Annotated in this window: 91 protein-coding genes and 6 pseudogenes (1 of these 97 running past the window's edge); 53 read left to right on the top strand and 44 right to left on the bottom strand. The window is 71.6% G+C overall.

From position 1 onward, the window contains the following. From AB0J10_RS02610 to AB0J10_RS02585, 6 genes are all read right to left on the bottom strand, one after another. On the bottom strand, positions 1-3658 hold the 5' portion of the coding sequence (locus AB0J10_RS02610; RefSeq protein ID WP_363057013.1) for a beta-ketoacyl synthase N-terminal-like domain-containing protein. The gene continues 1376 nt to the left of window position 1, outside the view; only the first 3658 of its 5034 coding nucleotides appear in the window; the start codon lies at positions 3656-3658; the stop codon falls past the left edge of the window. Position 3659: 1 nt separating this feature from the next. Beyond that, a complete protein-coding gene (locus AB0J10_RS02605; RefSeq protein WP_363057569.1) occupies positions 3660-10994 on the bottom strand; it encodes an SDR family NAD(P)-dependent oxidoreductase in 7335 nt (2444 codons plus the stop codon). 826 nt (positions 10995-11820) lie between these two features. After that, positions 11821-12291 (bottom strand): GNAT family N-acetyltransferase, encoded by a 471-nt coding sequence (locus tag AB0J10_RS02600; RefSeq protein WP_363057011.1) that lies wholly within the window; start codon positions 12289-12291, stop codon positions 11821-11823. Between the two features lie 310 nt (positions 12292-12601). Beyond that, complete coding sequence (locus AB0J10_RS02595) at positions 12602-12838, bottom strand: chaplin (protein ID WP_363057009.1); 237 nt, start codon at positions 12836-12838, stop codon at positions 12602-12604. A gap of 151 nt (positions 12839-12989) precedes the next feature. After that, positions 12990-13493, bottom strand: coding sequence for an NUDIX hydrolase (locus AB0J10_RS02590; protein WP_363057007.1), 504 nt, complete (start codon positions 13491-13493; stop codon positions 12990-12992). A 1210-nt stretch (positions 13494-14703) separates the two neighbouring features. Next, a complete protein-coding gene (locus AB0J10_RS02585) occupies positions 14704-15756 on the bottom strand; it encodes a phosphotransferase (protein WP_363057005.1) in 1053 nt (350 codons plus the stop codon). Positions 15757-16070: 314 nt separating this feature from the next. Between AB0J10_RS02585 and AB0J10_RS02580 the strand changes: the two genes are divergently transcribed. Next, complete coding sequence (locus AB0J10_RS02580; RefSeq protein ID WP_363057003.1) at positions 16071-16250, top strand: hypothetical protein; 180 nt, start codon at positions 16071-16073, stop codon at positions 16248-16250. 382 nt (positions 16251-16632) lie between these two features. Here the strand turns inward: AB0J10_RS02580 and AB0J10_RS02575 are convergent, their stop codons facing one another. Together AB0J10_RS02575 and AB0J10_RS02570 are read right to left on the bottom strand one after the other, a co-directional pair. Next, positions 16633-16812, bottom strand: coding sequence for a hypothetical protein (locus tag AB0J10_RS02575; RefSeq protein ID WP_363057001.1), 180 nt, complete (start codon positions 16810-16812; stop codon positions 16633-16635). A gap of 151 nt (positions 16813-16963) precedes the next feature. Next, positions 16964-17644 carry an adenosylcobinamide amidohydrolase gene (locus AB0J10_RS02570; protein ID WP_363056999.1) on the bottom strand — a complete coding sequence of 227 codons (681 nt, stop codon included), beginning with the start codon at positions 17642-17644 and terminating at the stop codon, positions 16964-16966. A 196-nt stretch (positions 17645-17840) separates the two neighbouring features. On the opposite strand from AB0J10_RS02570, the gene AB0J10_RS02565 reads away from it, so the two are divergent. Further along, a complete protein-coding gene (locus AB0J10_RS02565; RefSeq protein WP_363056997.1) occupies positions 17841-18197 on the top strand; it encodes a hypothetical protein in 357 nt (118 codons plus the stop codon). Between the two features lie 303 nt (positions 18198-18500). Continuing rightward, positions 18501-18701 (top strand): DUF4236 domain-containing protein, encoded by a 201-nt coding sequence (locus AB0J10_RS02560; protein ID WP_093659967.1) that lies wholly within the window; start codon positions 18501-18503, stop codon positions 18699-18701. Between the two features lie 100 nt (positions 18702-18801). On the opposite strand, the gene AB0J10_RS02555 is transcribed toward AB0J10_RS02560, so the two are convergent. Then, positions 18802-19389, bottom strand: coding sequence for a TerB family tellurite resistance protein (locus AB0J10_RS02555; RefSeq protein ID WP_363056995.1), 588 nt, complete (start codon positions 19387-19389; stop codon positions 18802-18804). Between the two features lie 408 nt (positions 19390-19797). Between AB0J10_RS02555 and nhaA the strand changes: the two genes are divergently transcribed. Beyond that, positions 19798-21648, top strand: a complete 1851-nt coding sequence (gene nhaA / locus AB0J10_RS02550; protein WP_363057567.1) for a Na+/H+ antiporter NhaA — start codon at positions 19798-19800, stop codon at positions 21646-21648. 120 nt (positions 21649-21768) lie between these two features. On the opposite strand, the gene AB0J10_RS02545 is transcribed toward nhaA, so the two are convergent. The 3 genes from AB0J10_RS02545 to katG all read right to left on the bottom strand — a co-directional run bounded on the left by AB0J10_RS02545 (position 21769) and on the right by katG (position 28920). Next, positions 21769-22350: a fasciclin domain-containing protein gene (locus tag AB0J10_RS02545; protein ID WP_363056993.1), complete on the bottom strand. Its 582-nt coding sequence runs from the start codon at positions 22348-22350 to the stop codon at positions 21769-21771. Positions 22351-22782: 432 nt separating this feature from the next. Continuing rightward, positions 22783-26157, bottom strand: a complete 3375-nt coding sequence (locus AB0J10_RS02540; RefSeq protein ID WP_363057565.1) for a pyruvate carboxylase — start codon at positions 26155-26157, stop codon at positions 22783-22785. A 531-nt stretch (positions 26158-26688) separates the two neighbouring features. After that, positions 26689-28920: a catalase/peroxidase HPI gene (gene katG, locus AB0J10_RS02535; RefSeq protein ID WP_363056991.1), complete on the bottom strand. Its 2232-nt coding sequence runs from the start codon at positions 28918-28920 to the stop codon at positions 26689-26691. 490 nt (positions 28921-29410) lie between these two features. Between katG and AB0J10_RS02530 the strand changes: the two genes are divergently transcribed. Together AB0J10_RS02530 and AB0J10_RS02525 are read left to right on the top strand one after the other, a co-directional pair. Then, the gene (locus AB0J10_RS02530; protein ID WP_363056989.1) at positions 29411-29821 is read left to right on the top strand and encodes a Fur family transcriptional regulator; all 411 of its coding nucleotides are present in this window, start codon (positions 29411-29413) and stop codon (positions 29819-29821) included. Between the two features lie 352 nt (positions 29822-30173). Beyond that, a pseudogene (locus AB0J10_RS02525) lies at positions 30174-30359 on the top strand (HDIG domain-containing metalloprotein); the annotation flags it as partial. A 215-nt stretch (positions 30360-30574) separates the two neighbouring features. Here the strand turns inward: AB0J10_RS02525 and AB0J10_RS02520 are convergent. Beyond that, entirely contained in the window at positions 30575-31039 is a 465-nt protein-coding gene (locus AB0J10_RS02520; RefSeq protein ID WP_363056987.1) for a MarR family transcriptional regulator, read from the bottom strand. Continuing rightward, positions 31036-31527, bottom strand: coding sequence for a MarR family transcriptional regulator (locus AB0J10_RS02515; protein WP_363056985.1), 492 nt, complete (start codon positions 31525-31527; stop codon positions 31036-31038). The genes AB0J10_RS02520 and AB0J10_RS02515 overlap by 4 nt, the downstream gene beginning before the upstream one ends. 1049 nt (positions 31528-32576) lie before the next feature. Between AB0J10_RS02515 and AB0J10_RS02510 the strand changes: the two genes are divergently transcribed. From AB0J10_RS02510 to AB0J10_RS02490, 5 genes and pseudogenes are all read left to right on the top strand, one after another. Beyond that, the gene (locus AB0J10_RS02510) at positions 32577-33152 is read left to right on the top strand and encodes a hypothetical protein (RefSeq protein ID WP_363056983.1); all 576 of its coding nucleotides are present in this window, start codon (positions 32577-32579) and stop codon (positions 33150-33152) included. Between the two features lie 215 nt (positions 33153-33367). Beyond that, on the top strand, positions 33368-34213 hold the full coding sequence (locus AB0J10_RS02505) for a poly-gamma-glutamate hydrolase family protein (protein WP_363056981.1): 846 nt from the start codon (positions 33368-33370) through the stop codon (positions 34211-34213). Between the two features lie 202 nt (positions 34214-34415). Continuing rightward, positions 34416-34560: pseudogene (locus AB0J10_RS02500) on the top strand (XRE family transcriptional regulator); the annotation flags it as partial. 349 nt (positions 34561-34909) lie between these two features. Beyond that, the gene (locus AB0J10_RS02495; RefSeq protein WP_093655093.1) at positions 34910-35113 is read left to right on the top strand and encodes a cold-shock protein; all 204 of its coding nucleotides are present in this window, start codon (positions 34910-34912) and stop codon (positions 35111-35113) included. Between the two features lie 375 nt (positions 35114-35488). Beyond that, the gene (locus tag AB0J10_RS02490) at positions 35489-37225 is read left to right on the top strand and encodes a hypothetical protein (RefSeq protein ID WP_363056978.1); all 1737 of its coding nucleotides are present in this window, start codon (positions 35489-35491) and stop codon (positions 37223-37225) included. Positions 37226-37420: 195 nt separating this feature from the next. Here AB0J10_RS02490 and AB0J10_RS02485 read toward each other — a convergent pair whose 3' ends face one another. The 3 genes from AB0J10_RS02485 to AB0J10_RS02475 form a co-directional block, all read right to left on the bottom strand. Further along, on the bottom strand, positions 37421-38470 hold the full coding sequence (locus AB0J10_RS02485) for an ABC transporter ATP-binding protein (protein WP_363056976.1): 1050 nt from the start codon (positions 38468-38470) through the stop codon (positions 37421-37423). Then, positions 38467-39951 (bottom strand): iron ABC transporter permease, encoded by a 1485-nt coding sequence (locus AB0J10_RS02480; protein WP_363056974.1) that lies wholly within the window; start codon positions 39949-39951, stop codon positions 38467-38469. The genes AB0J10_RS02485 and AB0J10_RS02480 overlap by 4 nt, the downstream gene beginning before the upstream one ends. Before the next feature lie 142 nt (positions 39952-40093). Then, positions 40094-41110, bottom strand: coding sequence for an iron ABC transporter substrate-binding protein (locus AB0J10_RS02475; protein WP_363056972.1), 1017 nt, complete (start codon positions 41108-41110; stop codon positions 40094-40096). A gap of 359 nt (positions 41111-41469) precedes the next feature. Here AB0J10_RS02475 and AB0J10_RS02470 point away from each other — a divergent pair, with 359 nt between their 5' ends. Beyond that, on the top strand, positions 41470-44040 hold the full coding sequence (locus AB0J10_RS02470) for an AMP-binding protein (protein ID WP_363056970.1): 2571 nt from the start codon (positions 41470-41472) through the stop codon (positions 44038-44040). Positions 44041-44356: 316 nt separating this feature from the next. On the opposite strand, the gene AB0J10_RS02465 is transcribed toward AB0J10_RS02470, so the two are convergent. Beyond that, complete coding sequence (locus AB0J10_RS02465; protein WP_363056968.1) at positions 44357-45280, bottom strand: NAD(P)/FAD-dependent oxidoreductase; 924 nt, start codon at positions 45278-45280, stop codon at positions 44357-44359. A 96-nt stretch (positions 45281-45376) separates the two neighbouring features. Between AB0J10_RS02465 and AB0J10_RS02460 the strand changes: the two genes are divergently transcribed. Continuing rightward, entirely contained in the window at positions 45377-46057 is a 681-nt protein-coding gene (locus tag AB0J10_RS02460; RefSeq protein WP_363056966.1) for a class I SAM-dependent methyltransferase, read from the top strand. A 43-nt stretch (positions 46058-46100) separates the two neighbouring features. Continuing rightward, positions 46101-46721 (top strand): TetR/AcrR family transcriptional regulator, encoded by a 621-nt coding sequence (locus AB0J10_RS02455; protein ID WP_363056964.1) that lies wholly within the window; start codon positions 46101-46103, stop codon positions 46719-46721. A gap of 251 nt (positions 46722-46972) precedes the next feature. Here AB0J10_RS02455 and AB0J10_RS02450 read toward each other — a convergent pair whose 3' ends face one another. Further along, a complete protein-coding gene (locus AB0J10_RS02450; RefSeq protein ID WP_363056962.1) occupies positions 46973-47542 on the bottom strand; it encodes a cyclase in 570 nt (189 codons plus the stop codon). A 457-nt stretch (positions 47543-47999) separates the two neighbouring features. Between AB0J10_RS02450 and AB0J10_RS02445 the strand changes: the two genes are divergently transcribed. Next, the gene (locus tag AB0J10_RS02445) at positions 48000-48647 is read left to right on the top strand and encodes a dihydrofolate reductase family protein (protein ID WP_363056960.1); all 648 of its coding nucleotides are present in this window, start codon (positions 48000-48002) and stop codon (positions 48645-48647) included. A gap of 294 nt (positions 48648-48941) precedes the next feature. Next, positions 48942-52295, top strand: a complete 3354-nt coding sequence (locus tag AB0J10_RS02440; protein ID WP_363056958.1) for a BTAD domain-containing putative transcriptional regulator — start codon at positions 48942-48944, stop codon at positions 52293-52295. 237 nt (positions 52296-52532) lie between these two features. Here AB0J10_RS02440 and AB0J10_RS02435 read toward each other — a convergent pair whose 3' ends face one another. Continuing rightward, on the bottom strand, positions 52533-53024 hold the full coding sequence (locus AB0J10_RS02435) for an Lrp/AsnC family transcriptional regulator (protein ID WP_363056956.1): 492 nt from the start codon (positions 53022-53024) through the stop codon (positions 52533-52535). 93 nt (positions 53025-53117) lie between these two features. Here AB0J10_RS02435 and AB0J10_RS02430 point away from each other — a divergent pair, with 93 nt between their 5' ends. Beyond that, positions 53118-53591, top strand: coding sequence for a rhodanese-like domain-containing protein (locus AB0J10_RS02430; RefSeq protein WP_363056954.1), 474 nt, complete (start codon positions 53118-53120; stop codon positions 53589-53591). A gap of 790 nt (positions 53592-54381) precedes the next feature. On the opposite strand, the gene AB0J10_RS02425 is transcribed toward AB0J10_RS02430, so the two are convergent. After that, positions 54382-55062, bottom strand: coding sequence for a hypothetical protein (locus tag AB0J10_RS02425; protein ID WP_363056952.1), 681 nt, complete (start codon positions 55060-55062; stop codon positions 54382-54384). Positions 55063-55485: 423 nt separating this feature from the next. Here AB0J10_RS02425 and AB0J10_RS02420 point away from each other — a divergent pair, with 423 nt between their 5' ends. From AB0J10_RS02420 to AB0J10_RS02400, 5 genes are read left to right on the top strand one after another with little or no spacing between them, the layout of a single operon-like run. Beyond that, the gene (locus tag AB0J10_RS02420; protein ID WP_363056950.1) at positions 55486-56082 is read left to right on the top strand and encodes a hypothetical protein; all 597 of its coding nucleotides are present in this window, start codon (positions 55486-55488) and stop codon (positions 56080-56082) included. After that, on the top strand, positions 56079-57203 hold the full coding sequence (gene grrM / locus AB0J10_RS02415) for a cyclophane-forming radical SAM/SPASM peptide maturase GrrM/OscB (protein ID WP_363056948.1): 1125 nt from the start codon (positions 56079-56081) through the stop codon (positions 57201-57203). Before AB0J10_RS02420 ends, grrM begins: the two co-directional genes overlap by 4 nt. Then, positions 57200-58687 (top strand): asparagine synthase-related protein, encoded by a 1488-nt coding sequence (locus AB0J10_RS02410; RefSeq protein ID WP_363056946.1) that lies wholly within the window; start codon positions 57200-57202, stop codon positions 58685-58687. The genes grrM and AB0J10_RS02410 overlap by 4 nt, the downstream gene beginning before the upstream one ends. Beyond that, a complete protein-coding gene (locus tag AB0J10_RS02405; RefSeq protein WP_363056944.1) occupies positions 58684-59439 on the top strand; it encodes a hypothetical protein in 756 nt (251 codons plus the stop codon). Before AB0J10_RS02410 ends, AB0J10_RS02405 begins: the two co-directional genes overlap by 4 nt. Before the next feature lie 3 nt (positions 59440-59442). After that, entirely contained in the window at positions 59443-61044 is a 1602-nt protein-coding gene (locus AB0J10_RS02400; RefSeq protein WP_363056942.1) for a glycosyltransferase, read from the top strand. A 299-nt stretch (positions 61045-61343) separates the two neighbouring features. Here AB0J10_RS02400 and AB0J10_RS02395 read toward each other — a convergent pair whose 3' ends face one another. The 3 genes from AB0J10_RS02395 to AB0J10_RS02385 form a co-directional block, all read right to left on the bottom strand. Next, positions 61344-62240 carry an RNA polymerase sigma-70 factor gene (locus tag AB0J10_RS02395; RefSeq protein WP_363056940.1) on the bottom strand — a complete coding sequence of 299 codons (897 nt, stop codon included), beginning with the start codon at positions 62238-62240 and terminating at the stop codon, positions 61344-61346. A 92-nt stretch (positions 62241-62332) separates the two neighbouring features. After that, positions 62333-63538 carry an FAD-dependent oxidoreductase gene (locus tag AB0J10_RS02390; protein ID WP_363056938.1) on the bottom strand — a complete coding sequence of 402 codons (1206 nt, stop codon included), beginning with the start codon at positions 63536-63538 and terminating at the stop codon, positions 62333-62335. A gap of 375 nt (positions 63539-63913) precedes the next feature. After that, a complete protein-coding gene (locus tag AB0J10_RS02385) occupies positions 63914-64135 on the bottom strand; it encodes a hypothetical protein (protein WP_363056936.1) in 222 nt (73 codons plus the stop codon). A 714-nt stretch (positions 64136-64849) separates the two neighbouring features. On the opposite strand from AB0J10_RS02385, the gene AB0J10_RS02380 reads away from it, so the two are divergent. Then, positions 64850-66187 carry a ferredoxin reductase family protein gene (locus AB0J10_RS02380; protein ID WP_363056934.1) on the top strand — a complete coding sequence of 446 codons (1338 nt, stop codon included), beginning with the start codon at positions 64850-64852 and terminating at the stop codon, positions 66185-66187. A 305-nt stretch (positions 66188-66492) separates the two neighbouring features. On the opposite strand, the gene AB0J10_RS02375 is transcribed toward AB0J10_RS02380, so the two are convergent. Then, positions 66493-66948: a GNAT family N-acetyltransferase gene (locus AB0J10_RS02375; protein WP_363056932.1), complete on the bottom strand. Its 456-nt coding sequence runs from the start codon at positions 66946-66948 to the stop codon at positions 66493-66495. Positions 66949-67428: 480 nt separating this feature from the next. Between AB0J10_RS02375 and AB0J10_RS02370 the strand changes: the two genes are divergently transcribed. The 7 genes and pseudogenes from AB0J10_RS02370 (at position 67429) to AB0J10_RS02340 (ending at position 76128) form a co-directional block, all read left to right on the top strand. Beyond that, a complete protein-coding gene (locus tag AB0J10_RS02370) occupies positions 67429-68382 on the top strand; it encodes a hypothetical protein (RefSeq protein WP_363056930.1) in 954 nt (317 codons plus the stop codon). Beyond that, entirely contained in the window at positions 68379-68624 is a 246-nt protein-coding gene (locus tag AB0J10_RS02365) for a hypothetical protein (RefSeq protein WP_363056928.1), read from the top strand. Before AB0J10_RS02370 ends, AB0J10_RS02365 begins: the two co-directional genes overlap by 4 nt. Then, a pseudogene (locus tag AB0J10_RS02360) lies at positions 68608-69101 on the top strand (NUDIX hydrolase). Before AB0J10_RS02365 ends, AB0J10_RS02360 begins: the two are co-directional and overlap by 17 nt. 129 nt (positions 69102-69230) lie before the next feature. Continuing rightward, a complete protein-coding gene (locus tag AB0J10_RS02355; RefSeq protein ID WP_363056926.1) occupies positions 69231-70646 on the top strand; it encodes a hypothetical protein in 1416 nt (471 codons plus the stop codon). 102 nt (positions 70647-70748) lie between these two features. After that, positions 70749-71984 carry an AAA family ATPase gene (locus AB0J10_RS02350; protein ID WP_363056924.1) on the top strand — a complete coding sequence of 412 codons (1236 nt, stop codon included), beginning with the start codon at positions 70749-70751 and terminating at the stop codon, positions 71982-71984. Between the two features lie 137 nt (positions 71985-72121). Beyond that, positions 72122-73321, top strand: a complete 1200-nt coding sequence (locus AB0J10_RS02345) for a VWA-like domain-containing protein (protein ID WP_363057563.1) — start codon at positions 72122-72124, stop codon at positions 73319-73321. Positions 73322-74892: 1571 nt separating this feature from the next. Further along, a complete protein-coding gene (locus AB0J10_RS02340; RefSeq protein ID WP_363057561.1) occupies positions 74893-76128 on the top strand; it encodes a protein-glutamine gamma-glutamyltransferase in 1236 nt (411 codons plus the stop codon). A gap of 1055 nt (positions 76129-77183) precedes the next feature. On the opposite strand, the pseudogene AB0J10_RS02335 reads toward AB0J10_RS02340, so the two are convergent. Both AB0J10_RS02335 and AB0J10_RS02330 read right to left on the bottom strand, forming a co-directional pair. Beyond that, positions 77184-77463: pseudogene (locus tag AB0J10_RS02335) on the bottom strand (nucleoside/nucleotide kinase family protein); the annotation flags it as partial. Between the two features lie 180 nt (positions 77464-77643). Beyond that, positions 77644-78495, bottom strand: coding sequence for a serine hydrolase (locus AB0J10_RS02330; protein ID WP_363057559.1), 852 nt, complete (start codon positions 78493-78495; stop codon positions 77644-77646). A 330-nt stretch (positions 78496-78825) separates the two neighbouring features. Here AB0J10_RS02330 and AB0J10_RS02325 point away from each other — a divergent pair. Both AB0J10_RS02325 and AB0J10_RS02320 read left to right on the top strand, forming a co-directional pair. Beyond that, a pseudogene (locus AB0J10_RS02325) lies at positions 78826-79050 on the top strand (IS256 family transposase); the annotation flags it as partial. A gap of 55 nt (positions 79051-79105) precedes the next feature. Further along, positions 79106-79585 (top strand): diadenosine tetraphosphate hydrolase, encoded by a 480-nt coding sequence (locus AB0J10_RS02320; RefSeq protein ID WP_363056922.1) that lies wholly within the window; start codon positions 79106-79108, stop codon positions 79583-79585. Between the two features lie 1216 nt (positions 79586-80801). Here the strand turns inward: AB0J10_RS02320 and AB0J10_RS02315 are convergent. From AB0J10_RS02315 to AB0J10_RS02295, 5 genes are all read right to left on the bottom strand, one after another. Then, complete coding sequence (locus AB0J10_RS02315) at positions 80802-81695, bottom strand: cytochrome c biogenesis CcdA family protein (protein WP_363056920.1); 894 nt, start codon at positions 81693-81695, stop codon at positions 80802-80804. A gap of 6 nt (positions 81696-81701) precedes the next feature. Further along, positions 81702-82295 (bottom strand): redoxin domain-containing protein, encoded by a 594-nt coding sequence (locus AB0J10_RS02310; RefSeq protein WP_363056918.1) that lies wholly within the window; start codon positions 82293-82295, stop codon positions 81702-81704. Positions 82296-82393: 98 nt separating this feature from the next. After that, a complete protein-coding gene (locus AB0J10_RS02305) occupies positions 82394-82618 on the bottom strand; it encodes a helix-turn-helix domain-containing protein (protein ID WP_363056916.1) in 225 nt (74 codons plus the stop codon). Positions 82619-82639: 21 nt separating this feature from the next. Continuing rightward, on the bottom strand, positions 82640-83095 hold the full coding sequence (locus tag AB0J10_RS02300; RefSeq protein ID WP_363056914.1) for an SRPBCC domain-containing protein: 456 nt from the start codon (positions 83093-83095) through the stop codon (positions 82640-82642). Next, complete coding sequence (locus AB0J10_RS02295) at positions 83092-83406, bottom strand: metalloregulator ArsR/SmtB family transcription factor (RefSeq protein WP_363056912.1); 315 nt, start codon at positions 83404-83406, stop codon at positions 83092-83094. The genes AB0J10_RS02300 and AB0J10_RS02295 overlap by 4 nt, the downstream gene beginning before the upstream one ends. Positions 83407-83516: 110 nt before the next feature. Here AB0J10_RS02295 and AB0J10_RS02290 point away from each other — a divergent pair, with 110 nt between their 5' ends. Genes AB0J10_RS02290 through AB0J10_RS02275 form a run of 4 tightly spaced genes read left to right on the top strand, consistent with a single transcriptional unit; the run spans position 83517 to position 85243 of the window. Beyond that, positions 83517-83945: an SRPBCC domain-containing protein gene (locus AB0J10_RS02290; protein ID WP_363056910.1), complete on the top strand. Its 429-nt coding sequence runs from the start codon at positions 83517-83519 to the stop codon at positions 83943-83945. Positions 83946-83990: 45 nt separating this feature from the next. Beyond that, the gene (locus tag AB0J10_RS02285; RefSeq protein WP_363056908.1) at positions 83991-84413 is read left to right on the top strand and encodes an SRPBCC domain-containing protein; all 423 of its coding nucleotides are present in this window, start codon (positions 83991-83993) and stop codon (positions 84411-84413) included. Between the two features lie 13 nt (positions 84414-84426). Beyond that, positions 84427-84876 (top strand): SRPBCC family protein, encoded by a 450-nt coding sequence (locus AB0J10_RS02280; protein WP_363056906.1) that lies wholly within the window; start codon positions 84427-84429, stop codon positions 84874-84876. Positions 84877-84913: 37 nt separating this feature from the next. Further along, positions 84914-85243 (top strand): TfoX/Sxy family protein, encoded by a 330-nt coding sequence (locus AB0J10_RS02275; protein ID WP_363056904.1) that lies wholly within the window; start codon positions 84914-84916, stop codon positions 85241-85243. A gap of 236 nt (positions 85244-85479) precedes the next feature. Here AB0J10_RS02275 and dcd read toward each other — a convergent pair whose 3' ends face one another. The 9 genes from dcd to AB0J10_RS02230 form a co-directional block, all read right to left on the bottom strand. Continuing rightward, positions 85480-86097 carry a dCTP deaminase gene (dcd, locus tag AB0J10_RS02270; protein WP_363056902.1) on the bottom strand — a complete coding sequence of 206 codons (618 nt, stop codon included), beginning with the start codon at positions 86095-86097 and terminating at the stop codon, positions 85480-85482. Beyond that, positions 86094-88064, bottom strand: a complete 1971-nt coding sequence (locus AB0J10_RS02265) for a PEP/pyruvate-binding domain-containing protein (RefSeq protein ID WP_363056900.1) — start codon at positions 88062-88064, stop codon at positions 86094-86096. Before AB0J10_RS02265 ends, dcd begins: the two co-directional genes overlap by 4 nt. Positions 88065-88129: 65 nt before the next feature. After that, complete coding sequence (locus AB0J10_RS02260) at positions 88130-88921, bottom strand: hypothetical protein (RefSeq protein ID WP_363056898.1); 792 nt, start codon at positions 88919-88921, stop codon at positions 88130-88132. Between the two features lie 38 nt (positions 88922-88959). Continuing rightward, the gene (locus tag AB0J10_RS02255; protein ID WP_363056896.1) at positions 88960-89496 is read right to left on the bottom strand and encodes an NUDIX hydrolase; all 537 of its coding nucleotides are present in this window, start codon (positions 89494-89496) and stop codon (positions 88960-88962) included. A 9-nt stretch (positions 89497-89505) separates the two neighbouring features. Then, positions 89506-90138, bottom strand: a complete 633-nt coding sequence (locus tag AB0J10_RS02250; RefSeq protein ID WP_363056894.1) for a class I SAM-dependent methyltransferase — start codon at positions 90136-90138, stop codon at positions 89506-89508. 50 nt (positions 90139-90188) lie between these two features. After that, positions 90189-90752, bottom strand: coding sequence for an adenylyltransferase/cytidyltransferase family protein (locus AB0J10_RS02245; protein ID WP_363056892.1), 564 nt, complete (start codon positions 90750-90752; stop codon positions 90189-90191). Then, complete coding sequence (locus tag AB0J10_RS02240; protein ID WP_363056890.1) at positions 90749-91948, bottom strand: aminotransferase class V-fold PLP-dependent enzyme; 1200 nt, start codon at positions 91946-91948, stop codon at positions 90749-90751. The genes AB0J10_RS02245 and AB0J10_RS02240 overlap by 4 nt, the downstream gene beginning before the upstream one ends. Next, positions 91941-93443, bottom strand: a complete 1503-nt coding sequence (locus AB0J10_RS02235) for a nucleotidyltransferase family protein (RefSeq protein WP_363056888.1) — start codon at positions 93441-93443, stop codon at positions 91941-91943. The genes AB0J10_RS02240 and AB0J10_RS02235 overlap by 8 nt, the downstream gene beginning before the upstream one ends. After that, complete coding sequence (locus tag AB0J10_RS02230) at positions 93440-94096, bottom strand: hypothetical protein (RefSeq protein ID WP_363056886.1); 657 nt, start codon at positions 94094-94096, stop codon at positions 93440-93442. Before AB0J10_RS02230 ends, AB0J10_RS02235 begins: the two co-directional genes overlap by 4 nt. A gap of 276 nt (positions 94097-94372) precedes the next feature. Between AB0J10_RS02230 and AB0J10_RS02225 the strand changes: the two genes are divergently transcribed. The 3 genes from AB0J10_RS02225 to AB0J10_RS02215 all read left to right on the top strand — a co-directional run bounded on the left by AB0J10_RS02225 (position 94373) and on the right by AB0J10_RS02215 (position 99838). Continuing rightward, positions 94373-96610 carry a tetratricopeptide repeat protein gene (locus AB0J10_RS02225; protein WP_363056884.1) on the top strand — a complete coding sequence of 746 codons (2238 nt, stop codon included), beginning with the start codon at positions 94373-94375 and terminating at the stop codon, positions 96608-96610. A 61-nt stretch (positions 96611-96671) separates the two neighbouring features. Beyond that, positions 96672-99581, top strand: coding sequence for a toll/interleukin-1 receptor domain-containing protein (locus AB0J10_RS02220; protein WP_363056882.1), 2910 nt, complete (start codon positions 96672-96674; stop codon positions 99579-99581). A gap of 131 nt (positions 99582-99712) precedes the next feature. Then, the gene (locus AB0J10_RS02215) at positions 99713-99838 is read left to right on the top strand and encodes a hypothetical protein (RefSeq protein ID WP_363056880.1); all 126 of its coding nucleotides are present in this window, start codon (positions 99713-99715) and stop codon (positions 99836-99838) included. 317 nt (positions 99839-100155) lie between these two features. Here AB0J10_RS02215 and AB0J10_RS02210 read toward each other — a convergent pair whose 3' ends face one another. After that, a complete protein-coding gene (locus tag AB0J10_RS02210) occupies positions 100156-100560 on the bottom strand; it encodes a hypothetical protein (RefSeq protein ID WP_363056878.1) in 405 nt (134 codons plus the stop codon). Further along, a complete protein-coding gene (locus AB0J10_RS02205; protein WP_363056876.1) occupies positions 100557-101117 on the bottom strand; it encodes an NUDIX domain-containing protein in 561 nt (186 codons plus the stop codon). Before AB0J10_RS02205 ends, AB0J10_RS02210 begins: the two co-directional genes overlap by 4 nt. A 203-nt stretch (positions 101118-101320) precedes the next feature. On the opposite strand from AB0J10_RS02205, the gene AB0J10_RS02200 reads away from it, so the two are divergent. The 3 genes and pseudogenes from AB0J10_RS02200 to AB0J10_RS02190 form a co-directional block, all read left to right on the top strand. After that, positions 101321-101473, top strand: coding sequence for a tyrosine-type recombinase/integrase (locus tag AB0J10_RS02200; protein WP_363056873.1), 153 nt, complete (start codon positions 101321-101323; stop codon positions 101471-101473). A 14-nt stretch (positions 101474-101487) separates the two neighbouring features. Further along, a complete protein-coding gene (locus tag AB0J10_RS02195; protein ID WP_363056871.1) occupies positions 101488-101838 on the top strand; it encodes a helix-turn-helix transcriptional regulator in 351 nt (116 codons plus the stop codon). A gap of 138 nt (positions 101839-101976) precedes the next feature. Next, positions 101977-102239: pseudogene (locus tag AB0J10_RS02190) on the top strand (IS630 family transposase); the annotation flags it as partial. A gap of 64 nt (positions 102240-102303) precedes the next feature. Here AB0J10_RS02190 and AB0J10_RS02185 read toward each other — a convergent pair. Further along, positions 102304-102663, bottom strand: coding sequence for a hypothetical protein (locus AB0J10_RS02185; RefSeq protein ID WP_363056869.1), 360 nt, complete (start codon positions 102661-102663; stop codon positions 102304-102306). A gap of 106 nt (positions 102664-102769) precedes the next feature. Here AB0J10_RS02185 and AB0J10_RS02180 point away from each other — a divergent pair, with 106 nt between their 5' ends. The 11 genes from AB0J10_RS02180 (at position 102770) to AB0J10_RS02130 (ending at position 114810) form a co-directional block, all read left to right on the top strand. Next, a complete protein-coding gene (locus tag AB0J10_RS02180) occupies positions 102770-103009 on the top strand; it encodes a hypothetical protein (RefSeq protein WP_269726766.1) in 240 nt (79 codons plus the stop codon). Beyond that, positions 103009-103386: a fic family toxin-antitoxin system, toxin component gene (locus tag AB0J10_RS02175; protein ID WP_363056867.1), complete on the top strand. Its 378-nt coding sequence runs from the start codon at positions 103009-103011 to the stop codon at positions 103384-103386. Before AB0J10_RS02180 ends, AB0J10_RS02175 begins: the two co-directional genes overlap by 1 nt. A 297-nt stretch (positions 103387-103683) precedes the next feature. Continuing rightward, positions 103684-103851, top strand: a complete 168-nt coding sequence (locus AB0J10_RS02170) for a hypothetical protein (RefSeq protein ID WP_363056865.1) — start codon at positions 103684-103686, stop codon at positions 103849-103851. Between the two features lie 413 nt (positions 103852-104264). Beyond that, positions 104265-105845, top strand: coding sequence for an AbfB domain-containing protein (locus tag AB0J10_RS02165; protein WP_363056863.1), 1581 nt, complete (start codon positions 104265-104267; stop codon positions 105843-105845). A 66-nt stretch (positions 105846-105911) separates the two neighbouring features. Then, positions 105912-106544, top strand: a complete 633-nt coding sequence (locus AB0J10_RS02160; protein WP_363056861.1) for an RICIN domain-containing protein — start codon at positions 105912-105914, stop codon at positions 106542-106544. A 32-nt stretch (positions 106545-106576) separates the two neighbouring features. Continuing rightward, positions 106577-107203, top strand: coding sequence for an RICIN domain-containing protein (locus tag AB0J10_RS02155; RefSeq protein WP_363056859.1), 627 nt, complete (start codon positions 106577-106579; stop codon positions 107201-107203). Positions 107204-107349: 146 nt separating this feature from the next. Beyond that, the gene (locus tag AB0J10_RS02150; protein ID WP_363056857.1) at positions 107350-108444 is read left to right on the top strand and encodes a hypothetical protein; all 1095 of its coding nucleotides are present in this window, start codon (positions 107350-107352) and stop codon (positions 108442-108444) included. Positions 108445-108896: 452 nt separating this feature from the next. Further along, the gene (locus AB0J10_RS02145) at positions 108897-113216 is read left to right on the top strand and encodes a polymorphic toxin-type HINT domain-containing protein (RefSeq protein WP_363057557.1); all 4320 of its coding nucleotides are present in this window, start codon (positions 108897-108899) and stop codon (positions 113214-113216) included. Positions 113217-113221: 5 nt separating this feature from the next. Further along, positions 113222-113512, top strand: a complete 291-nt coding sequence (locus AB0J10_RS02140; protein ID WP_363057555.1) for a barstar family protein — start codon at positions 113222-113224, stop codon at positions 113510-113512. A 111-nt stretch (positions 113513-113623) separates the two neighbouring features. Further along, positions 113624-114271 (top strand): RHS repeat-associated core domain-containing protein, encoded by a 648-nt coding sequence (locus AB0J10_RS02135; RefSeq protein WP_363057553.1) that lies wholly within the window; start codon positions 113624-113626, stop codon positions 114269-114271. Then, the gene (locus AB0J10_RS02130) at positions 114265-114810 is read left to right on the top strand and encodes a hypothetical protein (RefSeq protein ID WP_363056855.1); all 546 of its coding nucleotides are present in this window, start codon (positions 114265-114267) and stop codon (positions 114808-114810) included. Before AB0J10_RS02135 ends, AB0J10_RS02130 begins: the two co-directional genes overlap by 7 nt. The last annotated feature ends 533 nt before the right edge of the window (positions 114811-115343 follow it).

Here is a 115343-nt window from a genome sequence, read left to right as displayed (position 1 = left end):
CGTCCACCGGCTCTGCGGCGGTCAGCCACCGGTCGAACCGTGCGTCGTGCACGGCGACGGCACGCATACCGGGGGCGCGGCGCTCGGCCGCCTCCATCACATGGTGGACGATCGTCGTGGCCGGCACGACGGGCCAGCGGTCGGCCACGTCGGGCCAGTCCGCCCGCTGCCGGAAGAAGCAGTGGTCGAGCAGGTACGGCATCGCGTCGGTGCCCACCCGGACCGTGTACTGCGAGCGGGCGGAGGGTGCCCCGCCGGGGGCCGGACCCGGGCGGGGCGCGGCCGGGCGGGCCGGGGGTGGCGTGCGGCGGGCCGGGGCGGCGGCAGGCACGCGCGGGGTGCCACGGGGCCGGCGGCCGGCCGCCTCGATGAGTTCGGCCGCGGTGGCCGCCGTCTCCCGCATCAGCGCGTCGAGCTCCGCGAGGGCCGGGAAGCGTTCCGCGTCTGCGACCCGGGGGACGGACTCCCCGGCCCGGTGCGGAGCGACGCGGGCCGCGGGACTCCCCGCCGGTCCGTCGCCCACGGCATGCTCCGCCGTGCCTCCGCGTGCCATACCGGCGCCCTCCGTCCGCGTACCCGTACCCACCGGGCCGCGTGCGGTGGACGCGGACGCCGCGGCCGTCGAGGGGACAGGGCCGGCCGCGGACCCCTCCCGTCCGGTCGGCAGCGACCGCCGCAGCGCGGCGAGCGTCCCCGGGTCCAGGGAGACCAGTCCGCCGCTCAGGTCGAGACGCACCGGAGTACCCGGAGACCGAGGGGCGGCTCCGCCGGCGCCCCCGGCCACCGGGGAGGCGGACCGGTACGTCGTGGCGTCGGCTTCGGCACGCGAGGAGGGCGCCCGGTGGCCCGGCACCCCGGCCCGAGCGGTGTCACCGCGGTCGATCACGTCCGGGTCGACCGCCGCGCCCTCCGTCCACAGCGCCACGGCAACGCGTCGCAACTGCGAAAGGCCCGGACGGTGCGGTGTGTTGGCGGCGACGACGAGATGCTCCCGCCCCGACAGCGTGTCGCCGATGAGCGACCCGAGTGCTCCCGTACCGACCTGGACGAACGCCCGGAACCCCGCCGCGTGCATCGACTCGGTCAACTGGCGGAAGCGCACGGGCTCCAGCAGATGACGGACGAACAGTTGCCGTACGGCGGTCTCGTCACGGGGGAACGGGGCTGCCGTCGTACCGGACCAGACCGGCACGGTGGGCGTGTGCAGCGCGAAGCGTTCGGCCGCGGCGCGGAACGGGCCCAGGCACGGTTCCAGCATGGGCGTGTGGAATCCCGAACGGAACGGCAGCACCCTGCACAGCACGCCTTCCGCGCGGAGGACGCGGACGAACCCCTCCACCGCCTCGGGCGGTCCGCACACCATCGACTGGCTCGGCGCGTTGTCGTGGGACAGGGTCACCGGCAGACCGAGGGCGCCCAGTTCCGCCCGTACGCGATCCGCGGAGGCCCCCACGGCGGCGAAGGCGAGGTCCGGCACCGTCACCGAGTCGGGGTCGAGCGAGGCCATGAAGTCGTCCACGGCCTGCTCGGAGTACAGACCCGCGACCGCCATCGCCGTCCACTCGCCGATGCTGTGCCCGGCCACCGCCTCCGGGACCACGCCCATCCGGCGCAGGGCGGTGTCCAGGAGCCTGCCCACCGCCACCACGCCCAGCCCGTGCCGGCCGACGTCCCCGACGCGGGCCGCCGTCGCACCGCCGGCCGGCCCCGGCCGCGCCGGCCCGAACCGGGCGGCGACGTCGTCGACGCGCGGCTCGAACTCGCTCTCAAGTCCCGGGAAGACGAAGGCGATCCTGCCCGGCCGCTCGCCGCCGAGCAGCGGGTGAGGGGAGAACCACACGTCGCCGCGGCCGTGCCACGCCCGGCCCTTGGCGGTGACCCGGCGGGCGAGCGCCAGCCGCTTCGGTGTCGGATCGACGATACCGAGGCGGGCCGGCCCGGCTCCCCGGCTCGCCGGGGTGTCGAGCCCCGAGGCGAGCAGCGTCGAGTCCTCGGTGTCCAGCGCGGCCGCGAGGTCCTCCGGCGAGCCGGCGGTGAGCAGCAGCACGCGCTCCCGTTCGATCACGGTGGTGGCAGCGGCCGCCCGCCCGGAGCCGCGCCGCCCCTCGTCGGCGGCCGGGCGCGCGGCAGCCCGCGGCTTGGGCGCAGCCGTGAACGCCGTGACGCCCGGGGCCTGTTCGAGGACGACATGGGCGTTGACCCCACCGAACCCGAAGGCGTTCACCGCCGCCCGGCGCGGCGTCCCCCCGGGGCCGGAGTCCCACGGCGCCGCCCCGGCCAGGGGACGGAATCGGGTGCCGGCGAGCGCGGGATGGGGATCGTCGCAGTGCAGGGTCGGCAGCAGGACCGCGTGGTGCACGGCGAGAGCCGCCTTGACCAGGCCAGCGACCCCCGCCGCCGGCATCGCGTGGCCGATCATCGACTTCACCGACCCGATCACCGCGGTCCGCCCGCCCTCGCTGTCGTCCGGCGGGCCGAAGACCTCGGCCAGCGTGCGCAGTTCGGCCGCATCGCCGGCGGGAGTGGCCGTACCGTGCGCCTCCAGCAGTCCGATCGACCCCGGCTCGGCCGGGTCCAGCCCGGCCGCCTCCCACGCCCGTCGCACGGCGCGGATCTGCCCGCCCGGATCGGGGCTGACCAGTCCGGCCGTACGCCCGTCGCTGCCGACCGCCGTCCCCCGGACGACCGCGTAGATCCGGTCTCCGTCCCGCACGGCGTCCGCCAGCCGCTTAAGCACGACCACACCCGTGCCCTCGCCGATGAGGATGCCGTCCGCGTCCCGGTGGAAGGGGCGGATGCGCTGGCTGGGAGACAGGGCGCGGAGCTGGGAGAAGACGCTCCACAGGGTGATGTCGTGGCAGTGGTGCACGCCTCCGGCGAGCATCAGGTCGCACCGGCCGGACGCCAGCTCGCCGACCGCCTGGTCCACGGCGACGAGCGAGGAGGCGCAGGCCGCGTCCACCGTGTAGGCGGGACCGCGCAGATCGAGCCGGTTGGCCAGCCGGGAGGCCGCCAGATTGGGGACGAGGCCGATGGCGTTCTCCGGCCGGTCGGGCCCCAGCCGTTCGGTGAACGCCTCCCGTACCCGGGCCAGCTGGTCGGCGCCGAGATGCGGCAGCAACTCACCGAGGGTGCGAACCAACTGGGCCGCGGTACGCACCCGCTGGTCGAGGCGGACCAGCCCCGGTGTCAGATAGCCGCCCCGGCCCAGCACGACGCCGACCCGTTCCCGGGCCGGCAGCCGGTCCTCGCCGCCGGCGTCCGCGACCGCTGACGCAGCCACCTGGAGCGCGATCAGCTGGTCGGGCTCCGCGCCCGGCACCGAACTCGGCATGATGCCGAAACGGGTCACGTCCACGTCCGCCAGCGCATCCACGAAACCGCCGCGCCGGCAGTACACCTGGTCCGCGGCGGCCGGACCGTCCGCCGTCGCGGGCCGGTAGTACACGGCGTCCCAGCGGCCCTCCGGGACATCGCCCACTGCGTCGAACCCGGCGACGAGGTTGCGCCAGTACGCCGCCAGATCCGGGGCTCCCGGCAGCAGTACGGCCATTCCCGTGATGGCGACGGGAACGGCGCGGCCGCCCTCGGTCCGCGCGCCGTCCGTCCGCCCGCCGGCGGGCCGGTCCCTGCCGGCACTCGACCCCGCACCGGTCATGTCACCACTCCGAGGCGGTGTGGACGACCGCCCGGGCCGCCGGGTCGCCCCAGGCGAGTTCCCGCAGCAGCGCCAGCGGCCCCTCTTCGGGGTCGACCAGGGCGATCCCGCGCCGGGCGTACTCGCGGGCGAGCTCCGGGCCGACCATTCCGGTGTGGACCCCGCCGGGAGCCCAGGGGCCCCAGTGGACCGTCAGTGCCCGCCGGCCGGTGCGGGCCCGCCACTGCTCGCCCAGGGTCTCCAGGGCGTCGTTGGCGGCCGCGTAGTCCGCCTGGCCCTTGTTGCCGAACACCGCGGAGACACTGCCGAACAGCACGACGAACCGCGGTCCCTCGTCGGGAAGTTCGCCGAGAGCCGAGAGCAGTGAGACGGCACCCGCGACCTTGGTGCCGTACACCCGCTCGAACGACTCCGGCGACTTCTCCGCGATGAGCCTGTCGTCGATGACCCCCGCGGCGTGGACGACTCCGTCGAGACGCCCGTGGTCGGCATGGATCTCCTTCACCGCCTGCAGCACGGCGGCGGAGTCGCGGCAGTCGACGCTGCGGTAGCGGACCCGGCTCCCGGCGGCTTCGAGCGCGGTCAGCGTGGCGGCCATCTCCCGCTGGGCGAGGAGCAGTTCGGCCGCCCGGTCGATCTCGGCGGGGGAGGCGTACCCGCCCCCCACCGCGAGTACCCGGCGCAGCGCCGCCCTGTCGCCGGCCGCCGCCGTCCGCGGATCCTCCGGCCCGGCGGGGGCGGGCGTCCTGCCGAGCAGTTCGACGCGACAGCGGGAGGCCCGGGCGAGTGCGACGGCGAACGCCGCCGTGATGCCCCGGGCCCCTCCGGTGAGCAGGACGACCGAGTCCTGGTCGAGTCCGAGCGCCGCCGCCGCCTCCGCCGCCCCGTCCCCGGCGGGTCCCGCACCGGTCGCGGCCGTCGTCCCGAAGGGCGCCTCGACGGGCTCCCAGGTGTGAAGGCCGTCCGCGTCGCGCACCACGACCGGTGCTCCGCCGGCCGCGGACAGCTCATCGACCACCGCGGCGGCGACGCCCTCCGGCGTCCGCAACCCGGGCGCCCCGCCCGGATCGAGGTCGATCACGGTGGGACCGGTGCCCGGGTACTCCCGGGCGATGGTGCGGAAGAGCCCGCGCAGTCCGGCCGCACGCTCCGCCACCAGGCCCTTCTCGGCGAGCCGTACGGCGAGCAGCCGTGCGGGGCGGCAGGCCAGCGCTGCCTTGACGGCCGGGAAGGCCGAGGGCAGGACCGGCGGCCCGGAGACGGCCAGCGGGTCGAGCAGGACGACACCGTCGAGCGGCCCCGGGCCGCTCGACGGCGGCAGCGCCTGTTCGGCGCCGAGCACGACGGACAGGGCACCGTGCCGTTCCAGGGCCGCGGCGAGCGCCACTGCCGTGCCCGCGAGTTCACCGTCCCCGTCGCCGAGCAGTACGAACCTCCGCCCGCGCAGAGCCGCCGGCGTCGCGGTACCCGCGCTGCCGTTCAGCGGCACCTTGCGCAGTTCCAGGCGTTTGGGCGCGGCGACGAGAGGGATGTCCGCTCCGGGCGCCGTGCCGCCTCCGTCGTCCCCGGAAGGGAACCGTGCCGTCGGCACCGTCGGCGTTGACATCGCCGTCTCCGGGCCCGTGCCGGTGCGCGTGGCCGCAACCGGGTACGGGGCGTTGCCGTTCCGCTCCGGGGCAGCGGCCGGTGCCGCGGCGGGCGGCGTTCCCGGCACGGCGACGGGAGCCGCCGGGACGCCGTCCGGCTCGGCCCCGGCACCGGGCAGGAGGGCGCAGATCCCGGCGGCCAGGGCCTCGGCGGTTCTCGCCCGGGAGAGCTCCTCCATCGTGGTGTCGTCCAGTGAGCCGGCGTCGGCGGGCGCCGCGCCGGTCCGGATCAGCCGTCCGGCCAGTTCGCCCACGATCTCGGTCCGCTTGATCGAGTCGATGCTGAGATCCGCTTCCAGGTCCAGGCCCGGCTCGACCATGTCGGCCGGATAGCCGGTGCGTTCACTGATGATGTCCACGATCAGGCGCAGGACGTCGTCAGCGGAGGGCGGCCCGGCCGAATCGGCGCCGTCTCCGGGGGCGCCCGTCCGCTCCTGCCCCTCGAGGGCGACCGGTGCGGCAGCGGCCCCGGTCCGCGGGGAGCCGCCGACGGGCTGTGGCTCCCACGCCTCCGGTCGTCCCGCCGGCAGGGTGGGAGTGAGCGGGGGGCCGGCCGGGGCGGGCAGGGGGTCACCGGGTGCCCGCCCGCCGAAGTACGTCAGCAGTACGTCGCGCTGGGCCGCCACCATCTCCCTGCTCGTCCGCAGGAACTCGGCTATCAGCGCGTCCTGGCCGGTCGCGGCGCCCTCGGCCGTCCAGCCACCGTGATGGTCCGTCACAGTCGTCTCCACGACACGTCGGGCCGGTGCCAGCGCACCGGGCAGGAGTTCGCCGGACGCGGTGCGGACGAGATGCCCGTCGACCGTCCAGCCGGGCTTGCGGTCGTTCTCGGCCCGGTCCGGGTCCACCGCGTCACGGCCCCGGAACATCCAGCCGGTGCCCACCGGCACCCCGGCCACCGCGAGCCGGGCCAGGGCGTCGAGGAGTTCGGGCAGACCGCTTCCCGGCCGCGGCGCGCACGCGACGGTGCGGTGCGGCCGGTCACCCAGGATCTCGGCCACCAGCCCGGTCAGCACCCGGCCCGGTCCGCACTCGACGAAGACCCGGGCGCCCGCCTCGTACATCGCCTCGATCTGCTCGGCGAAACGCACCGGCGCCTCGATCTGCGCGGCCAGCTCCGCACGGATACCGTCGGGGCGGTCGCCGTAGGGCCGGGCGGTGCGGTTGGACCACACCTCGAACTCCGTGGGTCCTACGGGGTGTTCGGCCAGTACACGCGAGAATCGCTCGCCGGCTCCCGCGACCAGCGGGCTGTGGAACGCGCATGCCACCGGAAGGCGCTTCGCGCCGAGACCCGCCTCGCGCAGCAGCCCCAGCGCGGACTCCACCGCGGCGGTGGGGCCGGAGATCACCGTCTGCCGCGGCGTGTTGTGATTGGCCACCACGAGCCCGGCACCCGGGAGCCCGCCCGCCGCGCGGCCGCCGTTGCTCCGGTCGTCGCCGTCGCCGTCGCCGTCGCCGTCGTCGCCGTGGTGACCGCCGTCGGCCCTCGTCGGGCCCAGTACGCGCTCGACTTCCGCGGCGGACGCGCTCACCGCCGCCATGGCCCCGGGATCGTCCCCGGCGGCCGCCAGGATCGCAGCGGCGCGCTCGGAGCTCAGCGTCAGCAGCGTCTCCGGATCGAGGGCGCCGGCGGCGCTGAGGGCGACCAGTTCGCCGTAGCTGTGGCCCGCCGCCATGTCGGGCACGATCCCGGCCCGCGTCAGCAGCGCATGGGCGGTGAGGCCCACCATGCCGAGCGCGGGCTGGGCGGCGCGGGTGTCGGTGAGCGCTGCTCTGGCACGACCGCGCCCGGAGTCCGTGAACGCGGTCGGGGGATGCAGCGCGGCGGCCGTGCCACGGTCGAGCGTGAGGAGGTACTGGAGTTCGGGGAAGGCCGTGAAGAGGCCGGCGAACATGCCCGTCCGCTGGCTCCCCTGCCCGGGGAACAGGAAGACGACCTTGCCGCCGCCCCCGCCCGGGGGCCCGGCCTCCGGCGCGTCGGAGGTGCCCGGAGCACTGGCCGTCGCCTCGCCGCCGGCGAGATGGACCCCCGCACCCGGATCGTGCTCGCCGTCGAGGGCTCGACGCAGCCGCCGGCACAGCTCGTCGGGGTCCCTCGCGACGACGGCGATCCGCACCGGACCCCGGTCCGTCGCGGCACGCCGCGAGGCGCCGAGGGCGAGGTCCCGCAGCCGCCACGGACTCGCCCCTTCCGCGGCCGGTGACGCCGTTTCCAGCAGGGCCCCCGCGGCCCGGCGCGCGGCCGCCGGGTCCGCCCCGCGGAACAGGAAGAGTTCGGCGGGCCACGCGTCCCGCCCGTGCGAGGGCGGCAGCCCCCCGCCGTGCGCGCCCAGCACCACGTGGAAGTTGGTGCCTCCGAAACCGAAGGCGCTCAGGCCCGCCACGCGCCGCTCGGCCGGTACGGCCCACGGCAGTGCCTCGCGGTGGAAGACGAACGGGCTGCGGTCCTCGTGCCAGGCCGCGTTGGGCTGTTCCAGATGAAGGGTGGGCGGCCGGACGCCGGTGTGCAGGGCCATCAGGGTCTTGATCAGCCCGGCCAGGCCCGCGGCGCACTTGGTGTGCCCGATCTGCGACTTGACCGATCCGAGGACACAGCCGCCCGGGCTCGCTCCGGCGGCCTCGAACACCTCGGTGAGGACATCGAGTTCGGTCCTGTCCCCGACGACCGTGCCCGTGCCGTGCGCCTCCACCAGCCCCACGTCCGCCGGTGACGTACCGGCGTTGCGGTGCGCCCGTTCCAGTGCCCTGCGCTGGCCCTCCGGGCGCGGCGCCGTCAGCCCGAGGGACCGGCCGTCGCTGGAACTGCCGATGCCCTTGACGACACCGTAGATGCGGTCGCCGTCCCGCTCGGCGTCGGCCAGCCGCTTCAGCACCACGCACGCCACGCCCTCGCCGAGTGCGATCCCGTCGGCCGAGCCGTCGAAGGCCCGGCTGCGGCCGGTGGGGGAGAGGGCGTGCACCGAGGAGAACAGCACGTAGTCGTTGACGCCGTTGTGCAGATCGGCGCCTCCGCACAGCATGATGTCGCTGGTGCCCGCGGCCAGTTCCTTGCAGGCGACGTCCACCGCCGCGAGGGAGGAGGCGCAGGCCGCGTCGACGGTGAAGTTGGGACCGCCCAGATCGAGCCGGTTCGCGATCCGTCCGGAGACCACGTTCGCGAGCATTCCGGGGAAGGAGTCCTCGGTCAGCGGTGGAAGCTGCTCCTGCAGTCCCTTCGGCACCTCGCCGAGGTACGACGGGAGCACCGCCCGCAGCGTCGCCGCGTTGGAGAGGTCGCTGCCCGGTTCGGCACCGAACACCACCCCCGTCCGCGTCCGGTCGAAGGCCCGGCCGCCCTCGCCGAGCCCCGCGTCGTCCAGCGCACGCCGTGCGGCCTCCAGGGCCAGCAGTTGCACGGGCTCGATGCTGCCCAGCGAGGCGGGAGGGATGCCGTAACGCAGGGCGTCGAAGGGTATCGGCGGCAGGAACCCGCCCCAGCGCGAGGTGACCGTACCGCCCGCCTCGACGCCGTGCACACCGGGATCCCAGCGGTCACGGGGGACTTCCCCCACCGAGTCGACCCCGTCGAGGACGTTGGCCCAGAAGGTGGCCAGATCGGGAGCACCGGGGAACATGCAGGCCATGCCGACCACCGCGACGTCCAGCGGCCGCGGCGGCTCCGGTTCGGCCCTCGCTCCGTCCTGGGTGCCGGGGCCGGGGCGGGTCGCAGGGCCGGCCACCCGCCCGGTGAGCAAGCCCGCCGCACCCTCGGTCACGGCGGAGTGCAGCCGGGCGAGGGTGGTCGTGGCCGTTCGCAGCACCGCCACCTCGCCGGCCATGAACATGCCCTCCGCCAGCTGGCGTTCCTCGTCGACGGGCTCCAGGGCTCCGCCGCCGGTGCGATCCACGCCCTTGGCGGCGATCCGCAGCCTGCCGACGTTCAGCCGCTCCAGCCGTTCCCAGACCTCCCGCTCGGCCAGTCCCTCCTCGCGCATGCCGACGGCCAGCCTGCCGAAGGCATCGCTGAAGGGGCTCGGCACACAGCGGGTGGCGTGACCGGGCGCCGTCTCCAGCAGCGCCGTGCGCTCCGCCGCGAGCACCCGGCGCTGGAACAGCGGCCGCACCGCACCGTGTGCGACCGCCTCCTCGGTGAAGAGATACGCCGTGCCCATGAGGGTGCCCACGGCGCAGCCGCGCGCCGTCAGCGGCGCGGCGAGTGCGGCGGCCATCGCGGCGGAGCGCTCGTCGTGGATGCCGCCCGCGAGGAACACCTCGATCCGTTCGGCGGTGGCCCGCGCCGCGGTCTCGTCCGACCGCCGGGCGAGACCGTCGAGGAAGTCCTCCAGCACCGCCGTCTGGGCCTCCCAGAGCGGGAAGCTGTTCCGGGGACCGACGTGGCCGCCGCACTCGGCGCCCTCGAAGACGAACCTGCGGGCCCCGGCGTCCAGGAACTGCCGCAGCAGGCCCGGTGAGGGGACGTGGAGGAACGTCCTGATCCCGGCCTCCTCCAGCACCCGTGCCTGCGAGGGCCTGCCGCCGGCCACGATCGCGTGGGTGGGCCCGGCCGCCCGGACCGCCGCCAGCTGCGCGGTCCTCGTCTCCTCGGGGGCGAAGCCCAGGATCCCGACTCCCCACGGCCTGCCGTCCAGGACCTGCCGTGCCTCCTCCAGCATCGTCCGGGACCGCTCCGCCCCGGCGAGCGCGAGGGCGACGAAGGGGAGGGCCCCGTCGTCGGCGACGGCGGCGGCGAACGCTGCCCCGTCGCTCACCCGGGTCATCGGGCCCTGGGCCACCGGCAGCCGGGTCCCCAGGGCCCGGCTCATCGCCGAGTCCGCCCGCAGCGCCCTAGCGGCGGTCTCCCGTTCGCCCTCCCGCACGGCGCACCGTACGGCACCGAGCACCGCCCGGACCGCGCGGCCGGTGTCACCCCAGCGCTCGGCGAACCGGGCGGCCAGAAAGGCGTCCTGTCCGACCGGCAGGCGGTGTGCGGGAGAAGCGTCGTCGGCGGAGGACCGGGCCGCGGGCCTCCGCCGACGCAGTGTGCGGTGGCCGCCGGACACCACGGTCTCCGTGCCGTCGCAGGTCCGCAGCACGGCCGCGACCGGCTCGGGAAGCTGTGACTCGGCCAGCAGCGCGAGCTGGGTGTCGAGCACCACCCCGGCGGCGCCGCCCACCACGGCGGCGGCGGCGGTCCGCGGCGCGATCCCCCCGCAGGCCCACACCGGAACCCTCAACTCCGCCGCGAGCAGCTGCTGGAGGAGTACGAAGGTGCCGAGCTCTCCGACGGGGCCTCCGCACTCGCTGCCGCGGGCGATCAGCCCGCCGGCCCCCGACTCCACGGCCCGGCGCGCTGCCTCGAGCCCGGTGACCTCCACGAGCACCCGGAGCCGGGGGTCCCGTGGGATCGCGGACAGGTCCCAGGCGGAGTCGGGCGCGAGCACCACCGTGTCCGGCCCGCCGGGGGAGCCGTGCTCCTGTACGAGGTCGCCTGGTTCCGGTCGGCAGCGCGGGCCGATCCGCACACCCCAGCGCCCGGGGTGCCATCGGCGCAGTGCAGCCAGCGCCTCTCTCGCTCTCCGGTCCCCCGAACCCAGGTCGAGCACTCCGAGGCCGCCGGCGCGGCTCACCCCGGCGGCGAGACGGGCGTCCGGTTCACCGAAGGGGGTGATTCCGATGACCAGGTCCACGTGGTGCTCTACCGAATTCATCATTCTCCGAAAAGGCTTTGGTGTTGCCCGGAGGTTAAATTTCGGTCGATCGGCGGCGCGGGACGTGCAGGGTCTCGCAATGCCCGCGGAAATCAATTCGGGTCATTCGAGCAGCGGCTTGAAGATAGCGGCAAGTTACTCAAGGGTCAACCATCGGTCAATGGTGCTGATCGGCCCGTCGCCACAATCGCGGGGAGGGTGGAAAAGTGGGCATGGCGAAATGGGGCGACGGGCCGGAAGGCCGGCAACCCAAGGACGCCACGGAATTTCGAGAAGAGGGAGGAGCGGAAGGCGCAGGGGGAAGAGGTGGGGGGATTCCGGCGGCGCGGCCCGCCATAGTGGCGCGTCGCCCATGCGGTGTCAACATGATCGTCGGTATTTTCCGGCGGTTCAGAAGTCAACAATGGCCGATTGTTGTCATCCGGGGTCCGGGTGCACCGTGAACAGGGCGAGCGCTTTCCGCGAGTTCACCTGGCAGTGCGTCTTCGCGATGCCCGCCGGGGAGCCGTGCGGGTCCTTTTCCGGAACGAATGCGTCCGGCCGAATAGCGACGACAGCCCTCACTGGGCGGGGCGGCCCGTCCGGCCGGACACCGGGACGGACCGCCCCGCACGTGCCCGGTGCGTCTGCGCGGGCGGTCGGACCCGGCGCGTGCGGCCTGCTCCCTCCCGCCGGCCCCCACTCGGACGGCCGGACCGCCCTGTCGACGGACCGTCACCGGGTGCGCGGGTCCGGGAGACGGGCCGCTCCGCGGCGCGGGCGGCAGCCGTCCGGAGCCGGAGGGGAGCCGGCGGCGGCCTCGGCCGCGCGGACCGACCCTGCGGGCTCACCGAGCGGGGAAGGCCAGCCGCAGGACGATCTCGCCGTCGTCGATCTCCCCGGTGGGCTCGAAGCCGAATTTCCGGTAGAAGGGCCACGGTTCGCCCTCGCCGGGCTCGTAGCTGGTCAGCAGCTCGGTGCCGCCGTCCGCACGGACCAGGTCCGCGATCTGCGACAGGGCCTCCCGGCCGATTCCCCGCTTCTGGTACCGCTTGTCGACCAGGAAGCGCCAGAGGAAGTGCCGCCCCTCGAAAGGGCCGGAGGGCGGTCTCCACGCCAGCATCGCGAAGCCCACCGGCTCGTCGTCCCGGTACACGGCGCGGTACCAGGGATTGGCCTCGGGTGTCTTCGCCGCCTCCTTGAGCGACTTGGACACCGAGGCGACGAACTGTTTCTGGTCACGCCGTACGCGGAGGGCGCGAACGGCTTCCCGGTTGTCGTCGGTGATCTCCCGCAGATGCACACCTGGGGACCGCATGCCGCACCCCTTCCCGCTTCCGGCGGCTCCGCCGTCAGGGCCTCGTCCGATGCCGTCGTCGGGCGGCGTTCGCCCGTGCGTGCCCGGCACCGAGGCGGCCGGGGCGGACGTTTCCGCAGCGTATTCGACGCAGGCGACTCCGAGCGGGACTGGCACGCCGGGCCGTGACCGCCCCCCTGGGACGGCGTCGGGAAAGCACGAGGGCCGGACCCTCGGTACGAGGGCCCGGCCGGTTCGGTCCCGACGACTGCCGGCGGGCCGGCCGGCCGGGGCCGGGGCCGCACCTGGTTCCCGGTGCGGCGGGGTGCGGTCAGCCGTTGAGGCAGGCGTTGCCGACGGCCGGGTTGAGCAGGCTGATGACACCGAGCGAGTTGCCGCAGAAGTTCAGCGGCACGTGCAGCGGGACCTGGACGACGTTGCCCGACAGCACACCCGGGCTGCCCGCGGCCGCGGCCTCCGCCCCACTGTCCGCCACGGCGCTGCCGGCGCCGGCGAGGACACCGGCCACTGCGAGGGCGGCCACGGTGGACGCGATGCGCATGCGCATGATCTCTCCTAGAGGGGTCTCGACGAAACGAGTCGGCCACGATCACACCGGACCCGCGCGGCCGTACCCGGGCATTCGGCGGCCCGGGGGCGTGTCGCCACCTCTCCCGTCGCTGGATGTTCGATTTACTTCGAACCGCTGTGTGGCCGGCTCAGTCGTCCCAGTCCCAGGCGTCGAAGTACGCCGTCACGCCTGTTCGGCGTGCCTCCATCACGGCGCGCAGCCGCGTGAAGTCCCGCTCCGGCATGTGCGCCCGCCACTCCCTCGCCGAGAGGACGCGCACGGCGTCGTGCTCGGCCGGATCCAGGGTGATGCCCGCGATCCGGTCCGCCGTGAGCCGGCCGCCGTCGAAGACGAACCCCACCGTGCTGTACGGCCACTTCGCGCCCGGCAGTCCGTACACCGCGGCCAGGAGCCGAGTGGGTCCCTCGACGACCATGCCGGTCTCCTCCCGGCACTCCCGTACCGCCGTCTCCCACGGTCGTTCACCCGGGTCCATCGTCCCGCCCGGCCACTGCCAGGGGTGTGCCTGCGAGTACACCGCCCTCAACTGCACCGGCCGGTCGTCCTCGTCGGTGAAGAACAGACAGGCGAAGGCGGTCGCCTTCATCAGCGTCTCGGCGTACTGCTCCGGCGGCAGCCACGTCGCACTCACGACGCCCTCCCGCCGTACCGTGCCGCAGACCGGGCTGCCGGGGCGTGCGGATCGGCGTGCCCGCCGGGGTCGTCGGCGGCGCGCAGTGTGGTCACGTTCGGCCTTTCTGGCGGTGTGGAGGTGCGGGGCTGCGGCAGGTTGCCGAGGTTCGAGCTGTCGTACGCCGTGTTCGGGACCGCCGTACGGAACGGGACCGAGCCGCAGGAGGCAGGGGAGCCGTCCCTGATACCTGCTCGGGCGGGGTGCCCGACGGGATCAACGACGGGGAGCGGCCGTTCGGACGGCCGGTTTCGGACGTTGTGGCAGCGGTCCCCGGCCGGGCGGCGGCGGGCACGGGCACCTCCGCCCTTGCGGTAGCGGGGACACCGCCGTGGAACCGGATGGCCGAAACGCCGTGCGCGTGGAGCCCGGCTCCCGGGACTCGCCCGTCTCCCGGCGCCGGGAAACCGCGGGCGTAGGTCCGGCCCGGGTCGGCCCGTACCTGGCGACCGCGCTGTTCGCGCTCCACACCGTCGCGTCACGGCGGTACCGGCGACGGCCTTCGACCCTCATGCGCGGTGCGGTGTTGGTGGACCGCACTCCGTGGCGGAGCTCGCCGGAGAGTGGGCGCGACGAGGAGCCGCACCTGCCGCGCGACCGTCACGGGCGCAGCGGCCGGGTCGCACGGCAGCGCGGGCCGACCGGACCGGCGGAGCGTCCGGCGCCGTTCCGCCACGACTTGGGCGCGCCCCCGCCCCCCGTCTGCGTGGTCGCCGATGTCTCCGCGTCGGTCAGCGACGCCGAACCGGGCAGCGCGCTCCTGGCGGGCGCCGCGATCTCCCGGGCCGTCGGCGGACGTCGCGACCTGGTCGGCGCGGGTGCTCTGCGACGCGGCGGCCCGGGCCGTCCACCCGCCGTGCAGAGCCGATGGACTCCGCTTGTCGGCGGGTGTGGCACGGATCTCCGCACGGGCTTCGCCAGGGCGCTCCGTGCGCGCCCCCGGCCGGATGTCGTCGTCGCCCCGGCCGACGGGCGGACCTGGCGGCGCCCGACCGCCGTGCCGGACCGTCATGGCCTCTTCCCACGGCACCACCCGCCGGGGCCCGCGAACGAGGACGATCCCCACCATGTGCAGGACTCGCGCCCGCCTGGGCGCATGGTCACCATCGGTGCCGTCGGCCCGGTCCGGTCCGACGGGTCCCCGCACGGTGGACCCCGGGCCGAGTGGGGTTCACCGCGACCCGGACGGCGAGACGCCCCGGCGCGAGCGCACCGGAGCCTGGACGGGCGGATCGTTGCGGAGCTCCATCAGCCATCGAACCCGCTCCGTGGCTCCTGTGTCGAACGACGAGCCGTACGCGGACGGGAACAGCCGGCCCCACGAACAGGCGCGCCCGAGAGCGCTCAGCCGCCATGCGAGACTCACCGCCCGTCGCAGCTCGGCTGCCGTCGGCCCGGCCCCCGTCCAGGGTTCCAGATAGGCGTCGCGCAACCGCGGCAGCATCCCGGGGCCATGGAGCTCACTCGCTCTGCGGGCGGGTACGAGCAGGCTGCAGAAGGGGTGGGAGACGGCCGCGTCGCCCCAGTCGAAGAAGGTGAACCGGCCCGGCTCCCGGACAAGCAACTGGGCGTCGTGCAGGTCGGAGTGGTCGAGGGAGTCGGCGACGCCCACGGCCGCCAGCTCGGCGCACCAGTCCACGAGCCGCGGCCGGAGCTGCTCGAGATCCCGGCGCTCGCCGGAGTCCGGCGCGGTGTTCTCCGCGACCAGCCGGTCGAAGAGGTCCGGCAGGGCGGCGGTACGAGCGCCGGGGACGCCCAACTCCTCCATCTCGTGTGCGCGGGGAACCAGTGCACGCTGCATGGTCGCGTACTGGCGAAGGATTTCCTCCCAGGCGCCGGGCCCGGCTGCGTCCCGTTCGAGCACGCTCCTGAACAGATCGCCTCCGTCGGGCAGTAGCGACCACCCGCGCTCCGCGTCGACGGCCAGCGGTTCCAGTACGTGCTCCGGCACCCAGCGGGCCAGCGCCGCGGTCAGCGGGCCTTCGAAGGCACTGGCCGGCGGGTTGGCCTTGAACCACACGGCGTCGCCTCCCCCGACCGGGACCCGAACCAGGACCGACCAGGGGCGCAGTCGCACATCCCATCGGCCTGTGGCCCGCAGACCGCGTACGGCCAGCACATCCGCCACCCAGGCGACGGCCGCGCCGCGCCAGGCCTCCTGCTCCCAGGGGGTCACCGCATCGTCGTACCGCCCCCGGTCCACGCTGACCGTTGCCTCATGCATCGAGCCATCCCAGCACCGGGACCCGGAGTGGGGCCACCCGTTTTTCCGGTGGTCGACGGTGCGCGCTTCCGCCGTGTCCGGTCCGGAAACCGGAACGCGCCGGAGGCCCCACGTCGCGTCCATGCACCCCACAGCCCCGCCGGGTCCGGGCAACGGCCGGCGCGGTCCCGCACCCCACTGGGCAACGCCCTTCCCCCGCGTGCCGGACCGGTACGGCCGCCCGTCGCCGTGGCGGGAGGCCGGTGACCCGGGTCTGGAACCGGGAAACGGGGGCATACGGGCTCCACACCCCACGCAACGAGGGAGCCCACGCCATGCTCGCCACAGCCGCGGCCGTACTGTTCTTCATCGCCTTTCTGATCAGTGCGGCGGACATCGCCACCAACCAGGTCCTCGCCTCGGGGAACGTCATGCTGCTCGGTCTCGCGCTGCTGGCACTGCACATCGCCGGGGTCGGCGCCGGCTGGCGGTCCGGCCGGTCCCGTCGCCGCTGACGCCACCGGCCCTCGATCGCGTCCCCAGGCGCACTCCCCGGGCCGCACCCGCGCCGTGAGGGGGCGTCACCCGGCAGCCCGGGGGTATCCGCGGGACGTGACCCGAACGGCCCACGCCCCCGAGGGGCGAGGAAGCCCACCCGACATCGGCGCCGCACCCCACCGCGACCACCGGGGCCGGCGCCTCGTCCCGGGGAGCACACCGCTCACCGGAATCCCACCACCTGGAGGGCAGGATGACCTCGATCGTAACGGCCGCGGCGGATGCCTCGACCGCCCCCGCCTGGATGCACGTGACCGTCATGGCGGTGGCGTTGCTCGTGCTTGTCCACAGCCTGGCCAGGCGCAACGGCTGACCCGGCCATCCGGACGACACGACTCCTCAGTCATCGGAGTCCCCGCCTGCGCGCGTCCGTCCCGAGTGGCTCACCAGCTCGGCTGCGGCCAGGGTCCCGGCCGCCACGATCCGCGCCCAGCGCGGGCCGCCCCGCGCCGCCCACACCACACAGACGCACCCTCCCACGACGAGTGCGAGGATGCCGGACAGAACCAGCACGGCCATACGCGTCCCCCCTTTTCCCTTCCGTCTTCCCTGCGTTGCGGTCGGGCACCATCATTCCAACGGCGGCGGACAGGCCCGGCCGGGGGGCATGCGGTTCGAGGGGCCATGAGGCGTTGCTCCGGGCGACTGGCCCCACCCACCTGCAGCCTCTCTACGGTGCGGGTGTGGCGGCCCCCACCGCGCGGTGGACGGCGCGGGCCAGACGGGCACCCCACCGGGAACGAGGGCCGGCGAAGGAGTGGACCTTCTCGCCGGGACGGGGGACGCGAGCGGCGACGCACACGGCGTCGGTGGGCGTGCCCGAGCAGTCGTACCCCGCCTCGATCAGTGCTTGGACCTTCGCCTCGGTGGCCGTGGCCACCGCGTTGACCAAGGCGGCGTCGCTGAGCGCCACCGGGAGCGCCGCGACGATGTTGATCGTGCCCGGTGCCGCGAGCGCGCCCCCGCCCTCGTCCGCTGCGGCGGCCCAGCCACGTACCGCGATGCCCACCGTCGCCACGGCCTCGACGCCACCGTCGCGCGCACGGCCGTTGCGCGAGACGTCGGCCGCCGTCATCAGCCCGACGCCCGGCCCGCGCATCCCGAAGTCACCCGCCAGCTGGGCGAGATGGCGGTCCGGGTCCTTGCGCCGGTAGCCGTGGGCGACCTGGGCGTTGAGGATCCAGGCGCGTTCTCCGACACCTCCGCCGAGCACCGCGTTGCTGATCATGCGCCAGCCCGGACCTGAGTCCCACACCAAGGCGGGCAGTTCCCCGCCGTCCTCGACACGGAGGCGGAGCCCGACGGGCAGCAGACCCACGGTGGTTCGGGGCGGTGGCACGAGAGTGGTCAACGAGCGGGACTTCCTGTGGGCGGGCGACCGGCCGATCGTACGCGGTGCCGACGGCGGTCCGACCGTGCGGGGCGTCCGTATGCGCGGCTCGCCGTTCCCACCACGGTGTGTCTGTGCGGGGCTGAGTACATGAGGACGTACGGGCTGAGTACGTCGTCCGATGTCCGCCTGGGCCGGCCGCTGCTGGACTGGCGTCATGAACCCCGAAGCATCACGCCGCCCCCGTATCCAGCAGGTCACCACCACGGGATCCGCCCTGGCCGCCGCCCTGTTCCCGCTGATGGTGGGGGTTCTGGTCGCGAAGTCCGTGGGCGCCGACCCCATGTCGCCGGTCAACGCGCTCATCGCCGGCGGCGGTCAGCGTCCGCGGGTCTGTCCGGCACAGCTGCGCAGCTGCGCCCGCGGCGCCCTCCGGCGCGGGCGGCCGGGGGCTCGTACGGATCTTCGCACGGGCGCCGCGAACGGGGCGCGTCCGGAGCTCGGGGCAGGACCGGACCCGACGCGGGCCCGGGGCGGGCGAAAGGGGCGCCTCCGGGGGAAGGTTCGCAGCTGAGGCGAGCAGGGGCCCGGGAGCGCGTCCGGCAACGGGAGCGGGGGAGCCCCACGGTCACGCGTGCGTTCCACGGTCACGCGTGCGTTCCACGGTCACGCGTGCGTTCCACGGTCACGCGTGCGTTCCACGGGTCCTGCGTCGGCGCAAGGCTCCACCGGTTCACGGCCGATGACTCACGAGCCGACCGTGATGCCGACCGGCCGGGGCAGCCCGTTCCGGCGTCGGCTCGGCACCACCGCCGGCACCAGCTCGCGTAAGGGCGGGAACTCGGGGAAGACGGACGGCCTACGAAAGGAGCGCATCGTGCCCGTCACCTTCCGCAAGAGTTTCCGCATATTCCCGGGAGTCCGCCTCAACATCAACCGCAAGTCCGTGTCCATCACCCTCGCCAAGGGCGATGGCGCCAGGCGCACCTACTCCTCGACGGGCCGCCGCACCACCTCCATGGACCTGCCGGGCCCCTTCGGCTACCGCAAGACCACCACGCGCCGCAGCCGCCACTGAGCACGGGTGCATGCGCGAAGGTGCGGCCGCGGCGACCGGGAGCGGCGGGCGCCGCGGCCGCCGGTTCCGTGAGGGCGGGGACGGCGGCGGCGGTGTCGACTCAGACGCCGAACTCCGCGGGTGAGATTCCGAGCGCGGCACAGGCCTCGCGGATCGCCTGCTGCTCGGACGGTTCCACATACCCGTCGGCACCCGCGATGACCATGCCGGTCTGCACGACGGCGCGGGCCTCCTGCGGCTTCTTGGCCGCCTTGGCGATCTCCTTCAGCGCTTCCGCCTTGCCCAGCTCGAAGTTGGCCGTGAGCCGGTCCACGTTCTGGTTGAACCGCTGGCGAAGCTGGTCGGCGGGGAAGTTCTGCAGCACCTCGTTCGAGACGATCATCTCCTCGACGCGCTGCCGCTCCGTGGGGTCGACATGCCCGTCGGCCGCGGCCACCAGAGCGCACATCGCCATGCTGGCGTCCCGGTAGGCGCCGCTCTTGAGCTCGGTCTTCACCGATGCGAGCTGGGACTTGAACAGCCCGATCAGCTGCGCCTTGGAGCCCCCGGAGGACGAACCCCGTCCGTGACCGCCGTGCTGCCCCTGCCCGAAGGGGCCGTGTCCCTGCCCCTGCCCGCCACTTCCCCGAGCGCTCTGGGACTGCTGGAGGTTCTTGGCCTGCTCCTTGAGCCGGTCCCACATCGCCACTGGTGCCACCTCGGCTTCTGCTGTCGGTCTGTTGCCGGTCGTCGGCCGCGCTTCCGCGCGCGCCGTACCGGGTCAACGCGGTCGAAGGGGTCCAGGTTCCCCAATGGCAAAGTAAACGCAAAATAGGATCGCCCGCGACGGGCCCCGCTCGTTCCGGAAGCCGGGGCCGGCGGGTGTGCCCACGGCCAGGACCGTCCCCAGCGGGGTGCCGCTCGCATCCGCCGCGCAGGAGGACGGACCCTCGTCGGCGGGTACCGGCGCTCGGGCACGCCCTGCTCCGATCGCCGGCACCGGCATGCGCCGACCGACCCCGCCGCCTCACCGGCACCCCGCGCACAGGCCGGATCGGCCGGCGCACCCGATGATGGCGTGGTGAACGCAGGTCCCGCCCCCCGGGCGTTCCCGGGGCTGACCAAGTGGAGCCGTGACACGAGGTCGCCGCTCCGCGACTTCCTGCGCACGGAGACCGCGAGCGCCGCGGCCCTCGTGACGGCCGCCGTGGCCGCGCTGGCGTGGGCCAACCTGGCACCGGCGGCGTACGAGGCGCTGTGGGGGACGGAGCTCTCCGTGCGGCTCGGGGCCTACGGAGTGGGCCTCGAACTGAGGGAGTGGGTCAACAGCGGCCTGATGGCGCTGTTCTTCTTCGTGGTCGGTCTCGAGGCCCGCCGCGAGTTCGACCTGGGTGAACTGCGCGAACGACGGCGCACGGCCCTGCCCCTGGCCGCCGGACTCAGCGGCATGCTCCTCCCCGTCCTCGTGTACCTCGCCGCCAACGCGGGAGAGCCGTCCGCGGCCGGCTGGGGCGTCGCGATGTCCACGGACACGGCGTTCGCGCTGGGCATGCTCGCCCTCCTGGGAAGGCGCATGCCCCCCGGGCTCCGCGTGTTCATCCTGAGTATCTCGGTCGTGGACGACTTCGTCGCCCTGGCCGTCGTCGCCCTCGTCTACAGCGATCGCCTGTCGGTACCGTCCCTCCTGCTCGCCCTTGCGCTGTTCGCGGCGGCGCTGCTGGTGTACGCGGCCGGAGTGCGCCGGGGCGCGGTGTTCGCGCTGCTGGCGGCGGCGCTGTGGGTCGCGCTGCTCGAGTCCGGGATCGACCCGGTCGTGACCGGTCTGGCGATGGGCCTCATCTTCGCCGCCTACCCGGCGGCGCGCGGAGAACTGGAGCGGGCGAGCGACCTGTTCCGATTCTTCCGCGAGCAGCCCACCCCCGAGCACGAGGTGACCGTGCGACGCGGACTGGCCTCGGCGGTCTCCCCGAACGAGCGTCTGCAGCGCCTCCACCACCCCTGGACCAGTTTTGTCATCGCACCCTTGTTCGCGCTGGCCAACGCCGGGATCGAGCTCGGGGCCGAACAGCTCTCCCGAGCCGCCACGTCCCCCGTCACCCTGGGAATCCTGCTCGCCTTCGCGATCGGGAAGCCGCTGGGAATCCTGGGTGGGTCGCTGCTGACCACGCTGCTCAGCGCGGGGCGGCTGCGCCCGCCCGCCGGCTGGGGAGCGGTCGCCGTGGGCGGCGTCCTGGCCGGCGCGCCCTTCACGGTGTCCCTGCTGATCGCGACGTTCGCCTTCGAGGGGGAGCAACTGGCCGAGGCGAAGCTCGGCGTCCTCGCAGCGGTCCTGTGCTCCTTCGTCCTGGGCCGAATGCTGACCGGAGTGCTGTCCCTCCTTCCCCCGAGGCTGCGGCTGAGAGCACTGCTTGGCCGGGCCGAGACCATCGTCGACCTCGCCGTCCCCGTCGATCCGGAGCGCGACCACATGCGGGGGCCGCCGACCGCCCCGGTCACACTCGTCGAGTACGGCGACTTCGAATGCCCGTACTGCGGCCAGGCCGAAGCCGTGGTGCGCGAACTCCTGCGGGACTCGGGGGACGTCCGCTACGTGTGGCGGCACCTGCCGCTCGACGACGTCCATCCCCGTGCGCGGTCGGCCGCGGAGGCGGCGGAGGCGGCTGCGGCGCAGAACCGCTTCTGGGACATGCACGACCGCCTGATGGACCACCAGGGCGCCCTGAACAAGACCGACCTCGTCCGGTACGCGGAAGAGCTGGGACTGGACATCGAGCGGTTCCGTCGCGATCTGCGCAGGCGCAGGGGTGCCGCGAGGGTGGCGGAGGACGTGGAGTCGGCCGATCTGAGCGGGGTCTCCGGCACGCCGTCGTTCTTCGTCAACGGCCGCCGGTACCACGGCGCGTACGATGTCGGCGCGCTCAAGGCCGCCGTGAAGGAAGCGCGGGCCAGGGCGGCGCTGACGTCCTGACCCGCGACGATTGCGACGGGCCGCCCGTCACGCGCCCTTCCCGGAGCGAACCCCGGGCACAGCGGCCCGTCCGCGTTCCGCGCGGACGGGTCCGCTCAGGACGGTGACCGACGGGTCCGCTCAGGACGGTGGCTGGAGCACCCGGTCGATGATGTGGACGACCGCGTTGCTCGTGGCCACGTCGCCGCAGAGAACGGCCGCCGAGCCGTTCACCTTGAAGGAGTCCCCTGAACCGGACGTGGTCAGTTCGGCTCCTTCGAGGGTCTTGAACCTGCCGTCGGGCATCCGGTCCGCGGTGACCTCCGTGCCGACGACGTGGTAGGTCAGAAGCTTCTTCAACTGCTCCTGGTCGTTGAGCACGGCGTCGAGCTGAGCCTTGGGGATCTTGGCGAAGGCGTCGTTGGTCGGCGCGAAGAGCGTGATCCCGTCTGCGTTGTTCAACGTCTCGACGAGCCCGGCCTTCTGCACTGCGCTGACGAGGGTGGACAGCTCCGGCTGGTGCGACGCGGCCGTGGCGACCGGGTCGTCGGCCATGGCGGCCGGGCTGCCCTCGCCGCTCGTCGGCAGCGCGGCGCAGCCGGGTCCGAACGGCTCCGCCGCGGGACCCGCCTGCGCTGCGGGGGCGGCCGCGAGGAGCGGAAGCGGTACGAGGAGCGCACCGGCTGCGGCGAGAGCGGCGCCCCTGAGGCGATCGGTGGTCATGAGCTTCCCCTTTGCTGGGACGAGCCGGGAGACGGCGGGCACCTCAGCTGCCCGCCTCACCACACTCTTCGCCCGAACGCCGCTCCGCGGATGCCACCCCCGGGACGCTCCTCTCCGCATCGGGCGACGACGGCGGTCGCCGCGCGCTCCCGGCCCCTTGGGGTACGCGCCGAGCCGCGGCCGCTGCTCGCCGGCGCGGAACGCGATCCGACCGGGTTCCACCGGCTGGGCCTCTCGGCACCTCCCCGACCACGCCTCCGAGCGTCGGCCGCCCTCGCCCGCACCTGGACCTGAGGGGCGCCGCCCGTGCCGTGGGGCACCGCACGGGGCCGCCCCGCTCCGTCCACCCGTGTCAGGCGAACGAACGGGGACGACCGTCCCTGCGGCGCCTGCCCGGCGCACCCTCGCCGGCGGCCCGCGGTCGAGCGAGGATCACGCGATCTCCAGGAGGAGATCGCCCCCCTCCACCTGCTGGATCCGGTTGATGGCAAGCCGCCCGACCTGCCCCGCCTTCGGGGCGGTGATGGTGGCCTCCATCTTCATCGCCTCGATGGTCGCCACCGTGGCACCTGCCTCCACCCGGTCCCCCTCGGAGACGGTCAGCGTCACGACCCCGGCGAACGGTGCGGCGACATGACCCGGATCGGAGCGGTCGGCCTTCTCGGTGACCGGCACGTCCGAGGCCGCCGCCTCGTCGCGCACCTGGATCGGCCGCAGCTGACCGTTCAGCGTGGCCATCACGGTCCGCATGCCGCGTTCGTCGGCCTCACCGACGGCCTGCAGCTCGATCAGGAGCCGGACGCCGGGTTCGAGGTCGACCCCGTACTCCTTCGACGGCCGCAGCCCGTAGAAGAAGTCCTTGCTGTCCAGCACACTCGTGTCGCCGTACGCCTGGCGGTGGGTGTCGAAGTCGCGAGTCGGCCCGGGGAACAGCAGCCGGTTCAGCGTGGCACGGCGGCTCTTCTCGAGCCCCGCACGGTCCTCGGCCGCGAGCTCCTGCACCGGCTTGGGCTCGGCACGGCCCTGCAACGCCTTGCTGCGGAACGGCTCCGGCCAGCCCCCCGGCGGGGTGCCGAGCTCGCCGCGCAGGAATCCGATGACGGAGTCGGGGATGTCGAACCGGTCGGGTGCGGCCTCGAACTCCTTCGGTGACACCCCGGCACCGACCAGGTGCAGCGCCAGGTCACCGACCACCTTCGAGGACGGAGTGACCTTCACCAGCCTGCCGAGGATCCGGTCGGCGGCCGCGTACATCGCCTCGATGTCCTCGAAGCGGTCGCCGAGGCCGAGGGCGACGGCCTGGGTGCGCAGATTGGACAGCTGTCCGCCCGGGATCTCGTGGTGGTAGACGCGTCCGGTCGGCGAGGCCAGGCCGGCTTCGAACGGCGCGTAGATCCTGCGCACGCCCTCCCAGTAGGGCTCGAGGTCGCCGACTGCCTGGAGGTCCAGCCCCGTGGGGCGCGCGGAGTGGTCGGTGGCGGCCACGATGGCCGACAGCGAGGGCTGCGAGGTCGTGCCCGCCATGGACGCGACCGCGCCGTCCACCGCGTCCGCGCCCGCCTGGATCGCGGCCAGGTAGGTGGCGAGCTGGCCGCCCGCGGTGTCGTGGGTGTGCAGGTGCACCGGCAGGTCGAACTCGCGGCGCAGCGCCGACACCAGCGTGGCCGCCGCCGGGGCGCGCAGCAGACCGGCCATGTCCTTGACCGCCAGGACGTGGGCGCCCGCGGCGACGATCTCCTCCGCCAGCCGCAGGTAGTAGTCCAGCGTGTACAGCCGCTCCGAGGGGTCGGAGAGGTCGGAGGTGTAGCAGAGGGCGACCTCCGCCACGGCCGTACCGGTCTCCCGCACGGCCTCGATCGCGGGCCGCATCTGGCCTACGTCGTTGAGCGCGTCGAAGATCCGGAAGACGTCGATGCCGGTGGCCGCCGCCTCCTGGACGAAGGCGTCCGTCACCTCGGTCGGGTACGGCGTGTAGCCCACGGTGTTGCGGCCGCGCAGCAGCATCTGCAGACAGATGTTCGGGACGGACTCCCGCAGTGCCGCCAGTCGCTCCCAGGGGTCCTCGGCGAGGAAGCGCAGGGCCACGTCGTAGGTGGCGCCGCCCCAGCACTCCAGCGACAGCAGCTGCGGCAGCGTCCGCGCGACCGTCGGGGCGACGGCGAGCAGGTCCTTGGTGCGGACCCGGGTGGCGAGCAGCGACTGGTGCGCGTCGCGGAAGGTGGTGTCGGTGACGCCGATCGTCGGCGACTCGCGCAGCCACCGCGCGAAGCCCTCCGGGCCCAGTTCGACGAGCCGCTGCCGGGAACCGGCGGGCGGCTCTCCGGCGGGCAGGGGCGGCAGCTTGGTGCTCGGGTCGATCAGGTCGGGGCGCTCCCCGTGCCGCTTGTTCACCGTCACGTCCGCCAGGTACGTGAGCAGCTTCGTGCCGCGGTCGGCGGAGTGACGCGCGGTGAGCAGATGCGGCCGCTCCTCGATGAACGAGGTGGTGACCCGCCCCGCCTGGAAGTCCGGGTCGTCCAGCACGGCCTGGAGGAACGGGATGTTCGTGGCCACGCCGCGGATGCGGAACTCTGCCACCGCACGCCGGGCCCGGCCGATCGCGGCCTTGAAGTCCCGGCCCCGGCAGGTCAGCTTGACCAGCATCGAGTCGAAGTGGGCGCTGATCTCCGTGCCCGCGTGGGTCGTGCCGCCGTCGAGGCGGATTCCCGAGCCGCCCGGCGAGCGGTAGGCGCTGATCCGGCCCGTGTCCGGGCGGAAGCCGTTCGCCGGGTCCTCGGTGGTGATACGGCACTGCAGAGCGGCACCGCGCAGGGTGACGGTCTCCTGGGCCAGCCCGAGGTCCGCCAGCCTCTCACCGGCCGCGATGCGCATCTGCGCCTGGACCAGGTCGACGTCGGTGACCTCCTCCGTCACCGTGTGCTCGACCTGGATGCGCGGGTTCATCTCGATGAAGACGTGGTTGCCGTCGCGGTCGAGCAGGAACTCCACCGTGCCGGCGTTGCGGTAGCCGATCTCGCGGGCGAAGCGCACCGCGTCCGCGCAGATGCGGTCCCTCAGCGCCGGGTCCAGGTTCGGTGCAGGCGCCAGTTCGATCACCTTCTGGTGCCGGCGCTGGAGCGAGCAGTCCCGCTCGAAGAGATGGATGACGTCGCCGCCTCCGTCGGCGAGGATCTGCACCTCGATGTGGCGCGGATCGACGACGGCCTTCTCCAGGAAGACGGTGGGATCGCCGAACGCGGACGCCGCCTCCCGGGACGCCGCCTCGATCGACTCGCGGAGCGCGGACGGGTCGTCCACGCGGCGCATGCCGCGCCCTCCTCCGCCGGCGACCGCCTTGACGAACACCGGGAAGCCGATCTCCTGCGCGGCGCCGACCAGCTCGTCCACGTCGGTGGAGGGCTGGGAGGAGCCGAGCACCGGCACCCCGGCGGCGCGGGCCGCGGCCACGGCGCGGGCCTTGTTCCCGGTGAGTTCGAGGGTGTCGGCGCTCGGCCCGACGAAGGTGATGCCCGCCTCCTCGCAGGCGCGGGCCAGATCCGGGTTCTCGGACAGGAACCCGTATCCGGGGTAGACGGCGTCCGCCCCGGCCCGGAGCGCGGCACCGACGATCTCCTCGACGGAGAGGTAGGCCCGGACCGGGTGCCCCTGCTCACCGATCTCGTAGGCCTCGTCGGCCTTCAGCCGGTGCAGCGAGTTGCGGTCCTCGTAGGGGAAGACGGCGACTGTACGCGCCCCCAGTTCGTAGCCGGCGCGGAATGCGCGAATCGCAATCTCGCCGCGGTTGGCGACCAGCACCTTGCGGAACATCCTGGATCCCTTCAGCCTGGTGGCGACATACCCCATGGTCTCAGCCACCCCAGCCCCTACCCAGCGGTAACGTCAAGAGTCCCGTGGCGATCGGCACATCCGTGCGGCGTTGCGTTGATCACGTCCCACGGTCGCACCGGCCCCACCGCGCGCCGGGCCACTCGCGTCGGCGCGGGTGCGGACGCCCTCCCGGCGGGTCCGGCGGGGGAGGGCCGGTGTGGGGCGGTGCCGCCGGCCGGATCTCCTCGACCGGCCCGCCGACCGTGGGCTCACTGCCCTCCGGGGCGCGCGCCGCGGCGTCGTCGGGGGCCCTCTGCACGCCACCCGGCGGCAGCGGGTCGTGCCGCGCCGGGACCGCGAGCGGATGGGCGGTCGGCCGAAGCGCGTGGCCGGGCGGACGTGGCGGGCGCGTCCGGGAACCGGCGGGCACGCCGGAACGCGGAAGGCGCACCCGAGACGATGTGGGGTGCGCCTTCCGGGAGCCGCGAGAACATCCGGGCCGGCCGGTGCCGGCCGGCCCGGACGCCGGGATCACGCCAGGTCGAACCGGTCCAGGTTCATGACCTTGTCCCACGCCGCGACGAAGTCCCTCACGAACTTCTCCTTCGCGTCGTCGCTCGCGTAGACCTCCGCGAGCGCACGCAGCTCGGAGTTCGAGCCGAAGACCAGGTCGGCCCGGGTGCCGGTCCACTTGACCTCGCCCGTGACGTCGTCACGGCCCTCGAAGGTGTTCGCGTCACCCGACGTCGGCTGCCACGTCGTCCCCAGGTCGAGCAGGTTGACGAAGAAGTCGTTCGTCAGCTTCCCCGGCGTCGCCGTGAGAACGCCCAGCTGCGACTGCCGGTGGTTCGCGCCGAGGACGCGCAGCCCGCCGACGAGGACCGTCAACTCCGGCGCGCTCAGGGTCAGCAGGTTCGCCCGGTCGATCAGCAGGTACTCGGCCGGCAGACGGTTGCCCTTGCCGAGGTAGTTGCGGAAACCGTCGGCGGCCGGCTCGAGCGCGGCGAACGACTCCGTGTCGGTCTGCTCCTGCGACGCGTCCGCACGGCCCGGGGCGAAGGGGACCTCGACGGCGACGCCGGCGTCCGCGGCCGCCTTCTCCACGGCCGCACCGCCCGCGAGGACGATCAGGTCGGCGAGTGAGATCCGCTTTCCGCCGCCCTGGGCGGAGTTGAAGGACTGCTGGATCCCCTCGAGGGTCCGCAGCACGCCCGCCAGCCGGTCGGGGTCGTTGACCTCCCAGCCGCTCTGCGGCTGCAGGCGGATGCGGGCGCCGTTGGCGCCGCCGCGCTTGTCACTTCCGCGGAACGACGAGGCCGACGCCCACGCCGTCGACACCAGCTCGGACACCGACAGGCCCGAGTCGAGGATCTGTGCCTTGAGGGCGGCGACGTCCCCGGCGTCGACCAGCTCGTGCGTCACCTCGGGAAGCGGGTCCTGCCACAGCAGCACCTCGGACGGTACCTCCGGACCGAGGTACCGCTGGACCGGGCCCATGTCCCGGTGCGTCAGCTTGTACCAGGCCCGCGCGAAGGCGTCCGCGAACGCGCCGGGGTTCTCCAGGAACCGCCGTGAGATCTGCTCGTAGACCGGGTCGACGCGCAGCGACAGGTCGGTCGTGAGCATCGTCGGGGCGTGGCTCTTCGAGGGGTCGTGGGCATCGGGGACGGTGCCCGAGCCGGCACCGTCCTTCGGCCGCCACTGGTGCGCGCCGGCGGGGCTCTTGAACAGCTCCCACTCGTAGCCGAACAGGATCTCGAAGAAGCTGTTGTCCCAGGTGATCGGTGTGTTCGTCCAGATGCCCTCGAGACCGCTGGTGATCGCGTCGGCGCCCTTGCCGGTGCCGTGGCTGTTCCGCCAGCCGAAGCCCTGCTGCTCGATCGGGGCGGCCTCGGGGTCCGGGCCGACGGCTTCCGCCGGCCCGGCGCCGTGGGTCTTGCCGAAGGTGTGGCCGCCGGCGATGAGGGCGACCGTCTCCTCGTCGTTCATCGCCATGCGGCGGAACGTCTCGCGGATGTCGCGGGCGGCCGCAAGCGGGTCCGGGTTGCCGTTGGGGCCCTCGGGGTTGACGTAGATGAGGCCCATCTGCACCGCGCCCAGCGGGTTCTCCAGCTCCCGGTCGCCGGTGTAGCGCTCGTCGCCCAGCCAGGTGGTCTCCGGGCCCCAGTAGACGTCCTCGTCGGGCTCCCAGACGTCCTCACGGCCGCCGGCGAAGCCGAAGGTCTCGAAGCCCATCGACTCCAGGGCGACATTGCCGGCCAGGATCATCAGGTCGGCCCACGAGAGGTTCTGGCCGTACTTCTTCTTCACCGGCCACAGCAGCCGGCGGGCCTTGTCGAGGTTGCCGTTGTCCGGCCAGCTGTTGAGCGGTGCGAAACGCTGCTGGCCGGCCCCCGCGCCGCCGCGGCCGTCACTGATGCGGTACGTGCCCGCGCTGTGCCACGCCATGCGGATCATGAACGGACCGTAGTGGCCGAAGTCGGCCGGCCACCAGTCCTGGGAGGTGGTCAGCACCTCGGCGATGTCCCGCTTGACCGCCGGCAGGTCGAGGCTTTCGAACGCCGCGGCGTAGTCGAACTCCTCGCCGAGCGGGTTGGCCACGGCGGGGTTCTTGGCGAGGATCCGCAGATTGAGCCGCTCCGGCCACCACTGCCGGTTGCCGCCGCCCTGCGTCGGATGCGGAGCGCGCCCGTGAGCGACGGGGCAGCCACCCCCGCCCTCGGCCTTCGCGTCGGCGACGATTGCGTCATGGTTCTCGGACATGGGAATCCTTCCGGGCTGGGCGGATCACGTGCTCAGGACTGCGGGCTGTCGAACTGTGGGGTGCGGGCCCCTTGGGACGGCCCGGCCACCGGGGCGACCGGGCGGGGCGCCGGCCGATCCCACGGGAACGGACCGGGACGGCGATGTGAGGCGCGCCTCGCGCGCCGGCCGGACGAGAGCCGTCCCGCGACCGGGTCGCCGGAGGCCGGCGTCCCGGCACGGTGCAGGTCACCGCTGCTCGCGGTCACGGGGGGTGCCACGCGGTCGGCCGTCATCCGCCGGCCGGCGCGGTGCGGTTCGTCGGCGATGGTCCCGTCATGTCCTCGTCTCCTGACGTGCTGGAGTCCTCTGCACCCTTGGCTGTCGCCGGAACCGATCCTACGATGGACTCAGTCCAGGTCAAGAAGCTCGCCTAGTCCATATCCGATCAGAATCCGGACATCCGCCGGTAAACTTCGGCCATCCGTCACGTACGAATAGGTGAACCGACATGAGTGACCTGCTGGAGCGGCTGCGAGGGCGTGGCTGGCGGGTGACCGCCCAGCGGCGTGTCGTCGCGGAGGTCCTCGACGGCGACCACGTACATCTCACGGCCGACGAGGTGCACGCCCGCGCGGTGGAGCGGCTGCCCGAGATCTCCCGGGCGACCGTCTACAACACGCTCGGCGAGCTGGTCGCCCTCGGCGAGGTCGCGGAGGTCTCCACGGACGGCCGTGCCAAGCGCTACGACCCCAACGCACACCACCCGCACCAGCACCTGGTGTGCTCCGGCTGCGGCACCATCCTCGACGTGCACCCGACCGGCGATCCGCTGGCGGCCCTTCCGGTCGAGGAACGGTTCGGTTTCACGGTGTCCGCGGCCGAGGTCACCTACCGCGGACTGTGCCCGTCCTGCCGCTGAACCCCGCACGGGCGAGCCATCTCCGCCATCCGTCGCCCGGTGGCCCGAACCCGAGCTCCGAGGCCCCTGCGGTCACCGGTGCCCCCACCCCCGCCGTCGCCGGGTGTCCAGGCCACCAGTGCGGGCAGCCGCCCCTTCGGCGGCGCGGCGAGCCGCTCGCGGGCGAGAAGGACGTCGGCGGCCCGCACGGTCCCCGCGGCGGCGGTGTTCTCCGGGGTGTCCGGCACAAGCCTTCGAGGCCACGCGCTTGTTGGAGTCGCGGGGGTGGAAATCCCCGGCGTCGGCGAGATTCGCGACCTCCATGTGGAGTATGCGCCGTCCGAAGAAGCCTTGGACCTCGTGCTGACGCACTGTGATTGCGTGGAGCACTGCCCGGCAGTTGACTTCCGTGTCGGGGTCGGACGTCGACGCGGAGTTGGTCCGGGCGGGCTGCCTGGTGCACGACATCGGCGTGTATCGCCTCTACGACGACAACGGGCGCGTGGACCAGGCGCATTACGTGCGCCACGGGGTGCTCGGGCACGAGATCCTGGAGGCGGAAGGGTTCTCCGAGGAACTGTGCCGGTTCTGTTCCTGCCACACCGGGGTGGGCTTGACCAGGTCCGACGTGGCGGGGTGGCGCCTGCCATTGCCGCCCGGCGACTGGCGGCAAGGTGCGGAGCGCCGGTCCTCAGGCGCCCGGTCGGCCTGGGGACGCCGCGCGAGGCCACCAATAGGCGCAGGGCCTCGCAGCGGCGAAGCCCGTTCGCCCCGTCAACTGGTCAGCACGGCGAGCTCCGCGTCGGCGCGCTTGGTGACGAGGGCGAGAACCCGGCCCGCGGCGGCGAGGTCCTCGGCGGGTATGTCACTCCAGATGCGCTTGCTGACGGGAGCGGTCTCCGCGGCCACGGCGGCGAGCAGTTCGTGCGCTGCGTCGGTGGCGCGGAGGTGCGGGCCCTCCGCGGCGAGCAGTCGCCCGGTCAGAAGTTCGTCGAGTGCGGTGCGGATGTCGGCCGGGTCGGCTTTGAGGGACGCGCGGATTTGGTCGACGAGCTCGTCCGGGGTGTGCGGGGACGAGGCGGTGACGGCGGCGCGCAGGGCGATCTGCTGCTGGAAGGTGATGCCGTGCCGGGCCAGCACGTGTTCCAGGACGCCGCGAGCGGCGTAGTGGGCGAGGCCGAGGCTGCGGGCGTCGGCGACGGGGGTGGCGTTCGTACTGGTGGATGAGGTGATGGTCATGGTGTCCCCTGGGTGCTCTCGTCGTTCGGTACGGATGGTGCGAGAGGTGCGTTGAGCAGGGTTGTCAGTTCCTCGGTGAACGCGTGTGTGCGCGGGGAGTCGAGGCCGCCGAGTGGCTGCAGCAACTGCCGGAGCAGTTCCTGGACCACGGCGATGGCCTGGCGGGTGACGGCCTGGCCGTGCTGGGTGAGCGTGAGCTGCACGGCACGAGGATCGTGGGGGTCGCGGGTGCGTTCGATGACGCCGGTCGACTCCAGGGCGCGTGCCAGCTTCGAGACGTAAAGCGCCTCCAGGCCGGTGTGGTCGGCGAGTCGGCGCTGACTCGGTCGCTCGCCGCACCGCTGCATGCCGTACAGCGACGCGACCAGTGAGTACTGCGCGTGGGTGAGGCCCAGCGGAGCCACCGCGCGATCGACCGCGACACGCCACTTGTTGGCGAGCCGCCACACGAGGAAGCCGGGCGTGGGGCCCGGAGAGCTCTCACTCATGCCGTATAGATTACATGGAGACTATATCCATGGCTACTATTTCGATCGGCAGCTCCGAGTCGACAGTCCCACCCCGCTCTTCCACGCGCAGCGAAGTCGGCCCGGGAGGTCGGCCGGCGAGCGGCCGCACGGTCCGGGGCAACCCGACCGCGTACCCAGGGGCGCGATGAGTGCCCGTGGATTCCCGTCGAGTTGCGGGCTCCCGTCGGGCCGCCTCCCGGCGAACGGCCTCGGAACATTTGCGGAGGCCGATGTCGAGGCGGACCGGATTTCCGTCCGTTCCCGGAGGCTGTGGAGGCGCACCGGGAGGATCCACGCCGTTGAACGATGCACCTTCCGTGCGAGGTTGTCTTGTTCGTGACGATCCGCCGCCCGCCCCTCTTCGCGATGCGCGCCTCGCTGCCAGCATGTGGTGGCACGGGACATTCACCGTCCCGTCGCACGGGGGAAGCGTCTCCCGCCCTCAGGCTCTCCGGGCCCGGGCGGACCGACGAGAGGAGCAGGTCGTGCAGAGTCCCACCCGCCGCGCGGTGGTCCCTCCATCCACACCGGCGTTGGCCGGTGCCGCGCTCGCAGGACCGGCCACCACCGCTGCGGGGAACGCCTTGACGCCAGGAACGCCCGCCGGCACTCATGGCGCCACTCGAGGGAACGGCGCGTCCGAGCCGTCCGCCGCGCAGTCTCCTGCGGGCGGAGAAATTCCCCGGCGGTGACGGCCGCAACGGGGACGGGGGCACCACGGGACGCACGCGGCTCCGCGCGTACCGCTGACGCCGGCAGGAGGGGACGGCCACGGGCGCCCCCGGGGTGCGCGGTCCGCCGGACGGCACCACGGCCGCGAGCTCCCGGTCAGGAAGAGCCGTCCGGGGCGTTCCGGGGCGTGGGGCGTCTTCAGGTTCAAGCGGCGGGTGCTCCAGCGCCCGTCCGCGCCCCTCACGGACTTTCGGACCGTTCTGTGGCTGAAAGCCGGGAGTGGAGCAACCCGCGGGTCGCCCATCCGTCTCACTGCGCGTGCACATGCACGTCACCAATCGTTCAGAGGAGCGAAGATGCGACGTTCATCGGCCATCGGCGCGGCGTTCCTGCTTGCGGGAGCAGCACTGGCGGCGTCGGCAGGGCAGTCGGCGGCGGTGCCGCACCGCGCCGACGGAGCGAACCCCGCCGACACCTGCTCGACCCCCTGGGGCAGCGGCGTCGAGGAAGCCGCAGGTGGGAACGTCAAACCCCTGACGGACATCAGGGTGGGACGGCACAAGTGCTTCGACCGCATGGTCTTCGACGTCAGCGGAGCGACGGGCCCGGTGGGTCATCACGTCGGCTACGTCGACGCGTTCCACCAGGACGGATCCGGTGACCGGATACCCGTGGGCGGAGGCGCCGTGCTCCAGATCTTCGTCTCCGCACCCAGCTACGATCCCGTGACGATGCGTCGGGTGTATGCCGGGCGGGCGGGTGAGCCGTTGCCCGGGGTCGACCTCACCGGCTTCGGTACGTTCAAGGACACGAGGTTCGGGGCGAGTTTCGAAGGCCAGACCCAGATCGGGCTCGGGGTCCGGGCCAGGCTGCCGTTCCGGGTGCTCCAGTCCGAGGGGAAACTGATCGTGGACGTCGCCCACACGTGGTGACCGGGCGTCCCCGCTCTCGTCGCGAGAGCCGGGACGGGGTCGTACGGCAGGGCCGAGGATTCTGGACGCGCGCCGTCGTGCCCTCCGAGCCCGCCGACGGGCCGTGACCGGTCCGGACGTGCGCGAGCTGCGCATTCACACTTCATCAGCGGTTGTGACACTTCCCACGGTTGACCGGCCGGGTGGGCGGTGCCGGCTGCCCGATCATGAAAGGCATGACCTACACCAACCGCCGCACCGTGCTCGCCGGCCTTGCCGGGGCCGCTCTCGGCGCCACCATCCTCGACACGCTCACCGCCTCGCCCGCCCACGCGGCCGACCAGTACACGTGCAACACCGACCTCTACACGAAGCTCGCGGGGCAGGAGGGGACCTTGTTCGCCCGGCGCTACAAGCGCCATGAGATGGTCGATGCCAGCGACGGCCAGAGACACCCGTTCAACCGCACCACGATCATGGCCCTCCACGGCGGCGGTATCGAAGGCGGTACGTCAGAGCTCTGCCTCGCGATAGCCGGCTACCATCCCGCGACGCTCGTGGCAAGCCCGGCAGGCGGTCCGGCCTACGACTACTGGATGTTCGAAGGCCTCGCCTCCTCCGGCAACGGGGACCTGCACGTCACCTCGACCCACAACGACGACGCGGTCGCCCTGTCCATGGCCGCGGGCAGCCTCAATGTGCTGAGCCTGCACGGCTGCAGGAAGGAGCAGGCCGGAGCGCCGGCAGGGGAGCCGGAGGCGGTCGTCGTCGGAGGTCTCAACACCACGTTCAAGACCTGTCTGCACGAAGAGTTCCAGGCCGCCGGATTCCGGACCATCGACGGCTCCACCGTTCCCGCGCTGGCCGGAGAGAACCCGGAGAACATCTGCAACAGGACCCTCCTCCGCAAGGGCGCCCAGTTGGAGATGACCACGGAGCTGCGTCAAAGCCTCTTCGACGCGGGTCACTTCAGCAGGCTCGAGAGGCCGACGCACACCAACGAGAGGTTCACGGCCTTCGCCGCTGCCGCACGCAGGGCCATCGCTCGACTGGAGGCCGGACCGGATCAAGCCCAGCTCTGATCCGCAGGGTCCAGAGCCCGGCCCGCGGCCCGGACCCGCAGCGGCGGCGGTCCGGGCTCTGCGCCGAGCGAGGTCCCCAGGCACGGCGACATGCGGCCCGTGCTCGTACCCGTACGGCTCCCGGAACCGCTCGGTCACCCTCGCGCGCCGGCTGCCGGGCTCGGGCGGAGTCCGGGGCTCCGGCGACGATCCCCGCGAGGCCGCTCCGGGCAGCGCCGACGACGCCCGCATCCGGGCTGATCACCCACCACCTGCCACCCGCGTACGCGGCCCGTCACTTCGACGCCCGGACGCAGGGAGCCACCGACCAGGAGCTGAGGACCATCGCGGCGGAGGGGCTCCAGGAGGAGTCCGACCGCCATCGGGATGCGCCGGCCGGAGCCGGCCCCGCGGGCCGTGCGCCTCACGGGTGACGCAGGCGGTGGCACGGCCTGGCGCCGCCCTCCGTCTTCCTGTGTCCCGCAGACGACGAGAGGCCCCCGAACGGCGTGCGGCAGTTACTCCGTGGGATCACCGAACGACCGTTGCTCTCTGGTCATGGACGGTATCGCCGTGTAGCGTCACTTGTAGCTGTCGTGGTTCGCAGTACCTGCCCGCGCCCTGGCGTGGGCGTTTTGCTGTGCAGTGCCTGAGGACCAGGGCGATCACCTCCGGGTCCGCGCGGTGCGGATCCGCTATCGACTGAGAGGCACCGGCATGGCCAGCGGAACCGTCAAGTGGTTCAACTCGGAAAAGGGCTTCGGCTTCATCGCACAGGACGGCGGCGGTCCCGACGTCTTCGCGCACTACTCCAACATCAACGCCACCGGCTTCCGTGAGCTCCAGGAGGGCCAGGCCGTCACCTTCGACATCACCCAGGGGCAGAAGGGCCCCCAGGCGGAGAACATCACTCCCGCCTGATCGGGCAACAGCCGCGGACCTGGCCCCCGGAGCGACGCTCCGGGGGCCAGGTCCGCTCGCCGGACGAGCCGGCCGGTCCGCCCGCTCCGCCGTATCCGCAGGGCAACCCCCGGGCATGGATTCGGCAGTCGTGCGGTGGGTGCACGAGGTGCCGGGGCGGATGCGGCAGACGAGGACGGCTCCCCGGGTCGGCGACTGCGCACGACGGCACCTCCGTGGACGCGGGGCCGTGGCGGAGGGCCGATGACCACGGCCGCACCTGTCCCGGCCCGAGCGCCCGCGCTCGCCCCACTGGCGGTGCGCCGGGCGTAACCGGTGGGCACGGTGGACCGTTCCTCTCTCGTATGCCAGGTCCGGTCGAGCGAGGGGTCCGCCTTGCCTCCATTCAGCGTCCGCGAAGTCCGCCCCGCCGTGCGGCGGGACGCGTGGCCCCGGCCCGCGAGAAGCACCGGCCTCACCGGTCGCTCGCTCCGCGACACGGCTGCCGTCCTGCTGGGCACCGTTCTGATCGCCCTGCGGGGCTCACGGCTCGGTCGCTGGGTGGTCGACGACGCCGCGATCACCTTCGCCTACGCCCGCAGCATCGACGAGGGCCTCGGGCCGGTGCAACAGGCCGGCTCGCCTCCGGTCGAGGGCTACTCCAACCCGGCCTGGCTCGCCCTGCTGGTACTGGGCAGGTGGCTGGGCCTGTTCGATCACCGCACCTACTTCGGTGTGCCGGACCAGGTCCTGTACCCGAAGGTCCTCGGTGTCCTGTGCACGCTGGGCATCCTGATCGCCGTCTCCCGCGTCGCGGGGCGGCTGGTGACGAATTCCTGGGCGGTGGTGCTGTTCTGCGGTGTGTTTCTGGCCGGCAACATGTCGTTCGTTGCCTGGATGTTCTCCGGACTGGAGAATCCGCTGTACGCCCTGCTGGCCGTGCTGATGGCCGCCGTGCTCGCTTGTGCTCTGCTGGACGACCGGCTCACCGCGGCAGGGCCTGCTGTGCTGACGGGGCTTCTGGCACTGATGGCGGCCCTGACCCGCCCGGACGGGGCGGTCCTGGCGGCGGCCTATCCCGGGGTGCTGTTGCTGCGGGTACGGCGAGCGACGCTGGGCGCGTCCGCCCGCGCGGCGGCCTGTGCCGTAGCTGCCTTCGCCGTGCCGTACGCCGCCTTCCTCGGGTGGCGCTATGCCGTGTTCGACCGTCTCGTGCCCAACACCGCGCTGGCGAAGGCACAGGACGCTCCGACGTGGGAGTCGTTCTCCGGGACCGGGTCCCTCCTGTCGTTCGCCGGGTGGACGGCCGTGCTGGCCGGCGCTCTGGTGACGGGAGCGGCCCTGGAGCGGCCTGGACCCGTGCGGAGGGCACTGCCGGGTGTGCTCGTACCCCTCGCCCTCACGCTCGCTGCCTTCGGCGTGCTCAATCCGGACTGGATGCGCATGTTCCGCTTCGCGACGCCGGTATGGGCGCTGGCGTCGCTTGCCGTCGGCATCGCTCTGACGGACCAGGCGGAACGAGGAGCACAGCGCGCCAGAATCGTGGCCGGCGTCACCGTCTGCACGGCGCTGCTCGTGTCCTGGAGCGGGCAGCGAGAGCGCGCCGCCTCGTTCCAGGCCCATCCCACCCTGCCCGTGTGCCATGTCGCCCACCGCTACGGCGCGGTGTTCAACGAGTACGCGAAGCGCCTGGACCTGGCCGACGGCACACTTCTCGCCCCGGACCTCGGTGGTACTCTCCTCACGAGCAACCTCGCCGTCAGGGACCTCGCGGGCCTCACCGAGCCCACCATCGCGGACGCCTACGCCGACCGGAACATGACCGCTCTGCGGCACCATGTCTTCACGACCCTCCGGCCCACCTTCATCCACACCCACGGCGTCTGGGTCACCACCCCCGGGCTGACCGTTTCCCGGCTGACCGCCGCGGGCTACGTTCGCCTCTACTCCGAGGGCACCGGCGGCGACTGGGTGCGAGCGGACGCTGTTGCCGACCCGCGGCAGCTTGCCGCCACCAGGGCATGGGCTGCCCGGGAGGTACCGAGGTTGCTCAGCCGGTACAGGACGAACCCCAACGAACCCTGCGGCCAACTGCGCCCGGGCCTCATGCTCACGGCCGCCCGCCCCTCCTGAATCCTCGGGCGCGGGGACTGCGGCGGCAGTGTCCCGACCGATGCCGGAGTCCGCTCGGTCGCACAGGTCCTGGTCGGGATCCACCTGCACCCGCGCCGGGGCCGGCCGTTGGACGAGGCTGAACGGACCGGCCCGCCCCGCCGGCCCGGCCAGCGAGGCCATGCGGCCGACCGCGACGCCCTCCCGACCTCTGGGTCAGGCCGGTGTCCTGTGCAGGGTGGCCTCGCCCGTGACGCGGATGCCGACCAGCCCGCCCAGGGGCACCTGGAGCGGGCCGGGGGCGCGGATGTCGATCGCCTGGTTCACGCCGTCGACGGAGACGGTGACCATGGAGTCGTGGCCGAAGAACCGGACGTCGGTGACGGTGCCTCGGGCGGCTGCCGTGGCCGGGTCGGTCAGATGGAGCTGTTCGGGGCGGAGGAGGACGAGGCCCTCGCCCAGTCCGGGCGGTGCGGCGACGAGGGGGATCCGGCCGAGCGCGGTGGCGGCTGCCGTGTTCGTCTCCGCGGTACCGGCGATGAAGACGGCGTCGCCGACGAAGGACGCCACCCACGGGTCGGCGGGGCGCTGGTAGATCTCTTCGGGGACGGCGCACTGGGCCACCCGGCCGTGGCGGAGGACGGCGACGACGTCCGCCGTGGAGAGGGCCTCCTGCTGATCGTGGGTGACGAGGACGGCGGTGGCGCCGGTGGCCCGGAGCGCGGCGCGGACGTCCGCTCGTACGGCTCCGCGCAGTCCGCTGTCGAGGGCGGTGAACGGTTCGTCGAGGAGGACGAGTTGGGGCTCGGGGGCGAGGGCGCGGGCCAGGGCGACGCGTTGTTGTTGCCCGCCGGAGAGTTCGTGCGGCATCCGGTCGCCGTAGCCGCCGAGTCCCACGAGTTCCAGCATCTCCTCGACGCGCCGTGCGCGGACGCGGCGATCCGTTCCCGTCAGTCCGAAGGCGATGTTGCGGGCCACGCTCAGATGAGGGAAGAGGGCGCCTTCCTGGGGGACGATGCCGATGCGCCGGCGTTCGGGTGGGAGGTGGACGCCGGGGCCGGTGAGCGTGCGACCGGCGACCGTGACCGTGCCGGCGTCGGCGTGCAGGAAGCCGGCGATCACACGCAGCAGGGTGGTCTTGCCGCAGCCGGAGGGGCCGAGGACGGCGGCGAGGTGCCCGCCCTGGACGGTGAGGTCGAGGCCGTCGAGGACGTTGACGCCGGGACCGTACGACTTGACCACGCCACTGACCTGGAGGTCGTTCATGTGCGGTGCCTTCCGAGGACGTAGGAGGGGACGGCGGCCAGGAGGATGAGGGCTGCGGCGTACGGTGCCGCGGCTGCGAAGGACCCGCTGCCGGTCTCGGTCCACAGCCGGGTCGCCAGCGTGTCCATACCGGTGGGGCGCAGCAGCAGGGTGGCGGGGAGTTCCTTCATGCAGACGACGAAGGTGAGGGCCGCGCCGGCGGCGACGCCCGGTGCGGCGAGCGGCACGGTGACCTCGCGCAGCACCCCGAAGGGCGTGCGCCCGAGGGAGCGGGCGACTTCGTCCAGCACGGGTGGTGCCTGGACGACGGCGGCGCGGGTGGCCGCCACCGCGACGGGCAGGAACAGCACCGCGTAGGCGCAAATCAGCAGGGGCGTCTCCTGGTACAGCGGTCGGACGTAGCGGACCGCGAAGAAGACCAGAGCGAGTGCCACGGTGATGCCCGGCACGGCGTGTCCCGCGTACGCCGCCTGTTCCAGGAGATGGGCGAACCTGCCCCGGTGGCGGGCCGCGATCACACCGACGGGCAGGGCCAGGACGGTGGTGAGGGCGGCGCCGCCGGCGGCGACGGCGAGGGTGGTGAGCGCGGTGGTGGTGAGGGTCGCCGGGTCCCATGTGGCGGAGGAGCCGACCGCGAGCCAGTACCCGAGGGTGGCGAGCGGGAAGCCGACGGCGGTCGCCACGACGGTCCCGCACCAGGCGAGGGCGGGCAGCCGCAGTCGGCCGAGCGCGGCGGGAGCGGTCCGTCGGGCGGTTCCGGCACCGGTGCGCGAGTACCCGGCCCGGCCGCGGCTGCGGGTCTCCGCGGTCACGAGCGCGACGGTCATCAGGACGAGCACCGCGCTGAGTGCGGCCGCCGGGGTGCGGTCGAAACTGGCCCGGTAGGACGTGTAGATGCCCCGGGTGAAGGTGTCGTACCGCATGAGGGACACGGCGCCGAAGTCGGAGAGCACGTAGAGCGCGACAAGGAGCCCGCCGCCCGCGGCGGCCGGCCGCACCTGGGGCAGGGTGACCCGCAGGAAGGTGCGCAGCGGGCCGTGGCCGAGGGAGCGCGCAACCTCCTCGTGCCCGGGGTCGGTGCCGCGCAGGGCGGCGGCGACCGGCAGGTACACGTACGGGAAGCTGGCGAGGGTCAGCGCGAGGGCGGACCCCGTGAACCCGGCGAGCGAGGGGGCCGCGGAGAGCCAGGCGAAGGCGGTGACGTAGCTGGGCACGGCCAGGGGCAGCGTGACCAGGACCGACCAGGCGCGGGCGTGGGGGAGGGCGGTGCGCGTGGTCAGCCAGGCCAGCGAGACGCCCAGGAGGAGGCAGGCGGCGACGACGGTGGCGCTCAGGCCGAGGCTGCGCAGGAGCAACTGCACGCTCCTGTCGCCCGCGACGACGTTCCAGGCGAAGGCGGGGCCGCGTTCGAGGGCGCGTACGGCGAGGTAGCCGAGGGGCAGGACGGCGAGGGCCGCCGCGACGCATGCGGGCACGATCACGACCCACGAGGGTCCGGCGGCGCGGTGGACGCGGCCGCCGGAGTGCTTCGGGTCGGCGGCACGCTGCCGCCCGGCGGGCGCGGGGGCGCTCGCCGGGCGGGTGTCGTGACGCGTCCGGACGGGGGAATCCGGTGGGATCACGTCAGACCAGTCCGGCTTCCTGGAGCATCGCCAGCGTCTCCTTGAGCGAGTCGAGCCTGCCGAGGTCGATCTCCGGAGGCTGGAGGCTCTCCAGCGGCGGTACGCCTTCGGCCTGCTCGACGCCCGCGGCCAGGGGGTACTCCTTGGTCTCCGCGGCGAAGTAGCGCTGCGACTCGGTGGACAGCAGGAAGTCGGCGGCCTTTTGCGCATAGGCGCTCTGCTGCTCGTCGGCACCCTTCATCAGACCCACACCGGCGACGTTGACAAGGCCGCCCGGGTCACCCTTGGGCAGGTAGTGCACCTTGGCCTTGAGCTTGTCGGCGCCCTTCTCGGCCGCCTGCTCGTACCAGTAGTAGTGGTTGAGCAGGCCGAGGGACACCTCGCCGGTGTCGACGGCGTCGAGGACGTTGAGGTTGCTCTCGTACGCCTTCGGCTTGTTGGCCTTGAGGCCCTTGAGCCAGGCGCGTGCGGCCTCGTCGCCCTCGAGGACGCGCATGCCGGTGACGAACGCCTGGAACGAGGCGTTGGCCGGGGCGAAGCCGATCTTGCCCTTCCATTCCGGCTTGACCAGGTCGTGGACGCTGTCCGGAGGCGTGGGCGCCTTGTCCGGGTTGTACGCGATGACCCGGACGCGCCCGCTGACGCCCACCCAGTCCCCTGCGGCGCTGCGGTAGGTCGGTGCCACCCGGTCGAGCGTCTTCGGGGGCAGCGGCGCGAGCCGGCCCTCCTTGGACAGCGCACCGAGCGCGCCTGCGTCCTGGGACAGGAAGAGCCCGGCCTCCGTCTTGTCGCCCTCCTCCAGGAGCTGGGCGGAGAGTTCGGCGCTGTCGCCGTAGCGGACGTCGACGCTGGTGCCGAGGTGCTCCTCCAGCTTCTCGATGAGCGGCCCGACGAGGTTCTCGTTGCGGCCGGAGTAGATGACGAGCCCGGCCGGCTCGTCGCTGCAGCTCGCGAGGGCGGGGAGGGTCAGGGTGGCCGCGGCGAGCGCGGTGAGACTGCGGGCCAAGGGGCGTCGCATGACGGGCAATGCCTTCCTGCCGTGCTCAACGCCGTCACCGCGCTGGCGGCCCCCCGTGCCCGGAGGGCTCAGGGGGAGGTGCCACCGCGAGCGGCGAAAACGGTGCCGAGGGGAGAAGCTGTGAACAAAGCATTAATAAGGTAAAGCTTACCTAAGGGTCAAGTGCACTGTATAACGGCTTGGCCGCAGATGAGCCCGCCGGGCAGGGTGCGCCATCCCTCCGCCGCGCTTCCACACGCCCAATTCCCAAGCCTCGTCCGCCTGTTCGCGACGGCGGCGGGGCGCCGTCGTCGCTCTCGCCGCCCCGCGGGCCAGGGGCCCCCTTCCCGATTAAGGAAAGCCTTACCTACGATGCGCCCGTGACGCTCCACCCGGCACCGCTCATCAGCGGCAAGACGCTTCCCCTCGCCCGCGACCTCGCGGCCCACGGCGACAGGACCGCCCTCATCACCTCGGGCGGTGAGATCTCCTACCGTCAGCTGGCCGGGCGAGTGGCGGACACCGCACTGCGCCTCGGAACCGGACGGCGGCTCGTGCTGCTGCCCGGGGCCAACACCGTCGAGGCGGTCGTCGTGCTTCTCGCCGCCCTGACGGCGGGACATCCCGTGCTCCTCGTACCCGGGGACCATCCGGAAGCCGTGGAGGCGCTGACCGTCGCCTACAACCCCGACGTGGTGGTCCGTCCGGGCCCCGCCGGGTGGCGGATCGAGGAGCGGCGGGCCGGCTCCGCCCATGTGCTGCACCCGGACCTGGCCATGCTGCTCAGTACCTCCGGATCGACCGGATCGCCGAAACTCGTCCGGCTCTCGTACGAGAACCTCCAGGCGAACGCCGAGTCGATCGCGACCTACCTCGGGATCCGCGACACCGACCGGGCCGCCACGACCCTGCCGATGCACTACTGCTACGGCCTGTCCGTCGTCCACAGCCATCTGCTGCGCGGAGCCGGGCTCGTCCTCACCGATCTCTCGGTGGCGGACACCTGCTTCTGGGACCTGTTCCGCGCCGCCCGCGGCACGGCGTTCGCGGGCGTCCCGTACACCTTCGACCTGCTGGACCGGGTCGACTTCGCCGGTATGGACCTGCCGCACCTGCGGTACGTCACCCAGGCCGGCGGCCGCCTCGCCCCCGACCGGGTCGTCCGCTACGCCGAGTTGGGGCAGCGGCGAGGCTGGGACCTCGTGGTCATGTACGGCCAGACCGAGGCGACCGCACGCATGGCCTACCTCCCGCCGGAGCTCGCCGCCGCGCATCCGGAAGCCATCGGTGTGCCGGTTCCCGGAGGCTCCTTCACCCTCGAACCCGTCGAGGAGGCGGCCGAAGAAGGCGTCGGTGAACTCGTCTACGACGGGCCGAACGTCATGCTGGGCTACGCCCGTACCCCTGACGACCTCGCCCTGGGCCGCACCGTGGACACCCTGCGCACCGGCGATCTGGCACGGCGCACCGAGGAGGGCCTGTACGAGATCGTCGGCCGCCGCAGTCGGTTCCTGAAGATCCTCGGCCTGCGGATCGACCCCCAGCAGGTCGAGGCCGTGCTCGAACGCCACGGGCTGAGCGCGCTGTGCGCGGGCGACGACGAACGGCTCGTCCTCGCGGTCGTCGGCAGGCCCGGGGAGGACGTGCGGCGGATCCGAAGACTCGTGGTGGACGAATGCGGGCTTCCCGCCAGGGCGGTCCGTGTCCACCTGCTGCCGGACCTCCCCCGCCTGCCCTCGGGGAAGCCCGACTACGCGGCAGTCCGTTCCCTCGACCGGACGGCCGACCGGACCCTGGTCGACGACGGGGACGGCGAGGACCTGTGCGCCCTGTACGCAAGGATCCTGGACCGTCCGGACGTGACGCCGGACAGCACCTTCGTCGGCCTCGGCGGCGACTCCCTCTCGTACGTCGAGATGTCGCTCCGCCTCGAGCAGCGCCTCGGCCATCTGCCGGCGAGCTGGCACACCACACCGATACGCTCCCTCCGCTCACCCGAACCCAAGCCGCCCTCACGGATCCGGGCCCTGGAGACCAGCGTCGCCCTGCGCGCGGTGGCGATCGTGTGCATCGTCGGCTCGCACATCCGGCTCTTCGAGATCCGCGGTGGCGCGCATCTGCTGCTCGCCGTGGCCGGGTTCAACTTCGCCCGTTTCCTGCTCACCTCCGCAGAGCGTCGCGAACGCGTCCGCCGTACCGGGCGGAGCATCGCGCGCATCGCGCTGCCGTGCATGGCCTGGACCGCCTTCGCCCTGCTGATCGGCGCCGACTACGACCTGAGCAACGTACTGTTGCTGCACAACGCGCTCTTCCCCCAGGACATGGGACCGGGCATACACCTGTGGTTCGTCGAAGCGCTCGTCTACATCCTGCTGGCGATCCTCGCGTTGCTGGCCATTCCCGCCGTCGACCGGGCGGAGCGACGCTTCCCCTACGGGCTGCCCCTCGCCCTCGTCGCGATCGGCCTGCTCACCCGCTACGAGCTGGTGGGCCTCCCCGACCGCTCCCAGATCACCGACGCGGTCACCGTCTTCTGGCTGTTCGCCCTCGGATGGGCGGCCGCGAAAGCCCGCACGACGCCCCATCGGCTGCTCGTCACCCTCGCCGCGCTCTCCACGGTCCCCGGCTTCTTCCCGGGCGAACCCCGTCGAGAGGCGTTCGTCGTCATCGGCTTCGTCCTGCTGGTGTGGTTCCCCACGCTGCCGAGCAACCCCCGGGTCAACCAGGTGGCGGGACTCCTCGCCGCCAGTTCGCTCTCCATCTATCTGACGCACTGGCAGATCTACCCGATCCTCGACGACGTCTCCGAGCCCTTGTCGCTCGTCGCCGCCGTCCTCTTCGGCATCGGCTACGCCAAGGGAACGGAACTTCTGTTGCGCAAGCTGCCGCCGCTGTCCCGGCTCGTTCCCGTGCGGCCGGGACTCCCCGGCTCCCACGGGAAGACCACCTGACGCCCATCGACGTCAGGCACGCCGATCGGGTCCGGCATCGCCACCGTGGTGGCGTGCCACGTGGGGTTCGCCGCGGAAGGCGTCGTTCGGGCGTGTCGATGTCGTGCCGGGTGCGGACGGCCCGGTCCGGTGATCGGTCGAGCCGTCAACGGTGCGGGGAGCATCGGCGTGGGTGCGGGGGGCTCAACGGCGCCCTGGCCCGCAGACCGAGTCGATCTCGCTCGGCCTGCGGCGGTTCCCGCGGCCGACCGCCGGACGCCTTTCCGGCACCCGTGCGCCCTGCCGGGCGGTGCCGTCGCCCGGGGCTTCGGGGCGGTCAGACCAGGTGGGCGAAGTGGACGGCGTCGGCGGCGGCACTTCCGGCGGTGACGGCGGCAACTGCTCCCTGTTCCCAGGTCCTTCCGGTCAGGTCGCCTGCGGCGTAGAGGCCGGGCACGCTGGTCCGGCGACCGTCGTCGACGCTGACGTAGCCGTCGTTCAGAGCGAGACCGTGGTCCTCGGCGAGGCGTTCCACCAGCGGGACCTGCCGCTGCCGCTGCGGCCAGAGCAGGGTCTGGCGCTCCAGGAGCGTGCCGTCGGCCAGCTCCACGGCGTGCAGGTCGCCGTCGGTGTGGTGCAGGCGGGTGATCTCGCCCTGGACGAGGTCGCTTCCCTGCTCGCGCAGGCTTCGGCGCAGTTCGTCGGCGCCGGGCAGTGAGGACGGGGCGACGGCTATGGCATCGCCGGTCCAGGCGCGGAAGGCGGTGGCGGCCATGCCGAGGTAGAGGGGTTCGTCGGAGACCAGGGCCCAGGTGCGGTCGGCGTTCTCCTCGCCGATGCAGAACGGGCAGTGGATCACCGTGCGGCCCCAGCATGCGGCGAAGCCCTCCACCCCGTCCGGGTGCTGGTCGATGACACCGGTGGCCAGGATGACGTTCCGGCCCCACACCATCGCGCCGTCATCCGCGCGTACCCGGAATCCGTCGCCGTTCAGCGGGGTGATCTCGTCGACCGTGGCGTCGAGCCGCTGGGCCAGTCCGTAGCGGCGCAGCTCCTCCCAGGCGCGGGAGCGCAGCTCGTCTGGGGTGGCGCCCTCCAGTCCGATCAGGCCGTGCACGCCACGGGAGGCGGCGTTGCGGGGCGGGGCGGGGGACTCGATGACCAGGGTGCGCTGCCGATAGCGGGTGAGGGCCAGCGCGGCGGTCAGGCCGGCGGGCCCTCCGCCGACGATCACGGTGTCGTACTGGGCGGTGCGCTCCATGGGGTGCCTCCGATAGGACTTGACGAGAACGAATGACCAGTGGTCATACTACTGACCAACGGTCATTCGTTCGATCCCATTCCCACCGGAGGAAATGTGACCCACACCACCGGACACGCCTGCGACACGCAGGACGGCAACGACAACCACGGACCCGGGGCCGCCTCGTACCCGGACTTCGCGTGGGACGACCTCTACGCCGGCGACGGCAGCGACACCGCCGCCCCCGACCTGGCGCTCCTGGCCCCCGCCGACGGCCTCCCGCCGGGCAGGGCCCTGGACCTGGGCTGCGGCGCCGGGGGCAACGCCCTCGCGCTCGCCGAACGCGGCTGGCGTGTCACCGGAGTGGACCTCGCCCCCCGTGCGATCGCCTCCACTCGTGCGAGTGCCTGCGCCCGCGGCCTGGACGACCGGGTGGATCTCGCCGTCGCCGACAGCGCCGTCTGGCAGCCCGAGACCGTCTACGGCTTCGCCCTCAGTTCCTACGCGCTGCCGCCCCGCGGCCCCGCCCGTACAGCGACCCTGGCCACCCTGGCCACCGCCCTGGCCCCGGGCGGGATCCTGGCCCTCGGCGAGTGGGACGAGGAGGCCTGCGACTGGGGAAAGTCCGGTGACCTGGCCAACCTCGCCGAACTGACCGAGGCCTTCATCGGCCTCGGCCTGGACGTCGTGCGCGCTGAACGGCAGGTCGTCCCGCGGATCCAGCACCCCGGCGAGGACCATGCGGTCGTCGTCGTCGCCCGCAAGCCGCATGACACCCTGGAGGCCACCGGCTGACCGACCACCGGTCGGTCAACCACCTCACGACGAAGGAGGGACCGTGCCCGCGGACAAGTCCGCCCCCGCCCAGCCCACCGGCCGCTTCCAGCCCCCGGACGTCCGCCGCCGCCAGATCCTCGACGCCACGGCCGCCCTGCTCCTGGACGACGGCCACGAGGCGCTGACCGTCAGCAAGGTCGCCGCCCGCGCCGGGGTCGCCAAGGGCACGGTCTACCTCTACTTCGACTCCAAACAGGAGCTCCTCGCCGCTCTCCAGGCCGAGATGTGGGACCGCATGCTCCAGGGGCCCACGGCCCTCCTGAAGGAGCCAGGGCTGACCTGGACCGAACGGCTCGACGGCCTCGTCGCCGCCTGGGTCGCCGCGGAAAAGGACCACCACGAGCTCTACCACCGGCTCTTCCACGAGCCCGGCGGCAGCACCGAGGAGCCCATGACCGCCGCCCGCGACCTGCTCGTCACCCTCCTTGCGGAAGGCCATGCGGCAGGTGAGTTCGACGTCTCCGACCCCGAACTCACCGCCGACTTCCTCACCCACGCCTACACCGGACCCTGTCACCACACCCGGACCGGCACCGACGTCACCACCGCCGTGCAGGGCCTCTTCCGCCGCGTCGTCGCCGCCCACCCGCCGATGCCGGGGGCCGCCCCCACCGCGGACTGACCGCCGATCCTCGCGCCTGTCAGGTGTGCGTCGTCACTTGACCGAGTCCGCCAGTCGAGGACCACCGGGCTTCGGCACCCCCGGGCCCCGCCCTGGTCGTGTGCTCCTGAACGGCCCCCTCGCCGCTTGATCTGCCAGAAGCCAGAAGCCAGAAGCCAGAAGTCAGAACCGGGAGCCAGAAACCGGGAGTCAGGGGCCGCGGAAGGCCCGCCGAGCCGTGGCACCTCCCGGGCCGCCGCCGAACTGCCGGGTCAGCCGATGGTCGTGGAGGTGAGCACCGGGTTGGGGGAGGGGTAGCAGGACGTCGGCACGCTGACGGTGACGAAGAGGATCGGGACGCTTGCGGTGAACGTGAGGCCGGGACTGCTGTAGCTGGAGCCGGCGAGCCGTGTCTCGATGGTGCCGCCGGACGTTCCGGCCGTCAGGTCCATGGTCAGCGCCGGCAGGGTGAAGGACCGCCCGCCACCGATGGGTCCGGGCACCGACATGACGATCTCCCCGCCGCTCACGCTGACGGTGGGGGTTCCCGAGCCGATTCCGGAACCGCCGGTGAGGCGGGTGCCCGTCAGTGTCGCGTTGGTCGGGATCGGGGCCTTGAGAGTGATGTTCTTGATCGACTTGACCGTGTAGCCGCTCACCGAGCCGGGGACGGTCATCGATTCGGGGGCCAGCGTGACGGAGAGGGAACCGCCGGGCGAGACGGTGTCCGGCGCGTCGGCGTCGACACCGGCGGAGAGGTCGAAGGTCTGCGCGGAGCCGATCGGCGGGCTGGCCTGGCAGGCCATGTCGAGAGTGGTGCCGGCGGCCGATGCGGGGCTCATCGCCAGGCATGTGAGCGCCAGAGCCGCAGCCCCTGCCATCGGCAGGCGTAAGTGTGCTGATCTCCGGATCATGACCGTCCTCCTCGGGGTCCGGGTGCACGTCGAGCGGAGCACTCGGCCGTGCACTGGTGTGTCGCGTGCATGACAGCACTTCCGGGGTGTGATGTACAGGGCCGTGCGCCCGCCGTCGTCCTCCCGCCCTGCCGTCTTGGGCGCCGCGGCGCCGGGCAGTGCGTCCGCGGCCCACCCGGACCGGTGGGAGTCCCGCTCCTCCGCGCCCGTGTGCGGTCCCCGTCGGCGCCCTGCCGGTTCGCCGGCGAGCGGACTTCCGAACCCCGCGAGCATCATGGGTGGGGACATCGGTCGGCCCGATTCTCCGACCGGTCAGCGACGCGGCGATGAGTTCTCCCGGCCCGGACGGTCCGACCCTCGTTGTCCGGCAGCACTGGAGGAACCCATGGATCAGCTCTTGCGAGTCCAGAACTTCAACGTCTCAACCGACGGCATCGGTGCCGGTGAGGACCAGACCTTCGAGAAGCCGTTCGGTCACGGCGTCGATCCCGCGAGGCTGTTCGCGTGGGCCGGTGCCACCGCGAGCTGGCCCATGCGCACGGATCCCGGCGGGAGCAGGGGCCTCGACGACTACTTCACCCGCGACTACGCCCGCAACATCGGTGCCGAGATCATGGGCCGCAACAAGTTCGGGCCCCAGCGCGGGCCCTGGAAGGACCACGAGTGGCGCGGCTGGTGGGGCGACGAGCCGCCGTTTCGCACCCCGGTGTTCGTCATGACCCACCACAGGCGTCCCTCGTTCACGCTCTCCGACACCACGTTCCACTTCGTCGAAGGCGACCCGGCCACGGTCCTCGAACAGGCGCGGGAGGCGGCGCAGGGCAAGGACGTCCGGCTCGGCGGCGGGGTCACCACCGTCCGGCAGTTCCTCGACGCCGACCTCGTCGACACGATGCATGTGGCGGTCTCGCCGGTGAAGCTCGGGTCCGGACTACGACTGTGGGAGTCACCTGATGAGTTGCTCGACCGGTTCCAGCTGGAGGTCGTGCCCAGCCCGAGCGGTGTGACGCACCACCTGTTCTGGCGAAGGTGACCGGTTGCCGAGGGGCGGCCCCGATCGGCTGTCCGTCTCCTCGGGCCGCCCCCGGACCGGACGGGGGTACGCGTGGACGTCGAGGGCGATGAAGCGTTCGAGGCAGCGCAGGACGTCCCTCTCGGCATGCCTTCGGCCGTGCGGGGGGCCAGTGTCCCTCTGCCCGCAGCCCGTGGCGCATCCGGACCGGAGCGATCACGCGCAGTGCGCCGTCGGCCTGCCCGTCGCCGCCGCGCACCCGGCGCATCGGACACCCGCGCGCGCCCACGGCCGGTCGGCGGACACAATGGCCGGGTGCAATACCGCGTACTCGGCCCGACTCAGGCATTCCACGACGACGGTACGCCCGTCGCGCTCGGCGGCGCCCGGCTGCGGGCGCTGCTGACGGCGCTGGCGCTGCGGACCGGACGCACGGTCCCGGTGGGCGTCCTGGTCGGCGACATCTGGGACGGTGACCCGCCCTCGGACGCGGTCGGTGCCGTGCAGGCGCTGGTCGGACGGCTCCGCAGGGCCCTGGGACCGGCCGCCGTGGCCGCCGGGGACGGCCGCGGGTACCAACTGCGCGCGCAGCGCGACGAGGTGGATCTGCACAGGTTCGACCGGCTCGCGGGCGAGGGGACGCGCGCCATGGCCGACGGCGACGCCCGCGGGGCGGCGGCGCTCCTCGACGAGGCGCTCGCGCTGTGGCGCGGCCCGGTACTGGCGGACCTGCCGGGGCGGCTCGCGGAGGCCGCCCGCTGGGAGACCCGACGGCTCGATGCCCAGCGCACCCGGCTGACCGCGGTGCTCGCGATCGGCGGCAGGGCGGAGGAGGCCCTCGCGGAGCTGGCGGAAGCGTGCGCCGCGCATCCGCTCGACGAACGGCTCCAGGAGCTGCGGATCACGGCGCTGCGGGATGCCGGCCGCACCGCACAGGCGCTCGCCGCGTACGAGGACGTCCGCCGTGTTCTCGCCGACCGCCTGGGCACGGACCCGGGGCCCGGTCTGCGCGCGCTGCACGAGGAACTGCTGCGCCCCTACCCTCACAAGGCGGGCGGCACTTCCCCGGCGGCCCCGCCGGCGGCCGACGCCTCGCCGGGCACTCCGCCGCCCGGGAACCTGCGCGCCAGGCTCAACAGCTTCGTGGGGCGCGAGCCCGATCTGCGGGCCATCCGGGCGGATCTGGCCCGGTTCCGCCTCGTCACGCTCGTGGGAGCGGGCGGCTCGGGCAAGACGCGGCTGTCGCAGGAGGCGGCCGAGCGGGCCGCGGCGGGCCCCGACCGGCCTTGGCCTGACGGCGTCTGGCTCGCCGAACTCGCGCCCCTGGAGGACCCGGAGTCCGTCCCGGAGGCGGTGCTCAGCGCGCTCGGAGGACGCGAAACCGTGCTGCGGGGAGCAGGCGCGGAGGAACTCCGGGCAGGCGGCGAGCGACAGAGCGGCGACGCCTTCGTGCGGCTCGTCGAGTACTGCTCGCGGCGGCGCATGCTGCTGCTCCTGGACAACTGCGAGCACGTCGTGGAGACGGCGGCCGCACTCGCCCAGCGGTTGCTGGAACGCTGCCCCGGGCTCACGGTTCTGGCGACCAGCCGGGAACCACTCGGTGTGCCGGGGGAGTTGGTGCGGCCCGTGGGACCGCTGCCCATCCCGGTGGCGCTGCGCCTGCTCGCCGACCGCGGCGCGGCCGCGCGCCCCGGCTTCCGCATCGACGCGGACGAGGTGACCGCGTCGGCATGCGCCGAGATCTGCCGCCGTCTCGACGGGCTCCCGCTCGCCGTCGAACTCGCAGCCGCGCGACTGCGGATGCTCACGGCCCCCCAGATCGCCGACCGCCTCGACGACCGGTTCCGGCTGCTCAGCACGGGCGCGCGGACCGTACTGCCGCGGCAGCAGACCCTTCGTGCGGTCGTCGACTGGTCCTGGGACCTTCTCGACCTCCCCGAACGCGCCGTGCTGCGCCGCCTCTCGGTCTTCGCCGGTGAGTGCGACCTCACTGCGGCGGAATCGGTCTGCGCCGACCCGGCCGACCGTACCCGCGAGCGCCACCCGGCACCGGACGTCGCCGCGCTTCTGGGGGCCCTCGTGGACAAGTCGTTGGTCGTCGCCGTGCCGGGCCCGGACGGCGGAATGCGGTACCGGCTTCTGGAGACCGTGGCCGAGTACGCGGGGGAGCGGCTCGACGAGGCCGCCGAGCGGGAAGCCGCCGAGCGCCGGCACCTGGTGCACTACCGGGAGCTGGCGCGGAACCTCGAGCCCCGGCTGCGCGGGGCTGGTCAGCGTGCCGCGCTCGCCCGGCTGCAGCTGGAACACGACAACATGCGAACCGCGCTGCGGCACGCGGTCGCCGCGCGCGACGAGCACGAGGGGCTCAGTCTGGTGCTCTCGCTCGCCTGGTACTGGCAGCTGAGGGATCTGCGCGGCGAAGCCCGCCACTGGACGGACGCCGTCGCCGCCCTGGGGCCCGACCCGTTCGCGCATCCCGTCGTACCCGCCCCGCCGCTGACGGAGCGCTGCACGGACACCCCTCCGCCGCTGCGGCCGGAGCTGCTGACGGAGGCGCGCCGACAGGTCCGGCTGGTGCGGATGGTCAACATGGACCATGCGATCGAGGAGTGGATGACCCCGGAGCGCCGCCGCTGGCTGGATCGCGTGACCGAGGCCTACCACCCCGGTCTGCCGCAGGCGTGCCGCTTCCCCGCCTCGCTGTGGTTCTTCGCCGTCCTCATCGCCGGTGACGGCGAACGCGTGCTGGAGGTCCTCGACACGACCGTCCGCACCGCGGAGGAGGCGGGTTGCGAGTGGGAGTTGGCGGCGGCGCTGCAAGTGCGGGCCAACGCCTTGGCCAACCGCACCCTGTGGGCGGGCGACGCACGCCGTGACGCGGACCGCAGTCTCAAGATCTTCGAACGGCTCGGCGATGCCTGGGGTGCGGCCGAGGCGCTGTCCGCCCGCGGCGAGGCCCATGAACGCAGCGGTGCCTACGAGGCGGCCGCCGAGGACTTCCGCCGGGCGATCGACCGCGCGGCCGTCCTCGGTGCGCAGAGCCAGGTCTCGCTGCTGCGGGCGCGGCTCGCTGCCGTGCTCGACGAGACGGGCCGCGGGGCCGAAGCCGAGACGATCCTGCGCGAGCTGCTCGCCGCGGGTCCCGAGAGCGGTTACGAGGGTGTGATCGCCGCCCGGCTGATCCTGGCGCTCCGGCTGGCCAGGACCGGTCGCACCGCCGAGGCGCGCAGCCATCTCACGGCGCTGCTGGACGACTTCCGCACCGAGACGCTCGCCGTGTTCGAGGGGCTGGCCCACGGTGTCCTGGCCTGTGTTGACGTGCTCGACGGCGAGTTCGAGGACGCTCTGGTCCGCTGCCGTCGCGCGCTGCAGCTCGGCTGCACCCCACTGTCCATGATGGTCAGCCCGCAGCTCTCGGCCTCCCAACTGCTCACCGCGGCGCGGGCGCTGATCGGGCTCGGCGGCGAGGAACGGGCGCTGCGCGCGGCCCGGCTCGTCGGCGCCCACGAGGGACTGCTGCCGCCCGGCCACTTCCTCAGTTCCTTCGAGCGGGAGAACCGCCGGCTGGCGGAGGAGTCCGCACGCGCCGTGCTCGGGGACACGGGGTTCGAGGCGGCGCGCGCCGAGGGCGGCGGTCTGGGTCTTGAGGAGGCCGCAGCCCTGGTCTGAGCCGCGGCACGGTCAGTGCTTCCCGGTGAACCGGGACGCCGCGTGCGGCGGCGTGACCACCCCGACGGCGTCCCGGCCCGGCGTCGACCACCCGGAGTGGGCCACCGTCCCGCGTCGATCAGGCTCCGGGCGGCGTCCGCGGCGGGGGACCTGGCGGTGGTGCCCCCCGTGGTGGTGCGGTTCGCGGACTAGCACAGGCATGGGTGAGCTCATCGGCCTCGAGGAGCCACAAGACCGTCATGCACGTCGATGCGCCCGGTCCTGCCGCTCCGGCGATGCGGCCATCGTCGTGATCGCGCGGTCCGAAAGCGGGCTGGAGTAGACGACGCTGGTCGTGACGGAGCCGAGTCCGGCGATTCGGCCCGTCGTTGCTTCGAGGTGGCTCATGGAACCGGCGAGGACCTTGAGCACGAAGCAGTCTTCGCCGGTGACGTGGTGGGCTTCCATGATCTCGGGTGTGGTCGCAACCAGATCATGGAACGGTTTGTAGTTGCCCGTGGGGTAGCGGAGGCGGACGAAGGCCAGGATGCCGAGACCAAGCCTTTGCGGGTCCACCACTGCCGAGTAACCGCGGATCACACCGCTCTCTTCCAGCCGGCGCACACGCTCGGTGACAGCACTGGCCGACATGGACACGGTCCGTGCCAGCTCGGCGTAACTGGCCCGCCCATCCTGTTGCAGGGCTTCCAGGATGCGCATGTCGATCTGGTCGATGAAATCGGCGGCCATGGAGAACAAATACCACGACATCCCCGGTCGCGGTCCGGAACGGCCGGGGATTGCCCGTTCCTGCACGTGGCCGTACTTCGTAGTGTTTCGCCCATGAACAACCCTGCCGCAAGCCCCGCACTGCACGTGCCGCCCGCGCCTCCCGTCGACGCCGCCGCCTTCTTCACCGCACGCCTCACCTTCCAGGCGGACGTCTCCGACGTCCGCGCCTCACTCGACTCGGGCGATCCGGGCTTCGTCCTGGTCGATTCGCGCGGGAGTGCCGGCTGGCAGCAAGGTCATGTGCCGGGCGCGGTCCACCTGCCCACCGCCGACATTCCGACCCGAGCCGCAGGCCTTCTCGACCCGAAGGTCCCGGTCATCACCTACTGCTGGGGGCCTGGCTGCGACGGCGCCACCCGCGCGGCGCTCGCCCTCAGCCGGCTCGGCTACCGGGTCAAGGAGATGATCGGTGGCATCGAGTACTGGATCCGGGAGGGCTTCCCGGTTGCATCTCCGACCGGTACCGAACAGCGCGAGGCGGACCCGTTGACCGCTCCGATCGGCTCCGCCACCTGCGCGTGCTGACGGACACCACACGGCTGGGCGGCACAGTCCGCCCAGCCGTGCCGGCCGACCCGGCTACGGTGGCGAGATTGCGCGCTGCCCGTGCCACGTTCGAGCGGGCCGAACCTCTCCCTGCCGCCCCCTGTCCCCGGCGCTGCTGACCTTCCTCCTCGCGGCGCTGCGCACCGGCTGACGCCACGTCCGCGTCCCGGGAAGCTGCGCCGGCCGCCCGGTACGGGTGACGGGGGCACGGCCTCGTCCGGGGCGGACGGACGCCGGAAGTCCGGCGTTCGGCCGCTGTGTTTATCCGCCCGGCGTGCCTCTCCTCGGGAAATACTGCGCGCGGAAGCAATGGACCGGAAATCAAATCCCCCTGAATACCCGACGGCAGTCCAGTCGCACCCGCAACATCAGCCACGAGCCCAGCGCCCATCGACTGCGGATTCAAGTCATAGGACCCCGGACGAGTCTGTGAATCTTGTTCGCGTGGAGTCCCGATGCTACGCTGCGTGCGCAACTGCACAGTCGCGAATCAGAGTTCCAGCAACCGGATTCCGAGGGAGTGTGGAACACATGGCCAACCAAGCCGGCGACGATGATCGTGCCTTGTTGGAAATGCTTGATCATGCGGACTCGCCCATCTCCGTCTCGTCCACGGGTGATATGAGGTCAATGAAGAGCCGCATTCAGGACGCTCGAGACACCGGCGACGGATCAAGTCCGGGATCGTGCTATTCCCACAGCAGTTGGGGAAACTGACAAGGCATGCGGGCGGCATCTGCGGGCCGGAAGTGAAGGCGGTCGCCGTGATTCACTTCCGGCCCGCGGTCGGCGCGAAGCGCCCGAAGACCAAGAGGGCGAGATCCACGCGTCCCGAATCGTTGGTCGCGCCGTCGTGAATGAGGTTCTGCGGGTTGCAGAAGTAGCCCTGGCCGGGCTCGATCCTCACCTGAAGCACCGGATGGGACGGAAAACGGCCGAGGAATTCGTCCTTGATTCGTTCGGCCGAAGCAGGTGCCGTGCCGGGTTGCCCGAGATCCCGGGTGATCTGCCCGGCGGTGCGATCAACGACGAGCAAGTAGCGCTCCACCGTCCCGAGATTCACTCCGAGCACGCCGAAGTCTCGGTTCTTCTCGTTGCGGAACGAGGCGCCCTGCAACCACTCGTTGTCGATGTGCAGCCCGACGTACGCCCCCGATCCGTAGTCGTACGCAGTGCCACGACTCGACGCCTCCACCATGTGGATGGCCTCGTGCTCCGTCCGAACGCAGCGCAACACGCCCTGACTCTCGATGAGGTCGGTGCACTCCTCGGCGGCGGTTCTCGCAACACGACCCGATCCGTGCCTCCCCCCGACCGACCGCACCGAGTCGACCAAAGCCTGTCGATGCCGGCCGGCGAATTCCCTTCCGAGATCGAAGACTCCCACGATGCGGGACAGATCGTCGCCCGGGTCGAGTCGCTTCCTGCTCCAATGCGTTCTGCTCCCCACGGAGGGACTCCATGGCAGCCGGGGATGGAAAACGCGTCGACCGTCGGGGGAGACGCCGGCCGGACAGGACCCGTGGCTGGCGAGAGTTATCGGGGCGGCAACGCCGCCGGGTAACCAGCTGAGCAGTGAAACATCGCCTGGGGATTCGACTCTCACATGGTCCGCCTGCAGATCGGAGTGCGAATGAACGGCGGCAGTCTACCGACCGGCCTTCCGCCCAGCAAGGACGGGGAAATCGCTCTGAACGTCCTCACCGACGTGACGGTGGAATTCTCGCCGGGCACATATGCGAGCGGGCCTCCGGGCGGTCCACCGGCCTACTTCGCCCGCCCGGATTGGCGCCCAGTCCGGCCCGACGTCGTGCGAGGGGCGACGAACCGCCGGCCCGCTCCTCCGCTCAGTCGCGCCGTGACGGTCGTGCGCATGGGAGGCGACGCCCTGCACCTCGCGCGCCGCGAGCTTCTCCCGGCCGTCGCCGGGGGCGGGCCTGCTCACCGGCGGGTGGCACTCGGACGGGTTCGTTCCGGCATGGAGGCCCACCTGGGCCGGGAGTACGGCATACGGTGCCACGACCGCGGCCCGGCGGACTGCGTCGTCCACCGGCCCGGACTCGTCTCCACGGCATTCGACTTCGACAGCGGGCATTTCGTCGGCCTGCACATCGACAATCACCAGCGACTTCCCCTCGGGCACCGGGATCGATCCCACGTCCTTTTCGCCGTCAACGTCGGTCTCAGTCACCGCTACGTCGTCTTCGTGCCGCAGACCGTGAAGGGACTGCTGGGACGCCTCGGGAAGCTGACCAAGTCCGGTCTCGATGAGACCGACTCGGTGGCATTGAAGGAAGAGTTTCTCGTGACGTATGCCGACGAACCGGTCCTCAGGATCAGACTCGAGCCGGGCGACGCATACCTGTGCAGCCCTCAGAACCTGATCCATGACGGGGCGACGAACGAGTCCGGATCGGCGGACGTCGCTGTGCTCATGTCGGGTGACTACCGATGGAGGGTGCCCCGGTGAATACCGATCGCGGAGTGCAGCAGGTGGTCCTGCAAGCGACACCTTTCTGCAACATTGAATGCACCTACTGCTATCTACCCGATCGTAACCGCTACAAGGTGATGGGTACGGAGGTGGTCGACGCGCTGGCCGATCTACTGCTGTCGGGTTGCTCCGATGCCGAGGTGCTCGAACTCAGATGGCACGCAGGTGAACCACTCACCGCGGGCATCGCCTTCTACGAGGACGCCGTCTCGATCATCACGGCGCGCCTGTCCGGGCGCTACCGGATCCGGCACAGCGTGCAGACCAACGGCACCCTGATCAGTAGTGCATGGTGCCGTCTGTTCAAGGAGCACTCCTTTCGTGTCGGCGTGAGCATCGACGGCCCCGAGGAGATCCACGACCGCCACCGGGTGACGCGAGGTCAGAAAGGGAGCTTTCGCGGTGCGATGCGAGGAATCACCTGTCTGCGCGAGGAGGACGTCCCGTTCGACACCATATCCGTGGTGACTCCCGCAACGCTCGAGCAGCAGGATCACTTCCTGGATTTCCTTGAAGCGACGGCGCCGCGTTCGGTGGGCATCAATGTCGAGGAAACCGAGGGGAGTCACCGATCCGCGTCCCTCGCCACCGGTGGGTTCGAGCCGGCGTTGCAGAGATTCTTCGAGCGGCTCCTGGGGTGGGAGAAGAGGACCGGAATCCCGGTGCGGGAGTTCAGCAGAGTCCGCCGGTCGATCCACGGTGACGGGTTCGGTGCGGTCAACGACCAGGCGCAGCCATTCGGGTTCATCACTGTGGACGTCGACGGCAATCTCTACACCTTCTCGCCCGAACTGGCCGGACTCACCCATCCGGCATACGGGTCGTTCTCGATCGGGACCGTGTGGACGTCGTGGCCGGAATTGTTCGCGAGTGCGAGCCTCCGCGCGCAAGTCGCCGCGGTGGGGAACGGTGTCGAGCGCTGCGAAAGGACGTGCGACTACTTCTCGGTGTGCGGTGGCGGAGCACCGGTGAACAAACTCTTCGAGAACGGCACCTTCGATTCGGCCGAGACCGCCATGTGCCGATGCACCGTGAAGTACGTGACCGACGTCGTCGTCAGCGACATGGAAGCGTCTTCGAGGCGTGGTGGGAAATGATCGGGATCACGGTTCGCGGCGACTGCGAATGGACGGTCGAACGACTGCGGAGGTCCATCGCCGCAAACGCACCTCAGGAGATCCTCGACGCACGTGGTCAGTTCGTCGTCGTGTCGGAGGAACCGGACCGGACGACGATCGTCACCTCCCGTGGAGGCGTACAGCTCCACTTCTACGCACGAACCAGGAGCGGTGTCGTGCACGGGGGGACGGTCGGTGAGGTCCACGCCCGCTCCGGCCTGCCTTGGCGGTGGAACCATCGGGCACTCGGTGACTACCTCGCCCTGGGCCATGTGCTCGGTGACGACACCGTGGTTGCGGGTGTCCGGCGAACCCCACCCGGGTCCGTGACGACCATCGAGTCCGGCGAGGTGACGCTGGTGCGTGACCGTCGGCGACGGATTGCCGACGCCTTCTCGGTCACCGCCTTGCGGGATGCGTTGGAGACGGAGGTGATGCGATCGTGGCGGGGCGGTGGCGACGTACTCTGCCTCACGGGCGGCCTGGACTCCCGACTGCTGCTGTCGGTCCTGCTGCGGAACGGGGTGCGGCCTCGCGTCCTCGTGTGCGGTCAGCCGCGTTCCGACGACGTTCTGATCGCTCGGGAGATCGCGGCCCGGTTCGCGCTGGATCTCGTGGAGTGCCAGGTCACCGCAACGGACTTCCTCCTCGAAGCCGATCGGATCGCACAACGGACGAACGGCGTCCTGCCGGTCAGCCACTGGCCCGGGGTGCTGTTCGCTCGGTACGCCGAGGGGGCGCGGCTGTTCCTCGGCTTCAACGGTGAGGCGGCCAGAACCACCTACGACGAGATCGCCCGACACCGGCTGATCCGTCGTCTGATGCCACCCGACGGCCGATTCGCGCGGCGGAAGTGGCGGCTCCGCCACGATCTCGCCTTGACGGAGCGGGAGTCCGAAGCGTTCCACCCCGAGCTCCGGGAGGGCCTGGCCGAAGCGGCCTGCGGCGACCGGCTGGAACGCCTCCTGCGCGTCGGCGGGGGGCTCGGAGCGGCGCTGGACCACGCCTTCGCCACCGAGCGGACGCCGAACAAGACCGGCGCCGACCTGGCAGCCGTCTCCGGCTTCACCGAGTGGGCCGTCCCGTTCTGCACTGACGCATGGTCCACCCTCGCACGGGCGGTGCCGTGGTATCGCAGAGGGAGGGGATCGATTCATCGCCGGCTGATACGCCGACTCGAACCCGCCCTGCTGCGGTTCCCGACGGAGGGTCGGGGACGCCGCCGGAGGCCGTGGGCCAGCGCCATCCACCAGGTGGAACCCCCTCGTCGGCACTTCTTCGATCAACTGGAGTACCAGGACGCCCGTCTCGTGGCCTACATGCGGGCCGAGGCGGGACGGTTGGACGATCTGGTCGACTGGAGTGCCATCGAGTCGAGCGGTCCCGAACTGCGCAGTCGGCTGTTGTTCTCATTGGCGAGCGTCGGAGCACTGCGGCGCCTGACGAAGGGACTTCCCCGTTGATCGTCGTCAAGCAGTACGGAGAACCGAGGACGGGCACCAACGTGCTCCGGAAGCTGCTCTCGGACGAGCGCTCCGGCCCTCTCGTGCTGATGCACGCTCTCGGCGACAAGCACAGCCCGCCGGCCCCTTTCGCACACGTCTGGTCGCAGGTCCGCGGCCACCCTGACGCCGCATTCGAATTCCTGCACCGTACGACCATGGCGCGTCCGGCCGACACCACCGACCCACACGACCCGGAGCAGGCCCGGTTCCTCAGGCAGTGGGCATCGCCGGTCGCGGAGGCCTACCGGTCCGGCACGTTGCATGCGGTCGTCTCGGTCAGGGCTCCCCGCTCGTGGCTGGCAAGCCTGTGGCGGTTCGAGGTCCGGGCGCTGCGACGGCCTCCCACCACGCCGGCCGACGCGATCGCCCGGTACACGCGGAACTACCGGAGCTGGCTCGCACTCCGGAAGGCGGGTCTGCGCGTCCTCGTCGTCAGGTGCGAGGACCTGGTCGAGGGATGCGGGCGGACGATGCAGCGGCTGCGGACGGAGCTGGGGCTCGCCGCGGACGTCCGGCCGGCCGTTCTGCCGCGCCTTCCCGTCCGGCCGTGCCCGTGGGACCACCGCTGCCCGGCCCTCGAGACCGCGAGTCCGTCACCCCGGGATCAGCCGCCCATGGGAAGAGAGCACAAGCAGGCGATCGAGCGTGCCCTGGGGCACGTGGACGACGGGCTGATGCGAAGGCTGGGCTACGGCACGGACGGACCGTGACCGATGCCGTACGGTGTGGTCTTCCTCGGCCTGCCACCGGACCACGAGCGACTCAAGGACGCGAACCCGGGTCTGCCCATGGGCGGCGCGCAGGTGGCAGAGCACGCGGTGCTGCAGAACCTCCTGCGGTACTCGATCGCCGAGCCGCTCGTCGTCGTGCCCAACCCGACTCTGACCCGGCGTGAGGCGCGTTCCCTGCTGTCCGCGTACGACGGGCACGCACGGGCCCACCTGGCCTTCCCCGAGGAACTGCGCGTACCCGGCGATGCCCCGATGGCGATCCTTCAGGCGACCACCCGACTCGACGAGGGCGCGGTGTTCCGAAGCCGGTGGGGCAGGCCCGAGTGGCCGCTGGTCGGGCTCGCCCACGCGCTCAACGGCGCCGATGCGTTCAACTCGGCGATCCTGCCCGCGCTGAGACCCGACCTCTTCGGTGATTCCGACTCCCTGATCTGCACCAGCAGGCGTGCGGTGGTCTCCTGGCGCAGGCTCCAGGCGAGCGTGTCCGAATCGGTGCCGCGGACTCCCGAGGCACACCGCGGCATCGAGCCGTACCTGATTCCGCTCGGCGTCGACTCCAGGGGGTCGAGACCGACCGATCGTGCCGCGGCGCGGCAGAGTCTCGGCCTTCCCGCCACCGCCACCGTCTTCCTGTGCTTCGGACGCGTCTCGTCGCGGTCGAAGATGGATCCGACCGTCCTCCTGCTCGGCTTTCTCGCGGCCTTCGGCCGTGACCCCTCGACGACGTTGGTCATCGCGGGCGATGCGACGGGCGAGGACACCGGCCGGTTGACAGCCCGGATCCGCGCGCTCGGCCTCGATGGCCGTGTCCGACTCGTCGAGAATCCGTCGAGGCAGGTGAAGGGGCTTCTGCATGCGGCAGCGGACGTCTTCGTCCAACTCGGGGACAACACGCAGGAGACCTTCGGGCTCGGAGTCGTGGAGGCGATGGCCCACGGCCTGCCTGTGATCGCGTCGGACTGGAGCGGCTACCAGGACACCGTCGTGGACGGTGTGACGGGCCGGCTCCTCCCCACGACGTGGAGATCCGACGGGTACCTCGGTGACACGGCGGGTTTCCTTCCGGAGTGGGACCTCGGCTCGGCGTTGGCGGGTGAGGTTTCGGTCGACTTCGGACTCCTGGTCGCGGCGTTCCGCGAGATGGCGGACGACCCGTCGAAACGCAAGGCCATGGGAGCACGGGGAAGCCGGCGCGCGAGTGAGAACCACGCCTGGCCCACGGTCGTGGCCCGGATCGACGGACTGCTCGGCCGTCTGGCCCGTCCGGGCTCGGCCCATCGGACCGGTACGGCACGCTGCTGGCCACCCAGGGCGAACGAGGTGTTCGGACACTACGCAACGTCCTCCTCGGAGCTCTCGGGCGACCTGCGCTGCACGGACGACCCGGTCCTGCTCGACGCCGCGCGGCGGATCGTCCCGGAGGTGCTCGCCGGCACGGGACCGGCGCCCGGCGCCGTTCATCGCGTGGACAGCCTGCTCGACGCGATGGTGAGAGGAGGCATGCGGAGATTCGAGGCCCGCCGGCTGCTGCTGCTCGGGATCAAGTACGGCCTCCTGGCACCTGCACCACCGCCGACCGGATAGGCGGGACGCGGCATGCCGGTCTGCCGCCGGTGTCCCGGCTTCCGTCCCGCATCGTGCTCAGTACGGCCTCGGCGGCCTTCACACGCGACAGGGCTCCGGGACGCGGGTCGCCGACCACAGCGAGCCCGGCACCGCTGTCGTCGGCGCCCGCTCCGGTGGTTCGCCCGGACTCCCCGAGTGGGGCGTCCGGGCGTGCTCGCGGGGAGGTCGGCGTGACCGGCGCTCCGCGCGCCTCCAAGCCGCAGGCGGACAGGTGCCGGTCGTCGAGCTGTTACGCGCACGAGTGGAGGACGAAGGGGTCAGTGAAGGGTGAGCGGGGTTGCTGATGTGACGTGGGACAGTTTCTCGGGGTTGCGGACGTAGTAGAGGCCGGTGATGCGGCCGTCCTCGACACCGATCGCCATGACGCCGTCGATCTTGCCGTCCAGGCGGACGAGGAGCGCCGGGTTGCCGTTGACCACGGTCGGTTCGGTGGTGATCGTGCCGTCGAGCTTGCCCATGCCGCCGGCGAACATACGGGCCACCCGCTCGGCGCCGGTGACCGGCCGCAGCGCGGCATGCTTGATGCCGCCGCCGTCGCTGATCAGGACGACCTGGGGGGCGAGCACCTTCAGGAGGGCCTGTGGGTCCCCGGTTTCGACGGCACGCTGGAACGACTCCAGGACCGCCCGTCCCTCGTTCGAGGAAGCCGTCTGGCGGGGACGCCGGGCATCGACGTGCCGGCGGGCTCGGTGGGCGATCTGGCGGACGGCCGCGGAGCTCTTGCCGACAGCGGCCGCGATCTCGTCGTAGTCGACGTCGAAGACCTCCCGCAGCACGAAGACGGCCCGTTCGGTCGGCGACAACGTCTCCAGGACGAGCATCAACGCCATCGACACGCTCTCGGCGAGCTCGACGTCCTCGGCCACGTCCGGCACGGTGAGCAGCGGCTCGGGCAGCCAGGAGCCGACGTAGGTCTCCCGGTTTCGCTTGATGGTGCGCAGCCGGTTGAGCGCCTGGCGGGTGGTGATCCGGACCAGGAAGGCGCGCTGGTCGCGCACCTGCCCCCGGTCGGCCTTGACCCATTGCAGCCAGGTCTCCTGGAGGACGTCTTCGGCATCGGCGGCCGATCCGAGCATCTCGTAGGCGACGGTGAAGAGCAGATTGCGGTGAGCGAGGAACGCCTCGGTCTCCGGTTCGGTGGCGTCGCCGCGCATCTCTGGTCCCTTCCATCCGTCCTTTGCGGTCGGCCCCGGCGGTGGACCGCCTCCGAGTGGGTCCATGGCAGGATCCTCACAGCACACACCGGTCAGGCCGCCCGGTCGGCGGCCGGTGCCTCGGCACGGTGGTCACGCAGCGCCTGCCGGCGCTTGGCGACACCGCCCCGCATGCGGTGCAGGCCGAACGAACCGGGCTTGCTCGCCTCTTTGGCCAGGTGCTCGGGGATCCTTGTGCAGACCAGTTCCTTGATCCTGGCGCCCAGACCATCACCGATGTGCAGCCACACCGCGACGTCGGACCGGTTGGCGAACTGGTAGATGCCCGCCCTCCGGCCCAGGCTGATGCACTGGGCGTACATCGACTGGTGGAGGTCTTCCGGCTGCTCACCGGCGAGACGGCTGAGCACCGTGTCGGCGGCGCGCGCGCCCAGCGGCGTCGCGTTGAGGCAGCTCATCCGCAGCGGCAGGCCGGACGGTGCCGCCGAGTCCCCGGCCGCGACAATGCGCACGTCGTCCACGCTCGTCAGCGTCTCGTCCGTGACCAGCCGGCCCACAACGTCGGTGCTCAGACCGCTGCGCGCGGCCAGGTCGGGCACGCCGAAGCCGGCGGCCCAGACGGTGACCTCGCTCCGCAGCTCACGGCCATCGGCGAGCCGCACGGCGTCTCGGGTCACCCCCGTCACCTTCGCACCGGAGCCGTCGACGACCGTCACTCCAAGCGCGGCCAGCCGCTTCGCGACCGAGCGCCGACCCCGCATGTGCAGGTACGGCCCGAGGACGCCACCGCAGACCAGCGTCACCCGGCGGCCCTGCTCAGCCAGTTCGGCGGCGGTCTCGATGCCCGTGGGGCCGGCGCCGACCACCGTCACCGGGGCCGTCGCGGGCGTGGCGTCGAGGACCGCACGAAGCCGCCGCGCCTCCTCCAGAGTGGCAAGCGGATGGACGGACTCGACTGCCCCGGGCACGCTCGGTTCGGCGCTGCCGCTGCCCACGGCGTAGATCAGGTAGTCGTAGTCGAGCGTGCCGCCGGCCGCCAGCGACACGCTGCGCTCGGCCGCGTCGATACGGGTCACGGTCTCGACCACCAGCCGGACGCGCTCGGCCAGGACGTTCCGGTAGGCGACGACCGCGTCGTCGGACCCGCCCACCAGCTGGTGCAGGCGGACCCGGTGGACAAGATCCGGGCGCGGGTTGATCAGCGTCACGGTCACGTCGTCCCGTAGCATCAGCCGGTTCGCGGCCATCACGCCCGCGTATCCGCCACCGATCACGACCACATTCGTCTGCCCAGTCATGGTGCCTCCTCGGTTCCAGGTGTTCGGCCATACGTCACCGCCTCATCGGCCGCTGTGACAGACTGTGACTCAGATCACTTCACTGAGGCTCACCGGCTGTGACCGCATTGCGGATCTTCTTGCGGTGGGCGCGGCTCACAGAGGCCTCATGGTCAACGGTGGAGATGGACAGCGGCAGGCGAACGGATTGGACGAGACCGATGTCGCCCCAGCTGGGCTGGAATCGGTCTCCGCACAGAGCGCAACTACCGCTGGTGGCACGCTTGTTGCGACCCTCATCGGCCGTTGCCGGCCGGTCGGTCTGCTGTGGCGTCTCAGGAGGTTGGTTCCACGACGTTGTCGAACGGCTTCCGCTGCAGGTGATCGGACAGCACTTCAGAAGGCACCCTCTCCGGCGCCGTCCGTGTCGCGATTCGGCTCGTGCCAGTCGTCCCAGATCCTTTCGTCGATACGTCTGACCACCGGCCAGCCGAAGAGAGCGACCGCCATACGCACCGTGGCCGGGTCGTACGTTTTCGAGGCCGGCCGCTTCCTCGGGTTCAGCTCCGCGTAGTGCCTACGCGCCAGTTGAAGGGCGAGTTCTCCCCTGGCGGTCACATCGGGGAGCGTTGGGCTGCGGACTCCCGAGTCCGATGCCACAGCCAGCGACACCAAGCCCATCACCAACGCCAACCCCGCCCGGATCCAGGCATGGTCCAGGGCCAGTACGGCCGCAGCTCCCAACGCGGCCGCCCGCCCAGAGTTTCGGGTCGTCGCTTGCCATGTGTTGGAGTCGGCCCAGAGCCACCGGGTCGAGTTGCCGCACGGCATCCGGCTCGACGACGGCCTCGCGCCGATCGTCGGCCTCGAACGCCTCCAGCTGGGCCACCATGGCATCGTTGGCCGCCCTGCCGTCCAATGGCCAGGCCGACAGCGTGATCACCAGGAGGCCCGCGAGGATCAGCCAGTCCGCCACGCTGCCGAGTATCACCCGCCGGGTCAAGCTCACGAAAGGGGGAGCGCGGCGACGCCAGTGGACTGCACTTGCCGGCGGAGCTCCCACCTCGGGCGGATGAGCCGGTCGCGTTGTCCTCGTTGCGTCGCCACGGAACGGGCGCCGCACGACTCGGCGACATGCCCCGTCGCGGGAACCCTGGTCCGCGGGGACGCACCGAGCGCGGCCGGATTCGACGCTTCTGGCGTGAACGGATCCGGCCCGCGGTTCGTATGCTTGTCCGAGCGAGATACATATCCGGGCGAATTGCTGGATCTTCATCGGGTTTGCGCATACGGGTCGCGGGTGGCGCGGCCACGGGGGGATGTGAGACGACCATGGCGGTGGTGAACAACAGAGTGCGGGCGGGCACCGTGCTTCCGGTGGACGCGGCGCGCTGGACGATGCGGACCTTCGCTGTCGTCAATGTGGTGATCGTGGAGGCGCTGTTCCTCAGCGCCGGTTCTGGCAAGAACGAGGTGCTCACGCTCGCCAGGTTCTTCGGACTGCACGCCGCACTGCTGATGATGTTCCAACTGCTGCTGGTGGCCCGGCTGCCCTGGCTGGACCGCCGCATCGGGATGGACCGGCTCACTGTCTGGCACCGCTGGGTCGGGTTCTTGCTGCTGTGGACGGTCCTGACGCATGCCACTCTGGTGGTGCTCGGCTATGCGAGACTCGACGGCGCGTCCACGGGGAAGACGTTCGTCGCACTGAGCGGGGTGCCGGCCTCACTGCTGGGCATGCTCGCCACGGCCGTCATCGTCGTGATAGCCGTGATCTCCACCCGGCCACTGCGGCGGCGACTGCGGTACGAGGTCTGGCACGGTCTGCACCTGCTGCTCTACGTGGCCGCGGGCCTGTCGTTCGTCCACCAGTTGCAGGAGACCACGACGTTCACGTCCTCCGCGTTCGCCACGGCCTACTGGTGGGTGCTGTGGCTGTTCGCCTTCGGTGCTCTGCTGACCGGGCGTGTCGCCGTGCCGCTGTGGCGCAACGTCCACCACCGGTTCCGTGTCGAGGCCGTGGTACCGGAGTCGGACAACGTGGTGTCCGTGTACGTCACCGGACGACACCTCGACAAGCTCCCGGCACGGGCAGGTCAGTTCTGCATCTGGCGGTTCCCCGGGCACAACCACTGGTGGCTGGCCAACCCCTTCTCCCTGTCGGCGGCGCCCAACGGACAGACGCTGCGCCTCACGGCGAAGGCGGCGGGCAGCACCAGCGCCGGCCTGCGGAACGTCCCCGTCGGTAGCCCTGCCTTCGTCGAAGGACCGTACGGGGCGTTCACCTCGTTGCACCGGACCCGGTCCGGCACCCTGCTGATCGCCGGCGGTGTGGGGATCACACCCGTGCGGGCCATGCTGGAGGAGACGACCGGTGACGTCGTCGTGCTGTACCGGGTGCGCAGCGAGGCCGACGCCGTGCTGCTGGACGAGGTGCGCCATCTGGTAGAGCTCCGGGGCGGACGGCTGCACCTGCTCACCGGCAGGACCGGCGAGGACGGTGTTTCGCTGCTCGGTTCGGGCAGCCTGCATCGGCTGGTTCCTGACATCACCGAACGTGATGTGTATGTCTGCGGTCCGCCCGCCATGACCAAGGCCGTTCTCGCCGGACTGCGAGACCTGCGGGTCCCCGCGCGACAGGTGCACGCCGAGAAGTTCGGTCTGGCCTGAACCGAGAAATGGTCCGAGTGCCAGACCTGCGCGCAGACCCGCCACGGGCCGAGAACAATGACCGTCACACACGCGAGCAGCCCTCGGACGAGGAAGGCGTCCAGCCCAAGTCCTCCGGCTGCTCCGGCACGTTGACGGTCCCGGCTCCCACACGTGGAGGAGCGAGCCGCTCCTCCACGAGGTTCCCGGGAGCTGTTGCCGGAGAGGGGTGACGGTCCTGCCCCTTTGACCAGGCTCGACCGTGACGATCGGGACGTTGCCCGGCCCGGGGCCATCGGCAGGGTCTGTGGACGGAGCGAGGTTCCTCAGAGCTTTTTTGTCATGAACGTACTGTGGGGGTCGGGCTGGTAGTTCGCGAACGGCTCGCAGTGGATGAACCCGAACTTCTCGTACAGCTTTCTGGCGGGCAGGAAGAACTCGGCCGTGCCGGTCTCCAGGCTCAGCCGGGTGAACCCCATGTGCTCGGCCTCGGCGATGATGTGCTCCAGCAGCAAGGTCGCGACCCCGCTCCGCTTGCGTGCCGCCGTGGTGCGCATCGACTTCAGTTCGGCGTGGTCCGCGTCCAGCCGCTTGAGCGCTCCGCAACCCACCAGGCTGTCGCCGTCCCGCACCGCCCAGAACGTGACCTCAGGCCCCCGGAGGGCGTCGAGGTCGAGGGCGTGCTTGCTCTCCGGAGGCGAGATGGCCCGCATCTGGCGGACATGCTCGTCGAGGAAATCGGCGATCTCCGGTCCGGAGAGGTCGTCCATCGCGATCTTCATTCCTGCTGGTCCTCCTTCACGGCCACTCGCTGCCGCGGTGCTGCGTCGCGTCACTCGAACGGCGTGTGGGCTGGGGTTGCCTCGGTGCTGGCGGCGAGTCTGCCAGGCGCGCGCAGATCGTCGAGAAGCGGCGCCACCGCCGGACCCGTGCGGACGAGTGGCCGGACGCCTGCCGGCCCCTCAACAGCCCAGTGGTGAAACCGACTTTGGCGAAGGCGGGACAGGCAGGACGGTGACTGTGCAGCCGCTGCGCGGACGGGTCCCGGGCGGTCATGCCGGAAGTCGCTCCGACGGAGGCGGCACGGCTTCGAGGAGAGCGACCCGATGCTTTCGTCTCTGTCAGGGCAGGCCGGGGCCGCTCAGCAAGCCGCCCAGACGGCGGTCGTGCTCCCCGCCGCAAGCCGGGGCCCCGTCACGGGCTTTCTCTGCGCGTCCACCCTCTTCTTCCCTCCTCCTTCCCCTACCTAGGCGTGGTGCTCGGTGCTGGCGTTCCAGCAGCTTCTCTATCTGAAGACGAAGCCACTCGGTTCGGCGATCGACGACTGGGTCGCCATGGTCAAGAAGCTCAGGGAACTCGCCAAGGACGCCGGAGACATGAGCACCTATACGAAGGGGACGGCCTGGAAGGGTGAGAACCCCGGCGTCACCAAGCCCTTCGTCACGAGGACGGCAGCCGAGTTCCAGGACGCGGTGATCCAGGCCGAGAGCATCGCCAATCTGCTCAAGGACGCCTACAGCGAGCTGACGAAGGCCAAGTCCGAACTTGAGAAGATCTACGAGAGCCCGCCTCACGGCTTGAGAATCGCCCCGGACGGCGTCATCACGCACCCTGAGCGGTCCCATGCCGCCCAGGGAGATGTAGACGCACTCGTCAGACGGCTGGAGGCCATACTCCAGCGCGCTGCCGATGCAGATGCGCTCTGCTCGTGGGGCCTGGCAGACCTCACCAAGGACCAGAACGAGTTCAGCACCATGAACTACGGTTCCTTGAAGGACGCCAAGACGGGTATGGAGCAAGAAGCCCGCACAAAGCTGGACACGACGGAGTACGAGCCTCCCAGGAAATGGGGCAGCGGCACCATCAAGCCCGTCGCCGAGTTCCTCAGTTACCGCTCCTGGATGGGTGGGGGCGAGGCACTCCTGCGCGGAGACCTCAATGGCGCGGTGCAGGGCTTCATCGGCGGCACGCCCTCCTTCGCCGCCGGCGAGGCCAGCAAACACCTCGAGAAGGGTTCACTGCTGAGCAACGTGAACGGGAAACACCACCGCCCCACGTTCATCAACGCGGTCGGCAGGTTTGGGGGGAAGATATTCGGCGCGCCGGTGGCCGTGGTGGCCACGGGAGTCGATTTCTACTACACCCCGTCGAAGAAGGAGGCGGGCGACACCTGTGCGGAAGCCCAAGCGGCACCTGGGAAGGTGAGGTACCGATGAAGCACTCCGCGGGCCCGCCGCCGCCCGGTCGCCGCCGCCCAAGCGTGTGGCACTGGCTGAGGCCCCGGACTTCGAGGGCGTTCGTTCTCGGCATCTGCATGGCCGTCGGCGGGCTCACCGGCGGGGTGCGCGCCGCGGTGGACGGAAAGGGGATCTGGACGGCCCTTGGCATTTTCGGCGTGGGGGTTCTCGGGGTTGCTCTCGCCGTGTCGTGGATCGTGACGTATGTGCGGGAGCGCTGAGGACCCGGCTCGGGCCGGAGCCGCTGATGTTGGCCTCCATCGCCGTCCGGTAGCCCGTGCTCGACTTGTTGGTGAGGTACGGCGGTCGCAGCACCGTCCATTCGGTGCGAGGTGTGTGCCGCTGGTTCGCCGGCGGGTCGGCGAGGGGCGGCTCTCATGGGAGTTCTCCGCCGGAGTGGTGGAGCCCGGTGAGTCACGCGCGGTCGCAGCAGTGGGGGAGACGCGCGAGGAAACGGGTCTGGTCGTGGTCGCCGTGGCCCAGTTGGGTGAACGGGTGCATCGGTGGCCCGGTCGGGTGACGTCCTGCACGGCTCATGTCCTGCACGCGTGCGAGGTGGTGGGCGGTAACGCTCATGACCCGGACACGCAGGAGCTGTCCGAGCTCGTACGGGTCGCCCTGGGGCGATCCCGCAGTACGTGCCGTACGGACTTCTCGGGCCGGTGCAGGAGTACCTCGACGCGACTCTGCTTCCCTGATCGTCATGGACGTGGACGATCACGTGTCAAAGGAAAATGACAGAACGCGATCGGTGTGGCTACGATGCTCGCGATGAAGAACTCCTCCTCATTCGGATTGGGGGCATCGTTCGCTCAGGGTGAGTGCTGATGGCACATCACTTCGCGAACGGGATTCCGCCCCGACTGCTGATGTGGCAGCGCGTCCGTGAGTACGCCGTGCCACCGTCCATGATCGAGACCGCCACCGCACGGCGTGCGGTGGGCGACTGGGCGGGGGCCTGTGCCGCTGCCCGGATCGACGTCGATCTCGATCTGCGCGCCGTGGGACGTCGCCACGGCACCGAACTCGTCACCCGCCTCCGTACGGATCTGCGCCGTCTCGCGCCCGATCTGCTGCGCTGGAACATGCCTCGGAGCGCCCCCGACGGGCTGCTCCGTCCCGGCCTCACCGTCTGTCTGGCCCGATACCCGGGCTGCGGTTCCGACGACGGATGTTCCGACGGCGCACCGCTGCAGTTGGTGGTGCGGACGCCGCCGGCCCGGGCGGAAGCCGGGCAGCGGATGTCGCTGGCTTTGTGGGACGCAGCCGGGCACGGCTTCGGGTCCGACGGCCCCGGGCCGCATCCGCATCCTCATCCCGACCGGCGCTTCCGGCTCGATCTGCACCGGCATCTCTGGGACGCCGCACGGAGCGGGGAACTGGCGGGGCGCAGTACCGGTGGTGGCGATTCCCCCTGGGCGGTGCCGCGTTGGGCCCCCGAGGCAGAGCTGCTGCTGCGCGCCGACGGGAAGGACCCACGTGGGGCCTTCTGCGTGCGGCTCGGGGCGCGGAGCAGTGTCGTGTACGAACTCGTCGCGCCCGACGACTGCCATGCGCCGGTATTGCGGGAGGTCCGGACCCCGCGGTACGACGTCGCTGCGCTTCCGATGCTGCCGGAAGCGGCGGCGCGGGTGCTGCCGGATCTGGAACTGTTGGGGGCCGGAGTGGTCCCGGCCGGACGGTTGCATCCGCTTGTCGCCGCGGCGCTGGCGCCGTACGCATCGGTGGCGCCGGTGGCCGGGGCCGGGCCGGATACCGGTGACCCGCACCGGGTGGAGTGCCGGGGCGCGGTGCACCGGATCGCGCTGCGGGACGGGGTGCTGACGGCCGTCGATCACGACCCGGCTCTACTGCGGCGCGAGGAACTGCTGGTGGCGCTCGGCGGTCCGCCGCTGCCCTGTCTGCGGGCGATGGACGCCGTGCACCGCAGCCCCGAGGCGCTGCCCGCGGTACGGGAACGGCTGGGCCACGGTGATGTCGCCGGGGCGCTGGCCGTGGTCGAAGGGTTGCTCGGGCCTGGTGCCGTGCTGCGCGACGGGCCGCTCCGGGAGGCGCTGGAGTCGGCCGTGGCCCGGCGTATCGACCACGGGCTGTTCCGCTCGGGGCTGGACACCTCGCACCCTGCCGCCGGTGCGGCCAGGACGCCGCAGGGGGACCACTTGCGCCCGGGCCTCCGTGCGTTGTCCGCCCTTCGTTTCAAGCGCGGCCCGCGGACCCGGCCTCGTAACGCCCTCTTCGGCTGACTTCGCCGAGCCCGTTCTCCGCGCCGACTTCGCCGCCTCGCCGAAGTCGCGCTGTCTCCTTGTCCCTTGCCGCGCGTCCTGCGCCATTCGCGACCTCAGGTGATGCTTATGACCTCACGTCTCTCCCTCGCCGACGATCTCCTCTCCCTCCTCCGCGTGACCACCACGGAACCCCGTCCCGACGAGCAACTCGAAGCGCTCACCCTGGCCGTGTCCGCCGACCTGCCCGTACTGCTCTGGGGCGAGCCCGGCATCGGCAAGACCGCCGCGCTGAACCAGCTCGCCGACTCCCTCTGCCTGCCTCTGACAACCGTGATCGCCAGCGTCCACGAGCCGTCCGACTTCTCCGGGCTGCCGATCATCGGCGACGAGCCGGAGGTGCGGGGGGTGCCGATGGCGCCGCCGCAGTGGGCCGTTGAGCTGGTTCGGGCCGGGCAGGGGCTGCTGTTCCTGGACGAGCTGTCCACCGCGACCCCGGCGGTTCAGGCCGCGCTGTTGCGGGTGGTGCTTGAACGGAGGGTCGGTGCGGTGCAACTTCCGCCCGGGGTACGGATCGTGGCCGCGGCCAATCCGCGTGCCTCGGCGGCGGACGGATGGGAGCTGAGCCCGCCGCTGGCCAACCGGTTCGTACATCTCTACTGGGTACACGACCGGGACGTGGTGGTGCGCGGGCTTGGCGGGGTGTGGCCCCGGGCGGAGCTGCCACGGCTGGCACCGGAGCTGCTGCCGGAGGCGGTGGATCTGGCCCGGCGCGCGGTCTGCGGATTCCTGGAGGCCCGGCCCACGTTGATCCACCGGCTGCCGAACAGCGAGACACGGCGCGGCGGTGCCTGGCCGTCACCGCGAAGCTGGGAGGCGGCGTTGACACTGCTTGCCTTCGGCACTGCGGCCTCGGTGTCCCGGGAGGTGCTGGCACTGCTGGTACGTGGCGCGGTCGGAGACGGGCCCGGGCTGGAGCTCCTCGCCCATCTGGACCGGATGGACCTCCCGGACCCGGAGTCGCTGCTGGCCGATCCGGCCGCCGCCGACCTGCCGGTACGGGGCGATCTCCGTCAGGCGGCGCTGGAGGCGGTGGTGGCAGCAGTCGGGGCGCGCCCGGAACGCCAACGCTGGGAGGCGGGCTGGGCGGTGCTTGTCCGGGCGCTGGAGACCGGCGCCCCGGATCTGCTGGTTGCTCCGGCCACGGTGCTGGCCTCCCTGCGGCACGACGACTGGGAGGTGCCGCAGGCTGTGGAGCGGCTGGCGGGGGTGATCGGTCTCGCCGCGCGAGCGGACCGGTCGGTGGAGAAGACCGTGCCGCGGACGCCGGCGGGGCTCGCGGCGGGGGCGCGCCGATGACGGGGGCCATGACGAAACGCCCAGTGCCGCGTCCGATGGCGCGGCCGGCGCCGCCGCGCCAGGTGCGGGCCGCGGTGGCGCCGGCACCGGCCGCCGCGCCGAGCGAGCCGACCGGCAGGGCCGTGCTCAAGCTGGACATGGAGAAGCTGCTGGCCGCCCGGCTGCACGCGGTGAAGGTGCGTCCCTACCTGGCCGCCGCACTGTTCGCGTTGCATGTGGTGGAGGACCGGTCGGTGCCGACGATGGCGGTGGACGCCTACTGGCGCTGCTACGTCTCGCCGGCCTTCGTGGCCCTGATGCCGGTGGAGGAGCTGGCGGGTGTCTGGGTGCACGAGGTGTCCCATCTGCTTCGGGACCACCACGGGCGTGGTGAGCGCTATGCGCGGGAGCACGAGGCATACGGGCCTGGTGAGAGGCTGCGTCGGAACATCGCCGCGGACTTCGAGATCAACGACGACATCTACGGCGAGGGACTGCCGAGGCCCACCGGGGCGGTGCTGCCGTCGCTGCTGGGGCTGAACAACGGGCTGCTGATGGAGGAGTACCTGCAAACGGCTTCACTGTCCGGGCCCGCCGCCGAGCTGGCCTGGCTGGACTGCGGCGGCGGTGCCGACGGGCAGGCGCGGCCCTGGGAGCTGGGGCCTGACGGGGCACACGGACTGTCCAGGCAACAGCGGGACGCGGTCCGCTTCCGGGTCTCGGAGGGGATCCGGGGCGAACCGGGCAGCGCTCCGGAGGGCTGGCGCCGGTGGGCGGACGAGGCGTTCCATCCGCCGCAGCCATGGCGGCAGTTGCTGGGAGCGGCGGTCCGCTCGGCAGTGGGCGCGCAGGGAGCCGGCGGGAACCACAGTTACCGCCGCCCGTCCCGGCGCTCCGCCTCCCTACCCGGGGTGCTGCTGCCGAGCCTGCGCCCGGAGCCACCCCGGGTGTGCGTGGTGATCGACACCTCCGGGTCGGTGAGCGACGCCGAACTGGGCAGCGCGCTGCTGGAAGTGGCGGCGATCTCGCGGGCGGTGGGCGGGCGTCGCGACCTGGTGTCGGTGATCTCGTGTGACGCGGCGGCCAGGATCGCCGTACCCCTCTGCCGCGCCGAGCGGATCGAACTGATCGGCGGCGGCGGCACGGACCTGCGCTCCGGCTTCGAGCGCGCGCTGCGCTCACGCCCGGACGTGGTCGTCGCCCTGACGGACGGCCAGACGCCCTGGCCCTCGGCACAGCCGTCCTGCCGCACGGTGGTCGGGCTCTTCCCCCGACCCATGCGGGCCGCGGACGAGAGCAATCCCGGATACGTCCCGGACGCTCCGCCGTCCTGGGCGCGGGTCGTCACCATCGGCTGAGCGGGGGCGGGCGCGGCTACCGTGAGTCCGGGTTCCCGGCCCGGTCCAGCAGCTCCCGCATCTCCTCTAGCGGCAGCGGCAGCGGCAGCGGCAGCGGCAGGCGCGCAGGACGTCGGGATGGTTTCGCGCGTTCCAGATCCGGTGCAGGGTGCCTGCCGCTCCTCAGGGTCCATCTTCCGGTCGACCACGGCGCGTTCCTCCTCCGTCAGCACGGGGCGGGCGGAGAACGCGAGGCGCAGGGCAGGGTCGTCGTGGTCGGCCGGCCCTGCTGCGAAGGTCGACGGGGAGGCTGGGGTTGGGGGCGAGCGAACGCAGCCGGTCGCCGTTGGCGAGCAGACCTTCGGCTACGCCGCGGGTGAGCCGCGTTCGGCCACGTCGCTCACGTCGTCGAGCATGTCCACGAGCTGGGCCGTGCGGGCCCCGTCGTTGGCAGGCGGTGCGAGGACCTGGCCGGGGACGGGTTGGCGAGCAACCGTCTCATGGCGGACGTAGTGGCTCTAATGGTCCGGCAGGCGTTTGCGTTGCACCGATGCAACAGGCATCTCGGAGGCATCGATACTCGCTTTGATGACCGGAGGGGGCTATACCAGCCGTTTCGCAAGAGGGGCAGGGTTGGTGACAGGGCTGCCGGCGGAGGTGTGGCGAGCGAGGGCCCGCGGTAGGGAATGGCGGAGATCCAGCGGTTCCGGGAAGCGAGTGGGGTTCGTGCGGCTCCGAACTGGGGTGTGGTGAGCGCGGCTTCCGAATCTGGGTCACCACCTCCCCACGGAGCTCTTCGTCCCGGTCGGCAGCGCCGTCATCGAACAATCTCCGGGATTCCCCACGTCGCTGCCGTGAGCCTTGCCGCGGACCACTTGCCGATGGTGAGGAAAATGCTGCCACTCCGTATCCGGAGCTGGGCGGGCCCGAAGCGGTGACCGAATACTGCCCTGTGTGGCGGCGTGGCCGAATGTGAAGCCACTGTGTTGTGGGGGGAGTTGGCATCGGGACATGATCGGTTCTCGTACAACCTGACGATTCATGCGGGAGTCGAGATGTGATGCACCAACCCCTCCACTGGGGGGACTGGACAGCCTGCGGGCCGGCTTCCGTTTCGTGTGTTCCCGGAGGCCGCTGTGCAGGGGCCGGTCCCTGGACCGTTGGACACCTCCGTGCTCCGGGACACCGTGCACGAGCATGTTCACCCCGGGCGGGTGCGGGTGCGCCTGACGGCGTCGGTTCCACGGGCTACGCGCCTCGTGTCGGGGCCTGCTACTGCAGCTCAGGCCACCCGATCCCGGTCGGTCCCGGTCTCGGGGACACGAGGTAGCGGGCCGGTGGTTCTGCCTGATCGGGCCGGCTGGGCGGGCCCTGTTCGGGGTGGCCTCCGGTCGGCTGAGGCGACGTGGCCATCTGTCCGGCGACTCACTACCACCACCGTCTCGCGCACCCTCCACGTCCCACTTCTGTCGGTGGCCTACCGCTTCCGGTACAGCGACACAGGGGAAGCGCTGTCCGTCTCCCCATTGCGTTGTCCCTCTCGCATGCCATCGCTTTCATGACGTTTCACTGCAAAGGAGTTCGTGATTTTCATGCACAAACGCTCGAGATTTCTCGCCTTGACCGTTGTGGGCGCAGTGGTGTGCACCGTTGGTTTCATGCCGTCGGTCAGCCAGGCCGCCGGCACGGTCGAGGGGGAGAAGAGGGGCTCCCTTGCCGAGGAGCACGGCCTGACGGCAGATGATGTCAGGCGCATCAACGCACTGAACGAGAAGGCTCTGACTCTGGGTCGGCTCGGCAAGCCCTCAGGGGAATCCTTCAGGGCCTCCTCGGCGGCAAGCGGCAGGGTGACGCCTCCCGCCGAGCCGCTCGACCGCATGCCCGACGCGTACCGGCCCTACGGGGGCCGGGCGACTACGGACGTCAGCAACTACATACGCAAGTGGCAGCAGGTATACAGCCACCGCGATGGCCAGGCACGGCAGATGACCGAAGAGCAGCGAGAACAGCTGTCCTACGGTTGCGTGGGCGTCACCTGGGTCAACTCAGGCCCCTACCCGACGAACAAGCTGGCGTTCGCCTCCTTCGATGAGAACAAGTACCAGAATGCTCTGGAGAACACCACTCCCCGGCCGGGCGAGACGCGGGCCGAGCTCGAAGGGCGCATCGCCAAGGAGAGCTTCGACGAGGGAAAGGGATTCAAGCGGGCTCGTGATGTGGCATCCATCATGAACAAGGCTCTGGAGAACGCACACGACGAGGGGACCTATCTCAATAACCTCAAGGCAGAGCTCACAAGAAACAACGACGCTCTGCGTAACGAAGACGCCCGCTCGAACTTCTACTCGGCTCTGAGGAACACCCCGTCCTTCAGGAACAGGGATGGGGGCAACTACGACCCGTCCCGGATGAAGGCGGTCATCTACTCCAAGCACTTCTGGAGCGGACAGGACCCGCGGAGCTCCTCCAGCAAGAGGAAGTACGGCGACCCGGAGGCCTTCCGCCCCAACCAGAGCACAGGCTTGGTCGACATGTCGAAGGACAGGAATACCTCGCGCAGCCCGGGCAGCCCCGGAGAAAGCTATGTCAACTTCGACTACGGATGGTTCGGTGACCAGGAGGAAGAAGATCACAACCAGACCGTGTGGACCCACGCCAACCACTATCACTCGCCCAACGGTGGCATGGGCCCGATGAAGGTGTACGAGAGCAAGTTCCGGAACTGGTCCGCCGGATATGCAGACTTCGACCGCGGGACCTATATGATTGCGTTCATACCCAAGAGTTGGAACACGGCGCCCGCCAAGGTGACGCAGGGCTGGTCGTAACACCTGCCCTGAGTTTCTGTACGGTGAGCAAGGCAACTCCCATGCTGGAAGCGACAGTTGATTCCTGAGATGACGAGTTGCACGGGGCCGGTGATCTCAGCGCGGTCGTGGGCCTGGAACGGCAGATAGGCCAAGCGCCCCTCGGGCACGGGGCGCCGGTTGCGGCGCATCTCGCGGCTGACGGTGGAGGGCCGTGTTCCGCCCAGTAGGCGGCTTCGCGGTTCTCGCCGGCACTCGTGGGGGTGGTCGCGCCTCCGTGGGCGGCGGGGGAGTGGGGGTCGCCGGGCTCGCCCGGGCGGAGGGGGACCGGCTTCCCTGTCGGCCAGGGTGACTCCGGCGGTGACGGTCGCGATGCCGGCCGCTGTGCACACGGCCGGTTTCCAGTGGCAGCTGAGCGCTGACTCCCCTCGTGGGACGTGGTTCGTATGCGGGAGGCGTCTCGGACCTGCCTGGGCTTCCTCTGCATGACGCCCCGTCACATTGATCTCGGTGCCGAAAGATCCCTCAGCCGGTCCGACCTGCCCGCCGCTCACGGCGCGGGCCCGGCCGCGGACCTCGGCGACGATGCCGGGATGCAGACGGCTGGGGTGCCGGCTGAAGACCAGGTGGGCCCCGAACCCGTCGTGGGCGGTGCGTTCGTCCTCGACGCGGTCGACGAGTTCGTCGATACCCTGCGGCGCCCGCGCGGTCCACTTCCACCGCACAGTGCCGCCGGCGTGCTGGAGGAGGACGTCGGGGTTGGACCGGGTGGTGCACCCCGGGCGGTATGGGGTCGGTGCAGGGGGAGAGCGAGCGCGACGGCGAACTCGGCGCGCGGTCTCCAGCGGCCGGCCCGGCGACATCCGCTCCGTCTCCGTCGGCGGCATCATCAGGGTCACCGGCCCCGACCACTGGATCGTCCACCTACCTCAGCGTCGACCAGACCGGCTTCCGCACCGTCCCCGAGCCCGCCGCCCTCGTCGACCTCGCCGGTACCCGCGCCACCAGCCGCCGCCGACCAGACGTCTCGGTCGTTCAGGCGGTCGCGAGCGAAAACGCTGGTACATCCGTAGCGTCGGCGGCTCCAGGAGCCGGTCGAAAGCGGGCGCGTGCGCCGTCCGGCCCGGCTCCGCGGCAGGCGGTCGGCGAGCAGCACGGGGTAGGCCGCCGCGTCGCAGGTGTCCGGAGCGCACTTACGGCTCGTACGACCGAGCCGGTCCGGTCCGGACCGGTCGAGGTGGAAGCCGTCCAGGGGACGAGCACTGCGAGTTCCGTGCCCAGACCTGCGACCACCTCCCCGGCGAGCGTGTACTTGTCGGCGCCTGGCGGCCCGGCGATCCCGAGGATCCGGCGCACGCCGGGGCGGGCGGGACTCGGGGCGCTTCGGTCAGCTGCTCGATCGGCGGGTCCATGCCAGGCATGCTGGCCGGGCGGTATGCACGGCTCCCGTTCCGGGGACCTGTTCGGCAACCACCGGGGCCTGCTGCAGTCGGCGTAACGAGCCGGGCGGTCGCCTCGACGATCCGGGTGGCGCAGTCAGCCCGAACCGGTCTCCATGGCGTTCGCCGTGGAGTTGAGTCCCTTGTGGATCGCGCGGGCCACCGCTTCGGTGGTGGCGACTCCGGCGGCCATTGTCTCGTTGTCGTGGGTGAGCACCGTGATGGTGTAGTCGTGCCCGCGGCCGGTGAAGGCGCCCAGGCCGTGCACCCGCCAGCCGTGCGTGGCGCGCGACAGCCAGCCGTTCTTGACATGAAACACCGCTGAGCTCGGCGCGCCTGCCGATGTACCCCAGCGCTGTGAGGCGACGACCTTGTTCATCAGCTTGAGGGCGTAGGCGCGGGCCTTGTCACTGAGCACGCTGTTCCTGCCCGTGATCAGGTCCATCAGCTTCTGCTCGTCACCGGCCGTGATCTGGGTCAGGCCCCAGTGGCCGTTGCTGCCCGGCACTGTCCGGTTCATGTCTGCCGCGGACAGAAAGCCCTTGACCTTCGGCACTCCGAGCTGCTTCCACAGCGCGGTCGTCGCGTCGTTGTCCGACTGAGTGATCATCGCGGTCGCGAGCTCGGTCTCACGGGTGGTGAGGTGGCGGTTGTGCCTGTTCACGTCCCACAGCAGCGTTGCCAGGACGGTGACCTTGACGGTGCTGGCGGAGTCGAACTTCTGGTCCGCCCGCAGCGTGCACACCGTGTTCGTCGTGCGATCGTGCAGTGACACGGCAGTGATGGCTGTCCTGCCCCTGAGCGCGGTCGTGATGTCCCGCTGCAGCTTCGCCGCCAGCCCAGCCTTCTCCGAGCTGCACCTCACCCTCGGTGCCGCCGCGACGGCGTCCGCCGCCCCGGCCCCCACGACCACGGGAATCGCCGTTCCGGCGACGACCGCGGCGGTCAGGACGCACTGGGATGCTCGTATACGCCCCAACTCATTCCATCCCTTCCTGATGTCGACCGGTTTGCCTGACCAGTGTTGGTGAAGGGGGCGTGAGATGGGATGTGATTTCGGCCACGGAGGAACTGGGCGGCCAGGAGGCACGACCCTCGTGTCGTGTGCGGCGGACCGCCCTGCACGGCCCCCTGCCGGGTCATGTCTTCCCGGCCGTGCGGGTCGCGGCACAGCACGGCTGTGACGAAGAGCTCATCACACCCGCGGCCAGGTATGACCGCTGTGTGTCTCCGTGCCGTCGCGGAGTGTCAGCCGCAGGCCCTGGACGGTGCGCACCGGTGCACGACCAATGCGATCGCTTCCGCCAGCGCCCGCATCCGCCGGGCGGTAAAGGCCCGGGGCCGTGTCCCGAACGAGCAGGCCGCCCTGAAGTGCGTCAAGATGGCGATCATGCCGTTCGATCCCACGGGCAAGGGCGAGGCACGTCGGGCCATGCGCTGGAGGACGGCGTTGAACGTCTTCGACCGCACCTTCGACGGCCGTGTGTCGGCGGCCCGTCAGTGATTCCACGTGTGAGACGACAAGAGCGGTCTTGATCACTGGAGTGTAGATTCCGGCCATGACTGGTGACTGGCGGACGGACCGTATCGGGACTGCGCTGAGGGGCGAGAACCCGACTGTGCTGCGACGGCTGACGTCGGGGTTCGCGGTGATCGGGGACGTTCAGTTCCTGCCTGGCTACTCGGTCCTGCTCGTGGACGAGCCTGATGTGGAGCGGCTGTCGGACCTGCCAAGAGCGAAGCGGCTGTCGTTCCTGTCCGACATGGACCAGCTCGGTGAAGCGGTCGAGCGTGTCTGTCGGCGGCTGGACCCGGCCTTCCGGCGGGTCAACCTGGAGATCCTGGGGAACACGGACCCGTTCTTGCATGCGCATGTCTGGCCGCGGTTCGAGTGGGAGCCGGCCGACGTGGTGGGTGCCCCGGTGTGGCTCCATCCGCGTGAACGGTGGAGCGACGAGCGGTCCAGGCTTGGTCCGCAGCATGACGCGCTTCGGGATGCGATCAGTGGCGAACTGGACCAACTGCGCTTGGTGACCTGAGTGTTGCGGGCCCGGTGATCGAGGGATGTCGGGGCGTCCAGGCGTACACGTCGGCGACCGAGCGCTGAAGAGTGCATTGGGCAGGAGCGGGAGAGTCGCGTCTCGCAGGGCGGTCGGTGGCAGGGATGTCCAGTGCGCGGGAGCCCTGCCTGCCGGGAGCGGCGGGCGAACATCGGGGTGCGCGTCTGCGGACGCGGTCGTGCTCCTCCACCCCCCCCACGCACGCCAAGGGGGTCCGCTGCTGCGGCGAGAATGACCGCGTCCTCGAGTGCCTGGCAGGCGCCCTGTCCCAGTGGGGGGCACGGCGTGCGCGGCGTGTCCGAGAAGCGCGACCTTTCCGGAGACTGGCCGTGCAGCCTCACAGCGGCGCCGTAGTCACGGGTCGCGGCCACCGGTTTCGTGGGCGTACTCCTGCGCCGCGGCCAGGGTCGTACGTCGGCAACTTCGGCAGCTCGTATGCGTCGTGCTGCAACACCGCGGTCTCGCCTGCGGTGTTGCAGAAGTGCGGGGATCGGGCTGTGCCAGCGCGCGACGCGGTCACGTAGCTGGTCCAGGTGGGTGCGGGAGCTGGCCGGGGCGTTGGCCAGCAGGTAGCAGTAGACGCGGCCATCCGGCGTCGGCACATGCCCGAATCGTTCGCCTCGCCCCCACGTTGCCAGGCTCCCCTCGACGGGCTGGGGTGGCCCGATACGGCGCCAGGTGGTGTATCCGACGCAGCGCGGTCCGGGTACGCGCGGCCAGAGGGTGCGCCGCGTGCCCCTGTGCACGCCGTCGGCGCCCACCACGAGATCCGCGGTGGAGGTGTGCCGCCGCTGTGGTGGACTTTTGCCATCGGGCCGCACCTGGCGCACCTCGGTGCCGGGCCGGGGCGCCTGTACGGGCACGGCCGCGCGAGGAGGCCGACCAAGGCGGCCCGATGGCACAGTCCACTGACCGAAGCGGCGTTTCAGTTCGTCGATGTCGTTGTGGATCGGCCGGCCCGCCGGTACGCAGAAGATCGCTGAGGCTCAGCGCGTGGCCATCCGTTCCACGGCCGTCAGGGCGTGTCGGCGGCTCCGGCGTGGCCCCGGCCGCGCGCCGATTGCGGAAGGAGTCCCGGGCCGGACGGCGAAACTGCGGTTCAGGGGCGTCCGAGGCTGCGGAGGGTCCTTCCGGCGTCGCGCCGGGTACGGCAGTGGTGCGCTGCTGCGGTGGATGCTTCCTGCCCGGCGCGGACTCAGGCCGAGCGGTTGGGCGCGGACGGTGAATCGAGGTGCGTACCGCCGGGCCGGCGGGTGTGCCTGCGGTGGCGGATCAGCAGTGCCGCGAGGAGCAGGAAGGCGAAGACGGCGGCGATCACGGCGGGGCCGGCGGCGTTCAGGGCGTCGGCTAGAGCCCGCTGGAGGGTGCCTGCGCTGTCGATGACCGGGTCGGTGGTGGCGGGATCGAGCTGGAGGCGGAGTTCGTACCAGCCGTAGTAGGCGACATAGGAGCCGACGAGCATGAGCAGCGCTCCGCCGAGGCGGGGGGCGATCGCGCCGAGGCGGCGCAGGCGGGTGACGGCGGTGGTGCGGGTGAGGGCGACGGTCAGGGAGGCGGCGCCGACGATCAGCCCCATTCCGGCGGCGTAGGCGGTGAACAGGGCGATGCCTTCGCCGGTGGAGCCGGCGCGGAAGGCGGAGACGACGATGGCGAGGAAGGGGGCGATGGTGCAGCCGAGGGAGGCGGTGGCGTAGGCCGTCCCGAACAGGGCCATCGAGGGCAGGGAGCGGGTCACCTTCGGAGCGCGCCGGAGCTTCGGTGTGAGGGTGGGCAGCCGGCGGCCGGCGAGTATCCATCCGCCCGCGGCGGCTATGAGGAGGCCGAAGGCGATGGTGAACCAGGGCAGGTGGCGCTGCACCTGCCCCGCGACCGGCTGGATCGCCAGGCCGAACACACCGAAGAGAGCGGCGAATCCGAGAGTGATCGCGACGGTTGCGGCAAGGGCCCGGCCGACGGCAACGGTGCGGCTGGGGGTGTCGTCGCCGAGCACGAGCAGCGAGAGGTAGGCGGGAAGCAGGGCGAAGCCGCAGGGGTTGACGGCGGCGAGCATTCCGGCGCCGAGGGCAAGAACGAGAGGAAGGTCCGACACGACGGTTCAGCCGATGAGTCCGGCGACCTTCTCGGCCAGGCCCTTGCCGCCCGGCAGCACGCCTTCGAAGACCGTGGTGCCCTCCTTGTCGAGGATGACGTACCGGCTCTGCTCGGTGACCTTGAACCGCTTCCACACCTCGCCCTTCTCGTCGGACAGGTGCGGCAAGGAGTCAATGGCCGTGTCGGAGACGAAGCCCTTCATCGCGGCGTTGGTGTCGAGGCCGGCGACGCCGACGACATTGGCCTTGCCCTGGTAGTCGGCGGCGACCTTCGCGGTCTCGGCGGCCTGAGCCTTGCACTTGGGGCACCAGGGAGCCCAGAACCACAGCACCGTGGGCCTGCCTGCGAGCGTCTTCGCGTCGAACGGCTTGCCGTCCACGGTGGTGGCCGTGAAGTCGAGTGCTCCGGGCACCTTGGACTCGTCCGCCCCGGTGCCGCCGCTCCCGTCGGAGCCGGTGGGCGGCTGGGTGGGGGAAGACGCCATTGAAGGGGAGATCGCGCCGGCGTCGTCGGCCGCGTCGGAGCTGCTTGAACCGCACCCGGTGAGGGCGAGCAGGGCGGCTGCGACGGTGGCCGGAAGGACTGTGCGGGCGCGCATGGTGACTCCTGTGTGTTGGGGACCCGAGGCGAGACTAGATCTCTTCCTCGGGTCGCGGGCGTGGTGGTGGCCTTACGGTTCGATGACGCTTGCCCGGGTCAGCCCGCCGCGTCCTGGAACCGTTCGCGGTCGAGCACGGTGTTGCCGCCGCGGGCGAGCCGCAGGAGTCCACGCTCCTCCGTCCCGCGCAGCACTTTGGTGCGGGTTTCGCGGGAGGTGCCGGCGAGGGCGGCGAGTTGTTCGTGGCCCTCTTGGGGACCGACGCTAGGAGGCAGGGCGGAGGTAGGTATGTGAGCGCGGTTACCTACGCGCGGGCAGATCACGGACGGACGCGGTCAGATGCTTCACATCCACTGGTCGGGGCCCGGGTCGCCGCCTTCCGCCCGTACGGCCAGGCGCTGCACATAGTGTTTCCAGCCGTCCTCATGCGCGGCGCAGGCCTCGGGCGAGGGCAGGCCGCTGTGGACCAGGCGCAGCAGGGTGCCGTCCGGGGTGGACTCCAGAGTGATCTCCACGGTGGTCGAGCCGGGCGGTACGGGCATCCCGCCCTCGGCCCAGCCCCAGGTGAACACCAGCCGCCTTGGCGGGTCCACCTCGACGAAGCGGCCCTCGGCCACGTTCTCGCCGGTGACATCGGTCCGGAACGCGCCGCCGGGCGCGAACACGAACTCGCCCTCCCGGCCCATCCAAGACAGCCACTTCTCGCGGTCGGTGAAGAAGGAGAACACGGTCTCGGGGCGGGCTGCGATGTGCCGCTCGACCGTGACCACGCCGTCGCTCGCGTTGCTGCCCACGCTCACGCGTCCGTTCCTTCCGCCCGCTCGGTGGCCTCGGCCAGTTCGGCAAGGGCGTCGAGCTTGGTTGCCCACATGGACTGCAGGTAGTCGGCCAGCGGGCCCATGCCCTCGCGGTCCGCCCGGTAGAACCGCTTCTTGCCTTCCTGCCGCAGCGTAACCAGGCCCGAGTCCCGAAGCACCTTGAGGTGCTGGGAGACCGCGCCGAAGGTGACGTCGAACCGCTCGGCGATGTCGCCGGCCGACAGCTCCGCATCCCAGACCAGCCGAAGAATCTCGCGCCGCCTGGGCTCGGCGACCGCCCGTACCGCATCCATGCAGATCATTTTAGCGCCCACTGCAGTTTGCCTTCGTGCCGAGAGTCATTTTAGTGTGGGCTAAAGCGAAGTCCGGCAGCCCGCCGGATTCCTGATGAGAAGGACGTCCCATGGCTGACATCGCCCTGCAGATCCGTACCGCCGCCGGCCCGGAGACCGTGTACCGCGCGATCTCCACCTCCGAAGGAGTCGGCGGCTGGTTCACCACCGGCGCCGAGATAGGCGAGGGCGTCGGTGCCCTGCACCGGCTGTCGTTTCCCGGTGCGCCGATGACCTGGGACTTCCGCATCGACGAGGCCGAGGCCGGCAAGCGTCTGGCGCAGACCGTGGTCTCGGGGCCGCCGCAGTGGATCGGTACCGAGATCGTTTACGCCCTTGATGCCCAGGCCGAGGGCGGGACGGTGGTCCGGTTCGACCACACCGGGTTCGCCGCGATCGACGACATGTTCCGCGAGGTCACGATGGGCTGGGCCGGCATGTTCGCCCGCCTGAAGGAGTACGTGGAGACCGGCACCCCGGCCCCGTACTTCAGCCTCTGAGCGCCTCCCCATTCCCCCCGACCCGTGTACACACCAGGAGCAGCAATGTCCGAGATCACCTTCCGGACCGACATCGACGCCGACCGCACCAAGGTCTACGAGGCGCTGAACACCCACGACGGCCTCACCGGCTGGTGGACCACCGGTGTGAACCGCGAGGATGAGGTCCTCCTCTTCGACTTCCCGGAGATTCCCGAGCCCTTCCGGCTCCGCCGGGACCGCGCAGACAAGGAAGAAGTCGTGTGGACGTCCGTCGGCGCCTTCCCGCCCCACTGGTCCGGCACCGTGATCACCTGGCAGCTGACCGACACCCCCGACGGCACCGGCACCCTGGTGGACTTCCGGCACACCGGCTTCGCCGACGACGACCCGGGCCTCGCGCACACCGCCGACACCTGGGGCGGGCTTATGGACCGGCTCAAGCAGTTCACCGAGTCGGGCACGCCTTGCCCCTTCTTCACCCTCTGAGCAGGGGCAGACGATGCCGATCGACGTGACGGCCGAGCGGGTGATCCTGCTCCCGCCCGACCAGGTGGCGGCGTACGCCATGGACTGGCGCCACGACGCGGAGTGGACGCAGGGCATCCGTGAGGCGACTCTGACACGGGAGGCCGACGGAGGCGGGTTCGGCGTGGGAGCCGAGGTGACCCGCACGGCGTACTTCCTCGGCAAGCGCATCGACTACGTGCTGCGCGTCGCCGCACACGAGCCCGAGCGGCTGATGGACATGGTCTCGGTCGCCGGACCGATGCCCATGCACGTCACCTACACCTTCGGCCCACACCCGGACGGCACGCTCGCGCGCATCCGGATACAGGGCGATCCCAGCCGGTACTACAGACTCGCCGCACCCCTGATGGCGAGGAAGGTCCGCTCGTCCCTCGGCAAGGACCTGCGCGACCTCGAGCGCAGGCTGCAGGACCGGCGATGACCACGATCCTCTTGCCCCTCATGATCCGAGGTCTGTGATGGCGTACGACGAAGGACTGGCGGAACGGATCCGCGCCCGGCTGGGCGCCGATCCGGCGATCAGCGAGAAGCGCATGTTCGGGGGCCTGGCGTTCCTGCACGAGGGGAACATGGCGGTCGGCGTGATCGGGGACGATCTGATGGTGCGGGTAGGGCCCGATGCCGCCGACGCTGCCTTGGCCCGGCCGGGTACACGCGTCTTCGACCTCACCGGACGCCCCATGCGCGGGTGGGTCGTCGTCGCCGCCCCCGCGCTCAGTGAGGATCCCGCCCTCCACGCCTGGATCGACCAGGGGTACGCCTCCGCATCGGGCCTGTCGCCCAAGTGACCTGTCCGGCCGTTCGCCGGCACGCAACAGGGCGTAGCCGAGGACGCCGTCCGCCACGGCTGTGCGAGCCGCGCTGAAGGCGGGACCGCCTGGCTCGCTGTGCGTGAGTTCCCGCCGTCCAACGCGGTCGGCGCCGTCGTCGCCCCGCCGCACGTCTGCGTCGCCGGGCCGGTCGTGCAGGCCGTCGCGAAGCGGCTGACCGGCTGATTTCCGCTCGTCTCAAGCGCACGGTGGCGTCAGAAGGGTTCAGTCAGCGGTGTGCAAGCAGCCACGGCACCGTTCTCCCCCCGCGCGTAGAAGTGGCCGAACTGGTCCAGTAGGCGGCTTGGGGCGGTGCCGAGCTGGCCTGTTCTGCCGCTGGGGTGCCGTGCCCCCGCTGGGGCCGAGAGCCGGGCGAAGACGAGGTGACAGACCGGAGTGCCGGCGTACAACCGCACCCGGCGGCCGCCGACCGTCGACAGCTCGAAGACGAGGCGCGAGGGAGCGCCGTGGGCGAAGCCCGCGTTGACGAGTTGGGACGTGGCGTGCACCTGGACGCCGAGCCGGGCGACGTTGGAGATGCCGGAGAGCAGGCCGACCAGTGAGGGCGCGAGGCTGACGCGTTCGCGGGTGCCGGCCAGCACGAGGGCGTCCGGCGTGAGCACCACGCTGTCACCGGCTTCCAGGACGCCCTCGCACCGCGCGAAGCTCTCGGGGTCCGCGGTGTCGAGAATCTCGTCGCCCTCGATGCGGCGGAACGGCCCCGCCAGCCGCAGCAGGTAGCTGTTGCGCTTGACCAGCCGTTCGTCGAACGGCGTGATGCCGATGTCGCCGCCCCGGACGGCACCGAGGATGTCCTGGTCGGAGAGGATCACCGGGTCCGCCCCTGCCCGGCCTGCCGCGGCGTGGCGGGCCCCACGGTCTGCGAGGCGCTGTCAAGCAGGACCACGGAGTCCGCGGCGAGTGTGTCGAACGCCTTCGCGTCCACCAAGGCGGGGATGCCCAGTTCTCGCAGCACGATCGACAGATGGCTGAGATAGGAGCAGTTGCGGAAGACGAACCCGACGGACCTGGGGTCGCGGCCCCGGATGAACCGTTCGAGCGAGAGGTACGGCAGCCGGGCCAGTACCACGACGGGGTCGTCCGCCGGCCGGCTGCCTGCCGCGTCGGACCGGTCGGTGTGGAAGTGGAAGTCGAGGGACTCCATCAGCAGGTCGTGATCGTCGTCGATTCGGATCACCCGCCCGCTGACCCGGCCGGGAGCGATGACGTTGAGCGCTTCCGGGGCGGCTCCCTCCGTGTCCTCGTCGACGAAGTCGATGAGGAAGAACGAGCCGTCGGAGGTGATACCGAACTCCACCGAGGGCTGCTGGTAGTACGCGCCCGCCACCGCGACGGCCCGGCAGACCTCCTCGATCTGCCGGTCGGACAGCTCCGGCGTCCTGTCGGCCACGACGCTCCTCGGCTGACCGTCCTCGATGACGAACGCCCTTTCCTGGAGGGTGAGTTCGCGCTGAACCACCTTGCCGTCGGGGGTGCACACGTACTGCGAGGTGGTCACGACCCCCTTGGGCACGAAGGCCCCGAATCCGATCTCGACCAGGATGCGGTCGTCAAACCTGCGTGCCACCCCGGACTGGACGGCCGACCGTACCTCCGTGGCGATCAGCGCGAACTCGTCGTGGGCGGCGCCCACCAGTTGCACGATGCCGTCGAGGTCCTCGCGCCTGGTGCCGGCAGCGCTGAAGCGGCGGACGATCGAACCGGACAGTCTGGCCGGGTCCTGGAGGACGAAGCTGATCTGAGGGGCGTCGCGCAGGGCTTCGGGCAGCGGGGAGGCGTCCGGTCCTGTGGAGTCGGCGGTGGGGCGGGCCCGGACGATCCAGGCCCGCCCCACCGCCAGGTCGTTCTCCTCGGCGATCAGCCGCAGCCGCACCTTGTCCAGGGAGGTCAGGCCGCCCAGTTCGGCCCGGTCGGCCGACGTCACCGGGATGAAGCGGAGGGCGAAGTCCCGGTGCGCCGGTGCGGGCAGCGCGGTGATCGGACGAGCCTGCACCGGGATCACCGCGTTGTCGGCGGTGACGCACAGTTCGATGTCCTGCGGTGCCGCCCGGTGGTCGGTGACGGCCTTGCCCAGGCTCCGGATCTCCGCGATCAGCCCCAGCACGCGGGTCTCCAGCGCGGCGTCGCACCAGTCGGGCCGGTTGACCGTCCGCATGCCGTCGCTCGAGAGCCGGACGGAGAGGGGCTCGGTCTCACCGCCGACCAGCGCGCTTCCCGCGCCGGGAACCACGTCCAACAGGTAGCTCTCGCGGTCCCCGGTCACCGGGTCGGCGGTGAACAGCACGCCGGACAGGTCGGCCGGCACCTGTTCCTGCACGATCACCGAGATGGCAACGCGCTCGCCGGCAGCCGCGCCCTCCCCGCTCGCGACCTCCGTCCCGCCCCCGGACCCGTCGGCCTCCATCCGCCCGGTGTAGTGAGCCGCACGGTCCGATTCGCCTGAGCGCGCGCAGCGCTCCACGGCCGCCGCCAGATCCTGGATCCCGACGCCCAGTTCAGATGCGAACTGCCCCGCGTACGAGGCGTTCGCGCCGTCCTCCGCGGCGGCCGACGAGCGGACGGCGAACGGCCGGCGCAGGCCGTGTTCGTCCACCAGCGACGCGAGCAGCCGCGCCAGCCCGCCCCGGTCGGAGAGGAGGGGGGACAGCGCACCGGCGGGCAGCACGAATCCCGGCGGGACGGGCAGGCCGATCGCGAGGAGTTCGCCCAGCCCGGCGGCCTTGCCGCCGACACGGCCGCTGTCGGCCGCGCGCAGGGAACTCAGGGCGGGGATGTCCATGAAGTACCTTCCGTGGTTCCGCTCCGGTCTGTCGCCCGGATGGCGGGGGGTGGGGCCGGCCAGGATCAAAGGGCGAGGTCGGGCAGGGCGATCGCCTGCTGCCAGAGCTCCTGGTAGTGGTCGACGAGCAGGTGGAACAGCTTGAAGTCGTCCTTCTCGGTGATCCAGAAGGTCGGCCGCTCCATCGGGGGGAGGGTGTGGAGTATCGGCTCCACGTGCGCGTATCCCGAGTGCTTCTTGACGTCGAAGAGGATCACCGACGCCGTGGGGATGACGGGGTAGGCGCGTATCTCGATGTTGCGCTGCTGTTTGGGGGTCAGGCCCGCGTGCCAGTGCCGTAGGTGCGCCAGGTTTGCGCGCAGCACGTCCTCCAGGTTCGGGAAGCCGTGTACCGCCCCCATGTCACCGATCCACGGCACCTTGTCGCCGTTGGCGTCGACGGGACTGAGCAGGGCGAGCCTGAAGTGGCAGTCGGAGAGCGCCCGGTCGGCGATCGTGGGCAGCATGTGGTGGACGACGTGGCCCAGTTGCAGCCCGTAGATCTCGACGGTCCGGTGGGCTCCCTGCAGTTGCTCACCCAGCGCCGGGAGTTGGGAGCGGCCGGTGAACAGCAGACCGCCGCGGGCACCGTTCAGCACGGTGTTCTGCCGGATCCGGATGTCGGCCGTGGCGAGTGCGATCAGGCCGAGCAGCAGGACGACGGTCGAGGAGAAGAGGACGTCGATCCAGTTCCGGTTCTGCGTGAATCCGGAGACGATCTCGAGCACGGTGACCAGGACGGCGAGCAGACACCCGGTGTACGCGTCGGGGTATCGTCGTGCACGGACTGCTCCCACGATCCGGGGAAGGAATCCCATCGGGTCACAACTCCTGTTTCGGCGTGCGTTGTTCGGACTCAGATCACGTCGCACACGGCGAGGGCGGCGATGGTCTTGGCGTCGATGATCCGGCCTTCGCGCACCATTGCGCGCACATGGCCGCGCGGCACCATGAAGCGCTGGATGAACTCGCCCTTGTCCGGGTGCGCGGGACCCGGTACCAGACCGGTGGCCGCGTAGACGTAGGTCGTCTCGTCGGACAGGTGCGGACTGATCCGCAGGGTGCCGACCAACTCCACCTGGCCCGCATGGAATCCGGTCTCCTCGCGCAGTTCCCGGACAGCTGTCCGCGCCGGGTCCTCGCGGGGCTCCACCCGGCCGGCGGGGGCCTCGATCACCCACGACTGCGGCGGGAAGCGGAACTGGCGGATGAGTACGAGGTCGTCGCCGTCCAGCGCGACGATCAGGGCGATGGCGGGAAACCGCACGACGTGGGTCTCCATGCTCTGGCTTCCGGCCAGTTGAACGGTCCGGGAGTCCACGGAGATCCAGTCGCCGAACGCAGTGGTCCTGACGTCCGACGCGTTGACGGTCGGGGCGGGCATGTCGGTCATGGCTCCTCCTCACTCGTTCCGTTCGGCGACGAGCCGGACGAAGGACTGGTGGGGGTCCTTGCGGGTGCGGCCGTGCTGTTCCAGCAGGTAGGGCACGAACAGGTCGGAGGTGAGGTCGTAGAGCGTGCGGCGACTGAAGTACCGCTTGGCGTCACCCGGTTCGAGCTCGTAGTAGTCAGGGCCGAGTTGTCTGCCCTCGCCGTGCTCGGGGTCGTCGACGGAGTTCACCATGACGCACAGCAGGCCGCCGGGGCGCAGTACCCGCCGGAACTCGGTCATGATCTCCCGGCTCGTCGGCAGGTCGAAGTAGTGGACGCTGAGGTGCGCGTAGACGACGTCGAAGGACCCGTCGTCGAAGGGGTGCGGGAAGTCCGCCAAGGAGGCGGTGACGCGTCGGACCGACGCGGACAGGGCCTCCTCGGGGAACTGGGCGAGGGCGAAGTCCGAGTGGTCCATCGCCGTCACCCGGTGTCCGGCCGCGGCGAAACAGGCGCTGTCCTGTCCCTGCCCGCAGCCGGCGTCCAGTACAGCCGAGCCGGCCGGGAAGCGGCTGACGACCTCCTGTGCGAAGTAGGTGGGGGTACGGATCCAGTCGGTGCCCCGATACGAGCGGTGCTTGGCGTTCCAGAAGGCGGTAGTCATGGGTTCGGTGGTCTCCAGGGGGAACGTGCGTGCGGGCTTGCTGGTAGTGCTCACGGCGACTGCGGCGGTGCGGCTTCCTCACGCGGCACGGCGGCGGTCACGCCGTCGATGACGCGGGCGGTGCCGCGGGGCACCAGCGCGCGCCAGTCCTCTCCGGCGGCCATGCGCCGGCGCACCTCGGTCGCGGTCACCCGGCGCGGATTTCCGGGCACCGCCGAGACGGCGTACCCGGCGGCCTTGAAACGCCGGTACTTCTCCTCGTCCCAGGGCTCGTTGAGGGTGACCAGGTGGAGGCAGCCGCGGGGCAGGTAGTCGTCCCACGTGCCGGGGTCCGAGACGTCGAACGGCACGACACGCACGGTGCACGCGTCGGCCGGCACCGCCTCCGGCAGGGAAGCGGTGACCATCTCGGCCCGTTCGAAGTAGGTGTAGGGGTTCGCGTCCCTGGTGTGCCGGTGGGCCGAGGTCCGCTCCTCGGCGAGCCGACCCAGGGCGGGGTTGGTGATGCCCACGATGACGTACCGGCTCCTGCGGGCGGCGATGGAGACGTATTCGAGGTGTCCGAGGTGGAAGGGCTGGAAGCGTCCGTGGACCACGGTCCATCGCGGATTCACGGCACACTCCGTACGGTCGGTCCGGGGGCGCCGAACGGCGCCAGGTCGTCGAACAGCGCGGCGACGTCGCCCGGCGTGGTGCAGGCGTGCACGCTGACGCGCAGCCATTCCTCGGTCGCGGCGAACGACCAGCCCCGGGCGCTCAGGCGGGACTTCACGGCACGGTGGTCCGCGACGCGGGGCGAGCACACCCGGACGATGCCGTACCCTCCCGGGGCCGATGCCGGGCCGAACGTGCGGAAACCCGCCTGCGCGGCGGCGACCGGCACGTCTGCGGCCCTCGTCCGGCACACCGAGGCCAGGTGCCCCGGGCCTGCACGCTGGTAGGCGGACAGGGACGCCAGCAGGCCGTGGAGCGCGGCGAGGTCCGGCAGGTTTCCCTCCAGGGCGGCTGGGCCCCCGCGCTCGCGAGGCCCCGGCTGCCAGGCGCCGTCCTCCGCGGTATGTGCCTCGCAGTTGCGCGGGGACAGCAGCAGCGGAGAGAGCCCGTCCAGAGCCCCGGGCGCGGCGATCACGAATCCGGCGCCCATCGGGCCGAGCAGCGCCTTGCGGCCCGTGCAGAGGAGTACGTCCACCCCAAGGGCTTCGAAGTCCACCGGGACGCGGCCCACCGACTGCGCCGCGTCCACGATCACCACGGCGGGTGACAACCTTCTTGCCAGGGAGGAGAGTTCGGCCACAGGTTGCAGTACGCCGTCCAGATGTGTCAGGTGGGTGCAGGCCACCACCGCCGTGCGCTCCGACAGCAGGAGGGCGGCGCGCTCCAGGTCGACCAGCCCGCTGGGCAGGCACGGCAGGGTGCGCAGCCGTACGTCGGCTCGCTGCCCCGCCAGCCGGCACCACGGCGCGGCGTGCGCGGGATGGTCCGCGGCGGTTACGAGCACCTCGCCGCCCGGCGGCACGGTGAGCCCGCCGGCGAGGGCCGAGGACGCCTCGGAGACGCTGCGGACGAGCGCAACTTCCGCGTCCGGCCGGGCGCCGAAGACCGTCTTGATGCGCTCCCGCAGCGCGTCCAGACCGGCCGTCCGTTCGCTCTGGAAGTCCGGCGGCGAACGGTGGGCGGCCGCCGTCGCGGAGAACTCCGCCACCGCCCGGACGCAGGCGCGGGAGAGCGGGGCGGTCGAGGCCCAGTCGAAGAACCGGCCGGTGTCGGAAGCCGGTCGGAATCCGTCGTCGTGCATGGCGTGCTCAGTCATCCGCCGGCTCTCCCTTCCGTCGGGCACCGGCGCCCTGCACCGACGCGAGTTGCTTCGCCAGTGCGGCGTCCCGGTGGCTGACCACCTGGTCCCACGAGCAGAGGAAGACGTCGTCACCGATGGCCACCAGTTGCCGGTCGGGGAACGTGCCGCCCACCCGCACCCCCGCGGCGGGCGTCGGCCTGAGTCGCGGAAGTCCCACGGCCGAGCCGTCCGGCGCGGCCAACCGGTCCGGTGCGACCCCAGTGAGGGCCGGGTGGCCTGTGTGGATCATGGTCGGGCAGGCGTCCGACCGCAGCCGCCACCGGGTCAGGTCGGTCCGCGCCATCAGCCGCACCAGCAGCTGCTGCGGCAGGGTGCGGTCGTTGAGCGTGACGGACAGCCGCCGGTTGTAGAACACGGCGCACTGGCCGGCGCGTCGGGCGGCGACGAGCGGCCCGCGGCGCCGGCGCAGTGTCGACCGGTACGCGTGGACCGCGTTGACGGCGGCGCGCCGGTGCCAGTTGCGGTCGTGCATGCGCCAGAGCGGCGAGGTGCGCCCACCGCCGGCGGCGCGGCGCAGAGCCCACGCGAAGCCGCCGATGCGCGGGTCGCGGTAGAGCCGGGTCAGGTGGTCGGCGAGCAGCAGCGCCTGCGGCTCCAGCGAGTGCCGCCGGATCTCCCGTGCGAGGCGGCCGAAGTCCACGTCGTCCCGCGTCAGGGCCAGCGACACGGTGTCGTTGACGTCCTTGACCGACACGTACCCGTCGGACAGGGCGTGGGCGAACATCACCAGCAGGGTCCCGGTGGGATTGACGCCCTGGTAGCCGAGATCCGGTGCGACCGGTTCGTAGAAGTCGGTCAGCGGGAAGTCGAGGTACTCCCCGGCCCCCACCGAGTAGGTGCCGAAGTGGATGTCCACCCGGGAGAACCGGCCCTCCTCCGCGCGGACCAGGAAGAGCTGGCCGTACTCGGCCCGTCCGTGCTCGAACTCCGCCTTGAACCAGGGGCATTCCTCCTCGTCGAAGACGTAGCCCCGCTCGCGCAGCAGTCGGACCACGGCGAGGCAGGCCGCCCAGTGGGGGACGTACACGTCGACGTCGCGGCTCCAGCGAGGCGACGGATCCCGGTAGAAACGGGCGTTGTTGAAGCCCTTGATGACCGCCAGGTCGGCGCCCGCCACCTCCGGCTGTTCGGCGAGCCAGGCCAACTCCTGGCTCAGCAGCCCAAGATGGTCCGCGAGTTGGCCGGCCTCGGCGCCGTACCAGGACTTCGCGGCGGCAGCCCGCGCACGGTGGGCTTCGGGCCCCTTGGCCGCCAACTGGTCCAGCCCGTACTGGAACTGGGGAACGGCCTTGTGCAACCGCAGGACGTCTCCGACCGCCCTGCGTCGGCCCTCCAACCGGTGAAGTCCCGCCGCCGCGCGCTCCGTCCGCTCCGGGTCGACGAACATCGTCGCCCAGGTGTCGAGCACCGACGACGCGAACCGGTTGCCGCCCGTCGCCCGCCCGCTCACGACAATGCCTCCAGTGCGGGCAGGCGCGGCACTGCACAGAGCTCCAGGGTGTCCCGCAGCGACGTGAGCACCTCGTCGAAGGGCCGCTCGCCGTCGAGTCGGTACACCGCCGGATGACCGCTCAGGTCGATCTCCCACTGCGCGAGCAGGCACTCCTGGAAGCGGACGAAGCCGGCCGCATGGCCGCTCGGATCGTCGAACCGCTCGTACGGCGCGCAGGTGCCGCCCCTGCGCGCCCATGCCGTGCGCGGGTCCACGTCGAGCAACAGCACCGCGTCCGGCACCGGGAGCAGTTGGCGCAACTCGTCGAGCGCCGGGCTCAGGCGGCCGAGGGCACGCTCCTTCGCCAGCACCTTGTACCAGTACGAGTCCAGCAGAACGTGCCTGCCTTCGACGAGCTCCGGTCGCACCAAGTACTCGTACTGGGCCACAATGTGACCCCCGACGAACATGGCGCGCGGCACGTCGGAGAGCCGGTCCTTGATGGCGCTGGGTGCGTCCGGCACCATGACGGCGGGCAATTCGTGGTTGCGGAGGTCGCGCCAGCCGACGGTGGCGAACGTGCCGCCGCGCAGCGCGGAGAGGAGACTGGTCTTGCCGCTTCCGTCGATCCCGAGCAGCACGATGAAGAGCCCTCTGGTGCCAGTATCCATGTCTTCTCCTCGCCCTCATGCGTTCCGTCCCGCGCACTGCCGACCGGACAGCACCCACCATGCGCCCTGCGGCGGCGCACTGCCGACGGGTTTCCCGCCACAGGAAACCCGTGGAAACACCGGCGGCCGGATCGCCGCAGCTCAGCGGGTGGAAACCCGGGGGGTGACGGGGGAGTTGTGCAACCCCCCGTCACCCGGAAGCGGGGCGCGCGAGGGACAGCGGCGGCGATCCGCCGCGAGCGGCACGCCGATGAGCCGGGCAGGAGCACGTCCGGCATGACCGGGCGGGACCCACATGGAGGCGACGGGACCGGCCACGGTGCGGGAGCCGGGTTCGGTTTCTCGCTGCGCCGACGGCGGACAGCCGCGGGACTGTCCCTGGCCGACCTCTCCCGCCTCGTGCACTACAGCAAGGGCTACCTCAGCAAGGTCGAGAGAGGACTGGCCTTACCGAGCGCCGAGCTCGCGCGCCTCTGCGGCGACGTGCTCGGCCCCGACGACCCGTCCCCGGCCGCGACGGCTCCCGAGGACGCGGTCCTCCGGATCCCGAGGCAGCGCTACGTCCTGCCCGAGCCGAGCGGGCACTTCGTCGGCCGCGAGGACGAGACGAAGCTGATCGAGTCGCTCGTCCTGGATGCCGGCCCCCGTCGGCGTGCCGGGACCGTACTGTGCGCGATCACCGGGATGGCCGGTGTGGGCAAGACGGCGCTGGCGCTGCGGATCGCCCACCGGACGGAGGCGCACTTCGCCGACGGCTGTCTCTACCTCGACCTGCACGGCTACTCGCAGGACCTGCCCGTTGTCACGGTCGCGGACGCACTGGACCGGTTGCTGCGCATGCTGGGCATGCCCGCCGAGACCATTCCCCACCACGTGGAGGACCGGGCCGCCGTCTACCGGGGGGCCATGACCGGCCGACGGGCCCTGGTGGTCCTGGACAACGCCGTCGACTCCCACCAGATCAGGCCGCTGCTGCCGAGTGAACCGGGCTGCCCCGTCCTCGTGACCAGCCGGAGTGCCCTGCCCTCACTGGACGAGGGCCACCACGTCCCGCTGGGTCCGCTGCCTGCACTCGACGCGGAGGCACTGTTCAGCAGCATCTCCGGGATCGGCACGGGCGACCGGGTCACTTCCGGCGAGGGCCAGCCCCCGCCGGGGGTACGCGACGTCGTCGAACTGTGCGGCCGGCTGCCGCTCGCGCTGCGCATCGCGGCCACCCGGTGCCGCCCCGGCGGACCGCGGACGGTGGCGGACTTCGTGCTGCGGCTGGCCGATCGGCGTTGGGGACTGTCCGAACTGGACGACGGGGAGCGCAGTGTGGTCGCGCCGCTCACCGTCTCCTTCGACGCGCTCGGCCCCTCCGAACAGCACCTGTTCGCGCTGCTCGGCTTGTTGCCGGGCGACGACTGCGAGGCCGCGTCGGCCGCCGTCATGGCCGACTGGGACCTACCCGCCGCGGAGCGGGCACTGAACCGGCTGGCCGACGCCCACCTGCTGCTGCGGACCCGTCCCGGCCGCTTCCGCCTGCACGACCTGCTGCGGGCGTTCGCCCGGCAGGTCGCGGACCGCAGATTCGCACAGGGCACCCGGGCGGCGGTGACCGCACGACTGGCCGGGCACTACGTCGCCGCGGCCGACGCGATGGGGCGCGTGCTGGCACCGCACCGCTACCGTCTCCCGGTCACCGACGGCCTGGACGTGACCGCCGCGCTGCTGCCGTCGGTCGCCGGACACGACGAGTCGCTGGCGTGGTTCGCCGCAGAGCACGAGACCGTCGTGGCCTTGGTCCGGGAGAGCGCCCGACTCGGCATGGACGCCGAGTGCTGGCGACTGGCGTACGTCCTGCGGGACTTCTTCTTCCTCACCAAGCGCTGGGACGCCTGGGTCGCCAGCCACCGTGAGGCCCTGCTGGCCGCGCACCGCCTCGCCGATCCCGCCGCCGAGGCGGTCACCGCGAACAACCTCGGCCTGGCCCTGATCGAGACCGGCGACCTCGACGGCGCCGCCGCGCACTACGAACGCGCCCACCGCATCTTCCACGGCATCGGCGACGAGCACGGTGCGGCCAACGCCGTCGGCAACCGAGCCTGGGTGCACTTCTACCGTGGCGAACACCTCGAGGCTCTGCGGGAGTTCAGCACGGCACTGGCCTACTACACACGCAGCGGCGCCCGCCGTAACGCCGCCATCACACTGCGCGGCATCGGCCTGACCGAGGTGGAGCTGCGCCAGTTCGACGCCGCCATCGGGCATTTGAAGACCGCGCTCGCCACACTGGACGACCTCGGCCTGCACCTGGACACGGCCATGGCATTGAACTGCCTCGGCGAGGCATGCCTGCGCAGCGGCCGGCCGCGGGAGGGCGCCGAGTGGCTGGAGCGTGCCGTCGTCGTCAGCCGCACGTGCGGCAGCCGCCACGAGGAGGCGAGGGCACTGCACCATCTCGCCCTGGCAGCGGCAGAGTCGTCGGGCGCGGTGCCGCGCAGCGACCGGAAGAACCGGCAGGACGGGTGAGGGGGAGGCCGTGGGTTCGGCGGGAGCGGAGGGTCCGGCGCGTTCCGGGCACAGGTACGACGTGTTCCTCAGTTACGCATGGGAGGACATCGACCTGGCGGTGCGCTTCCAGGAACTGCTGGAGGCCCACGGCCTGTCGGTCTTCAGGGACGTCACCGGCATGCGGGACTACGACGACATCCCGACCGTCATCCGCGCCGCCCTCGACGGCTCACGGACCCTGGTGGCGCTCTACACGCCCAGTTTCCCGGAGAGCCAGTACTGCCGCTGGGAGATGTACACGGCGCTGACCCGCTCCTACCACCTGTCCGGGCAGACCCGCCGGGTGATGGCGGTCGTCCGTGGCATGAGCTTCTCGCAGGTGCTGTCCTCCCGTCTGAAGTGCCTGCGGCTGCCCGCCGTCACGGCCGCACTGGCCGACGTGTCGGACTCCGTGCACCGGCTGGTCGACGGTATGGACCACCGGACCTTCGGCGACGCCCCCGCACCGCCGGTGCCGTCCTGGTATCCGGAACCGGCCGTCGGCAGCCGGCACTTCCGCGGCCGGCTGCAGGAGCTGTGGCAGATCCGGGACGCCTTCGACGGCGACGACGGGGCGGGCAGCGACCTCCCGCCCGTGGTGTTCCTGGTCGGGGGCGGCGGCATCGGCAAGACGATGCTCGCGGAACAGTACGGGCGGCTGTTCGCCGAAGACCATCCGGGCGGCGTGTTCGTCCTCGGGGGTCTCGGCTCCCACCTCGACGGCTCCCGGGACCCGCTGCGGGTGGCCGCCCTCGTGGACGACCGGATCACGGCCATCGCCCGCCGTCTGGAACTCGTCGGACCCGATGCCCCGGCCGCGGCGGCCCGTGCGGCGCTGAGCACGCGTCTGGCCGCCACCGGCACGCCTTACCTGTGGATCCTCGACGACTTGCCGGCCGGGGTGGACACGGCCGTCTTCCGCACTCTGGTCGCGCCCACGGCGCTGGGTAGGACGCTCGTGACGTCCCGCGCCCCGGGACCCGGGGGGCAGGGGGCGCGCATCGACGTCGGGGAGCTGGGCGAGCCGGACTCCCTGGCGCTGCTGTCGAGCAGGCTGTCGCCGTCCCCCGGTGCGGAGCGCCAGGCACGCCGGAGGCTGGCGCAGGCCCTGGGGCGCCATCCACTGGCGATGGCCGTCGCGGCGGAACTCGTCGCGCTGCCGGAGACCGGCGGCTTCGCCGGTCTCCTCGCCTCCTTCGCCGAGCCGAGCCCGGACGTCCTGGAGACCGCGGAGCGGCTCGGTGTCCATCTGCCGACGGCCCACGGCGTCAGCATCTGCGCCACCCTGCTGCGCGGGATCGACCGGCTGACGCCTGAAGGCCTGACCGTCACGCGGCTGGCGTCCCTGCTCGCGCCGGCGCCGTTCTCGCCGGACTTGCTCACGGACATCCTCGCGGAGTCGGACGGGGAGGGGCGGGACCGGCAGCAGCTCCGGGAGTCGGTCCGCCGCGGTCTCGCCGAGGCCGAGCGGCTGGCGCTGGCCCGCCCCGACGGCACGGGGAGCTCGAGCGTGCACGCCCTCGTCAGCCGAACCCTCCGGCTCGCCGACCACGACGACACTGCGCGCGAACGCGCCCGCCGGGCCGCCGTCCGGGTGCTCGCGGAGCGGCTGGAAGGACCTGCGGCGGGCGCCGCCGCCCGGTTCAGGACCTTCGAGGCGCTTCCGCACGTGCGGACGGTCGCCGTCGCGCTGGCGGAGCGGGACGATCAGCACCTCCTGAACGAGGCGGGCCGGGTGCGCTCCGAGAGCGGTGACCCCGGGACCGGACTCGGACTGCTGCGCCTGCTCCACGACGGGTGCGTCGCGGCTCTCGGCCCGTCCGACATCACGACCCTGCGCGTGCTGGCCGGACTGGCGGCCGCCCACGGGATGTGCGGAGACCACGACACGGCGGTGCGTCTCAAGCACCAGGCGTACGAAGGGCTCGCCGCCCTCCTGGGCCCGCACCACCCAGATACCCTGACGGCGCTCAACAACGTCGGAGTGACCGAGCTCGACCGCGGCGAGTACCGCATGGCATGGCGGGTGTTCGGGCAGGTGTACAGGGCGAGGTCCCGCAGGAACAGCGCGCAGCACCCGGACACCCTGCTGGCACTGGCCAATGCCTCGGTCGCCGCCTCCCTGGAGGGCCGCCACGCGTTGGCCTTGCGGCTGCGCACGTCCTTGCTCGCCCGCACGGCCCGGGTGCTGGGGACCCGGCACCCGCAGTACGCGGACGCGCTGAACGGCATGGGCACCACCGCGTACGCGCTCGGGCACCGAGCGGAGGCGGCCGACTGGTTCGACCGGGCGTACCGGCTACGCCGGGACCTGTACGGGGAGCAGCACGGCGACACCCTCGACGCACTGGAGAACCGCTTGGTCGCCGCGTCTGCCGACCACGACGGGACGGCGGGTCCGGACCGCGAGGAGGAGGAGGGCTTCCGCGAGGTGTACCGGTGCAGGCTCGACCTCCAGGGGCCGTCCCACCCGGCGACGGTCACGACCCTGCGCCACTGCCTCGTCGCCTGTCGCCGCGGGACAGCCGCCGACGGCCCGGCCGGCGACGAGGGTCCCCTGCCGCCTCGGATGGAGCCTGTGCAGACGCTGCCGCACGGGGTGACGTCCGGCGGTGTCCGCCTGGAGGCCGACGACATGGACCGAAGGATCGAGACCTTCGAGCTGGCCTGCTCCGCACAGGAATTGATGGCAGACAGCGACGAGGACGACGAGGTGCGGGCGCTGATGACGCAGCTCTGGCTGGCGCACGCCACCGCCCTGATGGACCAGATGGACGGGCAGCGCGACGTCGCCCTCGCCGTTGCGGAGGACACCGAAGCGGGTCTGGCACGGGAGCTCGGACGTGACCACCCCCTCACCCGGACCGCGTCGTCCCTGTACCGGTGGATCGAGGAGTTGGTCGACGCGGCGGTGGAGTGGCCGGGAGAAGGACGGACCTTCATCGACTGACGGCGTGCCGGCGACGATCGGGGTAGACCGGGCGGCGAGATGGTACACGTCGCCGCTGAGGACGAACCACCTTCTGGGACTGGGCAGCGGTGGAGACGCTGCGCACTCCGGCTTCCGCGTCGAGCCCTCCGATGCCGTTCCTGTTCCGGCGGCAGAACGGCACGGCTCCCGCGGCCTTCAACGTCGGCACGATCCAGAAGATGATCGAGCGGCGTTGCCTCGCCCTCGCCGAAGTCCTCCCGGCCTCAAGGGGCTGAAGCCCACCCCACACGACTTCCGCCGGATCTTCATCACCGCACCCGTCAACAGCGGCCTGCCGATCCACATCGGCGCGGCCCTGCTCGGGATCTGAATGTCCAGACATCTCGCGGCTGCATAAACCTCGGGAATTGCGTCAGAGGGGTGAGAAGTCGCAGGTCGCCAGGTCGCGGCGAGGGCTTGAAGGACTCCGGGGCTACTACGAGGAGATCGTTCGGCTCCGTGATGCCGCCGCCAGGGCCAGCCGGGTCAGCCGCCTTCCCGCACCACGAACCACCGCGATCGGGACGTGCAGTTGAAGCACGATCTCCGCACGTCAGGCAGGCTCGGGGAGGTGACCGAGGTGCTCGATGACCCGCTCGCGCAGAAGAAGATACTCCTCCCAGCGCCGAGGAAGAGGCCCAGGTGGACGTTTGACCACCCGGGCTGCGGTGACGGTCTGGCCATCCCGGAACTGCTCGTGCGTCAGGTCGAGGTCCACACCGCTGGGCAACCGATTCCACCAGTGAAATCCGTGCTGTTCCCCGCCGCAGTGGACCTCCCCGACCACGAGGTCGCCACCGAAGATGTCGTTCACTATCAAAGCGGTGATGTCACAGTGACCCCACGCCGGGTTGTTGGGCTGCCAGCCGGCGCGGGCGAGGTCGTCCGGGGAACAGGTGTCAGCGGCCCAACTGGCCCGCAGAGCGTTGTCGATGACCAGCAGGTTCCAAGGGATCATGCCGACAGCATCGCAGTCGCCACTGACATCGGCGATCGCCGGGAAGACGCCTCTTCAGCTGCCGGCCTGGAATCGGACTTCAGGTATCGGCACAGAGCTTTCCGTCCTCCCGGAACGAAGAGCCGTTGATCGACGACCTCGCACAATTCGGCCTCTGTCAGCCATCCCTGCCAGGCGATCTCGCCCCGGTCCGGGATCAGGGGTTCAGTCACGACAGCCTCATGCACCCCAAACCACACGGGGCTGATCCCCTCCCGGCAAAGGAACTTGAACATGAAGCGCACGGGCACACGAACGCCCAGCTCTTCGGACAGTTCCCGGGCCGCGGCTTCCTCATACGACTCACCCACGTTCACGGCGCCACCGACCATCACGTCGTAGTAGCCAGGGAACCGGGAATGCGTCTCGGACCGTCGCAGCACCAAGATCCGCCCTGCCCGATCACGGCAGAGCGTCGTCGCAATGCGATGCGGCCAGTCCTGACGCTCCGCCTCGCCTCGTTCGACGACTCCCAACGCGCGGTCCTGCTCATCTACATGCTGCACCAATTCGCTCACGGAGGCACGATCTCAGTCCCCACTGACAGAGAGGCCCCAGGAACACGAAAGAGAGTGACCTGCATCACGGGAGGTCCTGCGGAATACAACACAGCCGACCATCTGCGTCGCGAAAGCCGCCTCTGCGATCGGACCTGCTCAATCGCCACACGGAGTCACCTGCACACGGCCTCTGCCGACACAAGGCACACGTACGTCACGCCATGACCGAGAACGGGGTGGACTGGCGCTTCATCCAGCAGCAGGTCGGCCACGAGAGCGACAGCTCCTCGGCCATCTACACGCACGTCAGCGACGATTTCATGAACACTTCCCTGCACAAGGCACTGGCCCCGGCGTTCGCCGGGGTCCGATAAGGAGGGATCCGGCGATGGTTGCCAAGCTCGACCACCACTGGCACCTGCGCGAAGTCATGGCCGACCGCGGGATGTTCTGCACCACCGACCTCATCCCTCCGCTCGCCGAGCGCGGCATCACGCTGTCCTCAAGCCAGGTCTACCGGCTCGTCGTCGAGCGACCGGAGCGACTGGGCCTGAAGATCCTCATGGCCCTGCTCGACATCCTGGACTGCACCATGGACGACCTCCTCGAGCCCATCGCGGTGGCCAGGGCCGTGAAGAAGCCCAAGAAGGCAGCCGTCGGCGGCACGGCCCCCGACACAGAAGGACTCGGCGGGTTGCGGCCAAAGCGGGCCCGGATCAGGGATATTGACCGGCCGTGACTACCACCGGCTCCCTCGATCGCTCCGTCACGGATCCGATCGGCCTGATCACGGACCTGGTCGCGGAGGCCGAAAGTGGACGCGGCTCCGTGACCATCCAGAGCGTGGTCACGGCGGTTACGGGCGGCCGCCGCGGACATCCGCCGCTGGGCGACGAGGAACAAGGTCGAGCTGTGCTTCACCCCGACCTACGCCTCCTGGGCCAACCCGATGAGGCCCACTTCGGCCCACTGAGGCAGTTCACCCTCGCCAACTTCCACCTTCGCAGCCATCCCGCGCAGCCCCAGGCCCTGTACCACTACCTGCGCTGGCGCAACGCCAACGCCCGCCACCCTGACGTCCTCGCCGCCCAACGCAGGGAACGCGCCCGCATCCGCGGTGAGAAAACCATCCGTTGGGGGCGGACGCCCCCTCGCACCAGAAGCCTGACAAACCCCGTGACGCGCCAGTCTCGGCAAGCCTGTCTCAGCCTTCCCGAGGTTCGACTGGGCCGGCTGTCCGGGCGCCTGAATCCTTGCGTGCCGAGAGCAGGAACAGGACCGCAGCGGCGGCGGTGAAGCCGAGCCCGACGATCATGCAGACCGTGACCGTCTCGAACGAGGCATCGGCGATCCGGGGGATGCCGTTGACGAGCATGAAGGCGTAGATGCACAGAATGCCGTAGGCGCGAAGCCGCAACCCGGCCTGTCGCTTCCGCAGCCACGGCGGTGTCCACCCCGCCAGTATCGCTACCGGCACCGGCAGCATGAGCGCCGTGGACACCGCCAGCACTATCCAGTGGTACAGCGGATTGCCGTTCACTCCGCCCCTTTCGTAGGCGATCACCAGCCTACGGAGGGTCGGCGAGGCCCGTCCATGCCAACACCGCGAGCTTCCGGGGAACCTTTCGATCATACTGGACAGGACGGTAACAGCTGTTACCATTCGTGGTATGGCCAAGACACAGCTGGGTGCACGCGTCGATGCGGATGTCGCGGAACTCGCGAAGAAGCGCGCCGCCGACCTGGGCTTGAGTATCGGGGACTACCTCGCCCGCCTCGTCCAGGACGACGCCAGCGGACTGCGTGCCCGTGCGGTGGACGCGGCCGCCCGCTTCCTCGCCGAGCACCAGGACGTCTTCGACGAAGCCGAGGACGCCCAGCAGACGCCACGGGGAGCGCGCGCCGCCTGATGGAAGTGCACATCGACGTCCCCTGGATCCTGCAGGTCGCCGAAGCCGCCGGCGCCAACGATCCCGCCCCCGACGACTATGGCGTGCCCGTGGCCGCTGTCGCCCGCCATCGGGCCGAGCTGTTCGAGCAGCCCGTCTACGACGGCCTCTACGCCAGGGCCGCCGCCCTCGTGCACACGCTGGGTCGGTGTCGCTGGCTGGAACGTTCCAACCTGGCCGTCGCCGCCGCTACCGGCGTCATGTACCTGGAAGCCGCCGGAATCCCCGTCAAGCCCGCCCGCGAGGACGCCATCGCCCTCAAGGACCTGCTCCTCGACCCCGCCTGTACCGCAGGGAAGATCGCCGCCATGCTGCGGACCTGGCCCACGGCCACCTGACACACACTGGCAGGCATGTCCCTGCTTTCCTGGGGCGCCGGGCGCGGTAGCGCCGAGCGTCATGGCATCACCGGAACGCACATCGCTCCCTGCGACAGCCCTGGAACGACAGCGGGGTTCGGGGCAGTCGGGCAGTGCCGGCGGTGCGGGGGATGCTTTCGTCGCGGGTCGTAGCGGATTGCCGTTGGAGCCGGAAGTGTTCCTTTTCATCGGCGGGCCGCGCGGTGACGACCTGGCTGTCGCCGCGTCCGGCATCGAGGGCGGGGGCCTGCTGGGTGTCGTCGTGGTGACGCGGCGGTGGAAGAAGAGCACGGGGCCCAGGCCCAGGATCTGCCCGGCGAGCGTGACGGCGAACTCGTCGCACTCGTCTCGCACGGTGTGGGGTTCGCCGCTGAGTCGGGTCCGCAGGACGGGGGAGTCCTGGCCGTTGAGGGTGAAGCGTCGGTCGTCGGGGCCGGCAGATGATACGGCATCAGAAGCAGTGCTCCGGATGATGTGTACCGGCCCACATTTCTTCCTGACTCCTCCCGCACGGAAGTGAACCGTGGGAATCCGGCCGCATCCCAGGCCCCGAGTGCCGTGTGCCGCCGAGGGTGGAAGCGTGTCGAGGAGTGACCCAGTGGCAGTACTGCCTGCTGGTACCTCATTCGGAATGAAGTGCTCCGTGTTACTGGCGAGTTGCCCGATGCTTCCCACAAGTCGGCTTTCAGTCAGAATTTGGCCTCAAGGTGTGCATTGAAAGGCGATATCGGTGAGTGATCGCACAGGAGGTATCAATTCCACTTTGACTACCCCTGGGTGATCTCCAAGACTGCGCCCCGACCACGGCACGCGTTCGGGAACCGCGTGCGGGACCTGACAGGGGGACCGGAAACAGCATGAAGAAGAGCAACCCGAACTCCGCCCGTGTGCGGAGAGCAGTCACCCGCGGACTGGTGACCGCCACCGCGCTCGCCTCCGTGACGGCCGTGGCCGCGCCGCAGGCCGCCATCGCCGCCCCGCCGGCCGCCCCGGCCGCCGCGGCCGGCATCGGCACCACCGACACCCAGCGGGTCGACGCCGCCGCCGTGGTGCGCCTGGACCCGAGTCCGGACGTCCTGCTGCTCAGCGATCACGACTTCATCCACGCCCTCTGGCAGAAGGCCCGCGACGGCGGGGACACCTACGACGCGGTGCGGCAGGCCGCCGAGGCCGCCATGATGAGCGAATCGGCCGACGACCACGTGCAGTTCATCGTCACCGGCATCCACGAGGCGTACACCGCCGACAAGCAGCGCGAGAAGGACAAGGCCGACGCCGAGCGTGCCGCCCGGCTCGCCAAGTCCCAGGCGCTGATCGCCCTCGGCATCCCCAACAGCCCCGAACTGCTCGACCTGAGCGACGACAACTTCATCCGCGCCGTGATGCGTCACGAGGCCGCCGGGCCCGAGGTCCGCTCCGCCGCCGCGACGGCCCTCGCCGGGGACCCGGCCCGCTGGCAGCAGTTCATCTCCAACGGTGCCCGCGAGGCCCACCAGCGCGACATCGCCAACGAGCTGAAGGAGCTGGAGGAGAGGGACCGGGCGGAGGCCGAGCGCCGCAAGGAGCTCGCCGCCCGCACCAACGCGGCCGCCCTCTTCCGTATCACGCCCTCCGAGGCGATGCTCGCCCTCAGCGACGACAACTTCATCCGCGAACTGTTGCGTGTCGCCCCGGCCGACGCCAAGGGCAGCGAGCTCTACGCGGCGGCGCAGCGCGCCGTCCTCAGCCCCGACCCGGCCGCGTGGAAGCAGTACATCCACACCGGTGCCGAAGAGGCGTACAAGAAGGACGACGAGGCGCGCCGCAAGCAGATCGCCGAGGCCAACCGCCGGCTCGCGCTCCAGGTCCAGGCCGCCGCCGAGAAGACCGGCGTCAACCCCCACCTGGTCGCCACCGCCAAGAAGGCCCTGGCCGGTACCGACGAGGACGTCGCCACCTTCCTCAAGGCCGACAGCCAGTACCGGGCCAAGCGCCAGTCGTTCCAGCCGGCGAGCGGCAAGCCGGCGGGCTTCTACATCCGCCAGTCCGCGCCCGACGCCGGGGAGGCGTTCCTCGCCCCCCTGTCCACCGCGTCCAAGCAGACCGACCGCGAGGACGGCACCTGGGTGGTCGTCCCCGCCCTCGACGGCAAGCCGGGCTGCTACTCCTTCGAGTCCTCCCGCAAGGCGGGCCACTACCTCACCCACAAGGACCTCCGGGTCCGGATGGCCGCGAGCGACAACGGCACGCAGTTCCGCAAGGACGCCACCTGGTGCGCCAGGAAGGGCCTGAGTGGCTCCGGCACCTCCTTCGAGTCGTCCGCCCAGCCCGGCCGCTACCTGCGCGAGTACTACGGCGACCTGTACGTCGCCAACAAGACCGCCAAGAACCGTTTCGACGTCGAGAAGGACTTCGCCCAGGACGCGTCCTGGAAGATCGTCACCCCGCTCGCGCGCTGACCGCGCGGGCGGTGACCACCCCGCCCGCGCCCTCTCCCTTCAGACCTGAGAAGAACGGAATCACCCATGTCCCGGATCGTCCGATCCGCCCTGGCCGTTGCGGCCGGTGTTGCCGCGCTCGCCGGCACCGTGACCGTCGCCGTCGCCGACGAGGCCCGACCCGAGCCGACCCCCGCCCCCACCGCCGTGGCCACGTCCGCAGTGGACGCCGCCGACGCCCGTGCCGCCGCGGTCGCGTCCTCGGCGCCCTCGGCCGTCCAGCTCAGGGCCGTGCACAGCGACAAGTGCCTCACGACTCCCAAGGCCAGCCTCCGCAACGGCGTCAACAGCGTCCAGTCGACCTGCGTCGCCGACGCCGAGAACCAGCGCATCGACCTGGTGCCCACCGGCGCCGGCACCTTCGAGCTGCGCTTCGGGCACAGCGGCAAGTGCCTCGACGCGGAGGGCGCCGGCACCAAGAGCGGCACGGCCGTCCAGCAGTGGTGGTGCGTCGGAGCGCAGAACCAGCGCTGGCGCATGGTGATGGTCGACATCGCCAAGGAGGCGTACGAGCTGAGGCCCGCCCACGCCCCCCTCACCTCGAACCTCTGCGTGGACATCGAGTCCGCGAGCAAGACGGACGGCGCGGTCGCCCGGCTGTGGGCCTGCAACGGCACGCCCGCCCAGCAGTGGCGCATCCACCCGGTCACGGCCGCCTGAGCCCCGTACCCGCGAAAGAAACGGAACTCCCCATGTCTCGGACCATCCGGGCCCTCCTGATCGCGGGGGCGGCCGCCACCCTCCTCGCCGGCACGGCCACCGCCGTCCAGGCCGACGAAGACCCCACCGGGGCCGCCGCCCAGGACGCCGCTGAGGCGGCCCGCCAGGCCGCGGCAGTCGCCGCGGCGGCCCGTGCGGAGGCCATCGCCCGCGCCCAGGCCCCGCAGCAGGCCGTCACCTTCACCGCGGCCCACAGCGGCAAGTGCCTGGAGATCGAGGGCGGCAAGACCACGGACGGCATCAACGTCCAGCAGTACGACTGCAACGGCACCGACGCCCAGAAATGGAACGCCATCGCCACGCGCGGCGGAACCTTCGAGCTCCGCAACGCCAAGAGCGGCAAGTGCCTGGAGATCCAGGGCAAGAGCGTCAAGACCGGCGCGGCGGTCCAGCAGTTCGCCTGCGGCCAGGGGGACCACCAGCGCTGGCGGATGATGCTGGTCGACCCCGTGCGCAAGCGGTACGAGCTCCAGCCGGCGCACGCCGAGGGGATGTGCGTCGACGTGCCCGGCCAGAAGCAGGACAACGGCATAGACACCCAGCTCTACACCTGCAATCGCACCGTCGCACAGCTGTGGCAGGTCCGGCCGGTCGCGTGAACCGGCCGGACGGCACGCACGGCGTGTGCCCGTCGAACACCGCTAAGGGGCGGGGCCGTGCGCACGGCCCCGCCCCGGCGGCCGTGCACCCAATCTTCTTTCCCGAGGGGGACCCTGAGTTGAGCCGTCAGTGGAGATGCGCGCGGGTGGTGACCGCCGGCGCGCTGGCCGGCGCGATCGCCCTCATGGGCGGCGCACCGGCGTGGGCGAGCGCCGCCCCCGCCCCCGTCGCCGTACCGGCCGTGCCGTCACAGCAGGCACCGTCCAAGCAGACGCTGTCGCCGGAGTTGGCAGCCGCCGTCGAGGAGGCCCGCAAGCGGGTGACGTCGATGGCGAAGACCCACCCGGCCGCCGAGGTGCGGACCTCGGCGTGGAACGCCCTGCGCAGCACCCGGGGGGACCAGGCGCTCCTGGAGTGGCTGGCCCCCGGCGGCGGCTTCGACGGCGCCAAGCAGCGCGCCCGGGACACCCGCGCCCGCAACAAGGCGTTCTGCGAGCGGGTGATCGCCACCCACACGGCGGCGTTCTCCCCGCAGGTGCGGGCCGCCGCGACCCGCGCCCTGAAGGGCGGCGCCGCCGAACAGGCCGCGTTCGTCGCAACCGGCTACACCGAGGCGCAGCGCCGCGACCGCGCCGCCCGCGAGGCCGGTGAGCAGCAGCGGCTGGACGTCGCCGCCGCCGACCGCGAGTTCGTCCGTGCCCTCGGCACCCAGGACCCGGGCGAGCAGGTGCGCGTCGCCGCCCAGTGGGCGCTGCGGCCGGGAGCCACGGACGCCGACGTGGCGGAGTTCTTCGGATACGGCTGGGCCACCGGCGCCACGCTGGACCTGACCGCGTACCGCACCCGGGTGGCCGACGCCGAGGCGGTACGCCACCACACGCTGACCCGCCTGATCGCCGCGGCCACGGCGGCCGAGGCGGCGGTGGACGGTGCGGCCGATGCCGCACGCGCGCGTGCGGAAGCGGAACGAGCCTGGCAGGCGGTGTCCGAGCACGCCGGCGCGGCACAGCGCGCCTGGCAGGCCGAACAGGCCGCCGCGGCCGCCCAGGCGGAGAACTGGCGGATCGTCGCCCAGCTCTCCCGCGAGTCCGTCGAGCGCCTCTGGCAGGCGATCTCCGGCACCGCCGACGACCACGAGGCCGCCTGGTCCGGGGAGCGGACGGCGGCGGACGAGGCGGCCGCGTTCTGGAAGGCCATGTTCGACCGCGCCCGGGACGGCGAGAACCGCACCCGGGGCTGAACCGGGGCGAACGACCGGCTCCGCCCGCGACCGGTGCTGAACCAGGGCGTACGGCCGGCCCCGCCCTCGACCCGGGCGACGGCCGGCCCAGCCCGTATCCGGGGCGGGGCCGGGCAGTCCGTGGCGCCCATGAGCGGGGCGGGGCCGGGCAGTTCGCGGTGTCCTGTGACCGGCGACGCGCCCGGGGGCGTACGGCGGGGGAACACCCGTCCGGCCGGGCCGGGGTACGGACTTCCGGCCCCGGCCCGGCACCCCCGGAGATCCGGTGCCGGCACCGGATCAATTGCTCCGGGCATCAGGCCGGCCCATGACCAGGGCCGGCCGGACGGCACACCGACCACCCCGCCCCACGACCGGGCCGGGGTTCTTCCATCCACTCGTCGAGGGGGATTCCCGTGAGGGGAAGATTCCGGCCCAGAGCCGGAGGGCTGCGCGCAGGCGTGGCCGTGCAGATGCGGAAGGCCGTGTGCGCGGCGATCGCCGTGGCGGTGCTGGGCACCGTCACCGGGGAGGCCGCCGCGACCTCCGTACGCGCCGAGCAGGCGTCGCTGACGCGGACGCTCCAGTCGCTGGACCGGCTCGCGGCGGCGGTGAAGCCGAAGAGCGACCCCGCCCCGGCCCCTGCCGCCACGTCCGAACTCGACCGCATCAGCGATGAGCGCGACCGGCAACTGGTCGAGGACTTCGCGGAGTTCGATCAGGAGGAAGAGGTCCGCGAGGCCGCCAGGAAGGCGCTCGAGAGCACCGATCCGGACGCCATCCGCGTCTTCCTGGAGCGCGGTGAGGCCGAGGCGCGCCAGCGTGCCAAGGACAAGCGCGCCGGCGTCGACACGGCGAACCGCCGTCAGATCGAGGGGCTGCGCGGCACCGGCGGCCCGTTCTTCAACGCCGAGGTCGAGCGCGTCCTGAAGGGCACTGCGCAGGACCGCGCCGACTTCCTCGCGTTCGGCGCCGGCATCGCCAAACAGCGCGACGAGGCGGACAAGCAGAACGCCGCGAAGCGGGCGGAGGAGAACCGCAAGCGCGTCGAGATGCTGGCGTCGGTCGGCGGGCCGGCGGTCAGGCGGGGCGCGCTGGCGGCGCTGGAGTCCAAGGACGCCGCCGTGATCGCGGAGTTCCTGGAGAAGGGCTACCTGGTCGCCGCGCGGCAGGACGCCGATGACCGGGCCGCGCACGAGAAGGCGCAGAAGGAGGCCCAGGAGGCCGCAGAACGTCTCCGGGAGCTGGCCCGCAAGGCCGCCGTCGCCGCCGAGGCGCGTACCAAGCTCATCTCCGCGCACGGTGACGCGGTCAAGGCGCTGAAGAACGCGTCCAACGCCATGTCGTCGGCCGCGTCGGCCTCGCGCGAGGCGGACCGGATGCTGGCGGCCGACCGGGCCGGCAAGCGCCTGTCGGACTACACCGCGGTCAAGACCGAGGTGGCCCGCCAGGTCGGGTACGCCGAGGATGCCGCCAAGGCCGCCCAGGTCGCCGCCGCCCAGGCGAAGGTGCAGGCCGACGTCCTCGTGGGCACCGGGCTGGAGCACGGCGTCCAGTGGTCCGAGGTCGCCTCTGGCATCGCGGGCGCGGCGGACGCGGCGGCCAAGGCCGCGGCGACCGCGCGGCACGCGGTGGACGCCACCGCCGCCGACGCCGCCGGTCTCAACGCCAAGAACCAGGCGGAGCTGCACGCCCAGCAGGCCGTCAAGTGGCGTGCCAACGCCGAGGAGCACGCCAGGGCCGCGGCCCGGCTCGCCGACACCGCCGCCAGGCAGGCCCAGGTCGCCGCGACCGCCGCCGAGAAGGCCAAGCAGGCCCGGGTGGCCGCCGAGCAGGCCGAGAAGGAGGCGTGGGAGCACGCCCGCAGGACCCGTGAGGCCCGCGTCGAGGCGCAGCGCCAGGCCGCGATCGCCGCCGAGCAGCGCAAGATCGCCGAGCGGGAGCGCGACCTCGCCGCTGCCGCCAGGGCACGTGCCGAACGCGAGCGGGACATCGCCGCCGCCGCACGCGCGCGTGCCGAGGCCGAGGCCCGTACCGCCGCCGCCGCCCGCGCGCAGGCCCAGGCCGCCGCCGCGACGGCCGCCTCCGCGCGCGCCGACGCCGCCCACCAGGACGGCATCGCCGCCGAGGCCGACCGCCGGGCGCGGGCCGAGGAGACCACCGCCCGCAACGCCCGTAGCGCCGCCTTCAAGGCGGAACAGAACCACCAGGCCAAGGAGGCCCGCGCCAAGGCCACCGAGGCACTCGCCGCCGCCGGCCGCGGCACCGTCGACGCGGGTGTGGCCCGTGCCGCCGCGGACGAGGCCCGTGCCGCCGCCGACACGGCGAGCACGGCGGCCGGCCAGGCGCGCAGCGCCGCCGACACCGCGAGCGGTGCGGCCGTACGGGCGCGTTCCGCCGCCACGGAGGCCGCGGGCGCCGCCGCCCGGGCCCGGGCCGCCGCCGCCGAGGCCACCGCGCACGCCGCGCGGGCCAACGCCGCGGCGAACAGGGCCGAGGCCGCTGCCGCCGCAGCGAACGCCGCAGCGAACAAGGCCGAGGCCGAGGCCGCCCTGACGCGCGCGGCCGCCCGGCGCGCAGACGAGAAGGCCGCCGAGGCCACCGCGCAGGAGGCGCGCGCCGGTATCGCCGCGCACGAGTCCGCGCGGCTCGCCGGACTGGCCGCCATGGAGGCCAACAACTCCCTCCAGGCCGCCAACCGCACCAAGGAGGAGGCCCAGGGCGCCGTCCGTGAGGCCGCCATGGCCCGCGTCCAGGCGACCGTCGCCGTGACCGCGGCCGCCGCCGCCCGCAGCACCGCCGCCGGTATCGCCGAACCGGCCGACACCGCCATCGCGCTGACCGCGCCGTTCGCCGGCAAGGACGCGGACGCCGACTTCGCCGCCGAGGTCGCCGCCGCGGCGGAGAAGATGGGTGCCGAGCAGGTCGCCTCGGCGGAGGCCAAAGCGGCGGAGGCCGTGAAGGCCGCCGAGGCCGCCGAGGCCGCAGCCAAGCGGGCCAACGCCCAGGTCGCCCCGGCCTTCAAGGCCGCCGCGGACGCCGCGCGATCGGCCGCGAACGCCGCGCGCTCCGCCGCCGCGGCGATGAAGTCGGCCGCGCAGGCCGCCGAGGAGGGCGCCAAAGCCCGGGCCGCCGCGGCCCGCGCGCACCAGGCCGACGCCCAGGCCCAGGCCGATGCGAAGCTCGCCCGCTCGGCCGCCAACCAGGCGTACGCGGACGCCACCGCCGCCCGTAACGCCGCGAACCAGGCCGAGGCCGAGGCGGCCCGGGCCCGGGGCGCCGCCGCCGAGGCCGACAGCCACGCGGTGGCCGCCGACAGCGCGGCCGGCCTGGCGGAGAAGGAGGCGAGCGTCGCCCAGGGCGCCGCCGCCCAGGCGGAGAAGGACGCCGCCGACGCGAACAGGTTCGCCGAGTCGGCCGAGGGCCACGCCAAGTCGGCGGAGGCGGCGGCGAAGAACGCCAACACCTACGCCCGCGAGGCGGACGAGGCCGCGAAGAAGGCGGAGGAGTACCAGCGCGAACAGGAGCGCAAGGCCCGCGAGGCGGCCGCGAAGGCGGCCGAGCAGAAGGGCGGCTCGCCCAAGCTCACCCAGTGGGAGATCGAGGCGCTCAAGGCCGCGGGAATCTCGCTGGAGGACTACGAGAAGGCGCGCGCCCTCGCGGACAAGGACATCCTCGACTTCCTGGTCGAGAACGGCGGCCAGATCATCGTCGACCTCCTCTTCGAGGACATCAAGAAGTGCTTCACCGAGGGCAACTTCGAGAGCTGCTTCTGGGCCGTGGTCGGCGCACTGCCGTGGGGCAAGGCGCTGCAGGTCATCAAGGCGACGCCGGCGATCACCAAGGCGCTGGTCAAGATCGTCGGCGGGCTCGACGACTTCCTCGACAAGTCCGCCGCGGCCAAGAAGCTCATCTCGCAGAGCAAGGAGCTGATCGACAAGTTCCGCAAGAACCCCCCGTGCCCCGACCCGGACAACAGCTTCACGCCGGCCACACGGGTGCTGATGTCCAACGGCACGTACAAGGAGATCAAGGACGTACAAGTCGGGGAACTAGTCCTCGCGACCGATCCCGTCACCGGGGAGACCGGTGCGCGCGCAGTCACCCGCCTGATCACCGGCGAGGGCCGCAAGGCCCTTCGGGAGATCACGGTCGACACGGACGGCGCGGCCGGTAAGGCCACCGGCACGCTCACCACCACGGACGGGCACCCCTTCTGGGTGGTCAACCGGCACGCCTGGGTGGACGCCGCCGACCTGGTGGCCGGTGACCTGTTGCGCACTCCGGACGGTACGACGCGGGAACTCCTGACGATCCGCGCCTGGGATGAGCCGCTGCGCGTCCACAACCTGACGATCGACGGTCTGCACACGTACTACGTGCTGGCGGGCGGCGCTCCGGTCCTCGCGCACAACTCCACCTGCAAGCTCTACGGCGCCGCCCTGAAGACCGCCGAGATGGCGAACGAGCTGATCGAGAGCCTCAAGAAGACGGGCAAGCTGCCCGGCCACTACGTGACCAAGGACCAGGCCAAGGCCGCTGGGTGGGAGGAGGGCAAAGCTCTCGGCAACCACCTCAAGGACGGTCAGATCGGCGGTGACGTCTTCAGGAACGAGGACGGGCTCCTGCCCGACTACCCCGGGCGGACATGGTACGAAGCCGACATCGGCCTCACCAATACGATGAAGCGTTCCAAGCAGCCGGGTACCCGGCTCGTCTACTCGGACGACGGACTCGCCTACGTGACGTTCGACCATTACAAGAGCTTCGTCCTGCTCCCCAACTGGAAGTGAGATTCATGAAGGTCGTCATCGAGGGCGCGACCCTCCGCACCGTGTCGGACCTCCACGGGTTCCTCGCCCGGACTCTGGATTTCGGCCCGTACTACGGGGCGAACCTGAGTGCCTTGTGGGATCGGCTGACGACGGACGTCGAACGCCCGGTGGAACTGGTCTGGAAGGACGCGGAGCTCAGCAGGAAGGCGTTCGGCTCGGCCGTTTTCGACCAGATCCGCGACCTGCTCCTGCGGGTGCAGGAGCAGGACGAGGCGAATGACGAGTCGAAGCGCTTCTCCGTGACGTTCGACTGACGCCCATGTGACGGCCAGACAACGGTGAGAGCCCCGCAGTCCCGTTCTGCGGGGCTTTCGCCCGTCCAGCGGCAGGGGATTTCGTCAGCGGAACCGGGCGGGTGAGTCGCGCTGGACAGCGACGAGTACGGCAATCCCCGCGCGGGCCAGCCGGCCACCCGCTACGGCTGGCTGGGCGCCAAGCAGCGTTCGGCCGAGACCCTCACCGGCCTCACCCTCATGGGCGTCCGCCTCTACAACCCGGTCACCGGACGCTTCCTGTCCATCGACCCGGTGCACGGAGGCGGTGACAACCGCTACGGCTACCCGGGCGACCCCGTCAACCAGTACGACCTGGACGGAAAGTGGTGGAAGCCGAGGTTCAGCCCCGGCGCCCGTCTCGGCTGGCACTACCTCAACCGCGGCTACAACCGGGACAGGTCCTGGAGAAACCGCCAGGAGGCCCGTGTCGTCGGCGTGTACAGCGCGTACGTGGGCACGCGTTACCTCGGCTACCGGTGCCGGGTCAGGTACGGCATGCGGGTCTGCTCCGGCGGCCTGGGGCTGCACTCGCGCGGCGGTACGACACTCGGCACCACCTTCTTCACCTCGAACCGCAGGCCTTCCGCGAGCCTCATGCGCCATGAGCGCCGGCACAAGGCCCAGTGGAAGCGTTACGGATTCCGCTTTGGTTACATGTACCTGAGAGCCGGTGTGAACCCGTGCCGCAACAGGTGGGAGCGGCGCGCCGGATACAGGGACGGGGGGTATCGATGCTGAGTTCCAACCCCGGGAAACGACCCGTATGGCCGTTCGTGGCGGCGGGCTCGGTTGTCGGTGTGCTGCTCCTGGTCGCCGGGGGCCTGTGGGCGTTCGGCGTCTACAGCATGTCCGAGCCGTCCAGGCCGCTGCTCATCGGCGTCAGGATCGACGGCGCACGCGTCACGGTGAAGGCACCGACGTGCCCCACGGACACGGTGGCGCGGGTCGAGGTGTTCGACGGCGAGTCGACCGAGCCTCTCTGGCAGGCGCGCGAGCCGCGTACCTCCGAGGGGAGGAGCGGCGCCGTCACCCTCTGGGCCGACGACGAGTTCCTGAAACCCGGCCCGGGCACGCGGCCCGAGAAGCTGCCGCGGAGTCTCGACGTCCTCTTCACCTACGCCCGGACGGGTGACGGAACGGGCGGCGCCATCGACGTCGCCCAGGTCACCTCCACGGAGATCCCCGAGGGCCGGTACTGGACCGAGGACGGGCCGAGGACCGCTCAGGAGATCGACGAGCAGCTGAAGTGCGCTCCAGAGGGGACGACCGCCCCGTAACGGGGACTGCCGGCGTCGACATCAGCGGACGGCCGGAGAGGGGAGTTCCCCTCTCCGGCCGTCCGTCTGCGCCCCCTCCGACATGGACGCCGTTCCACTCGGCGAGCCGACGGCAGATGGCCGGCCACCGCCGCGAACGACACCCCGCGACCGCCTGAAACGCGTGCGATCGACCGCGCCACCTCCGGCTGTTCGCGGGAGGGAACGGGTCAGCGCGGGTTCTGCCGGGCCTTCAGCGGGGTCGTCGGGAGTTCCGGGGCCGGAAGGCGGTCGCCCGGGTAGCCGATGACCTCGCCGAAGCGGTCGGACGCGGCCGCCCAGTCCGCGCAGGCCCGGCGGACCTCTTTGTCCGTGCGGGAGACGAAGTTCCACCAGGCCCGGCGGGCCTTCCACTGTCAAGACTGCGGCTCAAGCCTCTTTGCTGCTGCCGCTGCGTCGCCTAGATGAGTGAGTCCGATGTTTTCAGTGGTCGTAGGCGATCAGGGATCGTTTGGTCTTGGCGTTGGTAGTCCAGTTGTGCCAGATGCCGGCTG

The sequence above is a fragment of the Streptomyces sp. NPDC049887 genome, from assembly GCF_040656535.1.
Taxonomy (GTDB): Bacteria; Actinomycetota; Actinomycetes; order Streptomycetales; family Streptomycetaceae; genus Streptomyces.
Note: the sequence above shows the minus strand (reverse complement) of the source record. Positions and strands in the feature narration are given on the sequence as shown.

Coding starts and splice junctions, on each gene's coding strand:
- AB0J10_RS02605 (WP_363057569.1), bottom strand. CDS start 10,994: ATGAATTCGGTAGAGCACCACGTGGACCTGGTCATCGGAATCACCCCC.
- AB0J10_RS02600 (WP_363057011.1), bottom strand. CDS start 12,291: ATGCGGTCCCCAGGTGTGCATCTGCGGGAGATCACCGACGACAACCGG.
- AB0J10_RS02595 (WP_363057009.1), bottom strand. CDS start 12,838: ATGCGCATGCGCATCGCGTCCACCGTGGCCGCCCTCGCAGTGGCCGGT.
- AB0J10_RS02585 (WP_363057005.1), bottom strand. CDS start 15,756: ATGCATGAGGCAACGGTCAGCGTGGACCGGGGGCGGTACGACGATGCG.
- AB0J10_RS02580 (WP_363057003.1), top strand. CDS start 16,071: ATGCTCGCCACAGCCGCGGCCGTACTGTTCTTCATCGCCTTTCTGATC.
- AB0J10_RS02575 (WP_363057001.1), bottom strand. CDS start 16,812: ATGGCCGTGCTGGTTCTGTCCGGCATCCTCGCACTCGTCGTGGGAGGG.
- AB0J10_RS02565 (WP_363056997.1), top strand. CDS start 17,841: ATGAACCCCGAAGCATCACGCCGCCCCCGTATCCAGCAGGTCACCACC.
- AB0J10_RS02545 (WP_363056993.1), bottom strand. CDS start 22,350: ATGACCACCGATCGCCTCAGGGGCGCCGCTCTCGCCGCAGCCGGTGCG.
- AB0J10_RS02540 (WP_363057565.1), bottom strand. CDS start 26,157: ATGTTCCGCAAGGTGCTGGTCGCCAACCGCGGCGAGATTGCGATTCGC.
- katG (WP_363056991.1), bottom strand. CDS start 28,920: ATGTCCGAGAACCATGACGCAATCGTCGCCGACGCGAAGGCCGAGGGC.
- AB0J10_RS02530 (WP_363056989.1), top strand. CDS start 29,411: ATGAGTGACCTGCTGGAGCGGCTGCGAGGGCGTGGCTGGCGGGTGACC.
- AB0J10_RS02520 (WP_363056987.1), bottom strand. CDS start 31,039: ATGACCATCACCTCATCCACCAGTACGAACGCCACCCCCGTCGCCGAC.
- AB0J10_RS02515 (WP_363056985.1), bottom strand. CDS start 31,527: ATGAGTGAGAGCTCTCCGGGCCCCACGCCCGGCTTCCTCGTGTGGCGG.
- AB0J10_RS02510 (WP_363056983.1), top strand. CDS start 32,577: ATGCGACGTTCATCGGCCATCGGCGCGGCGTTCCTGCTTGCGGGAGCA.
- AB0J10_RS02505 (WP_363056981.1), top strand. CDS start 33,368: ATGACCTACACCAACCGCCGCACCGTGCTCGCCGGCCTTGCCGGGGCC.
- AB0J10_RS02495 (WP_093655093.1), top strand. CDS start 34,910: ATGGCCAGCGGAACCGTCAAGTGGTTCAACTCGGAAAAGGGCTTCGGC.
- AB0J10_RS02485 (WP_363056976.1), bottom strand. CDS start 38,470: ATGAACGACCTCCAGGTCAGTGGCGTGGTCAAGTCGTACGGTCCCGGC.
- AB0J10_RS02475 (WP_363056972.1), bottom strand. CDS start 41,110: ATGCGACGCCCCTTGGCCCGCAGTCTCACCGCGCTCGCCGCGGCCACC.
- AB0J10_RS02465 (WP_363056968.1), bottom strand. CDS start 45,280: ATGGAGCGCACCGCCCAGTACGACACCGTGATCGTCGGCGGAGGGCCC.
- AB0J10_RS02450 (WP_363056962.1), bottom strand. CDS start 47,542: ATGAGCCCCGCATCGGCCGCCGGCACCACTCTCGACATGGCCTGCCAG.
- AB0J10_RS02445 (WP_363056960.1), top strand. CDS start 48,000: ATGGATCAGCTCTTGCGAGTCCAGAACTTCAACGTCTCAACCGACGGC.
- AB0J10_RS02435 (WP_363056956.1), bottom strand. CDS start 53,024: ATGGCCGCCGATTTCATCGACCAGATCGACATGCGCATCCTGGAAGCC.
- AB0J10_RS02430 (WP_363056954.1), top strand. CDS start 53,118: ATGAACAACCCTGCCGCAAGCCCCGCACTGCACGTGCCGCCCGCGCCT.
- AB0J10_RS02420 (WP_363056950.1), top strand. CDS start 55,486: ATGGGAGGCGACGCCCTGCACCTCGCGCGCCGCGAGCTTCTCCCGGCC.
- AB0J10_RS02410 (WP_363056946.1), top strand. CDS start 57,200: ATGATCGGGATCACGGTTCGCGGCGACTGCGAATGGACGGTCGAACGA.
- AB0J10_RS02400 (WP_363056942.1), top strand. CDS start 59,443: ATGCCGTACGGTGTGGTCTTCCTCGGCCTGCCACCGGACCACGAGCGA.
- AB0J10_RS02395 (WP_363056940.1), bottom strand. CDS start 62,240: ATGCGCGGCGACGCCACCGAACCGGAGACCGAGGCGTTCCTCGCTCAC.
- AB0J10_RS02390 (WP_363056938.1), bottom strand. CDS start 63,538: ATGACTGGGCAGACGAATGTGGTCGTGATCGGTGGCGGATACGCGGGC.
- AB0J10_RS02380 (WP_363056934.1), top strand. CDS start 64,850: ATGGCGGTGGTGAACAACAGAGTGCGGGCGGGCACCGTGCTTCCGGTG.
- AB0J10_RS02375 (WP_363056932.1), bottom strand. CDS start 66,948: ATGAAGATCGCGATGGACGACCTCTCCGGACCGGAGATCGCCGATTTC.
- AB0J10_RS02365 (WP_363056928.1), top strand. CDS start 68,379: ATGAAGCACTCCGCGGGCCCGCCGCCGCCCGGTCGCCGCCGCCCAAGC.
- AB0J10_RS02355 (WP_363056926.1), top strand. CDS start 69,231: ATGGCACATCACTTCGCGAACGGGATTCCGCCCCGACTGCTGATGTGG.
- AB0J10_RS02350 (WP_363056924.1), top strand. CDS start 70,749: ATGCTTATGACCTCACGTCTCTCCCTCGCCGACGATCTCCTCTCCCTC.
- AB0J10_RS02345 (WP_363057563.1), top strand. CDS start 72,122: ATGGAGAAGCTGCTGGCCGCCCGGCTGCACGCGGTGAAGGTGCGTCCC.
- AB0J10_RS02340 (WP_363057561.1), top strand. CDS start 74,893: ATGCACAAACGCTCGAGATTTCTCGCCTTGACCGTTGTGGGCGCAGTG.
- AB0J10_RS02320 (WP_363056922.1), top strand. CDS start 79,106: ATGACTGGTGACTGGCGGACGGACCGTATCGGGACTGCGCTGAGGGGC.
- AB0J10_RS02310 (WP_363056918.1), bottom strand. CDS start 82,295: ATGCGCGCCCGCACAGTCCTTCCGGCCACCGTCGCAGCCGCCCTGCTC.
- AB0J10_RS02295 (WP_363056912.1), bottom strand. CDS start 83,406: ATGGATGCGGTACGGGCGGTCGCCGAGCCCAGGCGGCGCGAGATTCTT.
- AB0J10_RS02290 (WP_363056910.1), top strand. CDS start 83,517: ATGGCTGACATCGCCCTGCAGATCCGTACCGCCGCCGGCCCGGAGACC.
- AB0J10_RS02285 (WP_363056908.1), top strand. CDS start 83,991: ATGTCCGAGATCACCTTCCGGACCGACATCGACGCCGACCGCACCAAG.
- AB0J10_RS02280 (WP_363056906.1), top strand. CDS start 84,427: ATGCCGATCGACGTGACGGCCGAGCGGGTGATCCTGCTCCCGCCCGAC.
- AB0J10_RS02275 (WP_363056904.1), top strand. CDS start 84,914: ATGGCGTACGACGAAGGACTGGCGGAACGGATCCGCGCCCGGCTGGGC.
- AB0J10_RS02265 (WP_363056900.1), bottom strand. CDS start 88,064: ATGGACATCCCCGCCCTGAGTTCCCTGCGCGCGGCCGACAGCGGCCGT.
- AB0J10_RS02260 (WP_363056898.1), bottom strand. CDS start 88,921: ATGGGATTCCTTCCCCGGATCGTGGGAGCAGTCCGTGCACGACGATAC.
- AB0J10_RS02255 (WP_363056896.1), bottom strand. CDS start 89,496: ATGACCGACATGCCCGCCCCGACCGTCAACGCGTCGGACGTCAGGACC.
- AB0J10_RS02250 (WP_363056894.1), bottom strand. CDS start 90,138: ATGACTACCGCCTTCTGGAACGCCAAGCACCGCTCGTATCGGGGCACC.
- AB0J10_RS02240 (WP_363056890.1), bottom strand. CDS start 91,948: ATGACTGAGCACGCCATGCACGACGACGGATTCCGACCGGCTTCCGAC.
- AB0J10_RS02230 (WP_363056886.1), bottom strand. CDS start 94,096: ATGGATACTGGCACCAGAGGGCTCTTCATCGTGCTGCTCGGGATCGAC.
- AB0J10_RS02225 (WP_363056884.1), top strand. CDS start 94,373: ATGACCGGGCGGGACCCACATGGAGGCGACGGGACCGGCCACGGTGCG.
- AB0J10_RS02215 (WP_363056880.1), top strand. CDS start 99,713: ATGCCGTTCCTGTTCCGGCGGCAGAACGGCACGGCTCCCGCGGCCTTC.
- AB0J10_RS02210 (WP_363056878.1), bottom strand. CDS start 100,560: ATGATCCCTTGGAACCTGCTGGTCATCGACAACGCTCTGCGGGCCAGT.
- AB0J10_RS02200 (WP_363056873.1), top strand. CDS start 101,321: ATGACCGAGAACGGGGTGGACTGGCGCTTCATCCAGCAGCAGGTCGGC.
- AB0J10_RS02195 (WP_363056871.1), top strand. CDS start 101,488: ATGGTTGCCAAGCTCGACCACCACTGGCACCTGCGCGAAGTCATGGCC.
- AB0J10_RS02180 (WP_269726766.1), top strand. CDS start 102,770: ATGGCCAAGACACAGCTGGGTGCACGCGTCGATGCGGATGTCGCGGAA.
- AB0J10_RS02175 (WP_363056867.1), top strand. CDS start 103,009: ATGGAAGTGCACATCGACGTCCCCTGGATCCTGCAGGTCGCCGAAGCC.
- AB0J10_RS02165 (WP_363056863.1), top strand. CDS start 104,265: ATGAAGAAGAGCAACCCGAACTCCGCCCGTGTGCGGAGAGCAGTCACC.
- AB0J10_RS02160 (WP_363056861.1), top strand. CDS start 105,912: ATGTCCCGGATCGTCCGATCCGCCCTGGCCGTTGCGGCCGGTGTTGCC.
- AB0J10_RS02155 (WP_363056859.1), top strand. CDS start 106,577: ATGTCTCGGACCATCCGGGCCCTCCTGATCGCGGGGGCGGCCGCCACC.
- AB0J10_RS02145 (WP_363057557.1), top strand. CDS start 108,897: ATGCGGAAGGCCGTGTGCGCGGCGATCGCCGTGGCGGTGCTGGGCACC.
- AB0J10_RS02140 (WP_363057555.1), top strand. CDS start 113,222: ATGAAGGTCGTCATCGAGGGCGCGACCCTCCGCACCGTGTCGGACCTC.
- AB0J10_RS02130 (WP_363056855.1), top strand. CDS start 114,265: ATGCTGAGTTCCAACCCCGGGAAACGACCCGTATGGCCGTTCGTGGCG.